The sequence below is a fragment of the Mycobacterium sp. IS-1590 genome (assembly GCF_001500025.1).
In the GTDB taxonomy this organism is placed as follows: domain Bacteria; phylum Actinomycetota; class Actinomycetes; order Mycobacteriales; family Mycobacteriaceae; genus Mycobacterium.
This window is the reverse complement of sequence record NZ_LQIW01000009.1, coordinates 1-97,779: the sequence shown is the minus strand read 5'-3', so window position 1 is coordinate 97,779 and position 97,779 is coordinate 1. Positions and strand designations below refer to the sequence as shown.

General features: G+C 66.5%; 93 protein-coding genes. 40 read left to right on the top strand and 53 right to left on the bottom strand.

The features are described from left to right. From AU197_RS08550 to AU197_RS08540, 3 genes are all read left to right on the top strand, one after another. The coding region (locus AU197_RS08550) for a DUF4190 domain-containing protein (RefSeq protein ID WP_064402116.1) at nucleotides 1-615 on the top strand (615 nt) is incomplete at its 5' end. Between the two features lie 43 nt (nucleotides 616-658). Beyond that, complete coding sequence (locus tag AU197_RS08545; RefSeq protein ID WP_064402101.1) at nucleotides 659-2,146, top strand: flavin-containing monooxygenase; 1,488 nt, start codon at nucleotides 659-661, stop codon at nucleotides 2,144-2,146. 51 nt (nucleotides 2,147-2,197) lie between these two features. Continuing rightward, complete coding sequence (locus tag AU197_RS08540; protein WP_502687866.1) at nucleotides 2,198-2,443, top strand: DoxX-related protein; 246 nt, start codon at nucleotides 2,198-2,200, stop codon at nucleotides 2,441-2,443. Here the strand turns inward: AU197_RS08540 and AU197_RS08535 are convergent. Beyond that, the gene (locus AU197_RS08535) at nucleotides 2,410-3,651 is read right to left on the bottom strand and encodes a TetR/AcrR family transcriptional regulator (protein WP_064402099.1); all 1,242 of its coding nucleotides are present in this window, start codon (nucleotides 3,649-3,651) and stop codon (nucleotides 2,410-2,412) included. The two genes, AU197_RS08540 and AU197_RS08535, sit on opposite strands and share 34 nt — an antisense overlap. 104 nt (nucleotides 3,652-3,755) lie before the next feature. On the opposite strand from AU197_RS08535, the gene AU197_RS08530 reads away from it, so the two are divergent. The 4 genes from AU197_RS08530 (at nucleotide 3,756) to AU197_RS08515 (ending at nucleotide 11,028) form a co-directional block, all read left to right on the top strand. After that, the gene (locus tag AU197_RS08530; protein ID WP_064402098.1) at nucleotides 3,756-3,980 is read left to right on the top strand and encodes a hypothetical protein; all 225 of its coding nucleotides are present in this window, start codon (nucleotides 3,756-3,758) and stop codon (nucleotides 3,978-3,980) included. Between the two features lie 13 nt (nucleotides 3,981-3,993). Beyond that, on the top strand, nucleotides 3,994-4,335 hold the full coding sequence (locus tag AU197_RS08525) for a hypothetical protein (RefSeq protein WP_064402097.1): 342 nt from the start codon (nucleotides 3,994-3,996) through the stop codon (nucleotides 4,333-4,335). 14 nt (nucleotides 4,336-4,349) lie between these two features. After that, nucleotides 4,350-5,570, top strand: coding sequence for an APC family permease (locus tag AU197_RS08520; protein ID WP_082696566.1), 1,221 nt, complete (start codon nucleotides 4,350-4,352; stop codon nucleotides 5,568-5,570). A gap of 415 nt (nucleotides 5,571-5,985) precedes the next feature. Continuing rightward, nucleotides 5,986-11,028: a cadherin-like domain-containing protein gene (locus tag AU197_RS08515; protein WP_064402096.1), complete on the top strand. Its 5,043-nt coding sequence runs from the start codon at nucleotides 5,986-5,988 to the stop codon at nucleotides 11,026-11,028. Nucleotides 11,029-11,271: 243 nt separating this feature from the next. Here the strand turns inward: AU197_RS08515 and AU197_RS08510 are convergent, their stop codons facing one another. From AU197_RS08510 to thiO, 6 genes are read right to left on the bottom strand one after another with little or no spacing between them, the layout of a single operon-like run. Further along, a complete protein-coding gene (locus AU197_RS08510) occupies nucleotides 11,272-12,744 on the bottom strand; it encodes a M28 family peptidase (protein WP_082696565.1) in 1,473 nt (490 codons plus the stop codon). Next, nucleotides 12,741-14,267: a M28 family metallopeptidase gene (locus AU197_RS08505; protein ID WP_064402094.1), complete on the bottom strand. Its 1,527-nt coding sequence runs from the start codon at nucleotides 14,265-14,267 to the stop codon at nucleotides 12,741-12,743. The genes AU197_RS08510 and AU197_RS08505 overlap by 4 nt, the downstream gene beginning before the upstream one ends. Before the next feature lie 11 nt (nucleotides 14,268-14,278). Continuing rightward, nucleotides 14,279-15,061, bottom strand: a complete 783-nt coding sequence (locus AU197_RS08500) for an SGNH/GDSL hydrolase family protein (RefSeq protein ID WP_064402093.1) — start codon at nucleotides 15,059-15,061, stop codon at nucleotides 14,279-14,281. Beyond that, nucleotides 15,058-15,831: a thiazole synthase gene (locus AU197_RS08495; protein WP_156434354.1), complete on the bottom strand. Its 774-nt coding sequence runs from the start codon at nucleotides 15,829-15,831 to the stop codon at nucleotides 15,058-15,060. Before AU197_RS08495 ends, AU197_RS08500 begins: the two co-directional genes overlap by 4 nt. Before the next feature lie 10 nt (nucleotides 15,832-15,841). After that, the gene (thiS, locus tag AU197_RS08490) at nucleotides 15,842-16,039 is read right to left on the bottom strand and encodes a sulfur carrier protein ThiS (protein ID WP_064402091.1); all 198 of its coding nucleotides are present in this window, start codon (nucleotides 16,037-16,039) and stop codon (nucleotides 15,842-15,844) included. Between the two features lie 22 nt (nucleotides 16,040-16,061). After that, nucleotides 16,062-17,093, bottom strand: a complete 1,032-nt coding sequence (thiO, locus tag AU197_RS08485) for a glycine oxidase ThiO (protein ID WP_064402090.1) — start codon at nucleotides 17,091-17,093, stop codon at nucleotides 16,062-16,064. A 133-nt stretch (nucleotides 17,094-17,226) separates the two neighbouring features. On the opposite strand from thiO, the gene thiE reads away from it, so the two are divergent. Continuing rightward, the gene (thiE, locus tag AU197_RS08480; RefSeq protein WP_064402089.1) at nucleotides 17,227-17,910 is read left to right on the top strand and encodes a thiamine phosphate synthase; all 684 of its coding nucleotides are present in this window, start codon (nucleotides 17,227-17,229) and stop codon (nucleotides 17,908-17,910) included. Here the strand turns inward: thiE and AU197_RS08475 are convergent. Next, complete coding sequence (locus AU197_RS08475) at nucleotides 17,894-18,394, bottom strand: NUDIX hydrolase (RefSeq protein WP_064402088.1); 501 nt, start codon at nucleotides 18,392-18,394, stop codon at nucleotides 17,894-17,896. The two genes, thiE and AU197_RS08475, sit on opposite strands and share 17 nt — an antisense overlap. 111 nt (nucleotides 18,395-18,505) lie before the next feature. On the opposite strand from AU197_RS08475, the gene glnX reads away from it, so the two are divergent. Genes glnX through AU197_RS08460 form a run of 3 tightly spaced genes read left to right on the top strand, consistent with a single transcriptional unit; the run spans nucleotide 18,506 to nucleotide 23,105 of the window. Next, on the top strand, nucleotides 18,506-19,825 hold the full coding sequence (gene glnX, locus AU197_RS08470) for a protein kinase G-activating protein GlnX (protein WP_064402087.1): 1,320 nt from the start codon (nucleotides 18,506-18,508) through the stop codon (nucleotides 19,823-19,825). Next, nucleotides 19,825-20,847: a glutamate ABC transporter substrate-binding protein gene (locus AU197_RS08465; protein ID WP_082696564.1), complete on the top strand. Its 1,023-nt coding sequence runs from the start codon at nucleotides 19,825-19,827 to the stop codon at nucleotides 20,845-20,847. Before glnX ends, AU197_RS08465 begins: the two co-directional genes overlap by 1 nt. After that, nucleotides 20,847-23,105, top strand: a complete 2,259-nt coding sequence (locus AU197_RS08460; RefSeq protein WP_064402086.1) for a serine/threonine-protein kinase PknG — start codon at nucleotides 20,847-20,849, stop codon at nucleotides 23,103-23,105. Before AU197_RS08465 ends, AU197_RS08460 begins: the two co-directional genes overlap by 1 nt. A gap of 3 nt (nucleotides 23,106-23,108) precedes the next feature. Here AU197_RS08460 and AU197_RS08455 read toward each other — a convergent pair whose 3' ends face one another. Then, nucleotides 23,109-23,474: a group I truncated hemoglobin gene (locus tag AU197_RS08455; protein WP_064402113.1), complete on the bottom strand. Its 366-nt coding sequence runs from the start codon at nucleotides 23,472-23,474 to the stop codon at nucleotides 23,109-23,111. A gap of 388 nt (nucleotides 23,475-23,862) precedes the next feature. Between AU197_RS08455 and AU197_RS08450 the strand changes: the two genes are divergently transcribed. Further along, nucleotides 23,863-24,285 carry an STAS domain-containing protein gene (locus AU197_RS08450; RefSeq protein ID WP_197415492.1) on the top strand — a complete coding sequence of 141 codons (423 nt, stop codon included), beginning with the start codon at nucleotides 23,863-23,865 and terminating at the stop codon, nucleotides 24,283-24,285. Here the strand turns inward: AU197_RS08450 and AU197_RS08445 are convergent. From AU197_RS08445 to AU197_RS08430, 4 genes are all read right to left on the bottom strand, one after another. After that, nucleotides 24,220-25,362 (bottom strand): acetate kinase, encoded by a 1,143-nt coding sequence (locus tag AU197_RS08445; RefSeq protein WP_064402084.1) that lies wholly within the window; start codon nucleotides 25,360-25,362, stop codon nucleotides 24,220-24,222. The genes AU197_RS08450 and AU197_RS08445 overlap by 66 nt on opposite strands. Next, nucleotides 25,362-27,419, bottom strand: coding sequence for a phosphate acetyltransferase (gene pta / locus AU197_RS08440; protein WP_156434350.1), 2,058 nt, complete (start codon nucleotides 27,417-27,419; stop codon nucleotides 25,362-25,364). Before pta ends, AU197_RS08445 begins: the two co-directional genes overlap by 1 nt. Before the next feature lie 104 nt (nucleotides 27,420-27,523). After that, complete coding sequence (locus AU197_RS08435) at nucleotides 27,524-28,495, bottom strand: endonuclease/exonuclease/phosphatase family protein (RefSeq protein WP_064402083.1); 972 nt, start codon at nucleotides 28,493-28,495, stop codon at nucleotides 27,524-27,526. A 32-nt stretch (nucleotides 28,496-28,527) separates the two neighbouring features. Continuing rightward, nucleotides 28,528-30,573 (bottom strand): hypothetical protein, encoded by a 2,046-nt coding sequence (locus AU197_RS08430; protein WP_064402082.1) that lies wholly within the window; start codon nucleotides 30,571-30,573, stop codon nucleotides 28,528-28,530. 291 nt (nucleotides 30,574-30,864) lie between these two features. Here AU197_RS08430 and AU197_RS08425 point away from each other — a divergent pair, with 291 nt between their 5' ends. The 4 genes from AU197_RS08425 (at nucleotide 30,865) to AU197_RS08410 (ending at nucleotide 35,678) form a co-directional block, all read left to right on the top strand. Next, nucleotides 30,865-32,361: a tyrosine-protein kinase domain-containing protein gene (locus AU197_RS08425; RefSeq protein WP_231744865.1), complete on the top strand. Its 1,497-nt coding sequence runs from the start codon at nucleotides 30,865-30,867 to the stop codon at nucleotides 32,359-32,361. Between the two features lie 12 nt (nucleotides 32,362-32,373). Further along, complete coding sequence (locus AU197_RS08420) at nucleotides 32,374-33,711, top strand: O-antigen ligase family protein (RefSeq protein WP_064402081.1); 1,338 nt, start codon at nucleotides 32,374-32,376, stop codon at nucleotides 33,709-33,711. Further along, nucleotides 33,711-34,760, top strand: a complete 1,050-nt coding sequence (locus tag AU197_RS08415; protein ID WP_353612128.1) for a glycosyltransferase family 4 protein — start codon at nucleotides 33,711-33,713, stop codon at nucleotides 34,758-34,760. The genes AU197_RS08420 and AU197_RS08415 overlap by 1 nt, the downstream gene beginning before the upstream one ends. A 66-nt stretch (nucleotides 34,761-34,826) precedes the next feature. Beyond that, nucleotides 34,827-35,678: an FkbM family methyltransferase gene (locus tag AU197_RS08410; protein WP_082696561.1), complete on the top strand. Its 852-nt coding sequence runs from the start codon at nucleotides 34,827-34,829 to the stop codon at nucleotides 35,676-35,678. A gap of 24 nt (nucleotides 35,679-35,702) precedes the next feature. Here AU197_RS08410 and AU197_RS08405 read toward each other — a convergent pair whose 3' ends face one another. The 7 genes from AU197_RS08405 to fgd all read right to left on the bottom strand — a co-directional run bounded on the left by AU197_RS08405 (nucleotide 35,703) and on the right by fgd (nucleotide 43,444). Further along, nucleotides 35,703-37,175: a lipopolysaccharide biosynthesis protein gene (locus AU197_RS08405; RefSeq protein WP_286145554.1), complete on the bottom strand. Its 1,473-nt coding sequence runs from the start codon at nucleotides 37,173-37,175 to the stop codon at nucleotides 35,703-35,705. A 6-nt stretch (nucleotides 37,176-37,181) separates the two neighbouring features. Continuing rightward, nucleotides 37,182-38,258, bottom strand: a complete 1,077-nt coding sequence (locus AU197_RS08400; protein WP_064402077.1) for a cellulase family glycosylhydrolase — start codon at nucleotides 38,256-38,258, stop codon at nucleotides 37,182-37,184. Beyond that, complete coding sequence (locus tag AU197_RS08395) at nucleotides 38,255-39,061, bottom strand: glycosyltransferase family 2 protein (RefSeq protein ID WP_231744864.1); 807 nt, start codon at nucleotides 39,059-39,061, stop codon at nucleotides 38,255-38,257. The genes AU197_RS08400 and AU197_RS08395 overlap by 4 nt, the downstream gene beginning before the upstream one ends. 86 nt (nucleotides 39,062-39,147) lie before the next feature. Continuing rightward, the gene (locus AU197_RS08390) at nucleotides 39,148-40,272 is read right to left on the bottom strand and encodes a glycosyltransferase family 4 protein (protein WP_064402075.1); all 1,125 of its coding nucleotides are present in this window, start codon (nucleotides 40,270-40,272) and stop codon (nucleotides 39,148-39,150) included. Continuing rightward, the gene (locus tag AU197_RS08385; RefSeq protein ID WP_064402074.1) at nucleotides 40,273-41,217 is read right to left on the bottom strand and encodes an NAD-dependent epimerase/dehydratase family protein; all 945 of its coding nucleotides are present in this window, start codon (nucleotides 41,215-41,217) and stop codon (nucleotides 40,273-40,275) included. A gap of 10 nt (nucleotides 41,218-41,227) precedes the next feature. Beyond that, complete coding sequence (locus AU197_RS08380; protein WP_064402073.1) at nucleotides 41,228-42,367, bottom strand: glycosyltransferase family 4 protein; 1,140 nt, start codon at nucleotides 42,365-42,367, stop codon at nucleotides 41,228-41,230. A 75-nt stretch (nucleotides 42,368-42,442) separates the two neighbouring features. Next, nucleotides 42,443-43,444, bottom strand: a complete 1,002-nt coding sequence (fgd, locus tag AU197_RS08375) for a glucose-6-phosphate dehydrogenase (coenzyme-F420) (protein WP_064402072.1) — start codon at nucleotides 43,442-43,444, stop codon at nucleotides 42,443-42,445. Between the two features lie 55 nt (nucleotides 43,445-43,499). On the opposite strand from fgd, the gene AU197_RS08370 reads away from it, so the two are divergent. Beyond that, a complete protein-coding gene (locus AU197_RS08370) occupies nucleotides 43,500-44,237 on the top strand; it encodes an MBL fold metallo-hydrolase (RefSeq protein ID WP_064402071.1) in 738 nt (245 codons plus the stop codon). Nucleotides 44,238-44,394: 157 nt separating this feature from the next. Beyond that, complete coding sequence (locus tag AU197_RS08365; RefSeq protein WP_064402070.1) at nucleotides 44,395-45,549, top strand: acyl-CoA dehydrogenase family protein; 1,155 nt, start codon at nucleotides 44,395-44,397, stop codon at nucleotides 45,547-45,549. An 83-nt stretch (nucleotides 45,550-45,632) separates the two neighbouring features. On the opposite strand, the gene AU197_RS08360 is transcribed toward AU197_RS08365, so the two are convergent. From AU197_RS08360 to AU197_RS08350, 3 genes are all read right to left on the bottom strand, one after another. Continuing rightward, nucleotides 45,633-46,886 carry a condensation domain-containing protein gene (locus tag AU197_RS08360; protein WP_064402069.1) on the bottom strand — a complete coding sequence of 418 codons (1,254 nt, stop codon included), beginning with the start codon at nucleotides 46,884-46,886 and terminating at the stop codon, nucleotides 45,633-45,635. An 8-nt stretch (nucleotides 46,887-46,894) separates the two neighbouring features. Next, nucleotides 46,895-47,806, bottom strand: a complete 912-nt coding sequence (locus AU197_RS08355) for a helix-turn-helix transcriptional regulator (protein ID WP_231744863.1) — start codon at nucleotides 47,804-47,806, stop codon at nucleotides 46,895-46,897. Between the two features lie 84 nt (nucleotides 47,807-47,890). Beyond that, a complete protein-coding gene (locus AU197_RS08350) occupies nucleotides 47,891-48,481 on the bottom strand; it encodes a sigma-70 family RNA polymerase sigma factor (RefSeq protein WP_197415490.1) in 591 nt (196 codons plus the stop codon). Nucleotides 48,482-48,749: 268 nt separating this feature from the next. Between AU197_RS08350 and AU197_RS08345 the strand changes: the two genes are divergently transcribed. Beyond that, on the top strand, nucleotides 48,750-49,178 hold the full coding sequence (locus AU197_RS08345) for a hypothetical protein (RefSeq protein ID WP_064402067.1): 429 nt from the start codon (nucleotides 48,750-48,752) through the stop codon (nucleotides 49,176-49,178). A 23-nt stretch (nucleotides 49,179-49,201) separates the two neighbouring features. Here the strand turns inward: AU197_RS08345 and AU197_RS08340 are convergent, their stop codons facing one another. Genes AU197_RS08340 through AU197_RS08330 form a run of 3 tightly spaced genes read right to left on the bottom strand, consistent with a single transcriptional unit; the run spans nucleotide 49,202 to nucleotide 50,751 of the window. Then, the gene (locus tag AU197_RS08340; protein WP_064402066.1) at nucleotides 49,202-49,864 is read right to left on the bottom strand and encodes a GntR family transcriptional regulator; all 663 of its coding nucleotides are present in this window, start codon (nucleotides 49,862-49,864) and stop codon (nucleotides 49,202-49,204) included. Nucleotides 49,865-49,899: 35 nt separating this feature from the next. Further along, nucleotides 49,900-50,178: a hypothetical protein gene (locus AU197_RS08335; protein ID WP_064402110.1), complete on the bottom strand. Its 279-nt coding sequence runs from the start codon at nucleotides 50,176-50,178 to the stop codon at nucleotides 49,900-49,902. Between the two features lie 54 nt (nucleotides 50,179-50,232). Further along, nucleotides 50,233-50,751 carry a GNAT family N-acetyltransferase gene (locus AU197_RS08330; RefSeq protein ID WP_064402109.1) on the bottom strand — a complete coding sequence of 173 codons (519 nt, stop codon included), beginning with the start codon at nucleotides 50,749-50,751 and terminating at the stop codon, nucleotides 50,233-50,235. A gap of 121 nt (nucleotides 50,752-50,872) precedes the next feature. Here AU197_RS08330 and AU197_RS08325 point away from each other — a divergent pair, with 121 nt between their 5' ends. Beyond that, complete coding sequence (locus AU197_RS08325; protein ID WP_064402065.1) at nucleotides 50,873-51,724, top strand: SDR family oxidoreductase; 852 nt, start codon at nucleotides 50,873-50,875, stop codon at nucleotides 51,722-51,724. A gap of 76 nt (nucleotides 51,725-51,800) precedes the next feature. Here the strand turns inward: AU197_RS08325 and AU197_RS08320 are convergent, their stop codons facing one another. Genes AU197_RS08320 through AU197_RS08295 form a run of 6 tightly spaced genes read right to left on the bottom strand, consistent with a single transcriptional unit; the run spans nucleotide 51,801 to nucleotide 56,074 of the window. Beyond that, nucleotides 51,801-52,217: a hypothetical protein gene (locus AU197_RS08320; protein ID WP_064402064.1), complete on the bottom strand. Its 417-nt coding sequence runs from the start codon at nucleotides 52,215-52,217 to the stop codon at nucleotides 51,801-51,803. Next, nucleotides 52,218-53,444: an O-succinylhomoserine sulfhydrylase gene (locus tag AU197_RS08315; RefSeq protein ID WP_064402063.1), complete on the bottom strand. Its 1,227-nt coding sequence runs from the start codon at nucleotides 53,442-53,444 to the stop codon at nucleotides 52,218-52,220. Further along, a complete protein-coding gene (locus tag AU197_RS08310; RefSeq protein ID WP_064402062.1) occupies nucleotides 53,441-53,860 on the bottom strand; it encodes a rhodanese-like domain-containing protein in 420 nt (139 codons plus the stop codon). The genes AU197_RS08315 and AU197_RS08310 overlap by 4 nt, the downstream gene beginning before the upstream one ends. A 20-nt stretch (nucleotides 53,861-53,880) precedes the next feature. Continuing rightward, nucleotides 53,881-54,327, bottom strand: coding sequence for an Rv0361 family membrane protein (locus AU197_RS08305; protein ID WP_064402061.1), 447 nt, complete (start codon nucleotides 54,325-54,327; stop codon nucleotides 53,881-53,883). Nucleotides 54,328-54,329: 2 nt separating this feature from the next. Next, entirely contained in the window at nucleotides 54,330-55,583 is a 1,254-nt protein-coding gene (purT, locus tag AU197_RS08300) for a formate-dependent phosphoribosylglycinamide formyltransferase (RefSeq protein WP_156434348.1), read from the bottom strand. Nucleotides 55,584-55,642: 59 nt separating this feature from the next. After that, nucleotides 55,643-56,074: a MarR family winged helix-turn-helix transcriptional regulator gene (locus tag AU197_RS08295; protein WP_064402108.1), complete on the bottom strand. Its 432-nt coding sequence runs from the start codon at nucleotides 56,072-56,074 to the stop codon at nucleotides 55,643-55,645. 123 nt (nucleotides 56,075-56,197) lie between these two features. On the opposite strand from AU197_RS08295, the gene AU197_RS08290 reads away from it, so the two are divergent. Genes AU197_RS08290 through AU197_RS08280 form a run of 3 tightly spaced genes read left to right on the top strand, consistent with a single transcriptional unit; the run spans nucleotide 56,198 to nucleotide 59,678 of the window. Further along, nucleotides 56,198-58,216 (top strand): MMPL family transporter, encoded by a 2,019-nt coding sequence (locus tag AU197_RS08290; protein WP_064402059.1) that lies wholly within the window; start codon nucleotides 56,198-56,200, stop codon nucleotides 58,214-58,216. A 56-nt stretch (nucleotides 58,217-58,272) separates the two neighbouring features. After that, nucleotides 58,273-59,481, top strand: coding sequence for a cytochrome P450 (locus AU197_RS08285; protein ID WP_064402058.1), 1,209 nt, complete (start codon nucleotides 58,273-58,275; stop codon nucleotides 59,479-59,481). A gap of 5 nt (nucleotides 59,482-59,486) precedes the next feature. Continuing rightward, complete coding sequence (locus tag AU197_RS08280; protein WP_064402107.1) at nucleotides 59,487-59,678, top strand: ferredoxin; 192 nt, start codon at nucleotides 59,487-59,489, stop codon at nucleotides 59,676-59,678. Here AU197_RS08280 and AU197_RS08275 read toward each other — a convergent pair. The 3 genes from AU197_RS08275 to AU197_RS08265 all read right to left on the bottom strand — a co-directional run bounded on the left by AU197_RS08275 (nucleotide 59,675) and on the right by AU197_RS08265 (nucleotide 62,335). Continuing rightward, nucleotides 59,675-60,280: a hypothetical protein gene (locus AU197_RS08275; protein WP_064402106.1), complete on the bottom strand. Its 606-nt coding sequence runs from the start codon at nucleotides 60,278-60,280 to the stop codon at nucleotides 59,675-59,677. The genes AU197_RS08280 and AU197_RS08275 overlap by 4 nt on opposite strands. A gap of 130 nt (nucleotides 60,281-60,410) precedes the next feature. Further along, nucleotides 60,411-61,043: a PaaI family thioesterase gene (locus AU197_RS08270; RefSeq protein ID WP_064402057.1), complete on the bottom strand. Its 633-nt coding sequence runs from the start codon at nucleotides 61,041-61,043 to the stop codon at nucleotides 60,411-60,413. Next, the gene (locus AU197_RS08265) at nucleotides 61,040-62,335 is read right to left on the bottom strand and encodes an adenylosuccinate synthase (protein WP_064402056.1); all 1,296 of its coding nucleotides are present in this window, start codon (nucleotides 62,333-62,335) and stop codon (nucleotides 61,040-61,042) included. The genes AU197_RS08270 and AU197_RS08265 overlap by 4 nt, the downstream gene beginning before the upstream one ends. A gap of 92 nt (nucleotides 62,336-62,427) precedes the next feature. On the opposite strand from AU197_RS08265, the gene AU197_RS08260 reads away from it, so the two are divergent. Next, nucleotides 62,428-63,027 (top strand): hypothetical protein, encoded by a 600-nt coding sequence (locus tag AU197_RS08260; RefSeq protein WP_064402055.1) that lies wholly within the window; start codon nucleotides 62,428-62,430, stop codon nucleotides 63,025-63,027. Here AU197_RS08260 and AU197_RS08255 read toward each other — a convergent pair. Then, nucleotides 62,960-64,330, bottom strand: a complete 1,371-nt coding sequence (locus tag AU197_RS08255; protein WP_064402054.1) for a cytochrome P450 — start codon at nucleotides 64,328-64,330, stop codon at nucleotides 62,960-62,962. The two genes, AU197_RS08260 and AU197_RS08255, sit on opposite strands and share 68 nt — an antisense overlap. A gap of 33 nt (nucleotides 64,331-64,363) precedes the next feature. On the opposite strand from AU197_RS08255, the gene AU197_RS08250 reads away from it, so the two are divergent. Then, nucleotides 64,364-65,146: a site-2 protease family protein gene (locus AU197_RS08250; RefSeq protein WP_064402053.1), complete on the top strand. Its 783-nt coding sequence runs from the start codon at nucleotides 64,364-64,366 to the stop codon at nucleotides 65,144-65,146. Nucleotides 65,147-65,216: 70 nt separating this feature from the next. After that, complete coding sequence (locus tag AU197_RS08245) at nucleotides 65,217-66,107, top strand: cation diffusion facilitator family transporter (RefSeq protein ID WP_064402052.1); 891 nt, start codon at nucleotides 65,217-65,219, stop codon at nucleotides 66,105-66,107. On the opposite strand, the gene AU197_RS08240 is transcribed toward AU197_RS08245, so the two are convergent. Beyond that, nucleotides 66,108-66,524 (bottom strand): DUF3151 domain-containing protein, encoded by a 417-nt coding sequence (locus AU197_RS08240; RefSeq protein WP_064402051.1) that lies wholly within the window; start codon nucleotides 66,522-66,524, stop codon nucleotides 66,108-66,110. It lies immediately after the preceding gene. Between the two features lie 115 nt (nucleotides 66,525-66,639). Between AU197_RS08240 and AU197_RS08235 the strand changes: the two genes are divergently transcribed. Beyond that, nucleotides 66,640-67,473 carry an Rv0361 family membrane protein gene (locus AU197_RS08235; protein ID WP_064402050.1) on the top strand — a complete coding sequence of 278 codons (834 nt, stop codon included), beginning with the start codon at nucleotides 66,640-66,642 and terminating at the stop codon, nucleotides 67,471-67,473. 17 nt (nucleotides 67,474-67,490) lie between these two features. On the opposite strand, the gene fbaA is transcribed toward AU197_RS08235, so the two are convergent. After that, entirely contained in the window at nucleotides 67,491-68,531 is a 1,041-nt protein-coding gene (gene fbaA, locus AU197_RS08230; RefSeq protein WP_064402049.1) for a class II fructose-bisphosphate aldolase, read from the bottom strand. 48 nt (nucleotides 68,532-68,579) lie between these two features. Further along, the gene (locus AU197_RS08225) at nucleotides 68,580-69,593 is read right to left on the bottom strand and encodes an alcohol dehydrogenase catalytic domain-containing protein (protein ID WP_064402048.1); all 1,014 of its coding nucleotides are present in this window, start codon (nucleotides 69,591-69,593) and stop codon (nucleotides 68,580-68,582) included. Nucleotides 69,594-69,720: 127 nt separating this feature from the next. Here AU197_RS08225 and AU197_RS08220 point away from each other — a divergent pair, with 127 nt between their 5' ends. After that, the gene (locus AU197_RS08220) at nucleotides 69,721-70,410 is read left to right on the top strand and encodes a VTT domain-containing protein (RefSeq protein ID WP_064402105.1); all 690 of its coding nucleotides are present in this window, start codon (nucleotides 69,721-69,723) and stop codon (nucleotides 70,408-70,410) included. On the opposite strand, the gene nhaA is transcribed toward AU197_RS08220, so the two are convergent. The 7 genes from nhaA to clpB all read right to left on the bottom strand — a co-directional run bounded on the left by nhaA (nucleotide 70,407) and on the right by clpB (nucleotide 79,299). Continuing rightward, on the bottom strand, nucleotides 70,407-72,257 hold the full coding sequence (nhaA, locus tag AU197_RS08215; RefSeq protein WP_064402047.1) for a Na+/H+ antiporter NhaA: 1,851 nt from the start codon (nucleotides 72,255-72,257) through the stop codon (nucleotides 70,407-70,409). The genes AU197_RS08220 and nhaA overlap by 4 nt on opposite strands. Further along, on the bottom strand, nucleotides 72,254-73,354 hold the full coding sequence (locus AU197_RS08210) for a glycoside hydrolase family 76 protein (RefSeq protein WP_064402046.1): 1,101 nt from the start codon (nucleotides 73,352-73,354) through the stop codon (nucleotides 72,254-72,256). Before AU197_RS08210 ends, nhaA begins: the two co-directional genes overlap by 4 nt. A 15-nt stretch (nucleotides 73,355-73,369) precedes the next feature. Then, complete coding sequence (locus tag AU197_RS08205) at nucleotides 73,370-74,029, bottom strand: TrmH family RNA methyltransferase (RefSeq protein WP_064402045.1); 660 nt, start codon at nucleotides 74,027-74,029, stop codon at nucleotides 73,370-73,372. Continuing rightward, a complete protein-coding gene (locus AU197_RS08200; RefSeq protein ID WP_064402044.1) occupies nucleotides 74,022-74,918 on the bottom strand; it encodes a hypothetical protein in 897 nt (298 codons plus the stop codon). Before AU197_RS08200 ends, AU197_RS08205 begins: the two co-directional genes overlap by 8 nt. A gap of 12 nt (nucleotides 74,919-74,930) precedes the next feature. Beyond that, nucleotides 74,931-75,719, bottom strand: coding sequence for an SDR family NAD(P)-dependent oxidoreductase (locus AU197_RS08195; RefSeq protein ID WP_064402043.1), 789 nt, complete (start codon nucleotides 75,717-75,719; stop codon nucleotides 74,931-74,933). Nucleotides 75,720-75,763: 44 nt separating this feature from the next. Beyond that, nucleotides 75,764-76,597, bottom strand: coding sequence for a trehalose monomycolate transport factor TtfA (gene ttfA, locus AU197_RS08190; RefSeq protein ID WP_064402042.1), 834 nt, complete (start codon nucleotides 76,595-76,597; stop codon nucleotides 75,764-75,766). 155 nt (nucleotides 76,598-76,752) lie between these two features. Next, on the bottom strand, nucleotides 76,753-79,299 hold the full coding sequence (gene clpB / locus AU197_RS08185; protein ID WP_064402041.1) for an ATP-dependent chaperone ClpB: 2,547 nt from the start codon (nucleotides 79,297-79,299) through the stop codon (nucleotides 76,753-76,755). Between the two features lie 193 nt (nucleotides 79,300-79,492). Here clpB and AU197_RS08180 point away from each other — a divergent pair, with 193 nt between their 5' ends. The 3 genes from AU197_RS08180 (at nucleotide 79,493) to AU197_RS08170 (ending at nucleotide 81,680) form a co-directional block, all read left to right on the top strand. Next, on the top strand, nucleotides 79,493-79,906 hold the full coding sequence (locus AU197_RS08180; RefSeq protein ID WP_064402040.1) for an Rv0361 family membrane protein: 414 nt from the start codon (nucleotides 79,493-79,495) through the stop codon (nucleotides 79,904-79,906). 61 nt (nucleotides 79,907-79,967) lie between these two features. Beyond that, a complete protein-coding gene (locus tag AU197_RS08175; protein ID WP_064402039.1) occupies nucleotides 79,968-80,939 on the top strand; it encodes an antibiotic biosynthesis monooxygenase in 972 nt (323 codons plus the stop codon). Nucleotides 80,940-81,029: 90 nt separating this feature from the next. Beyond that, the gene (locus AU197_RS08170) at nucleotides 81,030-81,680 is read left to right on the top strand and encodes a GAP family protein (protein WP_502687867.1); all 651 of its coding nucleotides are present in this window, start codon (nucleotides 81,030-81,032) and stop codon (nucleotides 81,678-81,680) included. Here the strand turns inward: AU197_RS08170 and AU197_RS08165 are convergent. Then, on the bottom strand, nucleotides 81,675-82,322 hold the full coding sequence (locus tag AU197_RS08165; protein ID WP_231744861.1) for a TetR/AcrR family transcriptional regulator: 648 nt from the start codon (nucleotides 82,320-82,322) through the stop codon (nucleotides 81,675-81,677). The two genes, AU197_RS08170 and AU197_RS08165, sit on opposite strands and share 6 nt — an antisense overlap. A 100-nt stretch (nucleotides 82,323-82,422) precedes the next feature. Between AU197_RS08165 and AU197_RS08160 the strand changes: the two genes are divergently transcribed. The 4 genes from AU197_RS08160 to AU197_RS08145 all read left to right on the top strand — a co-directional run bounded on the left by AU197_RS08160 (nucleotide 82,423) and on the right by AU197_RS08145 (nucleotide 86,748). Continuing rightward, nucleotides 82,423-83,433, top strand: coding sequence for a hypothetical protein (locus AU197_RS08160; RefSeq protein WP_064402037.1), 1,011 nt, complete (start codon nucleotides 82,423-82,425; stop codon nucleotides 83,431-83,433). 16 nt (nucleotides 83,434-83,449) lie between these two features. Then, on the top strand, nucleotides 83,450-84,613 hold the full coding sequence (locus AU197_RS08155) for an FAD-binding oxidoreductase (RefSeq protein WP_064402036.1): 1,164 nt from the start codon (nucleotides 83,450-83,452) through the stop codon (nucleotides 84,611-84,613). 62 nt (nucleotides 84,614-84,675) lie between these two features. Continuing rightward, nucleotides 84,676-85,746 (top strand): NAD(P)-dependent alcohol dehydrogenase, encoded by a 1,071-nt coding sequence (locus AU197_RS08150; RefSeq protein ID WP_231744860.1) that lies wholly within the window; start codon nucleotides 84,676-84,678, stop codon nucleotides 85,744-85,746. 99 nt (nucleotides 85,747-85,845) lie between these two features. Further along, on the top strand, nucleotides 85,846-86,748 hold the full coding sequence (locus AU197_RS08145; RefSeq protein ID WP_064402035.1) for an aldose 1-epimerase: 903 nt from the start codon (nucleotides 85,846-85,848) through the stop codon (nucleotides 86,746-86,748). Nucleotides 86,749-86,756: 8 nt separating this feature from the next. Here the strand turns inward: AU197_RS08145 and AU197_RS08140 are convergent, their stop codons facing one another. The 4 genes from AU197_RS08140 to dnaK all read right to left on the bottom strand — a co-directional run bounded on the left by AU197_RS08140 (nucleotide 86,757) and on the right by dnaK (nucleotide 90,959). Next, the gene (locus AU197_RS08140) at nucleotides 86,757-87,161 is read right to left on the bottom strand and encodes a heat shock protein transcriptional repressor HspR (RefSeq protein ID WP_064402034.1); all 405 of its coding nucleotides are present in this window, start codon (nucleotides 87,159-87,161) and stop codon (nucleotides 86,757-86,759) included. Continuing rightward, entirely contained in the window at nucleotides 87,161-88,336 is a 1,176-nt protein-coding gene (gene dnaJ / locus AU197_RS08135; protein WP_064402033.1) for a molecular chaperone DnaJ, read from the bottom strand. The genes AU197_RS08140 and dnaJ overlap by 1 nt, the downstream gene beginning before the upstream one ends. Nucleotides 88,337-88,488: 152 nt before the next feature. Next, a complete protein-coding gene (gene grpE / locus AU197_RS08130; RefSeq protein WP_064402032.1) occupies nucleotides 88,489-89,103 on the bottom strand; it encodes a nucleotide exchange factor GrpE in 615 nt (204 codons plus the stop codon). Continuing rightward, entirely contained in the window at nucleotides 89,100-90,959 is a 1,860-nt protein-coding gene (gene dnaK, locus AU197_RS08125) for a molecular chaperone DnaK (protein WP_064402102.1), read from the bottom strand. The genes grpE and dnaK overlap by 4 nt, the downstream gene beginning before the upstream one ends. Nucleotides 90,960-91,156: 197 nt before the next feature. On the opposite strand from dnaK, the gene AU197_RS08120 reads away from it, so the two are divergent. Genes AU197_RS08120 through AU197_RS08100 form a run of 5 tightly spaced genes read left to right on the top strand, consistent with a single transcriptional unit; the run spans nucleotide 91,157 to nucleotide 94,211 of the window. Beyond that, nucleotides 91,157-91,606 carry a hemerythrin domain-containing protein gene (locus AU197_RS08120; RefSeq protein WP_231744859.1) on the top strand — a complete coding sequence of 150 codons (450 nt, stop codon included), beginning with the start codon at nucleotides 91,157-91,159 and terminating at the stop codon, nucleotides 91,604-91,606. A gap of 26 nt (nucleotides 91,607-91,632) precedes the next feature. Next, the gene (locus AU197_RS08115; RefSeq protein ID WP_064402030.1) at nucleotides 91,633-92,253 is read left to right on the top strand and encodes a TIGR03085 family metal-binding protein; all 621 of its coding nucleotides are present in this window, start codon (nucleotides 91,633-91,635) and stop codon (nucleotides 92,251-92,253) included. Nucleotides 92,254-92,281: 28 nt separating this feature from the next. After that, nucleotides 92,282-93,226: an LLM class F420-dependent oxidoreductase gene (locus AU197_RS08110; RefSeq protein WP_064402029.1), complete on the top strand. Its 945-nt coding sequence runs from the start codon at nucleotides 92,282-92,284 to the stop codon at nucleotides 93,224-93,226. Between the two features lie 39 nt (nucleotides 93,227-93,265). After that, nucleotides 93,266-93,730, top strand: coding sequence for a hypothetical protein (locus AU197_RS08105; protein ID WP_156434347.1), 465 nt, complete (start codon nucleotides 93,266-93,268; stop codon nucleotides 93,728-93,730). A 19-nt stretch (nucleotides 93,731-93,749) separates the two neighbouring features. Beyond that, nucleotides 93,750-94,211 carry a hypothetical protein gene (locus AU197_RS08100; RefSeq protein WP_064402027.1) on the top strand — a complete coding sequence of 154 codons (462 nt, stop codon included), beginning with the start codon at nucleotides 93,750-93,752 and terminating at the stop codon, nucleotides 94,209-94,211. On the opposite strand, the gene AU197_RS08095 is transcribed toward AU197_RS08100, so the two are convergent. Both AU197_RS08095 and AU197_RS08090 read right to left on the bottom strand, forming a co-directional pair. Next, entirely contained in the window at nucleotides 94,208-95,704 is a 1,497-nt protein-coding gene (locus AU197_RS08095) for a dynamin family protein (protein WP_064402026.1), read from the bottom strand. The two genes, AU197_RS08100 and AU197_RS08095, sit on opposite strands and share 4 nt — an antisense overlap. 78 nt (nucleotides 95,705-95,782) lie before the next feature. Beyond that, on the bottom strand, nucleotides 95,783-97,669 hold the full coding sequence (locus AU197_RS08090) for a dynamin family protein (RefSeq protein ID WP_064402025.1): 1,887 nt from the start codon (nucleotides 97,667-97,669) through the stop codon (nucleotides 95,783-95,785). Between the last annotated feature and the right edge of the window lie 110 nt (nucleotides 97,670-97,779).

The following is a 97,779-nucleotide window of genomic DNA, read 5'->3' as shown; positions in this document are numbered from 1 at the left end:
CCGCCACCGCCGCCGCCCCCGTACGCGCAGCAGGGGTCCTATTACGCGCCGGCCCAACAGCGGCCCACGAACTGGTGGGCCATCGTCTCGTTGGTCTTCGGCCTGCTCGGCGGCATTCTGATCAGTGTCGTCTGCGGCGTCGTCGGTTTGAAGAAGGCCCGCGAGGGTCAGGGCGGGCGAGGGTTGGCGATCGCGGGTCTGGCGTTGTCGGCGCTGTGGGCGGCGGTGGCCGTCGTCGCCGTGCTGGTGTACTTCCTCCTCGGCGGCGGCACGGTGACCGCCACCGATGTCAAGCAGGGCGACTGCCTGGCCGAGATACCGGCCAACACCCGCGTACTGACGGTGAAGACGATCGGATGTGACGAGCCCCACGCCGGTGAGGTGTTCGCCGTTCTCCAGATGCCCGACGGCGACTTCCCCGGCCAGGCCGCGATTGACGCCTACGCCGAGAAGTGCAGCCCCGAACTGGCTGCTTACGCACCGGACGCGATGACGGACACTTCCGTTCAGCTGTATGTGCTCTATCCCACGGCCGAAACCTGGGAACAGGGTGACCGGGCCGTGACCTGCATTGCGACGCTCGATCCGCCGAGAACCGGCTCGCTAAAGGGCTGACGCCTCCCCGATACTGCCTGGTCGCTGCGGTACCGTTTTTCCTATGACTTCGGAACTGCTCGACGCCGTCATCGTGGGCGCAGGTTTCGGGGGGATCGGCGCGGCCATCCAGCTCAAGCGGATGGGCTATCAGGACTTCGTCGTCCTCGATCGCGAGGACGACCTGGGCGGCACCTGGCACGTCAACCGCTACCCCGGGTTGGCGGTCGATGTGCCGACGACCACCTATTCGTATTACTTCGAGCCCAACCCGAACTGGTCGCGGCTGTATTCCACCGGCGACGAGATCAAGCAGTACGCGGCTCACGTCGCCGACAAGTACGACGTGCGCAGGCACATGCGGTTCAACACGCTCGTCGAAGGTGCCTGCTGGGACGAGGAGGCCGAGGTGTGGCGGGTCACGCTGGCCGGTGGCGAGACGCTGTCGGCGCGTTACCTGATCACGGCCACCGGGTTCCTGTCACAGCCCCACACACCCGAGATCCCGGGGATCGAAAGCTTCGCCGGCAAGGTCATGCACACCACCGCGTGGGACCCCACCTACGACCTCGGGGGCCGCCGGGTGGCGATCATCGGCACCGGCGCGACCGCTGTGCAGCTGATTCCGGAAGTAGCGAAGAAGGCCGCTGACCTGACCGTCTACCAGCGAACGCCGGTCTGGGTGGTGCCCAGGCTCGACTTCCCGATTCCCGACGCACTCAAGCGACTGTTCGCCCGGATTCCCTTGACGCAGCGTGCACTTCGCGCAGTCACCGACGTCATCTACGAGTTCTTCCTTTTCGTCGGGCTGCGCCACCGACAGCTTCTGTTCCGCCGCCTCAACATCGCGGCATCCGACGTGGCCAAGATGCACCGGTTCTTCTCCGTGCGGGATCGCGAGCTCCGCAAGCAGTTGACCCCCGACTACGATTTCGGCTGCAAACGTCCGACGTTCTCCAACAACTACAACCGCGCATTCACCAAACCGAATGTGCACCTCAAGAATTCGGGGATCGAGCACATCGAACCCGACGGCGTTGTCGCCGCCGACGGAACGAAAACCCAGATCGACACGCTCATACTGGCGACGGGCTTCGATCTGTGGGAGGCGAATTTCCCGGCGATCGAGATCATCGGACGCAAGGGTCGCAACCTCGGGAAGTGGTGGCGCGACACGAGATTCCAGGCTTATCAGGGCGTCACGGTGCCCTACTTCCCCAACTATCTGAGTATGGCGAGCCCTTATGCCTTCCTCGGGTTGAACTTCTTCAACACGATGGAATATCAGATGCGTCACATGGATCGACTGTTCGGCGAGATGAAGCGCCGTGGCGCAACGACATTCGAGGTCACCGAGGACGCCAACGCTCGCTACCTCGACCGGATGACCAAGCTCATGGGCAACTCGGTGTTCATGGCCGGCAACTGCGCGGGTTCGCGGTCGTACTATTTCGACCCCAATGGCGAGGCCACGTTGTTGCAGCCGGTATCCACCCGCAAAGCCATCAGAGAGGCGTCACAGTATCCTCTGAGCGACTATCGGATTGCGTAGCAGAGAGGACCACCGGCTGTGTCACTTCAGGAATCGAGCAGCGGTTCGCGCGTGGCCACGTTGGCCGGCCTGGGCCTGGCCGGGGTCGGGCTCAGCCACTTCGTCAAACCGGAGCTGTTCGAATCGATGACGGTGCAGGCGTTCCCGCGCAACACCCGCCAGTTCATCTATGTCAACGGCGGTATCGAGACGGCGCTGGGCCTCGGACTGGCCGCCCGCAAGACGCGCAAAGTCGCGGCCCTCGGCGGTCTCGGTTACCTCGCCTACTTGGCGGGCAACGTCGCGCGTAACCGGTAGCGGCCCAACAGCGTCACATCCAGCACCCGCTGCAGAACCGCTCGGTTCTGCGGCGAGTTGACGTATCCCATCAGCCGGCCCAGATCGATCACCAACGCCATGGCCGCGTGCACGGCGAACCTGGCCTGGCTCGATGTCCAGTCCCGGCGCACGGCGACCACCAACTCGACCACCGATTCCACCGTGGTGCGCTGCATGTTCCGCAGGATCTTCTGGTCCGTCGGCGACATGTGCAGCCGTTCGGAGTAGTAGACGTAGTCGAGTTCGGGGTGTGCGAACGACCTGGCCACATAGGCGTCGATGACCGCGGTGAGGGCGTCCTCGGGGTCGGCGTTGGCAGCGGTGATCGCTGTCAATTCGTCGGAGAGCCGGTCGGCCGCGCGGCGGAAGACGGCGGCCAGGATGTCGCTTTTGCCTGCGAAGTACCGATAGATCCCCGATGCCGGCATGCCGACGGCCGCGGCGATGTCCTCCATGCCCGTGTTGCGGTATCCGTTGGTGTTGAACAAGCGCATGGACTCGTTGAGCAGCGCTTCATATCGCGAGGGCTCGACGGCGGTGGGCACCGGTGTGACCGGCTGCTCGGTGGCGTCGTCACCGTCGGGCAGTTCGGTGGCGGCCAGCGTCGTGGCGAGATCGGCCAGCAGCGCCCGCACCTGACCGGCGGGCAGCTTCGCGCGGTGGTCGACGATGCTGCCGGTGACGGACAGGACGGCGATGGACAACGTCCATCGCTGATGGGAGGTCAGACCCGGGCGCATGGCGTAGATCGGGCGTTGGATGCGGCGGTTGACGGTGCGCATCTGCGCGATCAGGGATGCTTGATCGTCGCCGCGCAGATATCGCGCCTCCCAGCGATACAGCCCGCCGGACTCCCGGTTCGCCATTGCGGTCTCGATGAGCGCCGTGGCCACCCGGCGCAGCTCCAGTTGCGGGTCCTCGAGATCGCTCTCGTCGATGAACGCGGTGGCGTCCACCAGCTGCTGGCCCAGATTGAGCACGGCGTCGCGGAAGAGGTCGTATTTGCTCGCATAGTGCCGGTAGAGGGCGGCCGCCGAGATCCCGACCCGCGATGCGATCGACTCCATGCTCACGCCGTAGAAGCCCAAGGTGCTGAACGCCTCGGCAGATGCCCGGGCGATTTGGGCCTTGCGGTCCTTCGGCCGGCGCCGGACCGCGTCACCGCTCGCCGGCCGAGTGCGCGACATGGCAGACACGATATCGGACAGACCACGTCCGTACCGGTCCAGTACCGCCGCCGGGATCCGGCCGAACTTGCCAGACGACGTAGAATGGCGATTAACATAATCGTGTGTTCGGCGCGCTCCGCAAGCTTCTGGGCTTTCAGGTCACGATCGGTGAGCTGATCACGGTGGCGCTCGTCCTCGGCACGCCCTACCTGCTGGTCGGCGTGTTCTGGTCGACGACACACACCGACCACCTACAGGGGATGAGCGGCGCCGACCTGGTCGTTTCGTACCTGGGATCGATCGCCTCATGGCCGGTGCTGCTGTTCGCTGACGTCTGCATGACATGAACGGGGGGACACATTGTCAGACCACCACCACCGCCTGGCCTGGACCGGGATCATCTCCGCCGTCGTATTGGGCGCCGCCCTGCTGGCCCTGAATTTCCCGGTGTTCCTGGACAGCTACGACCAGTACGGCTGGCAGGTGAAATGCGGGACGGGATATCTCACCGATCTGACCCAGGCGGTCGCGGCAGGCGGCGATACCGACTACGTCGAGCAGTGCGAGTCCGCACTGTTGATCCGGCGGCTGTGGACGGTCCCGCTGGCCCTGCTCGGCGGTGCCGGGCTGCTCGTTGCGCTCGTCGCCTCGGCGACGACCTCCGCCCGCGAGTCGTTGCAGCCGCACCACAACAACGCCTGATCTAGCATTCCGGCGTGAGCACGCCGGCCGGCCCCGCACTGCCACGCCGGCTGGGCACCTTCGACGCGGTCGTCATCGGGCTGGGTTCGATGTTGGGCGCGGGCATCTTCGTCGCCGTCGGGCCGGCCGCAGCCGCGGCCGGTTCCGGACTGCTGATCGGGCTCGCGGTGGCCGCCGTGGTGGCCTACTGCAACGCCACCTCGTCGGCCCGGCTCGCCGCGCGGTACCCCGAGTCCGGAGGAACCTACGTCTACGGGCGTGAGCGGCTCGGCCGGTTCTGGGGTTACATCGCGGGGTGGAGCTTCATCGTCGGCAAGACCGCGTCGTGCGCGGCGATGGCGCTCACCGTCGGCTACTACGTGTGGCCCGAGGCGGCCCGTGGGATCGCGGTCGGGGCGGTCGCCGCGCTGACCGCACTGAACTACGCAGGCATCCGTAAGTCGGCAATGCTGACCCGCGTCATCGTCGCCGTGGTACTGGCCGTGCTGGGCACCGTGGTGGTCACCGTCCTCGGTTTCGGGGATGTCGAATGGACCCGCCTGTCGGTCGACGCCGATGCCTCCGTCGCCGGCGTGCTGCAGGCCGCCGGATTGTTGTTCTTCGCGTTCGCCGGGTACGCACGGATCGCGACACTGGGCGAAGAGGTGCGCGACCCCGCCCGCACCATCCCCCGCGCGATACCGCTGGCTCTGGCCATCACGCTCGTGGTGTACGCCCTCGTCGCCGCCGCCGTCATCGCCGAATTAGGAACTGCGGCAACGGCTTCAGCAGCCGCACCACTCGCCGACGCGGTGACCGCGGCCGGCTTTGCCACGCTGGAGCCCGTCGTGCGCGCCGGCGCCGCGGTGGCCGCGCTCGGGTCGCTGCTGGCGCTCATCCTCGGGGTGTCGCGCACGACGCTGGCGATGGCGCGCGACCGCCACCTGCCGCACACGCTGTCGCGCGTCCACCCGAGGTTCGGCAGCCCGCACCGCGCCGAGGTCGTGGTCGGCGTCCTGGTGGCCACTCTGGCCGCCACCGTGGATGTCCGCACGGCGATCGGATTCTCGTCGTTCACCGTGCTCGTCTACTACGCGATCGCCAACGCCTCGGCGTGGACACTCGGCCGCCGAATGGTCCCGGCGGTCGGGCTGACGGGATGTGTGGTGCTGGCGTTGCTGCTCCCGCTCCCGTCGGTGGTGACCGGCGCTTGCGTGGTGCTCGCGGGCGCGCTGGCTTACCGTCTTCGACCGTGATCGCGCTGTGGCGACCCTTCGAGGCCGACGCCGGCGATTCGGCTTGTGGGCTGCCTGCGGCCACCGCTCCAACCCACAGAAGCTCCGCGGCTGCTGACAGCATGATCTGAAAGCCGTTGATGGGTCGTCGCGCAACAGTTGCCAGAAGTTCCTAGCGGAAAGAAACAGCGCGTTCCACATCTCCGAATGCCATCACTATCTGCGTCCGGGATTTTGCTCACAAGCTAGGAGTCAGCCGCTGGTCATCGCCAGCTGAGGACACGAGCATGGATGTGGACGCAACGGGAGACGGTTGGGTGATCGGGTGAATTCGGGCAAACCATAGGGAATTCCCCGATTCCTCTACGGCCACCGAACGATACGTTCTGTTCAAACCTGTGTTGACTCATTTGTCGACACCGAGCCAGGGGGAACCATGGGCTACTCGCGGTACATCGGTCGTGTCGGTGCGTTGGCAGTGATGCTGGGCGTGGGGGCCGCGCTGGCAACTCCCTCTGGCGTGGCGTGGGCACAGGATGGCGAGGGGGCGGCAGGCGACGGCAGCGCGGGCACATCGCAGGAGTCATCGAACACGGACCCGGATACCGGTGCAGCCGTGAAGGATTCCTCGGCTGGCGACCCTTCGGGTGGTGGGCAGCAGCAGTCGGAAGCGGCCGAGCATGACGAGGAGCCGTCGAGTTCCGCGGTGACTGTCGACCTGGGTGGCGGCGTGGTGGTGTCGTCGAGCGGCGGATCGCTGCCCGACGAGGACGAGTATGAGCAGGAAGAGGAAGAGGAAGAGGAAGAGGAGCCGGCCGACGACAAGCAAGAGGAGCCTGCCGACAACGAGCAAGAGGAACCTGCCGCCGGCGAGAACGAGAACGGCGCCACCGGAGGTGCGCAGTCAACGCAGACGCCGCCCGGATCAAACGGGTCAAATGATTCGGCTGCGACAGGGCAGTCAGCGACTGTCGACGGAAGCGCTCCGGAGACATCGGTGTCGGCCAATCAGATCGACCTGTCGGGCAACGGACAGCAGCCCGCAGAGACAAATCAGGTGCCCGCCGGGAGCGCCGGTGCAGCGGTGGAGACGCTGACCGTGGTGGATCAGCAGGGGCCCGCAGAGCCGGTCGAGGTTCCGCCTCCGCCACCGGCTGCGGTTCTGACACTGCTGTCCAACGTTTTCGATCCCTTCGGCGGGACGACTCCCGACGCGCCCGTCGATGCACCGGCTGAGTGGGTGTTGCTGGCCGCTGCGCGCCGAGAGGTCGGCGCTGATACGACCCGGGAGTCGACGCTGGCTGATACCGGCGATGTCTCCAACTCGTTGATGGCGACTGCGGCGGCAGTTATGGAGAACCACGCTCCAGAGGGCGGGGTGGCGGAAATACCGAATCCGCCGAACGCCACGAACGGCGCAGTGACCGGCAAGATCGTCGGTGTCACCGACGCCGATAACGACAAGCTCACGTACTCGGGTTCGACGACGACAGCCAAGGGCAAGGTGACGGTGACCTCGACGGGCGGGTTCACCTACACCCCGACCGTCGCAGCCCGCCATGCGGCCGCCGCCGACGGTGCGGATCCAGCCTTGAAGAAGGACACTTTCATTGTCACCGTGCAGGACGGTAAGGGCGGATCGACCACCGTGACGGTGGAAGTCGACATCCTAAGCAAGAACGCGCTGCCTACGGGTAAGGCCACCGTAACCAAACCCAACCCCAGCACCGGTGTGGTGACGGTGACGGTCACCGGCACTGACGCCGACAAGGACCCCTTGTCGTTCAGCGCCCCAGCGGCCACCGCTAAGGGTGTGATCGTAGACAATGGCAACGGCACGTTCACCTACACGCCGAACGCTGCCGCGCGTTCGGCGGCCGCGGTGACCGGTGCGCCGGCCTCAGCCAAGACCGACACCTTCAACGTGACCATCGATGATGGTTTCGGCGGTCAACGAGCCGTCGCGGTGACTGTCGTGATCGCGCCGGCCAACGACAACGTCGCCCCGACCGGCGGGGCGTTCACCCCGACCGGTCAGCCCAGCCCCACCAAGGGTGCGGTCACCGGCACGGTGTCGGCCAACGATTCAAACGGTGATGCGCTCGTCTACAAGAAGGCCACCAGTCCAACCAAGGGCTCAGTCTCGGTGTCGTCTGCTGGCGTGGTCACCTACACACCGACCGCTGCAGCGCGCCACGCCGCCTCGGCCAGCGGTGCGATGCCCGCCGACAAGCAGGACACCTTCCAGGTGACGGCGGACGACGGGCGCGGCGGCAAAACGACATTCACCGTCACCGTCGATATCGACCCCCTGAACACCGCCCCCACTGGCAAATCCAGTGTCACCAAACCGGATGCGACGACGGGTTTGGTGACCGGCAAGATTACCGTAAGCGATGCCGAGAGGGACACCGTGACTTTGAGCGGTGCCACCACGTCGACCAAGGGCGGTGAGGTGACCGTCAACCCTGACGGCACTTTCATCTACAAGCCATCGGCAGCGGCCCGCCAGAATGCGCGTGCTGCGGGTGCCCCCGCCGCTGCCAAGCTGGACAACTTCGCCGTGACCCTCACCGATGGATACGGCGGCACCACGACAATCAATGTGCAGGTCTCAGTGGCCCCTGCGGTCGCGCCCGTGAACCCGGCGCCGATCGCCGGATCCCCTGTGGGAAGCCCGGTCGTCGGCACCACCGGCCGCATCTTCCAGACGATATCCACGACGGCACCGAACGGCACTGTGTCCACAATCGTGCAGGTGTATCAGCCGTCCGGGGCAAAAATCGCCGACACAGCCGCATTCTCCGGAACACCATCACCGCCCATCGTGCGAACCGACGGCGGCATCACCATCGTCACCTACGATCCGGCGACGAGCAGCGCGACGGTGCGGGTAATCAGCGCGACCGGCAGCATGAAGACGGCCACGGTGACATCGACTTCGGCCCAGGTAGTCGGCGAGAACGGTAGGCAGTATCTGCTGGCTCCCTTTTTCGATAGCAAAGTTGGCCACACGCGAGTGAAGCTCGTGCCGCTGACAACAGGTGCGACGACACCTTCGGTAATCGACTTCGAGCCGACCTTCGGACCGGACGGCAGCGCTGTGGCGTTTCAGGTGAGTGGAACCGCGCAGAACCCCTCAGTCAAGATTGTGGTGATCGGCTCGAACGGAAAGGCTCGAACGCTCTCCGTGTCGAAGAGTCAGGCCGCGGGAATAGCCGGCCTTCCGACCGTCGGAGCCAACGGCACCGTCTATCTGCCTACGGTGAAAATGACGGACACCGGCATGTCGACCGAGATGTTGGTTTTCAGATCGTCCGGCGGAGCTACCACCCACCTGATCGAAGGTTTCACTCCCACAGGCAATGTGGTTGTCGCTCCGAACGGAACCGCGTATGTGCTGACTCAGAACTTCATGACTGACGAGCATCGGATCTCGGTGATCACGAGTGGTGTCACCAATACGCCCGTCTTCGAGTCGTCATATGGTCCCACAGTCTTGGGAACAGCCGCCGACGGCACGCTCTACGTCCTCAGCCCAGATCCTGATGCAGACGTGAGTCGGTTGCTCATCGTCAAACCGAACGCGTCGATGAAAACGGTGCAGATCGGGGACTTCGGCTTCGACCCCCCCCACGTGATCGCGCCCGATGGCAGCATCTACCTCAACGTCGGGGCTAACGGCGAACAGAAGCTCGTCGTTGTTTCGCCCTCAGGGCACGCGCGCGCGCTCCCGTTCTACACCATTGTGGAACCATTCGTCCCGGGTGACGAGACGCTCGTCTTCGCCAAGGACGGCACCGCCTATGCCGCGGTCCAGACTGCGAACGGCTATGTCGTCCATGTATCTACGAACGGCTTCGTCACCTCCGTCGCCAGCAACCCGATCGACGTTGTCGGCGGTCACCTGGAGGTGGGACCGGACGGCACCGCCTATCTGGTGTCCGACTCGGGTGACTCCGTGACCGCGATCGACCAAAACGGCAAGATCACCGCAGTCGTCGCCGCCAACGGGGGGACCGTTGTCGGGCCGGTCGCATTCGGAAGCAATGGAACGGCCTACGTGACTGTTCAGAATGGGTCCGGCGCGAGCGCCACCACCACGGTGTGGGCGATCACCAGCCTGGGCGCGACCGAGGTTCGGACAGCCACCGGCACTCCGCCAGGCGCGGTACCTGGCTCATCAAGCCCATTTTCGGCTGTATCCGTCGGCGCCGCCGGCACAGTGATTTTCTCCTCCGTGACTTTCGATGAGCAGGGGAATCCCACGACGCACGTCAGTCTGGCGGACGAGGTGTCGGTTCCAGTGCTGCGTTCGTCGGTGACTCAGGAGCGGCCGATCGCCGCTACAGGTGTTGTGACCGGCCGTGTGACGCAGGCTCCGCCGGATTCCGATCCGACGGGCGACGTTCAGTACGGGGGATCGACAACCGGACCACTCGGGACGATCGTCGTCAACCCGGATGGCACCTACACGTACACCCCATCCGCTGAAGCGCGCAATTACGTGCAATCGCTGCAGAAAGTCGGGTACATCGACTTCTTCGTCAAGGCGACGGACAGTACAGGCGGAGTGGCGTACATCCCCGTATCGGCGCCTATACTCCCCGCGAACTATCCAACGGAGCATCCGCTACCGCCGACCTTCATGAGCGACTTGACCAAACTCCCGGGGTATATCGATCCAGCTGATTGGAGCCAAGCGGATGTCTTCAGCGTCAGTACTGTGAAGGCGTTTCTGCACAACGGGCGAGATGTCATCGCCAATCCCTGTGAAGATTACGATTGCGGAGAAGGGGACCTCAGCTGGGCCTACCAGGTGCAGAACTGGATGCGTGTGGGGACTCTAGATCTGCGCAAGGATCCAAAAACGAAGATGCTGGTGTCACCGGAAATCTACATTGTTGAGACACTCAACCCGCCGGCCGGAAGTTCCGGTGGAGAACGACTTGTCCTCGGTTTCAGGAAGATTGGCTTCGGCGAGGACATAACTGTGAGGTACGACTACCCGCAGGCCGAGGGCGCCTATGTGACCGTCGAAGCCATGGCATTCATGCCAGGGACATTCCCGCAAGACCGGTTCTACACGCGCATCCCCGGCGTCGTGGGCGGCTACATATTCAACAACGAAATGCCCGAAGATGTCGACCTCGCAAATAAATACGAACTCGACAACCTCCAAGAGCAAATCAATCGCAAAGAAGCGCAGTTCCGAGCTGCTTCATCGCTACAGCAAGGTTCGGAAGCGCTCATGTGGGGATACCAAAATCTGAACCCGGTCGGGGCTAGTAGTCAAGGGGCGCGGGCACCGAGAGCGGTCAAGATCGTTGCGGGCCACGCGGTGAACGGAGTACAAGTCGTCCTCGATGTGATCGATTATGACGAAGCCGCTGCGCTATACGGCAATACGGAGACGCCGATGCTTCTCCACACAGGCGCCGACCTGTCGCCGACGCGGATCGGAATCCCAGAAGACTGATCTCGGCCGCGTCTACCGACCGATCAGGCAATAGCGCGCTAACCAGGCCATCCCTTAGGTCGTGTTTCCTGCGGGTCTATGCACTCAGCGTTCTGCATGCCTTGATGCCGGATGCGGCGCGGATCTGACCAGCAGCGTCCAGCGAATATCTCGTAGAGCCAGATTATTCCGGACAGTGACCGTTTGATCGATCCGATCAAGCCGGAACGATGACCGATACCGTCACCGGGCGCCCTCGTCGGATCACCGAGCGGCCCGCTGCCGTTGGTCCGGGGGCGGAACACCGTTGACGCCGTCTACCGAGGCCGCATAGCTCGCGACCGCGTAGGCGACCGCGGGCCCCAGAACCGACAGCGCATCCCGGTTGACGTTCTCGACGGTGTCGCGCTTGGTGCGGTAGTTCGGGTCGAAGGGAACACCCGCCCGGCCGCCCCAAAGGCGGGCCTGTATCTCACTTTTGCGCTGAGACGAACCAGCTGTCAGACCGCCGACCGGCACTCCTGCGGTGAGAAACGGGTAATAGTCGGTGAATTCGCTCAATGGCATGTCCGCGGGGCGCACCCCCGCCGTGTTGAGGTAGCCGGCCAGCATCCGCTCGATACCGGCCGAACCCACGGGTACCGACTGTGCGGGGATCGCCGGGTTGGGCGTAGCGGACTGGTCACCGTCATAGGTGAAGTAGCCGGCGTTGGGCGAACCGAGCATGTCGAAGCCCAGATACAGTGCGATGTCGCGGAGTTCGTCGGGCGAAAGTCCCTGCACATACCTCGTCGGTCCGGCCAGCCCGTTCTCCTCCGAGGCCCAGAACACGAAGCGCACGGCGTTGGTCACCCGGGGCTGTGAACCTAGTACCGCCGCTGTCTCGAGCAACGCCGCGATGCCGGTCCCGTCGTCGTTGATCCCCGGACTCGCCGCCGAGCTGTCCAGATGCGCGCCCGCCAGCACGACGTTGCGCGCATCGCCGGTCTTGGTCTGCGCCACGAGATTTCGGGTCTTCTTCATGACCGGTTTGCGGTCCAGTACGAGGCGTACAGGTGCCGAGGTTCGCCGCAGGGCGGCGTCGGCCTCGCGGCCGATGACCCCGACGGGCACGGTCAGGTCCTGGTAGTAGCCGGGCGTGAACAGACCCGCCCGGCTTCCGCTGCCACCCGGCGAGCTGACGACCAGCAGGCCAACGGCGCCCTCCGACACGGCAGCGTTCTGTTTGGCGACCACCGAGCACCCCGTGTCGTCGACGACGGCGATCGCGCCCCGCACCGACGCGCCGTCGTAGTCGGCGGTCCGGCAACCGGCCGGCTTGGTCGGTCGAAGCGTCACGGCGTTCAGTCCGCCCCGCGGCGTGGTGATCAGCAGCGATGCTTGATCGACAGGATATTCGCGCCCACTGACCCGCATCGACGGTTGGCCGCCCTGGCTGCGATCGAGCAGTTCGAACTCAGGGGTCTGGACGTCGAAACCCTTGTCGCGCAAGAATTGCGCGACGTAATCGACGGTGGCGTCGTACCCCGGCTTGCCGTTGGCGCGGTTACCGCCGTTGGTGTCGGCGATCTGCTGCAGTTTCTGCAGGTGGGTGTACATCCCGTCGGCGGTGACCCTGTCCGCCACCTCCTGCGGCGACGGCGGCGCCGGCTCCGGTGCCGCGCACGAGGTCATGGCTCCGACGACCCCGACGACAACGCCGACGACGATTCCCGCAGTGGCCGCCCATGTCCTCATGACGCGAGCGGGTGACGGACGCGTAGATCGCGCGTGGGAATTCCGTTCGGCCCGCCCTGGTCCTGGGCGTAAATACCGATGGCGTAGGACACGCCCGCTCCGTGAATGCCCAGTGCGGTGCGGTCGATGTGCTCCAGGGTGTCGGATTCCTTGTGGTAGTTGGGGTCGAACGGCTGGCCCGCCTCACCACCCCAGCGCTCGGCTTGTTCGGGTGTCATCTTGGCCTCGGCACCCGAGAAGGTGCCACCGGCCGGGATGCCCGCAAGGGTGAACGCGTCGTAGTCGGAGCGACCGTCGAAGCTGGTGTCCTCGGCCGGTTTTCCGGCCGCGTCGAGGTAGTCCACCAGCGTGCGTTCCACGCCCGCCGCTCCCTCCGGCACCCGGGTGATCGCGCCTTCCTCGTCGGGCGGCAGTGACTGGTTTCCGTCGTAGGTGAAGTAGCCGGGGTTCGGCGAGCCCACCATGTCGAAGTTCAGGTAGAGCGAGATGTCCTTGAGGGCATCGACATCCAGCGACTCCAGATAGTTGTTCGATCCGAACAACCCGACCTCCTCGGCACCCCAGAAACCGAACCGTACCGCGTTCTGGACATCGGGGGAACCGCCCAGCTGCACTGCGGACTCCAGCACGGCCGCCACACCGGATGCGTTGTCGTTGATGCCCGGGCCCTCCGGGACGCTGTCCAGGTGTGCACCGGCCATCACGACGTTTGCGGTGTCACCGGTTCTGGTCTGGGCGATGACGTTGCGGGTGCGCTCCTTGCGTACACCCGCGTTGAGCTTGAGGGTGACGTCATGCGGGTCGGCGCGTAGCCGGTCGCCCTCGGCCTTGGTGATGCTGACAACCGGGATGCTCGCCTCGGTCTCCTCCCCGAGCGTGCCACCCATCTCGTCGTTGTCCTCGTTGTTGGCGACGATCAGCGCCACCGCACCGCGTTCTGCTGCTGCTTGTTCCTTGTCGGAGAACTGGCACGTGCCACGGTCGACGAGCACGACGGCGCCCTTGACGGGTAACCCGTCGTAGTCGGACACGGTGCAGCCCGGCGTGTCCTCGACGCGGGCCGGTACCAGCGGACCCGACACCCCATCCGGCGGCGTTCCGATCGTGAAATTCAGCGGCCTGGCCTTGACCGCGGCGCCGCCGACGGTCAGCGCGGGTTCGTCGGCGAACGGCAGCCGCACCTCGAACTCCGGGGTTTGCACGTCGAAACCCTTGTCGCGCAGGATGTTTGCCACGTAGTCGACGCTGGCGTCGTAACCCGGCGTGCCGAGTGCACGATTACCCTCGTTGTTGTCGGCGATCTCCTGCAATCGCACCAGGTGCTCGTACGTGGCGTCGGCGGAGGTGCGCTGCGCGAGCGACCTGGCGAAGTCCACGGCGGCCGGCGACACCCCCGCCTGTGTGGTGGGCGGCTGCACCACCGGTTGCGGCTCCTCGCCACGGCCGCAACCCCCGAGCGCGACGACACCGACCGAGATCAGGGCGACTGTCTTAGTAAGCTTCGAAACCTTCGTGTGGCTCATTGCCCACTACGTTAGCGTCGCCCGGGCGCAGGCCCGCCCAGCTTCGATTCGACGAGTTCGGCAACGGCGCGCATGCCCGCCGCGTTCGGGTGCAGCGGCGCGGGTCTGCCCGGTAACGGCAACCCGAACCGTGTCGTCCACGGTTGGGCCGACCACGCATGATGCGCGCGGCTGTGCTCGGCGGCCCGCACGAGTCCGCAGCCGGACGCGGAGGCCGCCTCCGCGGTCAGCCGCTCCAGCGTGTCGGCGACATGGCGGCCAGTCGCCACGTCGGTGTCGGACAGCGGCGGTGCCGGCACACCCGACGGTGGGAGCAGCGTGAGGTAGTCGACGAACAGCACCGTCGCGCGGGGTGAGCGGGCACGCAGGGTCCGGCCGACCTCCTCGAGCGCCCCCGCGACCTGGCTCAGCGCGTCCTCGCGAGCCCGCGGGTCCAGCTGCGCGCGCAACACCGTCCCCAGCAGCGGCAGCTTGCGGACAACTTGTGGCAGGCCCGCGGCGAACAGCATCGGCACGTAGCCGACGTCGTTGCCGCCGATGGTCACCGTCACCAGCTCTTCGGACCCGGTCAGAGCCGAGATCTGCGGCGGCACACCGTGTTGCGGTTCGGACAGCACGTTCGCGGTGGTCGCACCGGAGTACGTCACGTCGACGAGGTCGAGATTCAGCTTGGCGGCCACCAGATGCGGATAGTTGCGTGCCGACCGGCCGGCCGTCCACGGTGCACCGCCGGCGCGGGGTCCGATCCCGGGACCCGCTGCCATCGAACTACCAAGGGCGACATATCGACTCATCGTGATGGGCTGGATGCCTGCGCCCAGAACCGCTTCGGGATGCGGCCGGCCTGCCGGGCCAGACGTCCCGCCGTGACCGCGGCGGCCATCGCCGCGGCCATGGTCGGCGGATCGGCGGCGCGCGTCACAGCTGTGGCCAAAAGCACGGCGTCACAACCCAGCTCCATCGCCATCGCGGCGTCGCTGGCGGTGCCGATGCCCGCGTCGAGAACCACCGGCACCGATGCGGCCTCGACGATCATCTCGATGTTGTGCGGGTTGGCGATTCCCAGGCCCGTTCCGATCGGCGAACCCAGCGGCATCACGGCAGCGCACCCGACGTCCTCGAGTCGGCGCGCGAGCACCGGATCGTCGTTGGTGTACGGCAGCACCGTGAAGCCGTCGTCGACCAATTGCTCAGCGGCCCTGACTAATTCGACGGCATCGGGCAGCAGCGTGCGCTCGTCGGCGATGACCTCCAGTTTCACCCAGTCGGTGTGCAGCGCCTCGCGAGCGAGTTGCGCCGTCATCACCGCCTCGGCCGCCCCGCGGCAGCCCGCGGTGTTCGGCAACGGGGTGATACCCAGGCGGTTGAGCAGCTCGAGCACGCCGGTGCCGCCGTCGGCATCGACGCGCCGCATGGCCACCGTCGTCAGCTCGGTACCCGATGCGACCAGCGCTTCTTCGAGGACGGCGAGGTTCGCCGCGCCTCCGGTGCCGAGGATCAGCCGCGAACCGAACTCGCGGCCGGCGATGGTCAACTTCGTGACCGATGTTCCGCTGGGACGCAGGGTGTCGGGGCTAGCCACCCTGCACCGCCGTCACCACCTCCACGCGAGCGCCGTCGGTCAGCGCGGTGTCCCAGTCCGATTTCGGTAGCACCGACCAGTCCACTGCGACGGCGATGCCCTTCTCCGGAAAGCCGAGACGTTCCAGCAGCGCGGCGACCGTCGTCGAGGCGTCCACTTCCACCGCTTCGTCGTTGACGAGTACCTTCATTTCGTTGCTCCTCGCGTGCGCGTCATGGTGTTGCTCCAATCGTGACATCGAGTTCGGCCGCGATCCGTTCAGCCGTCCAGGGCGCGAGAAGAAACCCGTTGCGCCCGTGGCCCGCCGCGACCAGTGTGCGCTCGTCGAGGCGTTCGACGAGCGGTAATCCATCCGGCGTCATCGGCCGCAGGCCCGCGGCGCATTCGGCGAGTTCGTACTCGCCCAGCGCGGGCATCACCGCGCAGGCGTCGTCGAGCAGTTCCCGCACTCCGGTCACCGCGGGCGCGGTATCACGGCCGTGTTCGTACTGCGTGGCGCCGACGACGACGCCGTCGGCGCGTGGAACCAGGTACACCTGTCTTCCGTGCACCCTGGCCCGAATGACCCGCTGCGGCACCGGCATGCACCCGCGGCGCCACCGCAACCGCAACACCTCACCCTTCACCGGCCGGATGGGCAGGTCGGGCCACAGCGTCGGAGCGTCGATACCGTTCGCGATCACCACGGCATCCGCCTGCACCTCGGCGAGTTCGGACACGGGGGGCGCCCACTGCACACCAAGCCCTTCACACGACACGGCCAAGGCTCGCACCAGCAGCCGATTGTCAACGGCCAGTTCGGTTTCGGCGCGAAACCCATGCCGGATGCCCTGGGCCAGCAGCGGTTCGATATCGCGGGCCGACGTCGTCGCCGTCACCGGATGCCCTTGGGCCGCAAGCCACTCGCCCACTGTCTTGAGGTCGCTCGCATCTGCGCGGTCGACGGCGACCACCAGCGATTCGCGTGCCGTGACCACATCGTCGGGCAGCCCGTCGAGAAAGCCGCCGTGCCACAGGTGCAGCGACTCCAGGCCGAGCTGCAGCAGCTTCTCCTCACCGGGCCAGCCCTCGCTGTGGGGTGCGAGCATGCCGCCGGCGACCCACGACGCGCCGCGCTCGTCGGTGCGGTGCACGCGGACGTCCCAGCCGGCACTCAGCGCACGCCGCGCGACGGCCAATCCGATGACGCCGCCGCCGATCACGGCCAGGCTTGCTGCGGTCAACTTCCCTCCCTTCGCCGGCATGACCCGGATCAGGTGCGACGGTAAGGGCAGGTTCGAATGCCCACTCTCAGTCCCCGTTCCCGGGACTCCCGCGTTCGTCAACCCACAGTACCCGCTGGTTAGGCCCCCAACGACGAGCCGCTAGCGTCGCGGTGTGCACCAACCTCGAGAACGCCTGGCCAGCGCGTCGCTGTACTTGTGCACCGACGCCCGGCGCGAGCGCGGCGACCTCGCGGAGTTCGCCGACGCCGCCCTCGCCGGAGGGGTCGACCTCATCCAGCTGCGCGACAAGGGTTCGCCGGGCGAACAGCGGTTCGGCCCCTTGGAGGCCCGCCAGGAACTCGAGGACCTCGAGGTGCTCGCCGACGCGGCCCGGCGCCACGGCGCGCTGCTGGCCGTCAACGACCGCGCCGACATCGCGCTGGCCGCCGGCGCCGACGTGCTTCACCTGGGCCAGGATGACCTTCCGCTGGCGGTGGCGCGCGGCATCGTCGGCGAGGGGTCGGTGATCGGGCGGTCCACCCATGATGTGGATCAGGTCGCGGCGGCGGTGGACGAGGCCGTCGACTACTTCTGCGTCGGCCCGTGCTGGCCCACCCCGACCAAACCCGGCCGCGCTGCGCCCGGGCTGGAGCTGGTCCGGCACACCGCCCAACTCGGTACGGCCAAGCCGTGGTTCGCGATCGGCGGAATCGACGCCGACCGGTTACCGCAGGTGCTGGCCGCCGGCGCGCGACGCGTCGTCGTGGTGCGGGCGATCACGGCGGCCGAGGACCCTGGTGCGGCGGCCTCGTCTTTGAAGGTGGCTTTGCAGGCGGCGCTCAGAGCTGAGGGTTGACCAGAAGCGGGATCGACGTGAACTCGTCGCGCAACCGCTGCCAGCTGGCGGCGAATCCCGGGTGCAGCGGCAGGGTGGCGACGTCGTCGACGGCCACCCAGCGCAACTCGGCGCTCTCCCGGTTCGGCACGGTGGGCAGCATCTCCTGGGCGTCGGCGATCACCGTGCTGTAGCTCCAACTGACCCCGTCGCCCGCGACGATCTTGGTCTGCACCACCTTGCGCACGGTCAACTGCTCGGCAGGCAGCCCCGCTTCCTCATGGGCCTCCCGGATGGCCGCCTGTTCCGCGGTCTCGTGGCTGTCGCGCGCCCCGCCGGGCAGACCCCAGGTGTCGCCCTGGTGGCTCCAGGCCGCCCGGTGCTGGAGAAGCACCACCGGGGTGCCGTCGTGGCCGGGGGCCCGCAGCAACAGGCCGGCCGCGCCGTACCTGCCCCAGTAGGCCTGGCCGTGGGAAACCACCCATCCGTCACCGTCGCCACGCACGCCTCAACAATAGGGCCGCCCGGCCTGCCGGAAACTCTTAGACTTCTTTCATACAGTGGGAGCGGTCGAAACGACGAGCCGGAAAGCGATGCTGATGAGGTCCGCGCGCACGTGACTGTGGAGTTGGCGCACCCGTCGACGGAGCCGCTCGCGTCGCGGTCGCCGTCGACGTCGGCACAACAACGCTGGTGGTTTCTGTGGACCACGCCCGGCCGGATCCTGACCATCGGCGTGGTGCTGTCCGCGCTGGTCATCGCCAGCGCGTTCGCCACCTCGACGACGATCAACGACCGCCAGCAGGCGCTGATGACGGTGCTCAACCACACCGAGCCGCTGTCGTTTGCCGCCGGGCAGCTCTACACGACGCTGTCGGTGGCCGATGCCGCAGCGGCCACGGCCTTCATCGCCGGGGCGGAACCCCGCGACGTCCGACAACGGTACGAGCAGGCGATCACGGACGCGTCGGTGGCCGTGACCCGGGCGTCGAGCGGGCTCACCGACGAGGACCTGGTGCAGTTGCTCGGCCGCATCAACGCAGAGTTGTCGGTGTACACGGGCCTGGTCGAGACGGCCCGCACCAACAACCGTTCGGGTAATCCGGTGGGTTCGTCGTACCTGTCGGAGGCGTCGGCGTTGATGCAGACGCAGATCCTGCCCGGGGCCCAACGGCTCTACGAGGAGACCTCGCAGCGCGTCGACGCCGAGACCAGCGCGTCCACCCGGATCCCCGGCCCGGTCATCCTGGTGGTGCTGGCGACCCTGCTGTTCGGGGTGTTCGCCAACCGTTGGCTGGCCAGGCGCACGCGCAGGCGGATCAACATCGGCTTCGTCGCCGGCGGACTGGCCGTTCTGACCATGCTGATCTGGGTGGGCACGGCCCTGGTCATCTCGACCTCCGACAGCCGCAGCGCCAAGGACACCGCCGCCGAGTCGTTGAAGACGGTGACGAACCTGGCGATCACCGCGCAGCAGGCCCGTGCCGACGAGACGCTGTCGTTGATCCGGCGCGGCGACGAGACGGTGCGCAAACAGTCGTACTACCAGCGCATCGACATGATGCAGCAGCAGCTTGCCGATTACCTGGCCCGCGAGGACGCCATCGACAAGACCGACCTCGCCGAGGCCGAGCAGTTGTTGAAGCGGTGGCGCGCCGCCGACGACCGCATCAACGCCTACATCAGCGTCGGCAACTACCAAGCCGCCACGCAGGTGGCGCTGGGCACCGGGGCCGACGACTCCACGCCCGCGTTCAACAAGCTCGACGAGGCGTTGAGTCAGGGCATCGAAGAGAGCCGCGGGCAGCTCCGCGACGACATCATCAACGCACACCGGGTGCTGTCCGGTGCGACCGTCGGCGCGGCGGTGCTCAGCGTCGTCGCGGCGGTCGCGGTGGCACTGGGGTTGTGGCCGAGGCTGAGTGAGTACCGATGATGTGGGGGTACCGCCCGTGCGGAGCGCAGGGGGACGCTTGCGCGAAGAACAGGCAGCTGGTGACGAGGTTCTTCGGTCTCCTCGTCGCCGCCGCGCTGGTGCTCACCGGGTGTGGGCAGGCGGCGTCGGTGACCTCCGCACCCGGTGTGACGCTGCCGCCGCCCACCCCCGCGGGTATGGAGGAGTTGCCGCCGCAACCGGTGCACCCACCCGGCGACGACGCCGAGGAGTGCGAGCGCACGGCGAGCCTTCGGCCGTTCACCAATCGGGCCGAGGCGGACAAAGCCGTCGCGAACATCCGTGCGCGGGGTCGGCTGATCGTCGGCCTGGACATCGGGAGCAACCTGTTCTCGTTCCGCGACCCGATCACCGGACAGGTCACCGGGTTCGACGTCGACATCGCCGGTGAGATCGCCCGCGACATCTTCGGAACCCCGTCGCAGGTGGAGTACCGCATCCTGTCGTCGGCGGACCGCATTGCCGCCCTGCAGAACAACCAGGTCGACGTCGTCGTCAAGACCATGACCATCACGTGCGAACGCAAGAAGCAAATCGGGTTCTCGACGGCGTATCTGACCGCCAATCAACGGATCCTGGCGCCGCGCGACTCGACGATCCGGCAGGCCTCGGACCTCTCGGGACGCCGCGTGTGCGTCGCGAAGGGCACGACATCGTTGGAGCGGATCCGTCAGATCACGCCGCCACCGATCATCGTCGGGGTGGTCGCGTGGGCCGACTGCCTGGTGGCGTTGCAACAACGGCAGGTCGACGCCGTCAGCACCGACGACTCGATCCTCGCCGGTCTGGTGTCACAGGATCCTTACCTGCACATCGTCGGGCCCAGCCTCAACGAGGAGCCCTACGGCATCGGGATCAACCGGCAGAACACCGGCCTGATACGGTACGTCAACGGCACGCTCGAACGCATCCGCCGCGACGGCACCTGGAACACCCTGTACCGCAAGTGGTTGACGGTGCTCGGGCCGGCGCCGGCTCCTCCGGTCGCGAGGTATTCCGACTGATGTCCGAGACCCAGCTGGACGACTACGACGACGAGGGCCCGGGCACCCAGCCGGCGAGCTTCGACGACATGGGCATGGATTCGGCGTCGACGATCCGCCCGATGGCGACCGAGGCGGTGTTCCGGCCGCACCTTGACGACGACAGCGGGTCGGTGGGCACCGGGGACACCGAGCCGCAGGAGCAGACCACCACCACGACACGGGCCTTGTCGCGGACGCGCCGCCTCGGCGGCGGGCTGGTCGAGATCCCGCGGGTACGGGCCAAAGACCCGCTCGAAGCGCTGATGACCAACCCCGTCGTGGCGGAGAAGAAGCGGTTCTGCTGGAACTGCGGACGCCCCGTCGGGCGCTCCAGCGACGGCAAGCCTGCCCGGTCTGAAGGTTGGTGCCCGCACTGCGGCAGTCCGTACTCGTTTCTGCCGCAACTGAATCCGGGCGACATGGTCGCCGACCAGTACGAGATCAAGGGCTGCATCGCGCACGGCGGCCTCGGCTGGGTCTACTTGGCTTTCGACCACAACGTCAACGAACGACCCGTCGTGCTCAAGGGTCTGGTGCATTCCGGCGATGCCGAGGCACAGAAGATCGCGATGGCCGAGCGCCAGTTCCTCGCCGAGGTCACCCATCCCGGCATCGTGAAGATCTACAACTTCGTCGAGCATGCCGACCAGCACGGCAACCCCGTCGGCTACATCGTGATGGAGTACGTCGGCGGCACATCGCTCAAACAGGCCAAGGGCGAGAAGCTGCCGGTGGCCCAGGCCATCGGGTACATGCTCGAAATTCTGCCCGCGCTGGGCTATCTGCACTCGCTCGGCCTGACCTACAACGACCTCAAGCCCGAGAACATCATGATCACCGAGGAACAGCTCAAGCTGATCGACCTCGGTGCGGTGTCGACCATCAACTCGTTCGGCTATCTCTACGGCACCCCGGGGTACCAGGCCCCCGAGATCGTGCGGACGGGGCCGACGGTGGCCACCGACATCTACACCGTCGGCCGCACACTGGCGGCGCTCACGCTGAACCTGCGCACGCGCAGGGGCCGCTACGTCGACGGGCTGCCCGAGGACGATCCGGTGTTGACCGAGTACGACTCGTTCGCGCGGGCGTTGCGCCGGGCGATCGACCCGGACCCGCGGCGGCGATTCGGCAGCGCCGACGAGATGTCCGGACAGCTGCTCGGCGTGCTGCGCGAAGTCGTCGCAAAGGACACCGGATCACCCAAACCCGGTCTGTCCACGGTGTTTTCGCCCACCCGGTCCACGTTCGGCATCGATCTTCTGGTGGCGCACACCGATGTCTATCTCGACGGGCAGGTGCACTCCGAGCGGCTGACCGCCCAGGAGATCGTCAGGGCCCTGCCCGTCCCCCTGGTGGACCCGACCGACGTCGGCGCGCCGGTGCTGTCTGCCAGTGTCGTGAGCCAGCCCGTACAAACGCTCGACCAACTGCGCGCCGCCAGGCACGGGTCGCTGGACTCCGAGGGCATCGACCTGTCGGACTCGGTCGAACTTCCGCTGATGGAAGTGCGCGCGCTGCTCGATCTCGGCGACGTCGCCAAGGCCACCCGCAAGCTCGACGACCTCGCCGAGCGGGTGAGCTGGCCGTGGCGGCTGGTCTGGTTCAAGGCCGTCTCCGAACTGTTGACCGCCGACTACGGCTCGGCGACAAAGCATTTCACCGAGGTACTCGACACCATGCCGGGCGAACTGGCGCCCAAACTGGCCTTGGCCGCCACCGCCGAATTGGCGGGCAAACCCGACGCGGGCAAGTTCTACAACACGGTGTGGTCGACCGACAACGGGGTGATCTCGGCGGGGTTCGGCCTGGCCCGCGCGCAGTCGGCCGCCGGTGAGCGCGACGCCGCGGTGAAGACGCTGGACAAGGTGCCGGCGATGTCCCGCCACTTCACGACGGCGCGGTTGACCAGTGCGGTCACCTTGCTGTCCGGCCGCTCGTCGAGCGAGATCACCGAACAGCAGATCCGCGACGCCGCACGGCGCGTCGAGGCGCTCCCGGACAGCGAGCCGCGGGTGCTGCAGATCCGGGCACTGGTGCTGGGCACCGCGATGGACTGGCTGGCCGACAACACCGCCAGCACCAACCACATCCTGGGGTTCCCGTTCACCGAGCACGGATTGCAGCTGGGCGTGGAAGCCTCACTGCGCGCCCTTGCGAGGGTGGCACCGACCCAGGCGCATCGCTACGCGCTGGTGGATCTGGCCAACAGCGTCCGTCCGACCAGCACGTTCTGACGGTCAGGCGACGCTCGCGCTCGCGATCTCGTCGCGCAGCGGGGCGATGGCGGCAAGGATCTCGCCTACCGTGTCCGTGGGCACTCCGGCCGCGGCGAGGCTGTCTGCCAGATGGCCCGCGACGAGGTTGAAGTGGTGCATGGTGATCCCGCGGCCCTGATGAACCCGGCGCATCGGGGCGCCGGTGTAGGGGTCGGGCCCTCCCAGTGCGGCGGCGAAGAACTCGACCTGCCGACCCTTGAGCCGCGCCATGTTCGCCCCCGTGAAGAATCCAGCCAACTCGTCGTCGGCCAGCACGCGGTTGTAGAAGTCCTCGACCACAACTTCGAGGGCCTCGTGGCCGCCGATCTGCTCGTAGATACTCGCCATGTGCGCCCCTTCGTCGTACCGGATGGGCACATTGGAGCCGTCCGCGATTGCGGACGGATTTCGACGTGTTTCCTGCGAGGCAAATTCAATCTCACAGCTGCCACCCCGAGCGGAGTGAGAACTACGGATTCAGTAGCCCTTACAGCAAACTACGCCGCACAAGGCGTCGACTTTACGGGATTTGCCCATGTCGTAACACTCAATGGTCATGCCGCGGATTTCGTAGTAATCTGCATCACAGGTTGAGGTCACAGCCAAACTGCAGAGGTCATCGGGGACGATTTCCCGTTTACGGCCCAGCAGCTGTCAGGCAACGCTGACGGCCTCCGCGGTTTCAATTGCATCTCGACAACAGGAGTGCGCCGTGTCCGCTGTAGGAACCTGCCGGGTGTTCCGCCCCGACCCTCGGTCGTTCGATCAGTGCGAACACCACCATCGCGCCAGCTTCACCGCCTCCCACCGGCATGGTTCGACGGTCCTCGTGACGGTCGAAGGGGAGATCGATGCGACCAACAGCCGAGCACTGGCCACCTACGTCGAAGGTCAGGTGGCGGGCACGCGGCGTCTGGTGATCGACCTGCGGCTCGTCGACTTCTTCGGCACCGCCGGCTTCGCCGCGCTGCACTACATCAACGTGATCTGCTCCCGGAACGGGATCGACTGGCAGGTGCGCTGCGGCCGGCAGGTTCGTCGTCTGCTGGCCATCTGCGATTCCGCGCGGGAACTGCCGCTCGAGAAGCCGCGCTCAGTGCTCGATGAGGTCCGTGCAGGCGCGGGCGATCGCGAGCTCCTCATCAGTGGGAACAACTAGCACCGTCGTTCCAGACCGGTCGGCCGATATCCGCCGGATCTTCTTGTCGGGGCGGGTGTTGCGCAGCTCGTCGAGTTCGATGCCCAAGGACGCCATGCCGCTCAACGCGTCACGCCGCACCGCCGCATCGTTCTCCCCCACACCGGCGGTGAAGGTGATGATGTCCGCGCCGCCCAGCAGTGCCAGATAGGCGCCGATGTACTTGCGCAGCCGGTGAATGTAGACGTCGTACGCCAGTTGCGCAGAGCTGTCCCCGGATTCGATGCGCTGATGCAGCACCCGGAAGTCGACCTCGCCGCCGAGCCCCCGCACCCCGGAGCGGCGGTTGAGCATCTCCTCGATGTCCTCGACGGTCATCTTCGCCGTGCGCCATAGATAGAACATCAGACCGGGATCGATGTCGCCGGAACGGGTTCCCATCACCAGCCCCTCCATCGGCGTCAGCCCCATCGAGGTGTCCACCGGGCGGCCACCGACGATGGCCGAGGCCGATGCGCCGTTGCCCAGGTGCAGCACGATTTGGCGCACCGAGTCCAGTGGGACGCCCAGGAAGGCCGCGGCCTGCTCGCTGACGTACTGGTGTGAGGTGCCGTGGAAGCCGTAGCGACGGATATGCCACTGCTCGGCGATGTCGCGGTCGATCGCGTACGTCGCCGCGGCGGCCGGCAGGTCGTGGAAGAAGGCCGTGTCGAAGACCGCGACATGCGGTAGATCGGGCAGCGCCTTGCGCGCCTCCTCGATTCCCAGCAGCGCCGGCGGATTATGCAGCGGGGCAAGGGGAGACAGCTCGTCGATCCTGGCGACCAGCGCGTCGTCGACCAGCGTCGGCTCGTAAAAATCCGGACCGCCGTGTACGACGCGGTGGCCCACGGCGACCAGGTCGAGAGCGTCGGGACCCCGGCCCGCTTCAGCCATCTGGCCGAACGCCGTCTGCAGCGCCTCGGCGTGGTCGCGCACCTCCCCCTCACCGATGCGCTCGACGATGCCGTCAACCACCATGGTCTCCGAATCCGGTTCGATGACAGCGAATTTGAGCGACGACGACCCCGAGTTGAGAACCAGAACGCTGCGGGCCATCAGAGTGTCTGCGCCTGGATCGCGGTGATCGCCACGGTGTTGACGATGTCCTCCACCAACGCCCCGCGCGAAAGGTCGTTGACGGGTTTCTTCAGTCCTTGCAGCACCGGCCCGATCGCGATCGCGCCTGCGCTGCGCTGGACCGCCTTGTACGTGTTGTTCCCGGTGTTGAGGTCGGGGAAGATCAGCACCGTGGCGCGCCCTGCCACCTTCGAATCGGGTCGTTTCGATTTGGCCACGGACGGTTCCACCGCGGCGTCGTACTGGATCGGTCCGTCTACCAGCAGATCCGGCTCCCGCTGGAGGACCAGTTCGGTTGCCTGCCGGACCTTTTCGACGTCCGCGCCGGATCCGCTGGTGCCGGTCGAGTAGGACAGCATCGCGACCCGTGGCTCGATGTCGAAGCTGGCCGCGGTGCGCGCCGAGGAGATCGCGATATCGGCCAGCTGCTCGGCGGTCGGATCCGGCACGATCGCGCAGTCCCCGTACGCCAGTACTCGGTCGGCAAGGCACATCAGAAAGATGCTGGAGACCGTGGACACGTCGGGCAGCATCCTGATGATCTCGAAGGCCGGCCGCACCGTGTGGGCGGTGGTGTGTCGTGCGCCGGAGACCATGCCGTCGACCATGTCGTTGTACACCAGCATCGTGCCGAAATAGGAGACGTCATGGATGATTTCGCGCGCCTGCTCGACCGTGACCCCCTTGTGCTTGCGCATCTCGGCGTATTGCTCTGCGAACTTGTCGCACAGCTCGCTGGTTTGAGGGTCGAGAATGGCGGCGTCCGAGAGATCGATACCCATTTCCGCTGCGCGCGCCCGTATCTGAGACTCCTCGCCGAGAATTGTCAGCTCGGCAACGCCGCGGTGCAACAGCCGGCCGGCCGCGGTCAGGATGCGGTCGTCGTCGCCCTCCGGCAACACGATGTGCTTACGGTCCGAGCGGGCCCACTCGAGCAGCTTGTAGGTGAACATCTGGGGGGTGACCACCTGCGGAATCGGGATGGCCAACTGTTCCAGCATGTCTGCGATGTCGACGTGGGCTTCCATCAACGCGATGGCCGTGTCGATCTTGCGTAGGGAGGTCGCTGTCACCCTGCCACGCGCAGACGCCACCCGGCTGGCCGTTTCGAACGTCCGGAATCTGGTGGCGATGATCGGCAAGCGCAAACCCAGCCCCGAAACCAAGGCCGCGATCGAGGGGTGCAATTCCAGCCCGCCGTTGAGGATGATGCAGGACAGCGACGGGAAGCCCTCGGCCGCATGGGCGCTCGCGAGCGCGAGCACGACGTCGGATCGGTCGCCGGCCGCGATGACGGCGACACCCTCGCTGAGCCGCTCGAGTACGCGTTCGGCGGTCATCCCGGCGACCATGAGGTCCATGGCCTCCCGGGACAGCAGCGCCGGATCGCCACTGATCAATTCGCCCTCGACGGCCCGCTGCAGTTCGGCGACCGAAGCGGCGACCAGCAGCGGCTCCTCCGGCAGCGCGTAACACTTCGGATCGAAGTCGCTCAACGCGTCGAGCACCGCGGTCAGTTGTTCGGGGTCACAACGGTTGGCGACGACGGCCGCGGTGTGCGCATGCTGAGCGGCGATCTCGTCGAGGCAGATGTCGACGATGTTCGCGACATCGGCGGGGCTTCGATCCTTCGCCTTGACCGCCAGCACCACCGGCGCGCCGAGATTGGCCGCGATGCGTGCATTGGTCGACAACTCGCTGGGCGTGGCGACATCGGTGTAGTCGCTGCCGACGATCAGCACCGCATCGCACTGGTCGGCCACCCGGTGGAACCGATCGACGATTTCGGCCAGTGCGGATTCGGGGTCCTCGTGCAGTTGTTCGTAGCCGACGCCGACGCAGTCGTCGTAGGACAGTCCGGCGGTGGTGTGTTGCAACAGCAGTTCGAGGATGTAGTCGCGGTCCTCGCCGAGCCGGGTGATCGGGCGAAAGACACCGACCTTGGCGACGGTGGCCGTCAACCGGTGCAGGATGCCCAGCGCGATGGTGGACTTTCCCGTGTCACCTTCCGGGGAGGCGACGTAAACGGCGGACACCGGTTTGCGCGAAGGCCCTGAGTCGGATGAGCGCTCACGCGTAGACAGTGAGTTGGTCCTTGTCGCCTCCGACACGGGTCACAGCCTAATCGGCGGGAGACCAGTCAGCTCGCGGTCGGGTCCACCGGGATCTCGACGATGGCAACCAGCCCGCGGTGATCAGCCCCGGGTACCGAGACGGTGTACACCGACGAAGCCGAGCAGTTGTGCACCAGAACGTGGTCGATGCCGACCACCGGTAGGGCCCACCGCCTGCTCGGGTAGCTGCGGGTGAGGCCGGCGCCTGCTTGTTCAGCCGCGTCGCGATAACCCTCGCCCAGCAACATCCGGAAGGGACGCATGTCGTAGGTCGCGTTGAAATCGCCGGCCACGATGACAGCGCCGGAGGAGGCCGCATGTGCCGTCGACCGCAGCGTGTCGGGGAACCGCGCGATGTCGCCCTGGAACAAGCGCAGCGGTTGCCCCCACGGAGCAGCCAGATGCGCGGCGAGCACGGTAACGTCGAATCTGACCTCGGGCACCCGGATCTGGGTGCTGAGCATCGGCAACTGGTAACCGCCGACCGCGGCGGAGGCCACGATCGGATGGCGGCTCCACACACCGATCCCGTCCGCCATCGGGCGAGGATCGATCACCCGGTGACCGAGAACCCTGTCGAGTCCGGCGGCCGACAGGGCACCGGCCGCTTGCGGAGTCATCTCCTGCACCACGAGCACATCGGCCGACGCGGACGCCAACTGCACCACTGCACGAGCGTCGGCCCGGCCCATCCCCAGATTGGCGGTCACCACCCGCAGCGCCACCGATGGCCCCGCCGTCTTCTCCGGCCCGAAGTAGCGCGGCGCCAGCAGGGCGAGCATCACGACGCACAACGTCGCTGCCAGGATCGTCGCCGCCCACCGCCGCGCCACCGCGAAAAGCGCCATCGATGCGATACCGGCGGGGATGAGATATGGCGACGCTGCCGCGAACAGCAGCACGGTCTCGTGATCAAGAGGCAGATAACGCGACACCACCCCGGCGAGCGCCAAGGCAAATGAAAGCCCGCCGAGGACCGTCGCCGGTACTCGAATCATGTCGCTCTTATACGCCGATTCCCTACCGCGACTCAGTCAACGGGCTTGGGCGCGGGGACGGCACCTGCGACGGTGCCGGCGTTCGGACGCCGTCTGCGGCGTCGGGACAGCAATAGTATTGCGGCGGCGAGGGCCAGGACGGCGATCACGGCCACCCCGATACCGATGACGACCCACGGCGCTTGCAGCCATCCGCGCATTGATGACTCACTACTGGCTGCGCGGTCATCGACGTCACGCTGACTAAATATCGACAGATTGGTGGGGACGCCCGCCTTCCCGGCGGCGAGCACGTCACCGCTGAGCGCTGACCACTTGCCCTCCAGCCCGTCGACGTAGCCGAACAACGGGTCGATCAAGTTCCACTCGCCGCTGGTCGTAACGAGGACAACTGTGCGGTCACGTGGCCGATCGGCGAAGACCTGGATCGATCCGAGCCCGCCGTCGATGTCGACGCGAAGTTCGGTGGGCAGCTCGACATTTAGCGTCGTACCGTCACCGCTGAGCGGCGGGTGCAGTGAGGTCTGCCTGAGAGCCGACGACTTCGCGATGATCAATGCGCCGGCTCGGCCGTCGGCGGCGGTCTTCAGATCGACGACCTTCGGCGTCAATTGCGCACTGGTGAGGCTGGAGACGGCGGCGACAACACGAGCGGCATAGATAAGTTGATCGGGGCTGCTGCCGTCGAACGCCACCTCGAAGCTGGGGCTGAACTCCGAAGGCATGGCGGTGAACCCTCCGAGCGGAGGACCGCCACGACGCACGGTCAGCGTCGACTGCGGATCCAGCTGGAAGGTGATCGGGGCGATCAGCGGGTTGCACACCTGATGGGGGGTGTAGGTGAGCGCGAGATCGATGCTGACGTACTGGCCGAGTAACCGATTCGGCAGGTCGAACGCGGCGTCGAGGCGGCCGGTGTCGTTCAGCGCGGCGCGATAAACGACATCCCCGCCCGACCGGATCACCACGGCAGCCGCATCCTGTTCGGGAACGGGAGTGTAGTCCGCCATCAAGTGCACCTGCACGCTGTCGACCCGGCCGTTCCCCAGCGCGGCACGGCCGATACCCACCCTCAGGTTGTTCGTACGCAGGACGTCGGTCTTGCCATTGATGTTCAGCTGACCGAAGGTCCAGCTGTCAGCGGCGCGATCTTTTTCCGACCCCGCCTGGTCGACGCGGGATGCGGGCGCCTGAGCCAGCGACTGGAGCTCGTTCACGAGAAGCGACACCTGAGTGGAAAGTTCATCACCGCCGCCGGACACCCGCAGATATGCCGCTGCGGCTCCGCTGTTTTCGACGCGGAGCCCTGCGGCGCCGCCCCGCTCGACGACGACGGCACGCCCCAGCGGGGCGGCCGGCGGTGGCGCGGCTCCCCGCGGTTGATTGACAACCGCAACGGCAAGCGGCTGCGGGAGGTAGAGCCGAACGAGGGTGGATACCAGCATCAGCACCGCCTGTTGCTCGGCGGCGTCGGCATCGGCGGGTGCGTAGACCGTCACCCGCTCAAGCACGGGCGGGAAGAATCCGGCAATGGTCGTCACCGGCGGTTCGGTCCCGGTGAATTCGACCGCGAGATCCCTAAGAGTGACCAGTTGGAGCGGGCCGCAGTATTGGATGCCGTACTGGTTGATTTGCGAGCCGGCGACATCCAAGGGGCGAACGGTGAGTGTCAGCTCGACTGACGACTTCTGGACGCGCGCCGCCGAGATATCCACGTCGATGGGTGTTGCAGCGGCAGCAGCGCCCGCGGGTGGCAGATTGACGGTACCGAGCAACCTGCCGTCGACGTCGTTCACCTCGAGGTAGCCCGCGCTGATGTTCAGGGGGGCGGTGATGGTGCCGCGCAGCCGCGACGCTGCAAGCCCCGTCGGCAGTGGCACTGTGTAACTCGTTGCGCTGTTGGGGCCGAGGAAGACCTCTGGCTCCAGGCCCAGCGCGGGCCAGCCCAAGGTCACGGCTGCCGCGGGCGGCGGTGGGCCGCCATCGTCGGGTTGGGCATTCGCTGGGCCACCGAGCGACACCGACAGAAGTAGCACCAAGACGGACGCCAGTGAACCCGCGATGCGACTGCGGTTCATAACCGCTCGCCGACAACGGGGTTGGCGCCCCGCCGCCCGAAGTGTCCTGAGGCCCGGATTCGCAGCGGGGTAGCTGGCAGGGTTGAATTAACCGGGCACACCTTGCTCCACTTTCGACTGTTCGAGCGGCATAGTCTTAACAGGTGTGGGACTATACCGGCGGGCGCCGCAGGCTGATGCGATATCAATAGCGAGAGGACCGTGTCGGGGAATTGGCTGAGCGATGCTTTCCCGCCCTTTGCCCGCGGGCTTTCCAATCCGAGATGACGCCGGCGAAGGCACCTATCGATATTGCCGAGACGTCGGCTGAACGCTGAGGACAATGGCCGGTGTGGTGGCGTCGGTACACGCACGAAAGAGAGTTCGAGCGATGAAGGGTCGCAGTTGACTGTTCAGGACTTCGCACAGATATTGCGTACCCGGTGGAAAATCATCTGTGCCACAACAGTCATCGCCATGCTCGGTGCCCTCGCCTACTCGCTCACGATCGCACCGATGTACGAGGCCTCGACGCGGCTGTTCGTCTCGACCACATCCGAAGGCAATAACAGCGAGATCTACGACGGTGGACTGTTCGCCGAAAGTCGTGTGCTGTCTTACATCGAGCTACTCGAGGGCGAGCTACTGGCTCAGCGCACCATAGACAAACTCGGTCTCGACATGGATGTCGCCGAACTGCAGGGTGAGGTCAAGGTCAGCTCCCCCTCCGACACCGTCATCATCAACGTGGAAGTGTCCGACCGGTCAGCGGTTCGCGCCCGAGATATCGCCAACACGTTGTCCGACGAGTTCGTCATCATGGCGGCCGCACTCGAAACGCCAGGGTTGGGCGTGCCACCAAATGCGCGGGTGATCGTGCAGCAGCGGGCGGACCTCCCCGATAGTTCGGCGGCGCCGACAACGGCACGCAACACCGGGATAGCGCTGGTGATCGGACTCTTGATCGGCGTTCTGCTCGCTATCGTCAGGGACCGCAGCGACAGATCGGTGCGAAGCACCGACGCCCTGCAGCAGGTGACCGGCGTGGGCCAGATCGGTGAAATTCCATTCGATGCGCAGCGCCGGAACGATCCACTGATCTCATTCGACTCCGAAAGTTCGGCGGTCGCGGAGGCATTCCGCGAGCTGCGGGTGAACCTGAAATTCCTCGAGGCCTCCAACGGGCCCCGGGTGCTCGTCGTCGCGAGCGCGATGCCCGAGGAAGGCAGAACGTCAACGGCGGTCAACCTCTCACTCGCACTGGCAGAAGCCGGTTACCGCGTCGCGGTAGTCGATGGCGATATGCGGCGTCCCAGGCTCGCCGACTACTTCGGCCTAAACAAGCAGGCCGGCCTGAGTACTGTTCTCACGGGCCGAGCTTCCGTTGGCGAGGCGCTCCAGCAGACCGGGACGCCGGGGTTGATGGCGCTGACCTCCGGCCCGCTGCCACCCGCCCCGACCGAACTACTCCAGTCCCGTGCCGCGAGGGAGGTCCTCACCGAACTGGCTGCCCAGTTCGACTACGTCGTCGTCGATACTCCGTCGCTGCTGAAACCTGATGCCGCCATCCTCGGGGCAGCATCTCAGGGCGTCATATTGATTGCTCGCTTCGGGCAGACGCAGCGCGATCAACTAGCGCGGGGAATCGACGCACTCAACCGAGCCGGCGCACCGATATTGGGAACCGTCCTGACAATGACGCCCGCGAAAAGGCGGTCGAAGGCCGAGGACTATTACGGTCGAGCGAATCGCACGCAACCGGATCCTCAGGCGTTCGGCGGACGTCGGCGCGGGTCACACGAGAAATGACCTGACAGGCTCATGGACCATAACGGTGCCGAAGGGAAACGGGCGGCCTCGACGTTCGTCACGGCGCCCCCACTATCCGTCGGCGGCGACTCGGCCCTTGCCATACGGAATCGCTTCTCACTGCGCAACTTCCGGGCGGGCGACCGAGCGTTCGTCCTGTTGCTTGTGGCGGCCGTCGGTCTGATCGTCTTTCCTGAAGCCATCAACCATCTGATCGTCAAACACACACCCGATATCGGGATCGAAGAAGCTTTGGCCACATCGGAGACTCCCATCGCGGGGCTCACAAGATGGGCGGGATCGGGAATCTTGCTCGCCTTGAGTTCGCTCATCGTGCTCATGCGCGGGCACCCTAACCGCGACATAACGTGGCTCTTGGCATTCTTGATCGCACTGAATCTGCCCCATCTCATCGGCCCAGAACCATTGACGCCCCCAGACGTCCCGAAAATAGTTCTCGCCAACATGGTTCTCGTGGCGATCTGGAATACCGGCGCTTCCATCTCTGAATTGAAATGGATTCCCATTCTATTGACGGGAGTCGGCGCGTACTCGATCATCGGCGGCCTGATCATTCCCGAATACATGATGTACAACATGGACTCGAGGAAGTCGTTGATCGCGGGCTGGGAACTGGCCGGGCCGTTCGGCCAGAGCAACGCCCTCGGAATGTACTGCGCCATATCTTTTTCACTGATTCCGCTCATCACGAGGAACCGCTGGAGAGTGCTCTGCGGCGCCATCCTCTTCGCAACGATGGTCGCCTCTGCCACGCGAACAGCGGTGATCGCCGCCGGCGTTGTTCTCCTGTGGTGGGCGATCTGCTGGCTTCGATCCATATTCTCGATCCGACTGGTGGGTACCGTTCTCGCAAGCGCCTCAGTTGCCGCCGCGCTGGTCATTCCGTTGTTGGAGTGGGACCGGGAAGCATTCACCGAACGTCCGATAATCTGGTCACAAGCCTTCCAGTTATGGCACCAATCACCGATCCTGGGAATGGGGTTCAACTGGTTCCTGACCAGTGGGCCGTTCACCGCGGAGACCGCGGTCTGGGCAAACGCCGGCACGGGGCACAATATTCTCATCGACGCTCTAGTAACAACCGGTCTCATAGGCCTTGCCGCCCTGTTGCCGATCTGGATTGGGTCGATCTTCGCGACTCGCGCGCTACGAGTCACTCGTGAACAGATCGCTTGTTTCGGTTATCTCATCGCCTTCTTTGTGATCGCAACTGTTGAAGCCGTGTGGGACCTATGGCCCAACATCCAGCAATTCCCGACCAGCGGCCTCATCTTTGCAACTTTGATCATGGCTCGGCACGGTGACAGGGCGACCGGGAAACCGGCATAGTGGCGAAGCGGTCGCGCTCGAACCCCCGGGTGTTGTACTCGGGGTTTCGTTATCTCCATTGGAACCCTGGTTCGGGATACGACCTCGTGGTCCCAGACCCCCGGCATTATGTGAACGGAGAGTGGTTGCCGTTTGCCAGGTATCTTGAGTCGACCAGGCCGCGGCATGTGAACTTCCTGCTAATGGATCTGCTCACTCTCATCCGGGCGTTGCGATACGACACGGTTCACTACTTCCAGCCAGAGGCAACTGCGTACCTGTCACCGTGGATACTGCGCATACTCGGGAAACGGATCGTGTACACCGTGCACGTCGTCGACTCCGATTGGCTGGGGCCGCCAACGAGTGCTCACCGTCGCATCAAGCAATTGTCGTTGCGCGCTGCACATGTGATTGTGGTTCTGAGTACTCAACAGCGCGACGTTTTCAGCCGCGCGTTCCCAGACAAGAAGGTGAGGTTTGTCCCTCACGGCTTCACGTTCGCCAGCGGTGAGGTGCCCTCGGTCGAGCTGTTTGAGAGACGCCAACGGGCGCCGCGGCGATTGGTTGTCGTCGGTATCGCGTATCGCGACATCGATATGCTCGAAAGGATTGCCGCGCAGCGTGGTCCGCGTGATGTCCAGATCGACCTGGTCGGAATGAACGAGACAGCGCGATCCCGGCTGAGCCGGTACGCGGGCGTGGTGTGCCACGCACGGCTTGACGCTGAGAGCTACAACAGTCTGTTACGAGAGTCTTTCGCACTGTTGCTTCCGCTCACCTTCGCTACGGCGAACAACGCGTTACTTGAGGCATACAACTGTTACCTTCCAGTGTTTTTGAGCCGCATCGATGGGGTGACGGACTACGTAGCCGATGATGATCGCTTGCTTTTCTCCTCGCCAGAAGAATTCTGGTCGAAGTACGATGCACTGTCGGCGCTCAGCCCCTTGGAGCTGCGCGGCCACTGCGTCGCGCTTCACGACACCGCACGCGATCGGTTTTCTTGGTCCACAGTTCGCGCCGAACTCGCCGACCTTTACGCGTGCGATTTTTCGCCCAGGATCTGATTCGCTGGGTGACGTCCCAGACCGGAAAGCACCCCTCGGCCAGCATGTGAGGGTTAAGATCCGGCAATGGCGGGCAGCATACGTACACGACTGAACAGAGACGTCAATGATGCCCTGCGAGCCATACTGCCAGAACGGTTGAAAGTATCGTTGAAGCGGCTGCGTTTTGCCGTCGAGGAGCGTTCATTTCGGCCCTATACCCAGAAAGTGACCTTCGACGGCCGATCATTCGCCTTCTACGTCGGCGATGCTATGGGACACCGTTGGTACGGTGGCCCGGAAGTCCGCGAATTGAGTCCTGAACTGGCCTTCATCAGGGATAGGATGGTGCGGCCCGGTGATGTCGCCCTAGACTGCGGTGCACACCATGGGATGGCGACGATATTGCTGGCCGACTGGGTCGGTAGGGATGGGAAGGTCATCGCGTTCGAAGCGTCGCCACACAGCGCAGCCATACTCCGAAAAAACGTGGAACTCAATCATCTTTCGCAAGTGCGGTGCGAAAACATGGCAATCGCTTCCCAACCCGGAGTAGTACGGATCACCGAAGAGTCGAACACTCGCGTGACGCCCAGCGAGCGCCTCGGGCAACAGATCGAATCGATCAATATCGATCAGTTTGTGAACGAGAAGCCGACGTTTTTGAAGATTGACATCGAAGGTTTCGAGGTCGAGGCTCTGAAGGGCGCTCAGCAGGTACTGGCCCTGCACCCGAAGTTCATGATCGAGGTGCACACCAAGACGCTCGTGAACTTCGATACGAGTTTGGACGAGCTTCTGTCCCTCATTGATTTCGATAGCTATGACGTCTGGATTCAGTGGAACGATGAGGACAGCCCCGTTCCCTACCTAAACAGCGATCGCGAGCGCATTACCGATCGCGTACACCTATTCGGCCTACCCAAGGCAAGCCAGTAGTCAGACGCGCGTGCCGCAGAGCCATCACAGGTTTCGTTTTCGTACGCTGGTGATAACGGCTAAGAACTCGCGCACCTCATGCCTAAAGATCGGTATAAAAGCCAGGACCGCGACAGCCAACACTGATGATGCGGTCGCAATGGCCAGCGCTGAGGTCGCGTGCCAGCCGCTGTGGTGCAGGACCTCGCGCGTCACGAGTCCGGTCGCTACGACGGGCACCAAAAAAAGGAGGCGCCACAACGACGGCCGTAACAACTGCATCGCAGGGAGCCCCAGTACGCGCAGCCCCAGAACCGTCGACATGAGCCAGTTCATCGCCAGGCTCGCGGCGTAGAGCGCAGCGACCCAGACCGTCCCCCTGTTACTCAAGACGAAGTACATCGCTGTGAGCGGAATCCAGACGGATCCCTCTAGGGCCCAGAGCAATCCGAGCCGGCCTTTGCGTGTGAATAACCAATAGTTCACGTATCCGAGTATTTGGAACACACCGCCGACCGCTAGGATCTGTGCAATACGTCCCGACGGACGCCAGTCTTGCCCGAACATAACTTCCACAAGATTCTCGCCACCGACGATGATGAACGCCAGTAGAGGCAGCAATGCGTACGCCATTGCGAGCTGGACCCGCTTTGCTGCCGCTACCAGCTTCGGTCCGTCTTCGACGTGCGCCAAGACGGGCACGACAACACGTGTGAGAGGTCCGGCCAGCTGGCTGAGTGGGAACGCCACGAGTTGAAAGGCCCGGTTGTAGAAGCCGACGGCTGCTGCGCCGAGAGCGTGTCCGACGGCCATTGGTGCGGCATACACGGCCGCATAGTTCGTCAGATCGAGGCCCAGAGACGTGACACCAAGAGATACATAGCTTTTGATGCCGCGCAGATTCGGTTTCGAGCGCGGAAGATATCGCGACAAGGCCACCAAGGTCATTAGCAGGACTACCGCGGCTGTTCCTTGCTGGATCACGACTGCCCAGTACCCGGCACCGCCGACAGCAGCTATGCACGCTGCAGCAAGAGCCACTCCCTGTGCAATCGTATCCACGGAAGCGAGGGCTCCGAATCGATGCGCTCTTGCGAGCTCGGCCCGATACTGAGGTGCCAGCCCCGCGAGGAAAACCGACAGTGCCAACCATCGTGCAATCTCGTCGAGTAGAGGCTCCCCGTAGAACCCGGCGATCAACGGTGCAGCCACCCACACCAACGCTGCCGCCGCCAATGCTATTACGGCGTTGATATAGAAAAGCGCATCCCGAATCGTGGGCTCAACCCTGACCTCTCGCATAATTGCCATCGAGAGGCCCACATCACTCAAGACTGAGGTCACTCCGATGACCGATGTGACCATGGCTACGAGTCCGAAGTCGATGGGCGTGAGGAGACGTGCCAACACGATCAGACCGAACAGCTGGATCAGCGTTCGCAGAACCTGGCCGATCATGACCGCTACTCCGCCACGGACAGCAGTCCCCTGCAGGGAACCGCTATCCGGGGACGTCACGAGCACTCATTCACGAGTACCTGAAGCGGCTCGCATCAACGCGATCGCGGCCGGCTTGGGCTCAAGGTTGTCACGGAGAACACCGAAGTTCTCCTCCGGCTCATTGAGATCGGTTCCACCATCGACCAATTCATAGTAGATGAGAGGGCCCGACCAGTCCCAGCGTTCAAGCTGCTCACGCGCCTGCACGATTGAGGCTGCCTGATCGTTCTCCGATACTGCGTACTGCCCGGTACCAGTCGGCGCGCCGAACTCGGTGATCCAAATCTTTTTGCGTCCGTCTCCATGCTTTGCCATCACGTCATACAGCGCAGGTAAGTCTTTGAAGCCGCCGATCATTCGCTGGGGGCTCTCCATCGGCATCGCGGGAAAACTGTAAGGATGTGCCGCAACCGCGTCGGCGAGTTGCGCCGATCCGTTCCTGTATAGCTGCTCAAGGTAATCCACCGGAGACGTCTCGGTGGGGGACAGGTCGTACCTCGGAGAGAGCCCTCCGATCAGCAACGTGGCCGCTGGATCAACACTGCGTATCACTTCGGCAATCGCGCGGAACAAGGCACCATACTCGCCCGCGTCGGGACGCGGTGGCCAGAACTTCCGCATATTCGGCTCATTCCAGATCTCCCAACTATGCACCCCGCGTGGTGCATAGCGTTCGGCAGCGATCCGGGCGAAGTCCGCGAGACTCGACAAGCGAACCGGTCTGGAGTATGCGCTTATCCCTGAGTGCCCGGGTACAGATGAACGCGCCCAGGCAGGGGTTGTCGCGAGAACAGCGAGAACGTTCATCCCGTGGGCGGTCGCTTCGCTGACGACTTTGTCGGTGTACGCCCAATCGAACTGACCACGTTCGGTTTCAATCCACGCCCAGCCAATGTCTACTCGGACCCACTTGACGTTCATGTCGGTCATGATGTCGAACTGACGCTCGATGTTGGCCGCGTCGGCTCCCCGGGAATGGACGGTCATGCCGATTTGAACGGGTTTCGGCGATGACTGGCACGAGAGGACCATGAAACCAGTGACGGCCAGCGAAAGCAGCCGCAATACCTTCCTGCGCCGGGCTTGGTGGCGAGCTTTCATCGGACAATCGCCCGGGTATCACCAGTTCTTCGAGGCACTCTCCCGACGACACCCTCGGCCCGCCCTATCGCGAGAGCGAGGCCGTCTTGCCAGTGGTATTTCCCACGCTTACGAAGTGGGGCCAGGAGCGCGCCGAATACGTGACGAAATCGCTGCCACGCCGGGTACTTCCAACGGCGATATATGTAGCCGGTACCGCGCCCGTAGTTCCGGATCTTGCGGCGGCGCTCGTGAGGGGTCAAATGCGAAAACTCCGTCTGCGCCCGAACGACGATGTCGGGCAGCCACTCAATCGAGAAGCCGTCCAACGTCGACATCCTCAGTAGCAAGTCCGTGCCCTCCCCCGCCTGCCACGGTGTTCTCGCGCCCGATCCGATGTCAGGATCAAAACCTCCCACCTCGATGAAATCCCGCCGCTTGAACAGAGTTGCCGGTTCGATCGCTCCCCACACGTTTCGCCGCGACAACTGAGAACCAGCTGGAGGCAGGGTATTCCTGGCGCCCTCTCGGTCGACCAGCTTAGCCGCGCAAACCGTCGTGGCCGGGGTCAGCCGTTGCGCTACGCGCTCCAAGAAATCGCCGTCTATCCGACTGGTGTCGTTCGGGAAGTAGAGCCAGTCGATGTCGTCGCCGAGCAGGCCGGCCGCGGCATTGCGGCCGTTGGATATGCCGCGGGGACTCACGACCGTGGCGATCACCAGCCGGCCCGCGAACGACTGCACCAGCTCGTCCAACTCACCGGCGGCCCCCTCATCGTGGTGAGCGATCGCGACGGCCCGTGGTGGTAGCGACTGCCCGGCCAAGTCGCCGAGCAGATTCCTCAGATCGTCCCAACGGCCGACCGTAGTCACCGCGACGCCGAACGTCGGCGGCACTGCCCGGGGGGTCGTCATCGGGTCGGCTCCAAATCAGCGCAGACGGCCGCGGCTGCGGCAGTGCGTCTTGTCCGCGCTTGTCGCTGCGTGACATGCCACCACCCTCGCGCCTCCATAGCGGCGCGTGCCGCACTGTCGGTGCAGTATGTGCCGATGAGTCGCGCCAACTCGTGGTGATCGTGGGGATCGAAGTATTCGGCCCCGTCGCCGCAAGTCTCTTCGAGGGCCGGGATTCTCGACACGAGTACCGCCGTATGGGAAGCCATCGCCTCGAGCGGCGGCAGCCCGACACCCTCGTACAGCGAAGGCATGACGAGCACATCGGCGCCCGCTACGAGGGCTCGTAGAGCCTCGAACTCGATGCGTCCGACGATCTGCACCTTGTCGGCCCGCGCGGCCAGCGCCCCGATCCGATCGTCGAAATTCTTCACCGACTCCCCGCCGCCAGCGATCACGAGCTTGTGGGGAATCGAAGCGGACACCTCGGTGAAGGCCTTGATCAACATGGTCACATTCTTGTGCCACTTGGTGTTTCCCACGTAGAGGAGATAGCGCCCAGTAACGGGCGATCGAGCGGGGTCGGCGGTCTCGAACCAGGCATCCTCGATCGGCAACGGTGTCACCGTCACCCGCGCTGACGGGACCGCTGCCACAAGTGCGGTTTCGGTACTGCGAGAAGGGGTGAAGATCCTCGTCGATCGGCGTGCGTCGACGTTCAGCATCGTCCGCGCGTATGCGCGGAAAGCCCAGTTCTGACCGGTGATGGCGCGTTCGCGAAGGTGCAGTGTGTCGTGCACGGTGACGTACAACTTGACCCGACGGTGCCTAGGCCACCAGAGCGCGAACGGAAACGGATAGTGCGGCACCCACATTGCGCGTGGTTCGGCGATACGTAGGGCGTTGCTCCATGCCCGCTGCTCCTGCACCGAGTACATGGGCGCTGCGGGCGGATCGGCCACGATCACCGATGTCGTATCCTGCAGATCGGGACGGTTGGAGTCGTCGCACAAGACGGTGAGATGCAGTCCTCGCCGCGCGAAAGCTTCCTCCAGGTTCGGCAGTTCCGTGCGGATGTAGGTGCCGATGCCACTCTGCTGTATATGCCGAGCGTCGAACAGCAAATCGACATCTCGACGCATTCAGCTCAGCCGGTCCTGCATGCCCGGGTAGAAGTCCGGGTCCGGCCAGGTCCGTTTGAGAGTCTCGTCCAAACCGTGTGCGGGACTCCATCCGAACAGCTCCTTTATGCGCGTGATGTCCGCTCCGAGGAACGGCCGATCGACCGCCCGCATCCTCCGCGGATCCTGCCGCACCTCGATATTCAGCCCCAGCACCGCGCGCATCCTGGCCAAGATCTCGTCGACGGAGTACTGCCGGCCACTGGCGAGGTTGACCGTCGCGCACTCGACGCCGTCGGGATTCTCGCCGAGCGCGACGGCCGCGAAGCCTTCCGCGGCGTCGAGCACGTCGATGTAATCGCGCTTGGGCCAGGTGTTGCCCAGATCGATCGCGCTGACACCACGCTGCAACTGCGTGAGGACCGTCGGTAGCAGATGTGGATTTGTCTCACCCGGTCCGATGACGTTGAACAGACGGACGATGACGCTGGGCAATCCGCGATTCCGCGAGAACATCTGCACATAGTCCTCACCGTGGAGCTTGGTGATGCCGTAGATGTCGGCCGGTCCCAAGGCGGATTCGTCCTCGCGGTGCGGCGCGTCGTCGGGTTGATAGACCGCGCCGCTGCTCGCGAACACGAAGCGCGTCCCCGGAGAGCAGGCCACCAAGGTGTTCACCGTGCCTGCGACATTGGTGGCCACGGCGTTCACCGGATCCGCGTCGCATTCAGGTATGTAGTGGATTGCAGCCAGATGAACGACGACATCGGGCCGGACATCATCGATCAGCGCCTTGATAGCCGCGGCATCGCGAATGTCGACCCGACGGAAGTCGAAGTCCTTCAACCATTTTCCAGGCTCCCCGTAACGCAGCAGGTCGGCGACCACAACATCCGCCGTAGCGCTTAGATTTCGCACAAGTTCACGCCCGACGAAACCGGCCCCGCCAGTCACGACTATCCGCATCGGCTTGTCCTCAACGATCGTTGACCTCTCGCACCCTCTTCTCGAGCGTCATAGCGATGCCCGACCAGTCCAGGTCCCGCGCAGCAACCAGGCCCGCCGACGAGAAAGTGTCCCACTTACTTTCGGCGGCGAGCAGCGCGTCGGCGAAATCGGCCGGCTCGGTGCCACACACAACTCCGGCGTTGTACTCGGCCACCACATTCTGCGCACCGTTCTCTGGGAACCGGGCGGTCACCACAGGCAGCCCACTCGCCATCGCTTCAGTGATCACCCGTGGGAAGCCTTCGCGGCGGCTCGGCATCGCGAAGATCACCGCTGTGGACAGGAGCTCGAGCTTTTGCTCCTCGCTGACCGGACCGAGTACGTGTATCCGTCCGCCAACCTTCGAGCGGCGGGCATACTCCTCGATCTCGCCGCGTGCCGGTCCGTCACCGGCGATATTCAGATCGCCGGCGAGGCCGCGTTCGGCCGCGATCGCGAACGCGTCGATCAGCAGCGGTAGGTTCTTGTGGGGCGCAAGGCGCCCGACATAGAGGACCCCTGTCCGTTCCGTTCGTGGCGCTCGCCGGTAGCGCTCGAGCTGAATTCCGCTGGGCAGCACAACTACCGGACGTTGGCCCGATTGCTTCTCGATCGCGGTAGCGACAGCTCCGCTGACGGCAAAGTTGGCCCGGACCATCCGGGGCAATGCCTTCTGCAGGGTCCTTAGGATTCGGTCCTGGCGAATTTCGCACCAATGGATCCCGCTGCGGTCGCGCGCCTTCCGAGGAAGCGCGGCGACATGCATCAGCGGCCACTGATTCAACAGGTAGAAGTCGTATGACTCTCGTGACGAAAGGCGCCGTACAGATGCGCTGTACACCAGGATGTTCGACCAGGCGCGGCGCAGCGCAGGCACCACCGGGTTCTTGTAGCGGCCGCTGTTCGGTTTTCGGTGCAGATGCACTCCGTTGATGATCTCGCGGTCGGGTAGACCGGCGACGTGGCCGATACAGAAGACGTCGACCGAATGCCCCCGCCGGACCATCGCCTCCGCCAGTTCCTGGAAAAAGATCTCCTGGCCTCCGACACTCGGATAGTAGAGCTCGGTCAGAAAAGCCAACCGCAATGACGTCGTTTCATCGTGGGCGAGCGAACCAAATTCGCTCATTCATTCCACCCTCGACGCATCGAATCCCCAATGGAGGCCTGATCGTACCTGGCCGGGGTGCGCTGCCGCGCCGGATCAGCCCAGACGACGCAGACGAGGCTCGAGATCTCGCTGGAACAGTTCGAGGAACCGGCGCTGATCGTGACCTGGGGCGTGGAACACCAGGTGGTTGAGCCCCCAGTCGACGTAGTCCTTGACCTTCTCGACGGCCTCGTCGGGATCCGATGCGACGATCCAGCGCTTGGCGACCTGCTCGATGGGCAGCTCGTCGGCGGCCTTCTCCATCTCGATCGGATCGTCGATGGAGTGTTTCTGTTCGGCGGTCAGCGACAGCGGCGCCCAGAACCTCGTGTTCTCCAACGCCAACTCGGGATCGGTGTCGTAGGAGATCTTGATCTCGATCATCCGGTCGATGCTGTCGGGGTCGCGTCCGGCGGCCTCGGCACCCTCGCGCACCGCGGGGATCAGCTTGTCCTTGTAGAGCTCCTCCCCCTTGCCGCTGGTGCAGATGAACCCGTCACCGGCACGGCCGGCGTACTTGGCGACCACCGGCCCGCCCGCGGCGATGTACACCGGGACGCCGTCTTCGGGGACGTCGTAGATCGAGGCGCCCTTCGTGCGGTAGAACTCGCCGTCGAAGTCGACGCGGTCACCCAGCCACAACTCGCGCATCAGCCTGACCGACTCCCGCAGCCGAGCGAAGCGCTCCTTGAACTCGGGCCAGTCGCCCTCGTAGCCGGTGGCGATCTCGTTGAGCGCCTCCCCGGTGCCCACGCCGAGGAAGATCCGGTTCGGATACAGGCAGCTCATGGTCGCGAACGCCTGTGCGATCACCGCGGGGTTGTACCGGAACGTCGGGGTCAGCACCGACGTCCCGAGGATGAGGTTCTTGGTGCGCTCCCCGACCGCGGTGATCCACGCCAGCGAGAACGGCGCGTGGCCACCCTCATGGCGCCACGGCTGGAAGTGATCGCTGACGGTCGCGCTGTCCATGCCGTGCTCTTCGGCCGCCACGGCCAGCTCGACCAGTTCCCGCGGCGCGAACTGCTCCGCCGACGCCTTGTAGCCCAGTTTCAATCCAGGTTTGAGTTCAGCCACGACTCGTTTCTACTCCCTTGCCTAGACTCGCGGCATGGCAGCACGCTTGAGCGCCATCACCGACACCGTCCATTTCGCGTTCACCGAGCTCGTCAACTGGACTCTCGTGGCCGACGGGGCCGGCGTCATGTTGATCGACACGGGGTTCCCCGGCAGCCGCGACGACGTGCTCGCATCGCTGCGCGAGCTCGGCTTCGGGGTCGACGATCTGCGCGCAATTCTGCTGACCCATGCCCACATCGACCATTTCGGCTCGGCGATCTGGTTCGCGAAGTCATACGGCACTCCGGTCTACTGCCACGCCGCCGAGGTGGGCCACGCCAAGCGGGAGTACCTCGAACAAGCCTCTCCGGCCGACATCGCCAAGCACATCTGGCGGCCGCGCTATCTCACCTGGTCGGTGGCGATCACCCGCAAGGGCGCCATGGTGCGCGACGGCATACCCACCGCGCAGGCCCTGACCGAGCAGGTGGCGGCGACTCTGCCCGGCAAGCCGATGGCCATTCCGACACCGGGCCACACCGGCGGTCACTGTTCATTTCTGGTCGACGGCGTCCTGGTGAGCGGCGACGCGCTGGTCACCGGGCACCCGCTGTCGACACGCGGAGGGCCGCAGCTCTTGCCCGGGCTCTTCAACCACGACCAGGACGGTTGTGTACGCAGCCTGTCCGCGCTCGGCCTGCTGGACGCCGAGGTGCTGTTGCCCGGGCACGGCCCGGTATGGCGCGGGTCGATTCGCGACGCGGCCGAACGAGCCGCCGCAAAAAGCTGAACTATTCGATCGAACCATTCGGCGTCCGCAGTCGTCGTTGTCCTCAGAGCCATCCGACCGCCCAGTGATGACAAAGCGCGTTTGGTGGTTCAACGCATGAACCAGTTGGCGAACCGCCCCTCGGCGGTTCTCGATATTTCTGATCAGCGAGGCCCCGATGACCTACACCCATGCCGCAGTGCTGCCCACCAACGGTACGGAGCACCTGCAAGTCACCGCGACACGCATCGCCGACACTGCCGCGAGCTTGGCCGCCGTCATCGACTGCCACCGGCGACTACCCAACCAGGTGCTCACCGAACTCGCCGTGTCCGGATTGCTGCGCGCGGGCGCACCGATCGAGACCGACGGGCTCGAACTCGACCCCGGCACGTCGCTGCGGTGCGCGGAAACGATCGCTCGCGGCAATGCGTCGGTCGGATGGTGCGTCTCGATCGCGACCGCAAGCAGCCTCCTGCAGGCGTATATGCCCGAGAGCAGCCGAACCACATTCTTCGGCAACGGAATCGGCGTCGCCGCTGGTGTCTGGGCACCGCGAGGCAGGGCACAACGCGTGCCCGGAGGGGTGAAGGTCACCGGACGGTGGCAGTTCTGCAGCGGAATCAACCACTCCGGCATGTTCTTTGGTGGATGCATCGTCGACGAGGGTCCCGAGCACTCGGTGGTGGCCATCCCCGTCGCGGATCTCGAGATCATCGATACCTGGCACACTCTGGGCTTGCGCGGAACCGGCAGCGACGACGCCGTTGCAGCCGATGTGTTCGTGCCCGACGACCGGGTGCTCTCCCTGACCGACGGGCCGCTGATCAACCGTGCGCTGTACCGCTTCCCGATCTTCGGGTTCTTCGCGTGCAGCATCGCCGCGGCGGCGCTCGGCAACGCGCGCGCAGCGATCGACGGCTTCATCGGTTTGGCGACTACGAAGAAGGTTGGCGGATCGTCACGCACACTCGCCGAGCGCCAGACCGTGCAGGGTGCGGTCGCCGCCGCGGAGGCGGCCTTGCGGTCGGCCCGCGCACTGTTCTATCAGGCGATCGAGAACGCTTGGACGGCAAGCCAAGCCGATGCGCTCACCGCCGATGATCGGATTCAGCTCCGCCTTGCGGCCACCCACAGCGTCCGGACAGCCACCGATGTCGTACGTACCGTATACGACCTCGCGGGCGCCAGCGCGATCTACGACGACGCTCCGCTGCAACGGCACCTGCGTGATGCGTTCACCGCCTCGGCGCACTTTCAGGTCAGCGATACGTCCTTCGAGTCGACCGGTCGCATCCTGGTGCACCGCCCGGCCAGCGCCGCGACGATGTAGGCAGGCGAATCAAGTCGCGCTGGCGCCCCGACCGCACGGGCGGGCCGTTGTCGACGAGAACGCGCGCTGGGTCGACGATATCGCTAACCGCCGACGGCGTCCTCCAGTGCCGCGACGATGCCGTCGAGGAAATAGCCGGTCGGCTGATATCCGACGGCGACCATCCGCAAACGCCGCTCATAGGTCACGATTCCGGTGACATACTCACCCGCGGTCTGTGATTGCACGATCGGTCCCCAAAGCGCGGTCGGGTGGAGCGGGCCGGTACGCGCGATTTGCTGCCGCCCAAGGTTCGTCATCAAGAGCTCCCACGGCAACTGCCGGGTGAACACATCTTCCGCGTCGGCTCGATCGGCGTCGGTGCCGATAGCCTGGGCCACCGCGGCCGATGCCGCGAGCACGCCGGCTGCAGAGCGCGCCGCGCTGAGCTCAGCGGTCATCGCGCGAGCGCGAGTCCAGAAGGGCCGCTCGTCGTCAGCCGCCAAACCCGTTGTGGTACAGCTGAAACGGATCGCACAGTCATCTGGGTCGCCTATCAGCTTGCGGACATCGATGGGACTCAGCGAGCGCACGAACGACTCACCGTGCATGCGGCTGCGCACCGAGGAGGCTGCGGCCAGCAGCGCCGCGTGCACGGTGGTCAGTTCATCACGGCAGCGCCTTACCAATCGCGCAGTGTCGTCTCGTGAAAGGCTGACGGCGTACACGCGAGGACGCGTCCCGTCGAACCTCCGAAGCGTCGACGGCTCCGCCATTCTGGCATCGCGGTCAGCGTCAAACCCCAGATCGGACGATCGCACGTGCTGGACGAGCAGATCCTCCACCGTCCGCGGGGTGGGCCCCGGCTCCACCGGCTGGTCGTTGAGCGCGGCCACCAGGTCCTCCAGCACCCGCACAGACGAAACCCCGTCGGCGATCGTGTGATCGAAGGTCAACAGCAATGTCGATGCCGAGGGACTCCGCAGCAGCGTGGCGCGGATCAGCGGTGCGGCGGTCCGGTCGAACGGCCTGCCCAACTCGTCGGCCGCGACCGTCTGCCACGAGGCGTCAGTCGCGTGCCGGACGGCCAAGGGAATGGGCGCGACATCGTCGCGCCGATAGAACCCGAGGCGTGACACGGGGTGATCGTGTATGTGGACGGCAAGGAGGGGATGGCGCCGCTGAATCGCGTGCAGTGCCCTGCGCACTCGCTCCTCTGCCAGGCTCGAGTCGAACTCCGCGACGAGCAGGAAGTGCGTCGGATTGGCCTCGCTGTAGCGGTAGAAGAGCCGCTCGGTTGCGCCAATCGGCCGCACGAGCGTGCCGTTGGATGACACCACGCCCTCGGTCGTACTCATACTCGACATCACATCTCCAGATCGCTCACGTCGTTCGGACACAGAGCTTTACGGTCACCTGCTGCCGATCGTTCGATTGTGAGCTTCAGATCACAGCCTCCTTCGGTGCCGCTGCCGCGCAACCGGTTCAGCGCCGCCCACGACGCCGAGCCGGGCGCGGCGTGGTACACCATCAAAGCGAGACCGCAGGTGCCTGCGATGTGCAGCTTCTCGGTGAAGAGCTCGAGCGATCCCAACTCGGGATGACGCAACCGAACCGGGCTCATCGGCGCGTCGTCGACTTCGCCCCACGACCAGAACCGGCGGAAATGCTCACTGGCGGTCGCCAATTCGGAGATCAGCTGTGTCGGTCGCTCGGCGGCCATGTCGGCCCCGATCGCCCACCGGAACTGCGCGACGCAGTTGGCCGCTGCCCGGTCCCAGTCGACGAACATCGCACGGTCGTGAGGATCGGTGAAGATCGAGCGGATACGGTTCCCACCGACATACAGGTTTCGAAATAGCTGGCAGGCAACGTGATTCGCCGATAACACGTCGGTGTACCGGTTCTGGACGACGGCAGGCACCGGGAGGCTGGTGACCAGGGTGCGGAAGCCGTCGGGCATGGCTGGGTCGCCCTGGCTGCTGCACCAACTGCTCCGGTTGACCAACTCGAGCAGGTGGCGTGTCTCGCTCTGGTCGAAAGCGAGCGCACGAGCGAGGGCTTCACAAACGGCCGGTGACGGGTTGGTGACCCGGCCCTGCTCGAGGCGGCTGTAGTACTCGACGCTGATACCGGCGCGAGCGGCCACTTCCTCGCGCCGAAGACCTGGAACACGCCGCAGGCCCGCGGCCCCGTTGATGCCGACCTCCTCGGGTCGCCGCCGAGCACGCTGATGACGGAGGAACTGCGCGAGCGGACCCGCGGACAAGTGCGACACGAGTAGTGCAACGGCACCCGATCGGGAAAGGTTCAGAATCCTCGCCGGGGCGCCGGTCGGCGGCCGCGCGCTGCATCAGATGCGTCATCCGGTCCGCGACGATGATTCGGCGCCCGGGACATACTCGAAGGGCTGGCGTGTCAACAGTTCTCGTAGCCGTTTTCGTGCACGGTGCAGGCGGGACGCCACCGTGCCGACCGGAATACCGAGGATCGCCGCGATCTCGACATTGGGGTATTCCATTACATGGGCGTAGAAGACGGTCAGTTTCAAGTCCTCGGGAAGCGCCCGCACCGCGCAGGTGACCTCGCCGGGTAGCGATTCCAGTGCGTGCGCTTCGGCCGACCGCGCCTCGGGGCGTGCCGGCATGGTTTCGGATTGCGTGACCTCGAACGCAAGGTCGCCGATCAACCACATCGGCGGCCGACGCTTCGCGCCTCGGTAGTTGTCGACGAACACGTTGCACATGATGCGGTGCAGCCAGGCGCGCATGTTGCCGCCGGTCTGAAACGTCCCCAGACCGACGTAGGCCTTGTGCATTGTCTCCTGCACCAGGTCTTCGGCGTCCGCGCGGTCTCTTGTCATCGCCCGCGCCTTGGTGCGCAGGTAGTCGAAGTGCGGCATGACGTCGCGGACGAAACGTCGCTCGGCGTCCTCATCGGGTGTCAGTTTCATGGAGTCCTCGATCGGGGCATGCGACGCGGTTGGCGTCTGCGTGAAGAACGCTGGCAACATCCAATATATTGCACATTGCACTACGGAAGGTTTACGGAGCGCCGCGAACATCCCCTGCCGCAATGCTGGCAGTACATACCGGGGGTAACCAGGGCCTCCGAGTGCCCGGGAGCCCCGACCCTCAGGTGACGCGCCTCACAGGTATGAACCGCAGCGCGACTTCGACCGTCTTCCAGGGCATTACCGAAATCAAGAGCACGGAGTTCGTATGCATCCTCGAAGCGTCATCGAAGTTCCGACGGTCACGGCCCACCTGGTGGCGCGCCTGTGCGCGAAGAGGCTGGACCAGCAGCTTGCGGTCGGGGCGATCCCTCATGCCGGCAGTGCGCTCGCCCTCCATTCCGCTCGTATCCGGTCCGTACGCGAGCGTCACGCGGTCGCTCGCGTACTGCGGCGGATTGTCGAGCAGAGTCGGTCGGACCGCGCGCCCGGAGGGTCGAAGATTCACCGCGCGAATGTCAGGGCGTCGGCCGACCTGATCGACGCGATCACCCTGCGATTACACGCCCCGCACAGCGTCGACGCCATGGGCATGGCTCGACTGCGGCGAATTCTGTCGGACGGACGGGGTCCGCTGTATCACGGAAACGCAGGTGATCTCGTCCACCGGCTCGCGGCGGCATTCGCTGCGCTGTGATGGTCGTGGCGCCGCTGCAGACATCACGGTGTATCGAAATCGACGAGTGATGCCAGTGTTTCCCAATTCCGTTGTGTCGCTTCGGCTGCCGCGGCGGCATCGCCTCGTCGGCAGTGTTCGATGATCCGCTTGTGCTGGGAGATCGACTCCCGGCCGGTCAGAGATGAGAAGCGGAGGAATTCCAGTCTGCGCAGCACGGGTGTGACCTGTTCGAGCACCGATTTGATGGTGTCGTTGCGACTCGCCTCGACGGCCACTCCGTGAAACTCATCGTCGCTTCGCACGGCGGCTTCGGCGTCGCCGGCGGCAAACGCTTCGGCGAAGTCCTTGTTGGCCTTCGTCATCGCCTTGATCTCCGCACTTCCCATCAACGGCACCGCGGTGCGGACGGCGAGCGCGTGCATGGCAGCGGCGACGGCCTGGGCGTCGAGGACTTTCTTTCGTTCGATCGTCGAGACCACGGTGGATCGGCCCGGCGTGGTGTGCACCAGGCCGGCGGCCTCGAGTCGCCCGATCGCCTCGCGGATCGGTGTACGGCTGACGCCGAGCCACTCCTCGAGCTCGACGTCGCGCAGCTTCTCACCCGGCAGGAAGGTCCCGTTGATGATGGCGTCCCGCAGGGACACGTAGGCCTGCTCTCGCAGCAGGGACCGCTTGTGTCTTCCACTTTCCGCGGGAACCGGCATGCAAAATATCGTATCTCGTGAGGGGCTACAGGCGTTCACACCAGGCTTTGGTAGCCGAGTAGAAAGACCGCGGTCAGACACAGTCCGGACGCGATCACGACAGTCGGCATCAAAATCATGGCATCGAGCTCGTCGTCGTCGAGCACATCGCTCTCGAACCGCCCGAACAGCACGCGCGCCACCCCGGTCCGGCGGAAGGTGTGCACCATGATCCGCACCGCCTTCGTCTCGCGTCGCCGCCCGATGAACACTCGCGAGGCCATCCCGAACAAGAACGTCAGCAGACCGGCAGCAACCAGCAACCAGCCCACCATCGTCTGCGATAACGCCACCTTCACCCCCGGTGTCCGCGACACCTGACGGACAGCCTATAGCCGGCTACGACCGCCGACACCTCGCGAAGCTGTCCCGAGTTCCTTCACGAACGCGACCGGGAACACATCGCCCTCGGCGGGGAGCGGTTCGGCCAGCCTCTCGTATCCCGCGGAGACATACAGTGCCTCGGCTTCCGGTTGGCGGTCGCCGGTGGTCAGGTAGACCCGCCGATAGCCGCGCCCGACGATCCGGGCCTCGAGTTCGACGAGCAGCGCCTTTGCCAGGCCCTGGCGACGGTGCCGCCCGTCGGTCCAGATCCGCTTCAGCTCGGCGGTGGTGTCGTCGAACCGGCAAAAGGCGCCGCCCGTGACGGGCCGGTCGCCGACCAGCCCGACCACCAGGTCGCCGTCGGGCGGGGCGAACGCGTCGGCCGGATGTCGCCGAAGCCACCCGCTCACCGTGTCCTCGGGGAAGCCGTAGCGCTGCGAGTACTCAACCGCCAACTCGGCCAGCAACGGCTCGGCCAAGGGGTCGTCCTGGCGGACGGCAACAAACCTGAGCTGGGTCGACACGGGTTTCACCTCACTGTTCAACGCGAATCGCGCGCATCCATTCCAGCCCCGCCCCCCGGGGCGACCTGATCCGGCAATCGCGACTTCCCCACCAAACTTGACACGTGTAAAGTTCGGCCGCATGGACAACATCAGGGGCAAGACCATCGTGATCACCGGTGCCGCCCGCGGTATCGGCTTCGCGACCGCCAAGGCGCTGCTGGCGCGTGGTGCCCGCGTGGTGATCGGCGACCGCGACGTGGCGCTGCAGGAATCGGCCGTCGCCCAGTTGGGCAACCTGGGGCAGGCGTCGGGCTATCCGCTCGACGTCACCGACCGGGAGTCGTTCGCGACGTTCCTCGACAAGGCCCGCACCGAAGGCGGCGGACGCATCGACGTGTTGATCAACAACGCCGGCGTGATGCCCATCGGACCGTTCGTCGACGAGACCGAGCAGTCGATCCGGTCCACGCTCGAGGTCAACCTCTACGGCGTGATCACCGGCTGTCAGCTGGTGCTGCCGGACATGATCGCGCGGCGCAGCGGACACATCATCAACATCGCCTCGCTGTCGGGGCTGATCCCGGTGCCCGGTCAGGTCGTGTACGTGGGCGCGAAGTTCGGTGTGGTGGGCTTGACCGCCGCGCTCGCCGACGAGGTCGCGCAACACAATGTCGACGTCTCGGTGATCATGCCGCCGTTCACCAACACCGAGTTGATCTCGGGCACCAAGAGCGGCGGTGCGATCAAACCGGTGGAGCCCGAGGACATCGCGGCGGCGATCGTCAAAACGCTCGACAAGCCGAAAACCCACGTCTCGGTGCCACCCCCGCTCCGCTTCACCGCTCAGGCCGCACAGATGCTCGGCCCGCGCGGGCGTCGTTGGCTCAACAACAAACTCGGACTGGACCGGGTGTTCCTCGATTTCGACTCGACCGCGCGCAAGAAGTACGAGGACCGGGCGCGCACCGCGCAGGGCGTCGTCGAGGACTGACTCTTCTCCTGCCGAGCGCGCAACCTGGTACGGAAATGTGCAACAGACCGTACCGGGCTGAGCGCTCGGCGGGTTCTCAGACGGGGAACGTCGGTGCCGGATCGCCCAACCGGTATGCCTCGACTACATCGAGGCACTCGAACAGCTCGTCGAAGTTGAACTGGTAGTCGTCGGCCGTGCCGACGAACACCACGTGCGCGACGTCCGCGTCGTCCTCAGCGGTGAGCACGACCGTGGTGACGGACACCAGATCTTCGTCGGACACCGCGGCCTGCGACGGGGGATAGAACCACAGCGCGGACTCCTCGTCGGAGAGCTCGTCGTCGAACACCCAGCCGCGCTCGGTGATTCGCGCGTCGAATGCCTCGAGCACCGCCGCCGTCGCGGTCTGTTCGGTCAGCGCGTCCATCACCGTGTCGGGAATCCAACGCTCGTTGCGGACGGCCTGGCGCTTGCGGCGGCGGGCCTTCTTCGCGTCGCTGCGCTTGGACATTCAGCGCAACGCCTGATCGAGATCGTTGAGCAGATCGTCGGTTCCCTCCAGGCCCACCGAGATTCGCACAACACCGTCGCCCAATCCGATCGCGGCGCGACCCTCCGGACCCATCGCGCGGTGGGTGGTGGTCGCCGGGTGGGTGACCAGCGACTTGGCATCGCCGAGGTTGTTGGAGATGTCGACGATGCGCAGTTTGTCGAGCACCTCGAACGCGCGTTCCTTCGTCCCGCCCTTGACCTCGAACGTGATAACCGTTCCGCCGCCGGTCATCTGGCGCTTGGCCAGGTCGTACTGCGGGTGCGACTCGAGGAACGGATAGCGCACCCAGCTCACCGCGGGGTGGCACTGAAGGAACTCCGCGATTCGCTGCGCCGACGCGTTCTGGTAGTCCACCCGCACCGCGAGCGTCTCCAGCCCTTTGAGCAGTGTCCACGCGTTGAACGGACTCAGCGCGGGCCCGGTGTGGCGCATCAGCTTCTGCACCGGCTCGTCGATGTACTGCTTGTCGCCGAGGATCGCGCCGCCGAGCACACGGCCCTGTCCGTCGAGATGCTTGGTCCCCGAGTAGACGACGACGTCCGCGCCCAGCGGGAAACCCTGCTGCAGGATCGGGGTCGCGAACACGTTGTCCAGCACCACTTTCGCCCCCGCGGCGTGCGCGAGTTCAGAGACCGCGGCGATGTCCACCAACGACTGCATCGGGTTGGACGGGGTCTCGAAGAACACCGCCTGCGTGGGAACCGAGAGGGCCTTTTCCCACTGTGAGAGGTCGTCGCCGTCGACGAACACCGTCTCCACACCCCACCGCGGCAGGATCTCGTTGCACACCACGAAGCACGACCCGAACAGACTGCGCGCGGCGACCAACCGATCACCGGCGCCCAGCAGCGCCCCCAGCGATGTGAACACCGCCGCCATGCCCGTCGCGGTGGCGAAGCAGGCGGGCGCACCCTCGATCAGCCGCAGCCGCTCCTCGAACATCGAGATGGTCGGATTGCCGTAGCGCGAGTACACATAGCGATCGATCTCACCGGTGAACGCCTTCTCGGCGTCGGCGGCCGACGCATACACATAGCCAGAGGTGAGGAACAGCCCCTCGGCGGTCTCCTCGAACTCCGATCGCAACAGCCCGCCGCGCACGCCGATGGTCGCCTGGCTGACTCCCTGCGGCAGTTCGGCGGGTATGCGGACGGACGGGATGGTGTTCTCAGAATCGGGACTCATGACTGCTTCCAGGGAAGTCCGACAGCCTTCCACCCGGTGCTGCCGCGATGCCCGTTCTCGTCGAGGTGACCCTCGAAGCCGTCGAGCACGTTGTACGACGGCCCGATCCCGGCCTCGGTGGCGGCCTCGGCCGCGCCGATCGACCGGTTGCCGGAGCGACACAAGAAGACGACCGGGCCCACGTCGGCACCGGTGTCGCCGATCTCGCGCCGGAGGTCGGCGACGAACGCGTCGTTGTGCGTGCCGTCGGTGCGGTTCCACTCGATGAACACGACCTCGCGCTGCAGCGACGACAGGTCGGGGACGCCGACGAAGCGCCACTCGGCGTCGGTGCGGCAGTCCACCAGCACCGCATTGGGGGTGCCGGTCAGCAGCTTCCAAGCCTCTTCGGGCGTGATGTCTCCGGCGTAACTCACGGTCGTTGAGTGTCCCACAGCTACCTGGGCCCGGGTGAACAGACCTTCCAGGCGTCGCCGTCGCGCACGAACGTCATCTCGACGATCTTCTTGTCATCGGGCGCCTTGTCGAAGTGGTAGGTCACCTTGGCGGTGGCGCGGTCCCCGGTGACCGCGACCTCGGTGACGTCGTCGACGAACCGCTCGCCGCGCTGAGCGACGGAATCCCGTTGTGCGGCAAGAACTTGCGCTTCGGCGCCGAGTTGTTCGGGGCAGGTGTAGTTGCGGTAGTCGGAATAGTTCTGCCGCTGCAGTGCGTCGTTCTGCCCGACTGCTGCCCTGGCCACCTGCTGCTCGGCGGGCTCCTGCTCGCCGCCCAACAGGTTCAGCAGCCCGATTACGATCACGACGAGCACAAAGATTGTGAGCCCGATCAGGAACGGCGCCGCCGTGGGACGGTCCCCGGGTTCGGATTGGGATTCGGCCACCGCTACCAGAGCCTGCGCAGCGCGGCGGTGACGCGGCGGGCGCGGTCACGGGCGACGATCGGATCGGGGGCGGTCGCCAACGCCACCGCGAGCCGCCGCCTGTCTTCGGTCTCGTCGGGGCGGTCGAACAGGGCGACGTCGCTCTCGGCCACGGCGAGCGCCTCGGCGAGCACCGCCTGTGGATCCTGTCCGCTCGCAGGTCTCGCCTCGGCGCCGGCGTAGACGATCTGCGCGGCGGCGGGCGAGATCATGATCGTGTCGACGGGCAGCCCCAGGATCGCGCGGGCGTGCAAGTCGAACTCCGAGAGCCGCTGTGAGCGCAGTGTGACCAGACCGCTGTCATGGGGTCGCGGGCGCACGTAATCGAAGTACACCTCGTCGCCACGCACCAACAGTTCGACACCGAACACGCCGCGGCCGCCGAGCGAGTTGACGATGCGCGCGGCGATCGACTTCGCGGCATCCAGCGCGGCCGGCGCCAACCGCTGCGGCTGCCATGACTCGAGCACATCGCCGTCGGCCTGCCGGTGCCCGATCGGCTCACAGAAGTGCACCGCCGGCCCCGTCGGTCCGACCGTGCGGATCGTCAGCAATGTGACCTCGAAATCGACCTCGACCACCGACTCGACCATCACGCGGTTGTGCGGTATCCGGCCCGCGGCGACCGCGCGCTGCCACGCAGGTTCGACGTCCTCGGTGCGCACCAGCACCGACTCGCCCTCACCCGCCGCGGACGCGATCGGCTTGACCACCAACGGAAAACCGGCGTGCTCGGCCACCGCACCGAGTTCCTCGGTCGATCCGGCGAACCAGAACGGTGCGGTCGGCAGGCCCAGCTCATCGGCGGCCAACCGGCGCAGGCCCTCCCGATCCAGGGACAGCCGGGTGCTGCGCGGGGTCGGCAACACCTCGGCGGCGCCGCGCTCGGCGACGGCGATCAGCGCGTCGGCGGCGATGACACCGCCCTCGGCCACCACATAGCGCGGATTCTCCTTCTCGATGAGCGCGGTGAGTTCCTCCGCATCGTTCATCTTCGCGACGATCGGGCGGTCGGCGACACCGTGGGCCGGGGCATCGGCGTAGCGGTCGACGGCGATGACCTCGGCGCCCAACCGCTGGAACGCCAGCGTCAGCTCCCGGCTCAGCTCGCCCGAGCCGAGCAGCATCACCGATGATCGGCCAGGGGCACCGGAGACCGGTTCGGGGTCGGTCACCGGATCGCCGGGATCGACCGCTGTCTGCGGGGAATCAGTCATCGGGGATCCAGCCTGCCAGACGTCATCGCGGAGCGGCCACCGCATCGGGCAGGCATGGCTCAATTCGGGATGGCGGGCTGCTCGAGTTGGCCGCGGAATTGACGCATCGCGTCGATGAGTGCGACGAATGTGCGATGCGCGGCGGCCAGCTCGTCCTCGGACAAACGCGCCAACGCGTCGCGGGTGCGTTCGCTGAGCGGCGTGAAAAACGCTCGGGCCACCTGCGCTCCGTGGTCCGCCACCCGAAGGATCACCTTTCGGCGGTCCCGCGGATCCGACTCACGACGGAAGTGCCCGGAAGCGATCATCCGCTCGACGAGATAGGTGATCGCCGCGGCCGACATACCCATCCGTCTGCGCAAATCCCCCGCCGTCAACGGCACACCCTCGGTCTCGGCCACCATGACATGCAGTAACGCGCGAAAGTCGTTGGCCGCGACGTCATGTCGGCTCGCAAAGAGCCTGCCGATCTCGTCGGATTCGGCGTTCATCGCGCGTACGTCGGCGGCGATCGCCGCCTCCAGCGCAACGCGGTCCTCTGACACGCCGAAAGCATAGGCCGAGTCCGCCACGATGGTTTGATTGTTAGTTAAGTTTCTGAAATATTCGTAGGCATGTCCCGCCGCATCTCCTGGATACTCGCGGTGCTCGTGGTGCTCTTATCGGGCGCCCTGATGGGCCTCGTCGGCAGCGACGACTCGAGCGCGCGCTCCCCGGTGCCCGTGCCCGACTCCGCCGAGTCCGCACGCGCCGACGCCCTGCGCGCCGAGTTCCCCGGCGGTGACCGCGTCCCCGCGATCGTCGTGATCACCCGCACCGACGGGGCGCCGCTGACCCCGGCCGACGTCGGCGCCGTCAAACAGAAATGGCCCGCGGCCCAGGTGTCCGAGGACGGCGCAGCCGGTCTGGCCGTGGTGCCGATGGACGCCGACCTCTCCGGGTTCGAACTCACCGACGCGGTCGAGCAGGTGCGCGCGGAGGCCGCCGAGGGGTTGCCCGCCGACCTGCGCAGCGAGGTCACCGGCGGCCCGGCGTTCGGCGCCGACATCGCGAACTCGTTCTCCGGCGCCAACTTCACACTGCTCGCGGTGACCGCCACGGTGGTCGCACTGCTGCTGATCATCACCTACCGCTCGCCCGTGCTGTGGCTGGTGCCGCTGGCGGTGATCGGATTCGCCGACCGGGTCGCCGCCGTGCTCGGCACCGCCGTGGCCCAGGCCGTCGGCATGAGCCCGGACGGTTCGACCTCGGGCATCACCAGCGTGCTCGTGTTCGGTGCGGGTACCAACTACGCGTTGCTGCTCATCTCGCGGTACCGAGAGGAGTTGGGCCGCACCGAAAACCATCACGACGCACTGGACACCGCGGTGCGCCGGGCCGGCCCGGCGATCATCGCCAGCAATGCCACGGTGGTGCTGGCGCTGCTCACGCTGGTGTTCGCATCGTCTCCGAGCGTGCGCAGCCTGGGTGTTCAAGCCGCTGCGGGCCTCATCGTTGCCGCGGTGTTCGTGCTGCTGGTGTTGCCGCCGCTGCTCGGCGTGTTCGGCGAACGCCTGTTCTGGCCGTTCATCCCCAGGATCGGCGACCGGGCGCTCACGGACAGCGGCATCTGGCACCGCATCGCCGAGGCGGTGGCCCGCAGGCCCGGTTCGGTTGCGACGATCTCGATCGGCGGTCTGGCCGTGCTGTGCATCGGGTTGGTCGGCACCCCGATCGGGCTGTCGCAGACCGAACAGTTCCGGGTGCAGGCCGAGTCGGTCAGCGGATACTCGCGGCTGGCCGACCACTTCCCGAGCGGGCTGACCGACCCCACCCGTGTCATCGCGTCCACCGACCGCGCCCCCGACGTGCAGCGCGCCATCACCGAGACGCCCGGCGTGGTATCGGCCAACGAAGCGGGGCAGACCCCCTCGGGTCTGACGCAGTGGTCGGTGGTCCTCGACGCCGAACCCGCCTCGGATGAGGCCTTCGAAACCGTTGACGCGCTGCGTGATTCGGTGCGATCCGTCGATCAGGAGGCGTTGGTCGGCGGTTCCGACGCCACCGCCCGCGACGCCAGCGCCGCCGCGTCGCGCGACCGGGCGGTCGTGGTACCGGCCATCCTCGTCGTGGTGCTCGCGGTGCTGTACGTGTTGCTGCGCGCCGCGCTGGCACCGCTGATCCTGGTGGCGGTCACGGTACTGAGCGCGCTGGCCGCGCTGGGGCTCGGCGGCTGGGCCAGCGTGCACGTGTTCGGCTTCCCCGCCCTCGACAACACCACACCGCTGTTCGCGTTCCTGTTCCTCGTCGCGCTCGGGGTGGACTACACGATCTTCCTCGTCACGCGAGCGCGTGAAGAGACCCCCGAACACGGCACGCGCGGCGGGATCGTGCGCGCCGTCTCCGCGACCGGAACGGTGATCACCAGCGCGGGCATCGTGCTGGCCGCGGTGTTCTGCGTGCTCGGCGTGCTGCCGCTGATCGTGCTCACCCAGATCGGCATCATCGTCGGCCTCGGCATCTTGCTCGACACGTTCATCGTGCGCACCGTGATCATCCCCGCGCTGTTCACGCTCATCGGACCGCGGATCTGGTGGCCGGCACTCCATGGGCGCGACACCGAGAGGGACGTTTCGGTCGATCAGCGCGAGTGAAAGCGACCAAAGCGTCGATCTCGAGGACTTTCGCGCTCCGCGGGTAGCGTCGGGTCATGACGCAAGCACCGGAGCTGCCGCCGCTGCACATGCGTCGCGACGCGTTCGACCCGACCCCGGCGCTGGCCGAGATCCGCGACACCACCGGCGTTCGCACGGTGGTCAACGCCTTCGGTATGACGGTCTACCTGGTCACCCGTCACGACGACGTGAAGATGGTGCTGTCCGATCACGAGAGGTTCTCCAACGGCCGCCCTCCGGGATTCGTCGTCCCCGGCGCGCCGACGCTGTCGGAGGAGGAGCTCGCCACTGCCCGCGCCGGCAACCTGCTCGGCCTGGACCCGCCGGAGCACCAGCGGCTGCGCCGCATGCTCACCCCGGAGTTCACGATCCGCCGGATCAAACGGCTCGAGCCCCGCATCGTCGAGATCGTCCAGAACCACCTGGACATGATGGAAACCGCCGGTGCCCCCGCCGATCTCGTCGAGCACTTCGCACTGCCGATCCCATCGCTGGTCATCTGCGAACTGCTCGGCGTGCCGTACGAGGACCGCGACGATTTCCAGCACCGCAGCGCGCGCCAGCTCGACCTGTCGCTGCCGTTCACCGAGCGGCTGGAGCTGCAGCGGGCCGGGCGGGCGTACATGCGGTCGCTGGTCGAACGCGCACGGCGACACCCCGGCGAGGACATCCTCGGCATGCTGGTCAGAGAACACGGCACCGAGCTGACCGACGACGAACTGGTCGGCATCGCCGGGCTGCTGCTTCTGGCCGGCCATGAGACCACCTCGAACATGCTCGGCCTGGGCACGTTGGCCCTGCTGCGCCATCCCGAGCAGCTCGCCGTGGTCCGCGACGATCCCGACGCCGTGGGACCCGCGGTCGAGGAGCTGATGCGCTGGTTGTCCATCGTGCACACCGCGATACCGCGCATCACCACCACCGCCGTCGAGATCGCGGGTGTCCCGATCCCGGCCGGGCAGCTGGTGTTCGCGTCGCTACCCTCAGGCAACCGCGATCCCGGCTTCATCGACGACCCGGACGTGCTCGACATCGGCCGCGGTGCCGCCGGACATCTCGCGTTCGGTCACGGCGTGCACCACTGCCTCGGGGCGCCACTGGCACGGATGGAGATGCGCATCGCGTTTCCCGCTCTGCTGCAACGCTTCCCCACCCTGCGGCTGGCCGAGGACTTCGCCGATGTGCAGTTCCGGTCGTTCCACTTCATCTACGGTCTGAAGTCGCTGTCAGTGGAATGGAGGTGACGGATGTGAAGGTGCATGCCGACCGCGACGTCTGCATCCAGGCGGGCAACTGCGTGATGTCGGCCGACGCCGTCTTCGACCAGGACGACGACGGCATCGTCGTGGTGCTGGTCGACGAGGTGCCCGACGACGAGCTCGACCACGCCCGCGAGGCCGTGAAGCTCTGTCCCTCACAGGCTTTGCGGCTCGTCGACTAGCCGGGGCCGGGTCGGTGCGCGAGGAGTTGCACGCTGACCACCAGAACCCACGCGGGGAAGATCAGCACCGACCACATGCTGAGGTCGGCGGCCAACAGGACCGCGATCGCCACGACGTACGTGGCGATGCTCAACCACCGCGGCATCAGCCGTGTCCTCAGCCATATCGTGGCCAGCGAGATCATGAACACCGCGGCCATCCGTAGCGCGTAGGTCTTCGAGATCGTCAACAGCATCATCTGCCCGAATGCGGCCACACCGGGATGCATTGCGGCGCCGCTGCGCTCTAGGCCCACCCCCACCGCGACCGCGGAGAACATCATCGCCAGGAACAGCAGGCCGCTCCCGAGGAACACGGTCGCGAAGAACCTGTCCTCGTACCGGCCCATCCCGTCCCGCAGGACGCCCATGAACCAGAGGAAGGCAATCCCCGCGAACGGCATGAGGATTGCGGCGATCCGCATGTTGACGCTGTGCTCACGCACCCACTGCGAACCCGGCTCCGCGCCCTCGGGAAGGACGATGCGGATCAGCACGAGCGCCGTCGCGAACAGCAACGCGAACGCGACACCGGCCAGGGCGGCCGAGCGGGGGGTGGTCAGGTTTGGAGGCCGCTGTCCGGTGTGCTCGGGTGTCACGCTCGTGATCGTGACATCGTGTGCTCGAAAGTGCGGGCCGATCGCCGATTCTCGGCGCTTTACGGCTTTGTCAGCAGGTTTCGGCGCATCGGCCTCACGGCTGTCCGGCGAGCAGCTGGATCATCAACCCGTTCGCCTCGGCGAGCAGGTTGCCGTCGGGGTCGCGCAGCTCGGCGTTGACGAAGGCCTTGCGTCCCTGCGCTTCCCGCAGCCAGCCGCGGGCCGACAGGTCGGTGTCGATGGGGGTCACCTTCCGGTAGTCGACGTGCAGGAAGCCGGTGCGGCTGATCGGGCGCCCGACGGCGTGGATCACCATGCCGAACACGGAGTCGAACAGCAACGGCAGCACCCCGCCGTGCACGGCGGAGTTGCCTCCGACGTGATACCGGCTGAACCGGACCTTGAGCGTGACCCCGGCCGGGTCGAGGTCGACCTCCCGGTACGGCGGCATCAGCAGACTGCCCGCACCAGGCAGCGACGGCACCCGGTTGGCCGGGCCGACACCCTCGGCCGCGCGGAACGGGTCGAGCAGCGCCACCAGGGCCTCGGCCTGGTCGGCGGCTCGCTCCCAGGTGTCGCTGTCGGGGTCGGCCGACACCGCGAGGTCTTGTGCGCGCCGCATCGCCGCCAGGAACCGGCCGAATCCCGGCCCGGGTTCGGCCCGCTGATAGTTCGGGAATCCGCCGTGTTTGTCGTAGTCGGGATCTTCGAGGTGCGGATCCGTCACGGCTGCGCCAGGATATCTCGGCGCACGATCGTCTGGTCTCGGCCGGGACCGACACCGACACACGAAACATGCGCTCCGGCAAGCTCTTCCACCCGCAGCACATAATCGCGCGCCTTGGCGGGCAGGTCATCGAACTCGCGGGCGCCGGAGATGTCCTCCCACCAGCCGGGCAGCTCTTCGTAGATCGGCTCGGCATGCGCGATGTCGGACTGGGTCATGGGCATGTCGTCCAGACGCTTGCCGTGCACCCGGTACCCGACGCACACCGGCACCGTCTCGAGGCTGGACAGCACGTCGAGCTTGGTGAGGAAGTAGTCGGTGATGCCGTTGACCCTGGTGGCGTATCGGGCGATGACGGCGTCGAACCAGCCGCACCGGCGCCGCCTGCCCGTCGTCACGCCGAACTCGCCGCCGGTCTTGGACAGGTACTCGCCGTTGGCGTCGAACAGCTCCGTGGGGAACGGTCCCGAGCCGACCCGCGTCGTATACGCCTTGAGGATGCCGAGAACCGTGGTGATCCGGGTCGGGCCGATCCCCGACCCCACCGCGGCGCCACCCGCTGTCGGATTCGACGACGTCACAAAGGGATACGTGCCGTGGTCGACGTCGAGCAGCGTGCCCTGCGAGCCCTCCAACAGCACCGTCTCGCCCTTCTCCAGCGCCGTGTTGAGCAGGTACCGGGTGTCGGCGATGCGGTGCTTGAACCCCTCGGCCTGACCGAGCAGGTTGTCGACCACCTCCGCGGCCTCGAGCGCCTTGCGGTTGTAGATCTTGACCAGCACCTGGTTCTTGAATTCCAGTGCGGCTTCGATCTTCTCGGCCAACAGCACCGGGTCGAGAACGTCGGCCATCCGGATGCCGATCCGGGCGATCTTGTCCTGGTAGCAGGGCCCGATACCGCGTCCGGTGGTGCCGATCTTCTTGCTGCCCGCATACCGCTCGACGACCTTGTCGATCGCGACGTGGTAGGGCATCAGCAGATGCGCGTCCGCGGAGATCAGCAGCCGCTCGGTGTCGACACCGCGATCGACCAGCCCCTGCAGCTCGGTCAGCAGCACGCCCGGGTCGACCACCACGCCGTTGCCGATGACGTTGGTGACGCCGGGTGTCAGGATCCCCGACGGTATGAGGTGCAGCGCGAAGTTCTCACCGGTCGGCAGCACGACGGTGTGTCCCGCGTTATTGCCGCCCTGATATCGCACCACCCACTGGACGCGCCCACCGAGCAGGTCGGTGGCTTTACCCTTGCCCTCGTCGCCCCATTGCGCGCCGATGAGCACGATTGCCGGCATGACTTGGTCCTCGCAATTCCGGCTACTCTTGCACCCAAACCTTGTTGCAGCCGGTGAGACACCCTATCCCAGCAACTTGCGAGGAGCCGAACTTGAGCACCGCTGACGTCGTGGTGTTGCGGTTCGGCCGGCGTCGGATCCCTCCCGCGCTGCGCGAACTCCCGGTCGCCGAGACACCGGACATCCCCTGCCGTCGCCTGGTCGTCGTCGGCTCGGACGCCGATATGGCGTCGGTGCTGACCGGGCTGCTGCGCACCGACCGGCTCGGTGTCGAGGTGGCCCACGTGCGGCGGCCGTGGCACGCGCGCCGGGCACTGCGCGGGCGTGCCACCCGGGTGCCGCTCATCCGTGACGATCGGGGAACCGCGCTGGTCGGGGCCGCGTTCTGGCTCGGCGAGAGCGGGTTCGAGAAGGGCTCGCCGCCCGTCGCATTGATCGGTGAGGCGGTGGTCGACGACGAGGTGCTCTTCGACGGGGCGGCGACCGGGGTGCGCATCGAGCCGACATTCACCATGCCGGGTTTGCGGGCCAGCGTGCTGTCGCGTCACATGCGGCCACGACGGTGGGTGGCGGGACGGGCGGCCCAACTCGGGACCACCGGCGCCATCGTGGTCCGCGACGGCGTCAAGGCCTCCCGTCCTGTGAAGCGCTCGACGTTCTACCGGCATACCGAAGGCTGGCTGCGGGTGTGAACCGCACCATCGTGCCGTTGCGCGGCACCACAACCGGCGCGGCCCGCAGCGGCGCGGTCTCCTGCCGCGTGTTGACCGGTTCGAGATCGCCTTCACGGAGGATGGTGTGCAGTGCCGTGGTCAGCTCGCACATCGAGAAGCTGGCGCCGATACACCGTTTGAGGCCGCCACCGAACGGGATCCAGGCGTAGGGATGCGGCCGGCTGTCGAGGAATCGCTCAGGCCGGAACTCGCCCGGTGCGGGATACGTGACGGGATCCCGGTTGATGACATCGAGCAGCAGCACAATGCGAGTCCCCGGATCCAGGATGTAGTCACCAAGCCGGTAGCGGCCCGTGGTCATCCGGCCGGTGATCGGCGCGGCCGGCCACAGCCTCAGGGTTTCGGAGATGGCGGCTTCGGTGTACCGGGTGTCGCCGGACCGGCTTTCGGCACGCACCCTCGCCAACGCGTCCGGGTGGTGCAGCAGCAGGTCGACCAGCCACGCCAGCGTCGTCGCGGTGGTTTCGTGACCTGCGAGCATCAAGGTGATGAGGTCGGCTCGAACCTCGTCCTCGGACAGGCGGTCACCGTCGTCGGTCCGAGCGGTGACAAGCATGCTGAGGATGTCGGTGCGGTCGGCGGAGGACGGTCCGGAACGTCGTTCGGCGATCAACGGCAGCACCAACTCGTCGATCCTGCGGTTGACCTCGGACAGCTTGCCCCACCGGCGCAGTGCTCCCACGCGCCGCAGCGCATATCGCACAGGTGTCTCCTCGGACAGCGCCAAGTCGAGCAATTCCTTGAACGGCTTACCGAACCGGGTCACCGATTCCGGGTCACCGATCCCGAAGACGACCTGCACGATGACGTCCAGGGTGAGTTCACGGGCAACGTCGAGCATGCGCATCGAGCGCCCGACGGGCCAAGTCGCCATCGCCGAGCGCGTCGCCGATTCAATGATCGGCACGTAGCCGGTGAGCATCTGGCCGTGTAGCGGCGGGGTGAGCAACCGGCGCCTGCGCAGATGCTCGGGCTCTTCCTGGACGAACATGGAGCGTGGACCGTAGATCGCCGCGGCCGGACCTACCCCTTCGCCGCCCAGCAGGACGTCGGGCTGCTCGGTGAACACCTGCTTGGCCAGCGTCGCATCGGCGACGGCGACCACCTTTCCGAAACCCAGAACGGGCAATTCCACCACGGGGCCGTAACGCTGTATCAGCTGGTGCACGAGCTGCTGGCCGCCCAGTCCGAAGGCCGCGGCATACAGGCCCCCGAAAACCGGGGAGAACGGTTGGGTCGCAGGCAGCCTTGGCGGTCGCATGCTCGACTGTCTCACAGTCGGTAGCTTCGAGCCGTGAGCGTTCGTCCGCTGCACCAGTCGGTGCGGCCCAGCCCCGTCTTCCTCGCGATCGTGGCGGCCACCGTGGCCGGCGGCGTGGTGGCGTGGATGTGCGCGACCGAGATCTCCCGGCCCCTGGCCTATGTCGGGGTGTTCACGTTCGTGATCGCGGGCTGGGTGGTGTCGTTGTGCGTGCACGAGTTCGCCCACGCCTACACCGCATGGCGGTTCGGCGACCGCGACGTCGCGGTCCGCGGCTACCTCACGCTCAACCCGCTCAAGTACTCCAACCCGCTGTTGTCGATCGGGCTGCCGGTCGCGATCATCGCGATCGGTGGGATCGGCCTGCCCGGCGGGGCGGTGTATGTCCGCACCGGCTGGATGACCAAACGTCAGCGCACACTGGTCAGCCTTGCGGGACCGTTCACCAACCTGGTGTTCGCGGCGCTGCTGCTGGTGTCGACGAGCGCGCTCTATGACCCCGCACACGCCGTGTTCTGGTCCGGCATGGCGTTCCTGGGCTTTCTCCAGGTGACGGCCTTCGTGCTGAACATGCTCCCGGTACCCGGACTCGACGGGTACGGCGCTCTCGAGCCGCACCTGAGCCCGCAGACCCAACGAGCGGTGGCCCCGGCCAAGCAATGGGGCCTGCTGGTCTTGCTGTTGCTGCTGTTCACGCCGGGGCTCAACCGGTGGTTCTGGCAGCTGGTGCTGTGGTTCTTCGACTTCTCGGGCGTCCCGCGCCCGTTGGTGTGGCTGGGCAGTGATCTGACCCGGTTCTGGTCGGCCTGGTTCTGATCACCCGCGAGGCGCGCCCTGCGGTGCCACGTTCTTGCAACATATGCGGATCTGCGCATATATTGCAGCCATGGGCGCGGGTCACGATCACAGCAGAGGCGACACCAGGGTCAGCCGGATGGTCATCGCCGCGGCGATCCTGACCGCGTTCTTCGTGATCGAGCTCGTCACGGCGCTGCTGATCAACTCCATTGCGTTGCTGGCGGACGCCGGCCACATGCTGACCGATCTGGTCGCGATGTTCATGGGCCTGACCGCGGTGCTGCTCGCCCGCAAGGGCAGCGCCTCCCCGGCCCGAACATACGGATGGCACCGCGCCGAGGTGTTCACCGCCGTGGCCAACGCGGTACTGCTGCTCGGTGTCGCGGCATTCATCCTGATCGAGGCGATCGAGCGGATCGGGGACGCGCCCGAGGTGCCCGGTGTGCCGATGATCGTCGTGGCGCTGGCGGGGCTGGTGGCCAACGCCGTCGTCGTGCTGCTCCTGCGCTCGCACTCCGAGACGAGCCTGGCCGTCAAGGGCGCCTACATGGAGGTCGTCGCCGACACCGTCGGCAGCATCGGTGTGCTGATCGCGGGCATCGTCACGGTGACGACTGCCTGGCCCTACGCCGACGTCGTGGTCGCGGTGTTCGTCGCGTTGTGGGTGCTGCCGCGGGCGTTCTCACTGGCGCGGGCGGCCCTGCGGATCCTGTCGGAATCGTCGCCCGCCCACATCGACGTCGAGGAGCTGCGGACCGCGCTGTGCGCGGTCGAGGGCGTGACCGATGTGCACGACCTGCACGTGTGGACGCTCGTGCCGGGCAAAGACATGGTCACCGCGCACCTGACCAGCAACCGGGATTCGGCGCTGGTGCTCGACGATGCGCGGGCGGTGCTGACCGAACGCGGTCTGGACCATGCCACGGTTCAGGTGGAACCCGGCGACGGGGCCGGCGACTGCAACTGCGAAGCGGATTAGTCAGGCCAGTCCGAGTTCGGCCCGCGCCGACGGGTCGCAGTCGTCGAGCAGGTCCAGACAACGCTGGTTCTCGTCGGCCTCCCCGATCGCGTCGGCCGCCCGGGCCAGGGCCGCGACACAGCGCAGGAACCCGCGGTTGGGTTCGTGACGGTAGGGCACGGGGCCGAAGCCCTTCCAGCCGTTGCGGCGCAACTGATCAAGCCCGCGGTGATAGCCGGTGCGCGCGTAGGCGTACGCGGTAATCGCCCTGTCGTCGGCGAGCGCCTCCTCGGCCAGCGTCGCCCATGCGACCGACGCCGAGGGGTGCGCGGCCGCCACGATCGCGGGCTTCTCCCCCGCGGCGAGTTCGGCTTCGGCGTCGCTGTCGCCGGGCAGCAGTACCGGATCCGGCCCCAGGAGATCGCCCATGCCTGTCATGACCCCCATTGTGCCGTGCGCGCCGGCGCCGCCGGCACCGCACGGGTCGAAGCGCGGACTCAGCAGCGGTGGCTAAGCTTCGGCCGTAGCGTCGTAAGGGAGGACCGCAACAGGCATGTCGAATCCATCAGGGCCTGACCAGCCGGAAGACGGTCCGGACGGGGCGGATGCCTCGGATGTTCCCGTCTCCGAGAACCCCGACGCCTCCGAGAGCGAACGCGACGGCGAGCCGGCCACCGAGGTGATCGAACCGCACGGTGACCACGAGCCCGCGACCGAGGTGATGTCGACCGCCCAACCGCACGCCGAGTCGGCGCCGGGCCCCGAGCAGGGTGAGCGCCGATTCACCGCGCCGTCCGGATTCGACGCGGGCACGACGCAGAAGATCGACACTCCGGCCGAACCGGCCACCGAGGTGTTCAACACTCCCGGCTCCACTGGAGAGCAGAAACCCGTTGCACCACAAGTCATTCCGCCTCGTGGCGACACTCCCCCGCCGCCGCGGCAGCGCCGCAGCTGGGGTTGGGTGGTGGCCGTGGTGTTGGTCATCGCCGCGCTGGTGGCGATCGCGGTGCTGGGCACCGTGTTGTTGACCCGGGACTCGGGGCCGCGGGTGTCTCAGGAGGAGATGGTCCGCAACACCATCGAGGAGTTCGACACCGCGATCCAGAACGGTGATCTGGCCAAACTTCGCAGCATCACCTGCGGTGCCAAGCGCGACAGTTACGTCAGATACGACGACAAGACCTGGGATGAGATCCACGAACGCGTCGCCGCCGCCAAGCAGTATCCCGTGGTCGCCAGCATCGACCAGGTGGTGATCAACGGCGATCACGCCGAGGCGAACGTGACCGCGTTCATGGCGTATGCGCCCCAGACCCGGTCGACGCGCAGCTTCGATCTGGAATTCCGCGACGAACAGTGGAAGATCTGCCAGGCGCCCCAGTGACTACCGGCCCCCAGTGACTACTGGCCCGCGGTGACCGAACGGCCCGCGCTGTGCAGATCGCGGCACGCCTCGACGACGCGTTCGCTCATCGAGGCCTCCGCCTTTTTCAGATAGCTGCGCGGATCGTAGGCCTTCTTGTCCCCCACCTCGCCGTCGATCTTGAGCACGCCGTCGTAGTTGGTGAACATGTGTGCGGCCACCGGCCGGGTGAACGCGTACTGGGTGTCGGTGTCGACGTTCATCTTCACCACCCCGTAGCGCAACGCGTCCTCGATCTCGGACTTCAGCGAGCCAGAGCCGCCGTGGAAGACGAAGTCGAAAGGCTTTGCCTCCGCGGGTAATCCGAGTTTGGCCGCGGCGACCTTCTGCCCCTCATCGAGGATTCCGGGCCGGAGCTTGACGTTGCCCGGCTTGTACACGCCGTGCACGTTGCCGAACGTCGCGGCCAGCAGGTACCTGCCGTGTTCGCCCGCACCGAGCACCTCGACGGTCTTCTCGAAATCCTCGGCGGTGGTGTAGAGCTTGTCGTTGATCTCGTTGGCGACACCGTCCTCCTCCCCGCCCACCACGCCGATCTCGATCTCCAGCACGATCTTCGCCGCGGCGGCGTCCTTGAGCAGTTCGCGTGCGATCTCGAGGTTCTCGTGGAGCGGTACCGCCGAGCCGTCCCACATGTGCGACTGGAACAGCGGATGCCCACCCTCGGAGACCCGTTGCTGCGAGATGGCGAGCAGCGGCCGCACGTAGGTGTCGAGCTTGTCCTTCGGACAATGGTCGGTGTGCAACGCCACCGTGACCGGATATCTGGCGGCGATGACGTGAGCGAACTCGGCGAGTGCGACTGCGCCGGTGACCATGTCCTTGACCCCGAGTCCTGACGCGAATTCGGCTCCGCCGGTGGAGAACTGGATGATCCCATCGCTCCCGGCGTCGGCGAAACCCTTGATGGCCGCGTTCACCGATTCCGATGATGTGCAGTTGATGGCCGGGAACGCGTAACCGTGCTCCTTGGCCCGGTCGAGCATCTGTGCGTACACCTCGGGCGTTGCGATGGGCATGGGCCGTCCTCTCGCCGTTTCGGCGATTATCCCACCGCGACGGCCGGTTCACATGGTCAAGACCATGCGGTAGCGGGCTCGGCCCTGCTCCATCGCGGCATAGGCCTCGGCGGCCTCGGCCAGCGGCCGTTCCTCGATCCGGGCGCGCACCCCGCTCTGCACCGCGAAGTGCATCGTCTCCTCGACGTCGCGCGAGGTGCCCGACGGATGACCGCTCACGCTCAGTCCGTCGGTGATCAGCTGGACCGGGGCGATCGGCAGCGGGTCGGCGGTCACCCCGATGATGACGAGCTCGCCCTGGGGCGCCAGCCCACCGACGGTGTCGGCCATCGCCTGTGAATTCGCCGCCGTCGCCAGCACCACCGCCGCGCCGCCGAGATCCTTGAGCGCCGCGGCGACGTCGCGGGCCTTGGAATCGATGTAGTGATGGGCGCCGAGCTCGCGGGCGTCGGCCTCCTTGTCCGCCCCGCGAGCGATCGCCACGGTCTCGAAACCCATTGCCCGAGCGAACTGCACACCGAGATGACCGAGGCCGCCGACGCCGAGCACGGCGACGAGGTCACCGGACTTGGCATTCGTCTGACGCAGGCCGTTGAAGGTGGTGACGCCCGCGCAGCCCATCGGGGCGGCTTCGGCGAACGACAACCCCTCCGGGATCCGTGCCAGCGCGGTGACGGGAGCGGTCACCGATTCGGCGTAGCCGCCCGGATAGTGCCAGCTCGGCACCTGCATGCGCGCGCACTGCATGAACTGGCCCTTGCGGCACGGCACGCAACGGTTGCAGTTGCCGCCGAACCACCCCACGGCCACCCGGTCGCCGACCGCGAAGTCCTCCACACCGTCGCCCACCTCGGCGATGGTTCCGGCGATCTCGTGGCCCAACGTGATCGGCCAGTTAAGGCCGGGAAAGCCGCCGGCCACGAAGCCGTGGTCGGTACCGCACACGCCGCAGGCGGCGACGGCGATGCGCACATGCAACGGCGGCGGCGACGTCGTCTCGACGTCGGCCAGGGTGAGAGGACCGCCTACGGATTCGACGAGAACCGCCTTGTGAGTGGGCATTTTGTGAGCGTATTCGCTGCCCCGCGGGTCCGCCCGCCTTCGTCATTTCTCGGACTGACCTGACAGCCCGGTATCTTGGGGCCTTGTGAGAACCTCGGCCCTTGCGGCGACCGACCACCTGGCGTTGATGCCGGACTTCCTCGACCCGATGACGCTGCTGGGCTACTTCGGCACGTGGGCGCTGGTCGGGCTGCTGATCGTGATCTTCGTCGAGTCCGGGGTGTTGTTCCCGATCCTGCCTGGCGACTCGCTGCTGTTCGTGGCGGGCATGCTGGCCGCGGGCACGGCCGCCCTGGCCGAGGGTGGCGGCGAGGTCATCAACTTCCAGCTCTGGCAGTTGCTGCTGTTCATTCCCATCGCCGCGGTACTGGGCGGTCAGGTCGGGTACTGGATCGGGCGAAACATCGGCACCGCGATGTTTCGGCCCGATGCCCGGATCCTGAAGCAGAAGTACCTCGAAGAGGCGCACGTGTTCTTCGAGCAGCGGGGGCCGTTCGCGATCGTCATCGCGCGCTTCGTGCCGATCGTCCGCACGCTCGCCCCGTTGACCGCGGGTGCGGCCCGGATGAGCTATCCGGTGTTCACGTTGTTCAACGTGGTCGGCGCCGTCGTGTGGGGGGTCGGCCTGACCCTGCTCGGATACTGGCTCGGCCGGTTCGAGACCGTGCAGAAGCTGCTCGAGCCGATTGTGATCGCGATCGTCGTGGTCTCGGTGCTGCCGATGTTCATCGAGTGGTACAAGCGGCGTCGCGCGGCGAAACGCGCCGGCATCGCGGCGCCGCCGCTGGACTCCTCCTCCGGGGAGCAGCCGGGCTAGCGGTTTCGGCTGTTCTCCAGCGCGCGGATCAGGCTGGCGGCATCCCACGGACCCTTGTGTCGCTTGCCGTTGACGAAGAAGGTCGGCGTCGAGTTCAGGTCCATCAACTCCGCGTCCTGCGCGTCGTCCTGCACGTGGTGGAAGACCTTCGACGAGTGCACCCGAACGTCCTGGTCGAACCGCTCGATGTCACAACCCACCGCCACGGCGTAGCGGTAGATGTCCGACCATTCCAGGTCGTCCTGGTGGCCGAACAGTTCGTGCGCCATCTCCCAGAACCTGCCCTGCAGCGCGGCGGCCTCACTCGCTCGTGCGGCATCGAAGGCGCGGGGATGGACGCGCTCCAACGGTAGGTGGCGCCACACATAGCGCAGCTCGGCGCCGAAGTGGCCGCGCACCTCCTCGATGGCTCCGGTCGCCCGGCTGCAGAAGGGACACTCGAAGTCGCCGTACTCCACCAGGGTCAACGGGGCGTCGGGGTCACCCGCGATGTGGTCGCGGTCCGGGTCGATCGGACGCAACAGTTTGAGGCCGACCGGGTCCGGCGGGCTGACCCGGTCGGTGATCCGGAAGATCAACCAGCCGAGGAAGAAGGCGATCACCGATGCGAGAAGCACGCCGATGATGGCCTGCTCTCGACGGACCGGATCGTCGACGGCGATGTCGACGATGAAAAGCGAGATGGTGAAGCCGATTCCCGACAGCGCGGCACCGCCGGCGATCCGGCGCAGGGTCAGACCGGGGGCCAGTTCACCGATTCCGGTCCGTTGCATGATCCATGTCGCCGCGGTGATACCGACGAACTTGCCGACCACCAGACCGGCGACGACACCCCATGTCAGCGGCGAGCGCAACGCCGCCGAGATGCTCTGGGCGTCGAGTTGGACGCCGGCGTTGACCAACGCGAACAGTGGCAGCACCAGGAAGGACACATACGGGCCCACGCTGGTTTGGAGCCGCTCGTTGATCGAGATCGAGTCGCGCAGACCGCGAGTCACCTCGCGGGCGTAGCGGGAGTTCGGCGACTGCCGGAACGCCCGGATACGCGCGACGACCTCCTCGACCTGGGTGCGCTCGGGCGAGAACACCGGAATCAGCAGGGCCACCGCAACGCCGGCCAGCGTCGGATGCACACCGGCCATGTACAGGCTCACCCACAGTGCGAAGCCGAGCACGGCGTAGGCCGGCCCCCGGCCCGCGGGCATCAATCGCACCAACGCGATCGCGGCGATCAGGCCCATCGAAATCACAAGCGGCACAACGTCGATACGCTCGGAGTAGAACAGCGCGATCACGCACAGCGCGCCGACGTCGTCGACGACGGCCAGGGTGAGCAGGAAGATCCGCAACCGGGCCGGGAACTTCGGTTTGATGACCGCCAGTGCGCCGATGAGGAACGCGGTGTCGGTGGAGATCACCACACCCCATGCCTGCGCATCCTCCCCGGAGGGGTTGAACAGCAGGAAGATCGCGGCGGGCAGCGCCAGACCCGCGAACGCCGCCACCACGGGGACCGCCGCTCTTGCGCGATCGGTGAGCTCGCCGATGGCGAACTCGTGCTTGACCTCGAGGCCGACGATGAAGAAGAAGAACGCCATCAGACCGTCGTTCACCAGATGCTTGACGGTCAGTTCGAAGCGATGTTCGGCAAAGGTGAACCCGACATGCGTGTCCAGAAGCGCCCAATAGCTGTGCGCCCACGGTGAATTCGCCCACAGCAGCGCGGCGGCGGTGAACAGCAGCAGCAGGACCGCGGCGGCGTTCTCCCCGGTCTTGGCCGCTTTGGCGCCGGCGCTGAACCGAGCGGGCAGCACGCGGGCGATGCGCGGACCGGCTTCGGTGCTCACGCCCCCGCCACCGCGTGGGCGGCTTCCATCAGCATCCAGCCCGCCAGCTGCACCGACAGATCGCGCTCTGGCACCTCTGAGGCGTTGACCGCACCTTCGACGAACTGCGCCTGAGCCCCGGCGGCGGTGGGGAGTTCGGCGGTGCGGTCCCAGAATGCGCTGAACAGCGGCATCCCCTCGACCACCTGACGGTTCTGCCACGCCGCCTCCGCTGAGGCGAGCACCAGTGAGCGGGCGGTGTCGCGGGCCGCGGCGTCGTGTTCGCCGTTCTGCGGCAGCGTCGTCGTGACGAGCGCGAGATAGCGGGCGAGGATGCCGTTGAACAGGCCGCCGTCACCACCGCCTGCGCCCTTGATGACGCCGTCGACCGCCATGTGTTCGGCGACCGCGGCGACCAACCGGTGCACCCGGGCGGCGTGCTCGGGGTCGTCGGTGCGCGCCGCGAGTTCGGTTTCCAGCCCCAGCACCACGCCTTGGCAGTACGTGTACTGCGCCCGCACCAGCGACCCGCCCTTGATGCCGTCGAAGACGAGGTGGGTGTCCGGGTCGATCAGGGTCTCGTCGAGCCAGTCCGACATCTGCTGGGCCCGGCGCAACCGGTCATGGCGGGCCAAGAAGATCGCCGCAGGGCCGTTGGCGGGGGCGTTGAAGAACTGGTCTTGTTTGCGCCAGGGGATGCCGCCGCCGTCCTCGGGCACCCACGCGTTCATGAACTGCTCGGAGAGTTTCTTCAGCGCCTTGGGCCGCTCGACGGAGGCGAGCGTGGCCGCGCGTTCCAGGGCCAGCGCCAGCCACGCCATGTCGTCGTAGTAGTCGTTGACCCAGGACAGGTTGTTGCGCAGCCGGTGTGCGCGGATCTGGCGGGCGATCGCCTTCTGCCGCGCGGGTTGCGGGTCGCGAAGTTGGGCGTCGACGAGGTTGTCGAGCAGATGCGCCTGCCACCAGTAGTGCCACGTTCCGAACAGCCGGTGCTGCCTTGTCGCGGGCCAGGCGACGACGCCGAGCTGGGTGCCGGGCAGACCCCACAGCCGTCGGACGTGTCGCTTGGCGATCGCGGCCTCAGCGCTGGCTGCGCGGTTGGCCCAGAGCTGATCCATGGTGTCGATCCTGCCTTACCAGGCCGCCGAAAGGTCCCCGTGTTGGGTGATCCAGGTGTGCATCGCGATACCGGCCGCGACGCCCGCGTTGATGCTTCGCGTCGAGCCGAATTGGGCGATCGACACGGTCATGGCGGCGCCGGCCTTCGCCTCGGGGGTGATCCCCGGCCCTTCCTGGCCGAAAACCAGCAGGCAGTCCCGCGGCAGCGGGGTGGTTTCGATACGCAACGCGCCCGGGATGTTGTCGACGGCGACCACCGTCAGGCCGGCGTCGGCCGCGTGGGCAAGCAGCGCGGCGGTGGTGTCGTGGTGGCGCAGCCGTTGGTAGCGGTCGGTCACCATCGCGCCGCGACGGTTCCACCGTCGTCTGCCGACGATGTGCACGGTGTCGACGGCGAACGCGTTGGCGGTGCGCACGACCGCGCCGATGTTGGCGTCGTTGCCGAAGTTCTCGATTGCGATATGCAGGGCGTGCCTGCGCTCGTCGATATCGGCGATGATCGCTTCGCGGGTCCAATAGCGGTACGCGTCAACGACATTGCGGGTGTCCCCGTCGCGGAGCAGGGTCGGGTCGTATCGAGGGTCGTCGGGCGGTGGCCCCTGCCAGGGGCCGACGCCGGGAGCCTCTCCCCATTCGGTGGGCCCGGCGACCCCCGGTTCCCCTGCGTCAGTCATCCTTCGTCCACAGTGCGGCGTGGGTACCGACGAGGGAGACGGTCGCATACAGCAGCGCGTTGTTGATCTCGCCCTGGGTGCACAGCGATGCACGCACCTGCACGGCGTCGCGGGATGCGTCGGGAAGCACCAGCACCGAGGCGCCGTAGACGTCGCACGCGTGGCTCAGCCCGGGCGGGGGCACCGTCGGCGCAACCAACACCATCGCCGGCCCGCCGCGCTGCTGCGAGACATCGCGGTATTGCTCTGCCACGCCGCTGATTTCGAGGCCCAGCAGCATGTAGCCGTTGCCGGTGAAGGCGTTCGGGTCACCCAGCGCCGCCGGGGGGAGCATCGCACCGTCGGCGCGGAAGGCATCCAGACTCGTGGTGCGCAGCGACAATCCGGTGTCGCTGTCCCTGACGGCGGGCAGGCCGACGGGGAAGGCCGCAGGATGGGCGACGGTGGTGCCCGGTGTCCGGTCGCGCGGCGAGTAGGCGTACACGCCGCGCACCTGTATCTGGTCGCGCGCGGGTCCTATGCACACCGTGCCGGTGAGGCGGTCGGGTGTGGGCGCCGAGAGTGGCCGCAACTCGAGGTCGGTTGCGTCGCGACAGCTTCCGATGCCGTTGGCCTCGATCGGGTGCGCGAGCGCCCCGTACAGACCGAACCGGATGTCTTCGGGTCTGGCGTGCTCGCCGCCGCCCTCCGCGGGTGACGCGTCGACGTCGAACAACACATAGTCGCCGTCGAAGCGCAGGTTCGACACCGACATGTTCCAGCCCAGTGTGGCAAGCGATTCGCCGATGACGGCGGTCTGCGCGCCGTAAGGATGAACCGACGCATCGTCTCGAGAGCATGCCGATGCCGCGACGACGATCGCGGTCAGCACCGCGATCAGCGCACGCACGTACGCAGTGCCCTATGTCCGGCCACGGCCCCTGCCCACGACTTTGGTCACGGCGCGCACCAGGTTTCGCGGCGCCATCCGCCCGCCGGTGGTCAGCACCTTGTACTGCATCCCGGGGATGATCACGACCTTCTTGTTCTTGGCGCCGTCACCGACATGGGCCATCGTCTCGCGAACCACGTCGTCGACCTCGAGCCAGAACCACGACGGTGTGCCCTCCATGTCGATGCCCGCCCGCTGGTGGAATTCGGTGCGGACGAAGCCCGGACACAACGCGTGCACTCCGACCCCGGTGCCGTCCAAACCGTTGGCGAGACCCTCGGAGAACGCGACCACCCACGCCTTGGACGCCGAATATGTCGATCCGCGGCCGGGTAGCAGACCGGCGACGCTGGCGACGTTGATCACCGTGCCGCGGCCGGCGTCCAGCATCGGGGGCAGCGCCGCATGCGTCAGCTGCATGACGGCGGTGACGTTCACGTCGAGCTGCGACTGCAGCAGGGAGAAGTCCGCGGTCCAGAACTCCCCGGAGGTTCCGAAACCGGCGTTGTTCACCAGCACCTGGACGCCGGCGGCGAGCCGGTCGGCCACCTTCGCGCGGTCGGCTGCCTGAGCGAGGTCGGCGGTGAGCACCTCGACGGTCGCACCGCCCTCGTCGCGCAGTTCAGCGGCCAGGCGCTCGAGCCTGGCGGCGTCGCGTGCGACGAGCACGAGATCGTGACCGTCGCGGGCGAATCTGCGCGCAAAGCCCGCGCCGATGCCGGACGTCGGTCCGGTGATCAGGGCGACGGGGCGAGACATGGCTTCAGGCTACTTCCCGCGGTCGCGAGCTCCGGCGAGACCACCTACCGCTGGTAGTGCGGTGACTGCCGCCCGTTCCGCGACGGCGGCTGGCGCCGCGCATCCGGCCGAGGGGGCGGCTGCTGGGGGTAGCGCGCGGCTTCGGGGCGGGCCGGAGCGTCGGCGCCGGGGGCCGGTTCGCCGCGGCCGGCGGCGGGGGTGAGCGGGCGGCTCGGCGACCCGCTCCGCCGGGCCAGCGCCCCCTGGCTGCCCTGGCTCGCCATGGCCTGCGGGGTCGGCGGCAGGACCCGCAGAAGATCGTTGAACTGACGCACGGTGCGCAGACCCTCGTCCCACTGGGCGCGCGTGCTGGTCACCGGCATGGAAACCAGCGTCCAGTGTTCCTCGTTCCACATGATCTCGGCACAGTCGGGCGCGGTGTGAGCGAAGGTCACCATCCGCCGGTCGCACGCGCGGCGCGCGGCGTCGAGGTTGGTGGAGTAGACCATGCGCGGGCCGATCGCGCCGAGTAGCCAGATGTCGTTCTCCCGCGGCTCCTTGATGCCCTTGAGCCGCAGGTCGACGACGACGTTGGTGCCGACCTTGCGGTGCAGGGCGATCACCGTCGCGACGTCTTCGAGGTCGAAGATGAATACCGCCTCGCCGCGGATCTGCCCGAGGACCACGTTTTTCGCCGTGACATCACCGACGGTGGACATCACGCCGCGCTTCCAGCGTCGGACGATGTCGGCCGATTCGTGTTCGTAGTCGAAGCCGTGCGACTTCGCCCAGGACTTGCGCCGACGCCCCAACCCCCGTCGACGGTCGATGTCGACATAGAGCAGCACGGCCGCACCGACGAAGCAGAGCGCGGACAGCGTGAACCAAAGCGGGACCATTGCGCTCTAGCCTACTTGCAGGTAGCGCCGAATCCAGAACTCGTGCTGGTCACAACCCGGCATCTTGCGATATCGATCGCGCGAAACTGCATCCCAGCAGGTGTCTACGCGACATTTCGCTGCCGGAATGCAGTTTCGCGGGCGGAACGACCGGGTCAGCCCAGGACCAGGGAGTCGCCGTCCGGGCTGACGTTGACCGGCACGATGTCGCCGTCGTGCACGTCGCCGGACAGCAGCAGCTTGGCCAGCTGGTCGCCGATGGCCTGCTGGATCAGCCTGCGCAGCGGGCGGGCGCCGTACTGCGGGTCGAAGCCCCGCTGGGCCAACCACTTCTTGGCGGGCAACGACACCTCGAGGGTGAGCCTGCGCTGCTCCAACCGCTTGGCCAGCTGTGCCAGCTGGATGTCGACGATGTGCACCAGCTCCTCGGGGTTGAGCCCGTCGAACACGATCACGTCGTCGAGCCGGTTGATGAACTCCGGCTTGAACGCCCCGCGCACGGCGGCCATCACCTGCTCCTCGGTACCGCCGGCACCCAGGTTCGACGTCAGGATCAGGATCGTGTTGCGGAAGTCGACCGTGCGGCCCTGGCCGTCGGTCAGCCTGCCTTCGTCGAGCACCTGCAGCAGCACGTCGAACACGTCCGGGTGGGCCTTCTCGATCTCGTCGAACAGGATCACCGTGTACGGGCGCCGGCGCACCGCTTCGGTCAGCTGACCGCCCTGGTCGTAGCCGACGTAGCCCGGAGGCGCACCGACCAGTCGCGCGACGGAGTGCTTCTCGGCGTACTCGCTCATGTCGATGCGGACCATCGCGCGCTCATCGTCGAACAGGAACTCCGCCAGCGCCTTGGCCAGCTCGGTCTTACCGACACCGGTCGGGCCCAGGAACATGAACGAACCCGTCGGCCGGTTCGGGTCGGCGACGCCGGCGCGACTGCGCCGCACGGCGTCCGACACCGCCTGCACAGCCTTCTTCTGGCCGACGACGCGCTTGCCGAGCTCGTCTTCCATGCGCAGCAACTTGGCCGTCTCGCCCTCGAGCATCCGCCCCGCGGGAATACCGGTCCACGCCGACACCACGTCCGCGATGTCGTCGGGGCCGACCTCCTCCTTGAGCATGACGTCCTCACGCGCCTCGGCGTGCGGGAGCGCCGCGTCGAGCTTCTTCTCCACCTCGGGAATGCGGCCGTACCGCAGTTCGGCGGCGCGCTCGAGGTTCCCGTCGCGTTCGGCGCGGTCGGCCTCACCTCGCAGCGCCTCGAGCTGCTCCTTGAGCTCGCGGACGATGTCGATGGCGTTCTTCTCGTTCTGCCACCGCGTGGTCAGTTCGGCCAGCTTCTCCTTGTGGTCGGCCAGTTCGGCGCGCAGTTTCTCCAGCCGTTCCTTGGAGGCGGCGTCCTCCTCCTTGGACAGCGCCATCTCCTCGATCTCGAGCCGGCGCACCAGCCGTTCGACCTCGTCGACCTCGACGGGACGGGAGTCGATCTCCATGCGCAGCCGGGACGCGGCCTCGTCGACCAGGTCGATTGCCTTGTCCGGCAGGAACCGCGAGGTGATGTAGCGGTCGGACAACGTCGCCGCCGCCACCAGCGCGGAGTCGGTGATCCGCACACCGTGGTGCACCTCGTAGCGGTCCTTGAGCCCGCGCAGGATGCCGACGGTGTCCTCGACCGACGGCTCACCGACGTACACCTGCTGGAACCGGCGCTCCAGTGCGGCGTCCTTCTCGATGTACTTGCGGTACTCGTCGAGCGTGGTCGCCCCGACCAGGCGCAGCTCGCCGCGGGCCAGCATCGGCTTGATCATGTTGCCGGCGTCCATCGAACCCTCACCGGTGGCACCGGCGCCGACAATGGTGTGCAGCTCGTCGATGAACGTGATGATCTGACCCGCCGAGTTCTTGATGTCGTCGAGCACGGCCTTCAGCCGCTCCTCGAACTCGCCGCGGTACTTCGAGCCGGCGACCATCGAGCCCAGGTCCAGGCTGACGACGGTCTTGTCGCGCAGACTCTCGGGCACGTCGCCCGCAACGATGCGCTGAGCCAGGCCCTCGACGATCGCGGTCTTACCGACGCCGGGCTCACCGATCAGCACCGGGTTGTTCTTGGTGCGACGGCTCAGCACCTGCACGACGCGACGAATCTCGGTGTCGCGTCCGATGACCGGGTCCAACTTGCCTTCGCGGGCCCGGGCGGTCAGGTCGGTGGAGTACTTCTCCAAAGCCTGGTAGGTGCCTTCCGGGTCCGGGCTGGTGACCCGGGCGCTGCCGCGCACCTTGACGAAAGCCTCGCGTAGCGCCTGCGGGGAGGCGCCGTGGCCGTTGAGCAGCTTCGCCGTATCCGAGTCACCGGTGGCCAGCCCCACCATCAGGTGTTCGGTCGAGACGTACTCGTCGTCCATCTCGGTCGCCAGGTTCTGGGCGGCGGTGATCGCGGCCAGAGCCTGCGGAGCGAGCTGCGGCTGCGACGCCGCGCCGCTGGCGCTGGGTAGCCGGTCGAGAAGTCGCTGTGCCTCCGCGCGGATCGTGGCGGGTTCGACGCCGACGGCCTCGAGAAGTGGTGCGGCAATGCCGTCGTTCTGGGTAAGCAGAGCCATCAGTAAATGGGCAGACGTGATCTGCGGGTTGCCCGCGGCGGTCGCCGCCTGCAACGACGCGGTCAGCGCCGCCTGGGTCTTGGTCGTCGGGTTGAACGAGTCCACGACACCTCCCTTTCCTCGGTTCGTGAGCTTGGCAAAAATGCTTGTCCGATAGTTCAACGTCGTCAATCTTGAGTCTGTTCCGCTCAAGTCTAATCAATTTCGCTGCGCCCGACCGATGCTTGAGCGAGCAGGGAAAACAACACGCCGCACAGCTGTCACAGTTTTCACACCTGCATCAGCGACGCTTGATCTCATGCGTCGACTCACCGCCGTGCTCGCGGGCTGCGCGCTGAGCGTGGTCGGCTCCTGCGCGCTCGCTGCCCCCGCCTCGGCGGCCGGCGAGGAGGATCAGGTCCGCGCCGTCCTCGACGGCATGAACGGCTCGTACAACCGCGCGGACTTCGCGTCGTTCGCCGAACATGTCTGTGCACCCATGCGCCGGGCCGCGGGGTTCGAGGACGAGTGGTATGCCAGCCGCGAGGCCGACGGCCCCACCCGGATCTCCGTCAGCTCGGTGACGGTCGCGGGCAAACCCGTGGTGTCGGCCGTCGCCACGGTGCGGTTCTCCGCCGAAAACCAGCCCAGCGCCAAGACCTTCGACATCGACTTCCTCCGCGAGGAGGGCGAATGGAAGGCCTGCCAGTACCACCCGACACAATCGATCTGACAGTGGTGACCGCCGGCACCTTCGGTGCACCTCGACCGCTCCCCCTGTCCTGAGGCCCCGGATGGACAACGAGACGGACGACGACACCGTCGCCACGGTCATCATCGGGCAGCGGGTCCGCGCCGGTAAGGAGGCGGAGTTCGAGCGGTGGCAGCACGACCTCAACCGCGAGGCCTCCCGGTATGCCGGCTTTCTCGGCGCCGAGGTCAACCCTCCGACCGCCGTTCAGCCCGAATGGGTGGTGGTCTACCGGTTCGATTCGATCGCTCACCTCCAGGCGTGGCTCAACAGCGCCACCCGACAGGACCGCCTCAGCGCGGGCCGAGAGTTCTTCGACGGCCCGGCCACCCAGCAGGTCGTCGGCGGTCGCGCCAAGGCCGACGATGCGCTGGTGACCGCGGTCGTCAGCCATCGGGTCGGTGCCTACGAGATCGACGATTTCCTCGCGTGGCAGGAGCGACTTCGGTTGGCCGAGAAGACGTTTCCCGGCTTCCGCGGCAGCGAGCTGTTTCGTCCCGTGCCGGGGGTTCAAGACGAGTGGACCGCCATCTACCGCTATGACACCGCCGCGGACCTCGACCGGTGGCTGGGCTCGAAAGAACGACGCGACCTCCTCACCGAGGGCCACAGGTTCTCCGACTTCGAGCTGCGTACCGTCGACAACTCGTTCGGCAGCTGGTTCGCCTTCGACGAGCACGGCAGGCCGGCTCCACCGCCTTCGGACCTCAAGACGTCGATCGCGGTGTGGGTCGGGCTGTATCCGACCGTCATGCTGCTCACCATCGCCCTGTCCCCGCTGCGCCTACCGCTGTGGTTGAACCTGCTCGTCGGAAACCTCCTGTCCACCTTGATCATCAGCTTCGTCGTCATGCCCTACTACGTGAACCCGCTACTGAAGCACTGGCTGCGTCCGCCGCCGGACGTGTCCCTGTCACGGACCAACTTGCGCGGCCTCGGGACAATCGCGATCACCATGGCGTTCTGGGCGCTGACGTTCCACTTCGTGACGGTCGTCTTGTGGCGTCTGCACTGACACCGAACCCGGCACGCACCGCGGGTGCGCGCAAGAGCCGCACCGGCACCGGGCATTCCGATAATGTTCGGCCTCGTGGACACGGGATCGTTGCTGACCGAACTGATTCCCCTGGCACTGGTGGTGGCGCTCTCGCCGCTGTCGATCATTCCCGCGGTGCTCGTGCTGCACACACCGCGGCCGCGCCCGACCGGCCTGGCGTTCCTGGCGGGTTGGATCATCGGGTTGACACTGCTGACGAGCGTCTTCCTGCAGGTCTCCAGCTTGATGGGTGGGCGCGAAGGTCACCCGCCGGGATGGGCGTCCTGGCTGCGGATCGTGGTCGGCGCGGCACTCATCGCGTTCGGCCTGTACCGGTGGCTCAACCGGAAGAAGTCGGCCCACAAACCCAAGTGGATGCAGAGCCTGAGCACGCTGACCCCCCTGCGGGCGGGCGGCGCGGCGATGGCGCTGACCGTCGTCAACCCGAAGGTCCTGTTCATCTGTGCGGCAGCAGGTTTGGCGATCGGCACTGCCGGCGGGGGCTCACGCGACGATTGGCTGGCCGTCGCCTGGTTCGTGATCGTGGCCGGATCCACCGTGGCGCTGCCGATCCTGGCCTATGCGGTCTCCGGCGACCGTCTCGACCGATCGCTGAACCGGCTCAAGGATTGGATGGACCGCCAGCACGCCGTCCTCATGGCGGGCATTCTCGTGGTGATCGGTCTCATGGTGCTGTACAAGGGCGTTCACGGGTTATGACTCGTCGGAGGCCGGCAGTCCGAGCTCGTCGGCGTCGGCGGTCAGGTACCGCGTCACCGTCGGCGCCAGCAGCCGCACCAGATCGTCGTCGGGCAGCGTGGCCAACGGTGGGATCTTCATGACGAACCGCAGTATCGCCGTGCCCACGAGTTGGCTCGCGGCCAGCAGCGCGCGCAGCCTGGCCTGCTCTGTACCTCCGAGCTCGTCGGACACCGCGCTCAGCACGTAGTCCTGCATGAACCCCCTGAACGCCTCGTGAGCGTCGGAGTTCGAGGTGGCCGACTGCAGCATCGCGACCATCGTGGGACCCGATTCGGGTGACTGCCAGATCCGCAGGTACGCCCGCACCATGCGGGTGCCGATGTCGGGGTCGTCGTCGGGGCCACCGGCAAGTGCGGAAACCAGCGCCCCGGGGTCGACGACCACATTGAGCGACGCCCGAAAAAGCTCGGTTTTGGACCCGAACAGATACAGCACCATCGATGGGTCGACATGGGCGTCGCGGGCGATGGCGCGCAGCGTCGTCTTCTCGTACCCCTCGGCGCCGAATCGCTTGCGCGCCGCGGCGAGCACGGCGTCGCGCGACACCGGTTCGCCTCGGCGGCGGCCCCGGCGACGGGCCGTTTTCACTGGTGGCACCACGCCTCGAGGCTAGCATTTCAATAACTGTTGAAATCTGATGCTCGTCGGGGTTACGCTGCCGATGCGCACTAATTCAACGACGAATGAAAAGGCATCGGACATGACCATCGAAACCCCCGCGCGGTCCACCCACCACGCATCGCCGGTCCACGAACCGCCTGCCGCAGTGCGAGCGACGGGCGTGATCGTGGTACTCACCGTCGTCATCGCCATCGTGGCGTTGGCCTTCGCGCTGCCCGCCGCCCGCAGCGCTCCGCACGATGTGCCGATCGGTGCCGCGGGCCCGCAGGCGGCGAGCGGCCAAGTCGCGGCCACGATGGAGCAGCAGGCGCCGGGCGCGTTTGCGTTCACGTATTACCCGAGCGCGAACGCGCTGCGCGAGGCGATCCGCGCCCGCGACGTCTACGGCGGCATCGCACTCGGGCCCGACGGGCCGACGCTGATGATCGCGACCGGCGGCAGCCCGATGATCGCCCAGATGTTGACCCAGATCGGCAACGGCATCGCCGAGAAGACCGGCGCCCAGTTGCGCATCGAGGATCTGGCGCCGCCGACCGCCGACGATCCCCGCGGTGTCGGGCTGGCCGCCTCGGCCCTGCCCATCACCCTCGCCGGGCTGCTGCCCGCGATCGCGCTGATCTTCGCGCTCAAGCGCGAGGTATGGACCCGGTTCACCGCCGCCGCGGTCTTCGCCGGCGTCGCCGGCCTGACCATCGCCGCGCTGTTGCGTTGGGTGCTGGGGTCGATCGAGACGAACTTCTGGGGAGTCACCGGTGCGCTGACGCTGGGCATGCTGGCCATGGGGTTGACGATGCTGGGCTTGGGATCGCTGTTCGGGCGCGTCGGCCTTGCGTTGGGCGCGGTGCTCGCGCTGCTCGTCGGCAATCCGTTGTCCGGCCTGAACAGCGCCCCGGAACTGCTGCCGAGCGGGTGGGGGCAGCTGGGGCAGTTCCTGCCGCAGGGCGCCAACGCCACCCTGCTGCGATCGGCGGCGTTCTTCGACGGGGCCGGCGGCGCCGTACCGGTCATCGTCCTGGCCTGTTGGACCGTCGTCGGCGTGGCGCTGATCGTCCTGGCGGCCCTTCGCCAGCGGAGGGTGACACCCGGCTGACATACACTCGGGCCGCGTGGGACTCGACGACCGTGACGCGCTGCGCATGCTGCGCGACGCGGTCGATCCCGCGCTCGGCTCCGACCTGATCCACCGCTTCTACACCCACTGGTTCGCGATCGACATCTCGGTTCGCGACCTGTTCCCGCCGGACATGGACGAGCAACGGCGACGGTTCGGGCACGCCGTCACATGGGTCCTTGGCGAGCTCGTCGCCCAACGTGCCCAAGAGCCGGTGGCCTTCCTCGCCCAGCTGGGTCGCGACCACCGCAAATACGGTGTCACACAACGGCATTACGACAGCATGCAGACCGCGCTGTATGCCAGCTTCCGCAGTCACCTGGCGGCGAGCTGGGACGACCGGCTGGCCGAGACCACCCGCGACGCGGTCGCGTTGATGACCGGCGTGATGCGCGGAGCCGCCGACGCCGAAGAGGGTCCGCCATTCTGCGACGGCACGGTCATCGAGCACATGCGCGTCACCCGTGACGTCTCCGTCGTGCGTCTGCAACTGGACCAGCCGCTGTTCTACCACGCTGGCCAGTACGTGACCGTTCAGGTTCCGCAGTGGCCGCGCCGGTGGCGGTACTTGAGTCCGTCGATCCCGACCGAACCCCATGGCGGCATCGAGTTCCACATCCGCTCGGTGCCCGGCGGGATGGTGAGCACCGCGATCGTCGCCGAGACGACACCCGGTGACCGGTGGCGGCTGTCCAACCCCCACGGCGCGCTGCACGTGGACCGCGACGGCGGCGATGTGCTGATGGTGGCGGGCAGCACCGGGCTGGCGCCGCTGCGGGCGCTGATCATGGACCTCACCCGCTGGGGGGTCAATCCGCGGGTGCACCTGTTCTTCGGCGGACGGTATCCGTGCGATCTCTACGACCTGCGCACGTTGTGGCAGATCGCCTCACAGAACCCATGGCTGTCGGTCACACCGGTCTCGGAGTTCAACGTCGACCCGCCGTGGGCCGCCGACTACCCGGACGTGCAGCCGCCCCGCGGCCTGCACGTGCGACAGACCGGCATGCTGGCCGATGTGGTGACCCGCTACGGCAACTGGGGCGACCGGCAGATCCTGATCTGTGGCAGCCCGGCCATGGTGACGGCGACCAAGGCCGCGCTGATCGCCAAAGGGGCACCCGCCGAACGCATTCAGCACGATCCTCTGGCTTCCTGAAACGTCGCGCGGCGGCCGCGGCGCCCGTACACTCCGATCAAGATCAACGATCGGGAGCTCAGATGGCGACGATGCGAGCCGCACGCATGCACGGGTACAAGCAGCCGCTGCGGCTGGAGGAGATCCCCATACCCGACATCGAGCCTAACCAGGTGCTGATCAAAGTCGGCGGAGCAGGCATGTGCCGCACCGACTTTCAACTCATCGACGGCTACTTCAGCCTGCCGATGCCGCTGCCGGTGACTCCCGGTCACGAGGTCGCGGGCACCATCGATCGGATCGGTGCCGACGTGCCGGCCTCCGCGGGCCTGTCGGAGGGGGCTCGCGCAGTGGTGTTCGGCCCGCTCGGCGACGGGTCATGCCGCCAATGCCACCGCGGCAACGAACAGATCTGCAACCAGGGCCACTGGGTCGGCTTCGGTCCGCACGGGGGCTACGCCGAATACGTGCCGGTGGCACACCAACAGGTGATACCCGTCGGTGCCGACCTGTCGCCGGTGTCGCTGGCGCCGCTGACCGATGCGGGCCTGACGCCGTACCGGGGGCTGAAGAAGCTGCGCGCGGCGGGTGTGCTCGGACCGGGAACGACGTTGGCGGTGATGGGTGTCGGCGGTCTCGGAGCCTACGCCGTCCAGTACGCCAAGCTGCTCGGGTCCGGCGCGACGGTGGTCGCCTTCGCGCGCAGCGACGAAAAGCTGGCGCTGGCAACCGAAAACGGTGCCGATCACACCGTCAACACCAGGGGTAGGAGCGACGACCAGGTGCGTGACGCGCTCGAGCAGGCCACCGGTCGACGCGAGGTCGACGCGGTGATCGAGTGTGTGGGTGCCGAGGAGAGCATCCGGCTGGCCTTCGCGCTGCTGGCCACCGAAGGTGCGGTCGCTTCGGTGGGACTGGTGGGCAACCGGGTCGACATCCCGCTGTTTCCGTTGGTCGGCAGGGAGTACACGTTTTTCGGGTCGTTCTGGGGCAACTACACCGACCTCACCGAGGTCGTCGCGCTCGCCGAGGCCGGAAAGATCAAGGACAGCGTCACCCAGGTCCGCTTCGAAGACGTCAACGACCACATCGACGCGCTCGGCCGCGGAGATTTCGTCGGCCGCGCGGTGATCGTCTACGACCGAGTCCGCTGACTTGTGAATCTGACGACGGTTTCGACGTTCCGAGCGTCGCCAGATTCACAAACCGGTAAGGGGCCCGACTCCACGTGCGCAGCGTGCGACGATCGTCTCGTGGTTGACTTCGATGCCGTCACGCTGAGCGATCCGTCGTCGGACCTGACCGCGACGTTCGTGCCTGCCGCGGGCATGGTGGGAACGTCGTTGACGGAGTCGGGTGACGAGTTCCTCGGTCAGCGCCGCGGTCTGGCCGCTTATGTGCACAACGGCAAGACGATGGGTATCCCGATCCTGTATCCGTGGGCGAACCGGTTGAGCGCCAACACTTATGAAGTCGACGGGTCCGTGGTGACCTTGACTCCGGGCACGGGCGGAGTCCGGACCGATGAGCATGGAGCACCGATCCACGGTGTGCTGGCCGCCTACCCCGGCTGGGAGGTCCGCGACCGCACCGACAACAGCCTGACCGCCGTGCTCGACTACGGCGCCGATGCGCAACTGCTCGCGGCGTTTCCCTTTCCGCATGTGCTCACCCAGCACGTCGTGCTCGACGGCCGCAGGCTCACCATCGAGACCACGGTGACGCCCACTTCATCGGTGTCCGTTCCGCTGTGCTTCGGCTATCACCCGTACGTGAAGATCCCCGGTGTGCCGCGGGAGGACTGGACGCTGAGCACCCCGCCGATGCGGCATCTGCCGGTGGACGACATAGGCATACCCACCGGTGCGCACGACCCCTGGCCGGGCGGTGAGCAGACCCTGATGGTCACCGCCTACGACGACGGTTTCGACGAGGTGCCCGAAGGCGCGGTGTTCACCCTCACCGGCGGTGGGCGCCGCATCGATGTGACATTCGAAACCGGTTATCCCGCAGCGCAACTCTTCGCACCCCCCAATGACGACCTGATCGGCATCGAACCGATGGCGGCCCCGACGGACGCGCTACGCAGAGGCGGATACCGAAAAGCGGTCCCCGGCACGCCGGAGACCGTTCGGTTCTCGATCACGATTCGCTGAGGGAAGTTCTACTCCGCCTGATGTCGCCGCCGACCGGCTTTGGGCTGCCAGACCACGACCGCGGTGCTCTTGGGCATGACGGCGAGGTCGCGGCGCGGAGACCCGCGCAGCGACTCCACTTCCTCGGTCAGCTCCCGGATCCGCGCCTGAAGCGCCTCGACCTGGTTGGTCAGTTCGATGATGCGCTTGATGCCCGCGAGGTTGACACCCTCGTCCTGGCTCAGCCGCTGCACCTCACGGAGCAACTCGACGTCGTGCTGCGAGTAACGCCTGCCGCCGCCGGAGGTGCGCTGCGGACGCACCAGCCCCAGCCGGTCATAGGTGCGCAGCGTCTGCGCGTGCATGCCGGCCAGCTCCGCGGCGACGGAGATCAGGAAGGTGCGGGCCTCGTCATTGGACCGCTTCGCAGTCATCAGGCACCTGCCCATCCGGCCCGCGGATCGAAGCCGCTGGCTCGCTCCGCCTTCGCATAGGCCTCCAACGCCTCGGCCGCCTCGCCCTCCAGGTTGGGTGGCACCGCCACCTTCACTGTCACCAGCAGATCACCGTGTCCGCCGGAACGTTTGGGCACACCGCGGCCGCGCACACGCAGGATGCGTCCGTCCGAGGTGCCCTTGGGCACCCGCACGCCGACCTTGCCTTCCAGTGTCGGCACCGAAAGCGTTGTGCCCAGCGCCAATTCGTGGAAGCTGACGGGCACGGTGACGGTCAGGTCGTCGCCGTCACGGCCGAACACCTTGTCGGGCCGCACGTGGACGGTGACATACAGGTCGCCCGACGGAGCGCCCCGCAGACCCGCTTCGCCCTGGCCGGCCAGCCGAATCCGTTGACCGTCCTCCACGCCCGGCGGGATGCGCACGTTGATCGTGCGGGTGCGGGTGGTCACGCCGGTGCCCTTGCACTCCTGACAGGGGTGCTCGATGATCGACCCGCTGCCGCGACATTCGGTGCACGGCTCGGAGAATCCGAACGCGCCCTGGTTGCGGTTGATCACCCCGGACCCATTGCAGCTCGGGCAGACTTTCGGGCTCGTACCGGGGCGGGCACCGCTGCCATGACAGTTCGTACACGGCGCGGGACTGGTGAGCCGTAACGGCATAGCCACACCCTTGGTGGCTTCCAAAAACGACAGCTCCGCCTCGGTCTCGAGGTCGTTGCCGCGACGCGGCCTGCTGGGTCGGGGCTGCTGTGCACCGCGCCCGAACAGCCCACCGAACAGGTCGCCGATGTTCGCGCCGCCGGTCTGCCCCGCCGCGTCGAACAGGTCGTTCAGGTTGAATTCGACGCCGTCGCCGCCACCGAATCCGCCGTAGCCCCCGCCGCCGAACCGGCCGCGACCGAACCCGCCGTTGGCGAACAGCCGCCGGGTCTCGTCGTACTCCTTGCGCTTGGCCGGATCGGTGAGCACCTCCTTGGCCTCGGAGACGGCCTTGTACCGGTCCTCGGCGGCCGAGTTGCCGGGATTGCGGTCGGGATGGTTCTCCGCGAGCAGCTTTCGGGCCGCCCGTTTGATTTCCTGATCGCTGGCGTCAGAGGAGACGCCGAGCTCCTTGTAGAAGTCCTTCTCGACCCATTCACGCTGGGCCATACCGCGTCACCTCCTTCCGCTTCTGTAGGTTTATCGCAGTCTCACTTTAGATTTTGCTGGTTGCCGACGATTCGCGTCGGATACATCGTCGCCGACGAGTCGAAGGTGGCGCAGGATTCGCCCCTTTCGGGCGATTCCGCGCCACCTTCTGATCACTCGGCTTCGGCCTCCGGCGCTCGGTCGCCCGCGGCGGTGTCGCCGGCGTCACCGGGAACCGTGTCGACCACCCCGACCAGGGCATGGCGCACGACCTGGTCGCCGACCTTGTACCCGCGTCGCATGACGGTGCCGATGACGGGGTGAGTGCCCTCACCCTCGTGCTGTACGGCCTCGTGAAGTTCGGGGTCGAAGTCGTCGCCTTCGGAGCCGAAGCCCGAAAGACCCAGCCCCTCAAGGGTGTTGACCAACTTGTCGGCCATCGCCTTGAACGGACCGCTCTCCAGGTCACCGTGACTTCGCGCGCGGTCGAGGTCATCGAGGATCGGCAGCAGCTGCGAGATGACCGAAGCCTTCGCCCGGTCCGCCGCCACCTGCTGATCGCGCAACGCCCGCTTGCGGTAGTTCGTGAAATCGGCCTGCACCCGCTGCAGATCGGCGAGCAGTTCGGAGGCCTTGTCGGCCTCCTCCCCTGCCGCCGTCGCAGTGGGCTCGTCCGGCGCCGAATCCGGCGCCGGATCCGAACCTGCTTCTCTCACTTCACCGGTGACCGGATCGATGCGCCGTTTGTCGGTGACGGTCACCGGCTCGTGCGGATCGTTTCCTGTCACTTGTTCTCCTTGTCAGAATCATCGTCGACGACCTCGGCATCCACGACGTTGTCGTCCGCCGCGCCGGCGTCCGCACCGCCGCCCGCCGCCTGCTCGGCCTGGGTGGCCTCGTAGATGGCCTGGCCGAGGGCCTGCGATTCGACTCCGAGCTTCTCCATGGCGGACTTGATCTCACCGATGTCGGTGCCTTCCAGCGCCTTCTTGGCATCGGCGATCGCCGCGTCCACCTTGGCCAGCGTGTCCTCGGGGACCTTGGAGCCGCCTTCTGCGCCACGCTGTTCGGAGACGAACTTCTCGGTCTGGTAGACCAGCGACTCCGCCTGGTTGCGGACGTCGGCCTCCTCGCGACGCTTACGGTCCTCCTCGGCGTGCGCCTCGGCGTCCTTGATCATCCGGTCGATCTCGTCCTTGGACAGGCCGGAGCCTTCCTGGATGCGGATGGTGTTCTCTTTGCCGGTGCCCTTGTCCTTCGCGGTCACGTGCACGATGCCGTTGGCGTCGATGTCGAACGTGACCTCGATCTGGGGCACACCGCGCGGAGCCGGCGGGATACCGGTCAGCTCGAAGCTGCCGAGCAGCTTGTTGTGCGCGGCGATCTCACGCTCACCCTGATAGACCTGGATCTGCACCGACGGCTGGTTGTCGTCGGCCGTGGTGAAGGTCTCCGACCGCTTGGTCGGGATCGTGGTGTTGCGCTCGATCAGCTTGGTCATCACGCCACCCTTGGTCTCGATACCGAGGGACAGCGGCGTGACGTCAAGCAGCAGAACGTCCTTGACCTCACCCTTGAGCACACCGGCCTGCAAAGCGGCGCCCACCGCGACGACCTCGTCGGGGTTGACACCCTTGTTGGGCTCCTTGCCGCCGGTCATCTCCTTGACCAGGTCCGACACCGCGGGCATGCGGGTCGAGCCGCCGACCAGCACCACGTGATCGATGTCGGACACCGAGATACCGGCGTCCTTGACCACCTGCTGGAACGGCTGACGCGTCCGGTCGAGCAGATCCTGCGTGATGCGCTGGAACTCCGCACGGGTCAGCTGCTCGTCGAGGAACAGCGGGTTCTTGTCCGCGTCGACGGTGATGTAGGGCAGGTTGATCGAGGTGCTCTGGCTCGAGCTCAACTCGATCTTGGCCTTCTCGGCGGCCTCACGCAGCCGCTGCATCGCCATCTTGTCCTTGGTCAGGTCGATGCCGGAGGTGCCCTTGAACTTGTCGACCAGCCACTCCACGATCCGGTCGTCCCAGTCGTCGCCGCCCAGATGGTTGTCGCCACTGGTGGCGCGCACCTCGACGACGCCCTCACCGATCTCGAGCAACGAGACGTCGAACGTGCCGCCGCCGAGGTCGAAGACCAGGATCGTCTGTTCCTTCTCACCCTTGTCCAAGCCGTACGCCAGCGCCGCCGCGGTGGGCTCGTTGACGATGCGCAGCACGTTGAGCCCGGCGATCTGACCGGCCTCCTTGGTGGCCTGACGCTGAGCGTCGTTGAAGTAGGCGGGCACGGTGATGACGGCGTCGGTGATGTCCTCACCGAGATAGCTCTCCGCGTCGCGCTTGAGCTTCTGGAGCGTTCGGGCGCTGATCTCCTGCGCCGTGTACTTCTTGTCGTCGATCTCCACGGACCAGTCGGTGCCCATGTGCCGCTTGACCGAACGGATGGTCCGGTCGACGTTGGTCACCGCCTGGTTCTTGGCGGGCTGGCCGACCAGCACCTCTCCGTTACGCGCGAACGCGACGACGGACGGCGTGGTGCGGGAGCCCTCGGAGTTCGCGACCACAACGGGATCGCCACCCTCCAATACCGCGACGACGGAGTTGGTGGTCCCGAGGTCGATTCCGACCGCACGAGCCATGTTTGTTCCTCCTGGATAGTCCTGCTTGTTGGGGTCTGAGTGCACCGCACTCAAGACTGCGCCGACGAACCCTACCCTGTCAACCCAGACTTGAGTCTGTTTCACTCAACTGTCGAATCGGTCAACGGGCCTACTACCGGATTTGTTCCCGCGGCGTAGCGTCGCTTGCGATGTGCCAATACTGCGGGTGCCGCGACATGCCGTTGATCCGGGACTACATCGCCGAGCACGCCGTCGTCCTCAACCTGGGCGCTGCAGCCGTCCGGCGCATCGATCGCGGTGATCTCGACACCGCGCGACGCCTTCTGGCGCAGATGGCCGAGGAACTGGGCGCGCACTGGCGCGGCGAGGAGAACGGCCTGTTCGAGGTGCTTCTGCGCGAGGAGCTGTTCGCCCAGCACATCGAGCCCCTCATTCGCGAACACCGCGAACTCGCCGATCTTCTCGCCTCGGTGGACCTGAGCCGCACGGCCGATCAGCAGGCCATCCGCGACGCCGTCGACGACCTCTGGGAGCACACCCGCAAGGAAGAGGACGGCATCTTCCCGGCGTCGATCACGGAATTGGACGGCGACGACTGGGACGCCGCGATGGCGGCGTGGCACGCCGCCCACCCCGGCAAGGAGATGCTCGAGTGGGGTGTGTGAGTGTCACCCGTCCCTAAAGTGGAGGGATGACTGCCGCACAACGGGAACGTGCCGCCCTCGTCGAGACCATGCGCGCGGTGGGCCCCGACGCCCCCACCTTGTGTGGGGACTGGACGACGCGGGACCTCGCCGCGCATCTGGTGGTACGTGAGCGCAGGCTCGACGCCACCCCCGGGATCATGATCCCGGCACTAGCCGGATACACCGACAAAGTGCAACGGCAGACCGCGCAGGCCGACTGGGAGGACCTGCTCGACAAGGTGGCCTCCGGCCCGCCGCTGTACTCGCCGTTCAAGCTGCTCGACCCGGTGGCCAACATGGGCGAGATGTACATCCATCACGAAGATGTCAGGCGAGCGCAATCCGGTTGGGAGCCAAGGCCTCTGGACAACGGCACGGTCAGCGCCCTGACGCGTTCACTGCCGCTGATGGCGAAGATGACGCTGGCCAAGGGACCCGCGCGGATGACGCTGAAGACACCGCAGGGCAAGGTGCTGGCCACCGTCGGAAAGGGTCAACCACTGACCGTCGTCGGCGAGGCGCAGGAACTGCTGCTCTTCATCTCCGGTCGCGACGAAGTGCGCCTCGACTTCGAAGGCGACCAGGCGAACGTCGAGGCGGTGCGCGCGAACCGTCGCGGGCTGTGACCCGTCGATCGCGCCTAAGCTGGCGGCCGTGAGCTCATCGGTGGATTTCCGCGTTTTCGTCGAACCGCAGCAGGGCGCGTCGTACGCCGACCAGCTCGCCGTCGCGCGGGCCGCCGAAGACCTGGGCTTCTCCGCGTTCTTCCGGTCCGATCACTATCTGGCGATGAGCGGCGACGGGCTGCCCGGCCCAACCGACTCCTGGGTCACGCTCGCGGGTATCGCGCGTGAGACGTCAACGATCCGCCTGGGAACGATGGTGACCTCCGCGACCTTCCGGTATCCGGGCCCGCTGGCGATATCCGTCGCTCAGGTCGACGAGATGAGTGCCGGCCGAGTGGAATTCGGCATCGGCGCGGGCTGGTTCGAAGCCGAACATCAGGCGTACGCGATCCCGTTCCCGTCGCTTCGCGAACGCTTCGACCGGCTCACCGAACAGCTCGAGATCATCACGGGGCTGTGGACAACGCCGCAGGGTGAGACGTTCGACTACTCCGGGAAGCACTACACGATCGTCGATTCCCCGGGCCTGCCCAAGCCCGCGCAGTCACCGCACCCGCCGGTGATCATCGGAGGCCAGGGCGCCAAGCGGACGCCGGCGCTCGCGGCGAAATACGCCTCCGAGTTCAACGTGCCATTCGTCCCGCTGGAAACGGTAAAGACCCAGTTCGAGCGCGTCGCCGCGGCCGTGTCCGATGCCGGGCGAGCCGCCGATTCGATGACGTACTCCGCGGCGTTCGTGCTGTGCGCCGGCCGTGATGACGGCGAGATCGCCCGCCGGGCCACCGCGATCGGGCGCGAGGTCGATGAGCTCCGCAGCAACTCCCCCACGGTCGGCACACCCGCCGAGATCACCGACAAGCTGGGACCTTTCGTGCAGGCCGGAGTGCAGCGCATATACCTGCAGGTACTCGACATGTCAGACCTCACTCACCTGGAGTTCGTCGCCCACGAGGTGCTGCCTCAGCTCCGCTGAGCAGGCGCGCGCGGGCCGGCGGCCCTACGATCGGTGGCCGTGCCCGGCGGTGACACCAACGACTACGAGCGCGGTGGAGACGCGCCGCCGCAGCCCTGGTACAACCGCACGCTCGAAGTGGTCGGCGCGAGCCTGCTCGGCCTGGCCGTGATCGGAATCCTGGTGCTGGCGGTGTCCTTCGTCGCCGGCCGGTCCAGTGACCCGCCGCAGGCGCCGCTGAACTACGTCGAGCCGGCGTTCACCACGACCGAGTCCCAGACGGCCACCACCGCGACCACCGCGACGATCACCAGCACCAGTCCCCCGGAGACCACCGAGATCAACGACCCGACGCCCTCGGGAACAACGACCTCGAGCAGCGAGACGACCTCGAGCAGCGAGACGACGACAAGCAGCGCGACGCCGCCGACCAGTGAGGCCGACGAGGACGACGACCCGGCCACGACCCGCACGACGCGCCGACCCCGGACGAATGTGACGCGCACGCTCTATCCGTACCCCTGAGCGCCTACTATCGGTTGCCGTGGCGCGATATGGACCTCCCGACCCGAACCATCCCGACAACGAACCGACGGCGTACATCAATTACGGCGACGGCGGGCCCGGGGTGCCGCCCGAGGAGCCGGTTCCCTGGTACCGCAAGCCGGCGGCGCTGGTTGCGTTCGGCGCCATCGGCGCGTTGCTCGTCGCCCTCATCGTGTGGGGGCTGGCCAGCCTGATCAGCGGTGACGACTCGACCACCGAACCCACGTCGCTGACGCCGTTGACGACCACGACGCGCACCGCCACACCCGTCACCACGACACCGTCGCCCCAGACCGTGACCGAGACCGTCACCGCGCCACCGGCGGCCACAACCACCGAGCCGACCACCACGACCACCACGACCACCCCGCCGCCGACGACGAGCATCAGCACCGAAACGAGCACCGAAACCAGCACCGAAACGGTGACCGAGACGGTGACGGCGCCGCCGACTCCTTAGCCCCGGTGCTGGGCCGCGTACTCGGCCACCATCGCCTCGGCGCTGCGGACCGCCGCCCGGCACGCCCTGGTGGTGAACGGGTCGTTCAACGGATGCTCGGCACGCCTGCGCCAGCGTTGCGCCGCCGCGAACGCCGCGCGGGGCCCGTCGTACGGGTTGTCCGGCTGCAGGCCGAGCCTGCTGGCCGCATCGGTACCCGAACCGCCGATGATCCGTCGCAGCGATGCCATCTCATCGTCATTCAAAGTTGTTGGCCGCGAACGTAACTGACTCAACAACCGGAGTTCCTCGAACGCGTGCGTGTCCGCGAGCAGCGGGTCGATGTCGGCCAGTATGTAGGGTGTCGCGTAGATCGGGTTGGCCTGCACGAACTGCCGTAGCGACAGCAGGGCGGTATGCGCCTTGAGCAGATCCGACCGCTGAGCGAACTGCTGGTCGATGACCTCCCGCAACGCCACCAGCCCGCTGCGTTCCAACAACTCGTCGGCCAGCGCCACCGAATCGCTGACACCGGCGCGCAGCACCGCGATCGAGATCCGGATCCCGAACATGCCGAACCGGTCCAGCAGAGCCGCCCGCGTTGCGGCATCCACCGGCAACTGGCTGTCGTCGCGGACGAAGCGGTCCACCGACAGCATCGCCTTGGTCAGCTCGGCGGCGTCCACCCCGGCCAGCTTCTCCAGCGCGACGAACTCGCTCTGCCGAAGCGTGCGTGCCGTCAACGCCAGCAGCCCGGACACCGGCACCACCGCCTGACACGTCCCGGTTCGCTCCATCTCGGCGGTGAACCGCGTCGCGACGTCCTTGGCCGACAGCATCGCATCGATGCGCCCGGCCCCGATCTCGTCGGCGCGAGAGGCCACCCCGATCACGCCCAACGCGCCCGCGGAACCGCCGACCAACTCGCCGATCTGTTTGAGAAGCGCGATGTCGGAGGCGTTCAGCGTCCGCAACAGGAAGACCACCGCATCGACCCGCGGCACGCCGTCCTCGGGCACGAGCAGACGCAGCGTGCGCTCCGAGACGTCGCGGGACAGCGACGACGTACCCGGGGTGTCGATGATCGTGGTGTCGATCAGCTCGGCGGCCGGCCATTCCACATCAAGGTCGACGATGTCCTCGGCGTCGAGCGTGGCGAAGTCGAATGTCAGACCGCCCTCGTTGGGATCGCGCCCGATCGGCACGTTGGATCGCCTGCCGCCGCGATGATTAGCGGTCACCTTCGGCGTGGGACCGTGGCGGAACCACGTCACGATCCGGGTGGCCTCGGTAGCGTCGGTTGGCGCAATGTCCTCGCCGACAAGAGCATTCACCAACGTCGACTTGCCCGCCTTGAGCGTGCCGGCCAGCGCTATCCGGATCGGCTGGTTGAGCCGGCCGCCGATGCGATCCAACTCGTTGTGCACATCGGGGCGCTGACGGTAAGCCGGATCGGCCTGGTACGCCTGGATGGTTCCACCCAGGATCGCGCGCACCTGATCGCTCGTGCTCATCTCGCGCTACCCACCAATGCTCCTGGCTGCTCTCCGTGTTCGGTGATGGCCAAGAGTCCAGCTTATGCACCGATGCCGCTACGCGGTCCCGACGGGTTCTGGCGCGGAATCGGCGGGCAACAGCTTCACCGCGTGCTCGGTGACTTGATTGAGGATGTTGAGCTGACGCTCGAGTTCCTTGAGCCGGCCGTTGCGTTCGGCCTCCTGCACCTGTGCGGCGGCAATGGTCGCCTGCAGCGACTCGTTGAGGGATCGGGAGGTCTGGTTGGCGATGCCTCGGTAATGGTCGCGCAGCTGGCGCTGAATCGCCTTGAGCCGGTCGCGCGATTCCTTGCCGACCGCGAACTGCGTGTCGTCGATGAAGCGGCGGGTGTTGGTCTTGGCCTCGTTGCGGACCCGCAGCATCCGGTTCTCCATGTTCTCCCGGTATGCGGTGCGCCCCATGAGCAGACCGGCCCCGAGCGAGATCGGGTTGAACATGCCCAGCCCCGCGAACGACGTCATCATGCCGAACATCAGCACGCCGCCGTAGGAGCCCTGCATGCCCATGGTCAGCTTGCGTCCCGCGCGGACCGGCTTGGCCTCCAGCTTGCCCAGCGACTTCATCTCCCCGAGGCTGGCACCCATCCGGCTGGGGTCCAGGTGCGGCATGCTGACCGCGTCGAGTCCGGCCTCGACAAACGTGCGGGCGACCTCGGCGGCCAGCGCCTCGGCGCGTTGGTAGGCCCAGACGAAGTTGTCCCCGACCGCCGTGGCGACCGCATTCTCGAGTTCGGCACCGATCTCGGCCCAGTGATGTGTCGGGTCGCAGGTGTCGATGACCTTCTCGATGTGCTGGCTGATGATGCGGAACCGCCCGCGCAGATCGTGATCGACATCGGCGGTCAGGTCGGCGATTCCGTCGTTGAGCACCTGCTGCCACAGAGCGGTCTGCTGCAACGCGTCCTGAGCTTCCTGCTTGCGCCGTTCCAGGTCCTCCTTCAACCGGTCACGCGTCTCGGGGTCGTTGAGCGCCGCCAACTCGGCCTTCACCTTGAGCGTCAAATGTTCAGCTGCCGAATAGATTTCGTTCACGACATGATCGCGGATCCGGTCGTTCTGCCGCGCCAGCACTTGCTCGCTGAGGAACCTCACGATAGCCGGAAAGTTCGACTCCTCGTTGAGTTCCTTGTCGTTGAGCTGAATCGCGTGGGTGCGCAGCAGCGAGGACGCCGGGATCATCGGCACGTTCACACCCGCACGGTGCAAGTGCGCCTTGTTGGCCTCGACAATCTGGCGCCAGTGCGGATACAGATCGGTCTTGGTTGCGATTATCGTTGCGACAGGGCAGATCTCGAACGCCTGGCGCATGAACGTCATCTCCGGTTCGGTGAACTCCTGGCTGGTGTCGCTGCACATCAGCACCGCGTCGGCGTCTGGCAGTAGACCCAGCGTCGCGGACAGATGAGGTTGCCCGAGGCCGCCGACGCCCGGAGTGTCGACGAATGCGAGACCGTTCTTGAGCAGCGGGCTCGCCGCGGTCACCTCCACCCGGATCACTTCGCGCCCGTTGGCCTGCGGCGCGCGCCGCAGGTCGTTCTTGATGTCGGCCATCGAAATCTCGACGGCGTCGGGTTCCTCGCCCTCACCGCGCGCCACGATCAACTTGGCGGCAGCGGTCTCCCCGTAGGTCACCACGGTCGGCAGGACGGTGCTCTCGTCGTCACCGACCCGCGACACCGGCACGTTCAGAAGCGAGTTCAACAACTGGCTCTTGCCCTGCTTGAGCTGACCGGCGATCACCACCCGGATCTGCGGATCGGTGATGCGCGCCTTGGCCTTGGCCAGCCGTTCAACCAGATCACCGCGATCGTTGGCGTCGGCGATCCGGCTGGTGTGGTCGATCAGCTCGACGATGACCTTCGTTTGCCTGTCCGGCTGCGCCTGCTTGGCCGGCGTCGCCTGTCGATCATTGCCTTGCGTCATCAAGTCCTCGTATCCGGTTGGGCCGGTGAGTCAACGGTAGACGTGCCGACTGGCGGGGATCACGGTTTGATCCCCGCCAGTGGCGTTGTGTGTTCGGCTCAGAACAGGCC

Coding starts and splice junctions, on each gene's coding strand:
- AU197_RS08545 (WP_064402101.1), top strand. CDS start 659: ATGACTTCGGAACTGCTCGACGCCGTCATCGTGGGCGCAGGTTTCGGG.
- AU197_RS08535 (WP_064402099.1), bottom strand. CDS start 3,651: ATGTCGCGCACTCGGCCGGCGAGCGGTGACGCGGTCCGGCGCCGGCCG.
- AU197_RS08515 (WP_064402096.1), top strand. CDS start 5,986: ATGGGCTACTCGCGGTACATCGGTCGTGTCGGTGCGTTGGCAGTGATG.
- AU197_RS08510 (WP_082696565.1), bottom strand. CDS start 12,744: ATGAGGACATGGGCGGCCACTGCGGGAATCGTCGTCGGCGTTGTCGTC.
- AU197_RS08505 (WP_064402094.1), bottom strand. CDS start 14,267: ATGAGCCACACGAAGGTTTCGAAGCTTACTAAGACAGTCGCCCTGATC.
- AU197_RS08500 (WP_064402093.1), bottom strand. CDS start 15,061: ATGAGTCGATATGTCGCCCTTGGTAGTTCGATGGCAGCGGGTCCCGGG.
- thiS (WP_064402091.1), bottom strand. CDS start 16,039: ATGAAGGTACTCGTCAACGACGAAGCGGTGGAAGTGGACGCCTCGACG.
- thiO (WP_064402090.1), bottom strand. CDS start 17,093: ATGCCGGCGAAGGGAGGGAAGTTGACCGCAGCAAGCCTGGCCGTGATC.
- AU197_RS08465 (WP_082696564.1), top strand. CDS start 19,825: ATGTGGGGGTACCGCCCGTGCGGAGCGCAGGGGGACGCTTGCGCGAAG.
- AU197_RS08460 (WP_064402086.1), top strand. CDS start 20,847: ATGTCCGAGACCCAGCTGGACGACTACGACGACGAGGGCCCGGGCACC.
- AU197_RS08455 (WP_064402113.1), bottom strand. CDS start 23,474: ATGGCGAGTATCTACGAGCAGATCGGCGGCCACGAGGCCCTCGAAGTT.
- AU197_RS08445 (WP_064402084.1), bottom strand. CDS start 25,362: ATGGCCCGCAGCGTTCTGGTTCTCAACTCGGGGTCGTCGTCGCTCAAA.
- AU197_RS08435 (WP_064402083.1), bottom strand. CDS start 28,495: ATGATTCGAGTACCGGCGACGGTCCTCGGCGGGCTTTCATTTGCCTTG.
- AU197_RS08430 (WP_064402082.1), bottom strand. CDS start 30,573: ATGAACCGCAGTCGCATCGCGGGTTCACTGGCGTCCGTCTTGGTGCTA.
- AU197_RS08420 (WP_064402081.1), top strand. CDS start 32,374: ATGGACCATAACGGTGCCGAAGGGAAACGGGCGGCCTCGACGTTCGTC.
- AU197_RS08410 (WP_082696561.1), top strand. CDS start 34,827: ATGGCGGGCAGCATACGTACACGACTGAACAGAGACGTCAATGATGCC.
- AU197_RS08400 (WP_064402077.1), bottom strand. CDS start 38,258: ATGAAAGCTCGCCACCAAGCCCGGCGCAGGAAGGTATTGCGGCTGCTT.
- AU197_RS08390 (WP_064402075.1), bottom strand. CDS start 40,272: ATGCGTCGAGATGTCGATTTGCTGTTCGACGCTCGGCATATACAGCAG.
- AU197_RS08385 (WP_064402074.1), bottom strand. CDS start 41,217: ATGCGGATAGTCGTGACTGGCGGGGCCGGTTTCGTCGGGCGTGAACTT.
- AU197_RS08380 (WP_064402073.1), bottom strand. CDS start 42,367: ATGAGCGAATTTGGTTCGCTCGCCCACGATGAAACGACGTCATTGCGG.
- AU197_RS08370 (WP_064402071.1), top strand. CDS start 43,500: ATGGCAGCACGCTTGAGCGCCATCACCGACACCGTCCATTTCGCGTTC.
- AU197_RS08365 (WP_064402070.1), top strand. CDS start 44,395: ATGACCTACACCCATGCCGCAGTGCTGCCCACCAACGGTACGGAGCAC.
- AU197_RS08360 (WP_064402069.1), bottom strand. CDS start 46,886: ATGAGTACGACCGAGGGCGTGGTGTCATCCAACGGCACGCTCGTGCGG.
- AU197_RS08350 (WP_197415490.1), bottom strand. CDS start 48,481: ATGAAACTGACACCCGATGAGGACGCCGAGCGACGTTTCGTCCGCGAC.
- AU197_RS08345 (WP_064402067.1), top strand. CDS start 48,750: ATGCATCCTCGAAGCGTCATCGAAGTTCCGACGGTCACGGCCCACCTG.
- AU197_RS08340 (WP_064402066.1), bottom strand. CDS start 49,864: ATGCCGGTTCCCGCGGAAAGTGGAAGACACAAGCGGTCCCTGCTGCGA.
- AU197_RS08335 (WP_064402110.1), bottom strand. CDS start 50,178: ATGGTGGGCTGGTTGCTGGTTGCTGCCGGTCTGCTGACGTTCTTGTTC.
- AU197_RS08325 (WP_064402065.1), top strand. CDS start 50,873: ATGGACAACATCAGGGGCAAGACCATCGTGATCACCGGTGCCGCCCGC.
- AU197_RS08320 (WP_064402064.1), bottom strand. CDS start 52,217: ATGTCCAAGCGCAGCGACGCGAAGAAGGCCCGCCGCCGCAAGCGCCAG.
- AU197_RS08315 (WP_064402063.1), bottom strand. CDS start 53,444: ATGAGTCCCGATTCTGAGAACACCATCCCGTCCGTCCGCATACCCGCC.
- purT (WP_156434348.1), bottom strand. CDS start 55,583: ATGACTGATTCCCCGCAGACAGCGGTCGATCCCGGCGATCCGGTGACC.
- AU197_RS08295 (WP_064402108.1), bottom strand. CDS start 56,074: ATGAACGCCGAATCCGACGAGATCGGCAGGCTCTTTGCGAGCCGACAT.
- AU197_RS08290 (WP_064402059.1), top strand. CDS start 56,198: ATGTCCCGCCGCATCTCCTGGATACTCGCGGTGCTCGTGGTGCTCTTA.
- AU197_RS08285 (WP_064402058.1), top strand. CDS start 58,273: ATGACGCAAGCACCGGAGCTGCCGCCGCTGCACATGCGTCGCGACGCG.
- AU197_RS08265 (WP_064402056.1), bottom strand. CDS start 62,335: ATGCCGGCAATCGTGCTCATCGGCGCGCAATGGGGCGACGAGGGCAAG.
- AU197_RS08255 (WP_064402054.1), bottom strand. CDS start 64,330: ATGCGACCGCCAAGGCTGCCTGCGACCCAACCGTTCTCCCCGGTTTTC.
- AU197_RS08245 (WP_064402052.1), top strand. CDS start 65,217: ATGGGCGCGGGTCACGATCACAGCAGAGGCGACACCAGGGTCAGCCGG.
- AU197_RS08240 (WP_064402051.1), bottom strand. CDS start 66,524: ATGACAGGCATGGGCGATCTCCTGGGGCCGGATCCGGTACTGCTGCCC.
- AU197_RS08235 (WP_064402050.1), top strand. CDS start 66,640: ATGTCGAATCCATCAGGGCCTGACCAGCCGGAAGACGGTCCGGACGGG.
- fbaA (WP_064402049.1), bottom strand. CDS start 68,531: ATGCCCATCGCAACGCCCGAGGTGTACGCACAGATGCTCGACCGGGCC.
- AU197_RS08225 (WP_064402048.1), bottom strand. CDS start 69,593: ATGCCCACTCACAAGGCGGTTCTCGTCGAATCCGTAGGCGGTCCTCTC.
- AU197_RS08220 (WP_064402105.1), top strand. CDS start 69,721: ATGCCGGACTTCCTCGACCCGATGACGCTGCTGGGCTACTTCGGCACG.
- AU197_RS08210 (WP_064402046.1), bottom strand. CDS start 73,354: ATGGATCAGCTCTGGGCCAACCGCGCAGCCAGCGCTGAGGCCGCGATC.
- AU197_RS08205 (WP_064402045.1), bottom strand. CDS start 74,029: ATGACTGACGCAGGGGAACCGGGGGTCGCCGGGCCCACCGAATGGGGA.
- AU197_RS08195 (WP_064402043.1), bottom strand. CDS start 75,719: ATGTCTCGCCCCGTCGCCCTGATCACCGGACCGACGTCCGGCATCGGC.
- ttfA (WP_064402042.1), bottom strand. CDS start 76,597: ATGGTCCCGCTTTGGTTCACGCTGTCCGCGCTCTGCTTCGTCGGTGCG.
- AU197_RS08180 (WP_064402040.1), top strand. CDS start 79,493: ATGCGTCGACTCACCGCCGTGCTCGCGGGCTGCGCGCTGAGCGTGGTC.
- AU197_RS08175 (WP_064402039.1), top strand. CDS start 79,968: ATGGACAACGAGACGGACGACGACACCGTCGCCACGGTCATCATCGGG.
- AU197_RS08160 (WP_064402037.1), top strand. CDS start 82,423: ATGACCATCGAAACCCCCGCGCGGTCCACCCACCACGCATCGCCGGTC.
- AU197_RS08150 (WP_231744860.1), top strand. CDS start 84,676: ATGGCGACGATGCGAGCCGCACGCATGCACGGGTACAAGCAGCCGCTG.
- AU197_RS08140 (WP_064402034.1), bottom strand. CDS start 87,161: ATGACTGCGAAGCGGTCCAATGACGAGGCCCGCACCTTCCTGATCTCC.
- dnaJ (WP_064402033.1), bottom strand. CDS start 88,336: ATGGCCCAGCGTGAATGGGTCGAGAAGGACTTCTACAAGGAGCTCGGC.
- dnaK (WP_064402102.1), bottom strand. CDS start 90,959: ATGGCTCGTGCGGTCGGAATCGACCTCGGGACCACCAACTCCGTCGTC.
- AU197_RS08120 (WP_231744859.1), top strand. CDS start 91,157: ATGCCGTTGATCCGGGACTACATCGCCGAGCACGCCGTCGTCCTCAAC.
- AU197_RS08115 (WP_064402030.1), top strand. CDS start 91,633: ATGACTGCCGCACAACGGGAACGTGCCGCCCTCGTCGAGACCATGCGC.
- AU197_RS08095 (WP_064402026.1), bottom strand. CDS start 95,704: ATGAGCACGAGCGATCAGGTGCGCGCGATCCTGGGTGGAACCATCCAG.
- AU197_RS08090 (WP_064402025.1), bottom strand. CDS start 97,669: ATGACGCAAGGCAATGATCGACAGGCGACGCCGGCCAAGCAGGCGCAG.